Genomic DNA, 115,343 nt, shown 5'->3' with positions numbered 1-115,343 from the left:
GAAGAGTATTGAACCAGCTTATCAAAAACTGGATTGATCGTCCTCGACCGGAATTAGCTAATGATGTCACTTCATTTAGTTTTCCATCGGGACACGCTATGATTGGCTTACTTTACTTATTTACAATCGCTTACTTATTGTCTGAGGCTTTGGCAAACAATAAAAAAGCGCTTATTGTGTGGGCTACTGCAATCATTTTAACATTACTAATAGGTCTTTCAAGGATTGCAGAAAGTCATCATTATGCCACAGATGTCATTGCGGGCTGGTGTATAGGATTCACTTGGTTCGTCATTTGTGTATTTTGGTATGAACAAAGGAAGCGTAAGATTAATAATATAGCGAATAACACCTAGAAATTGGGTGTTATTTTTTTATAGATTGGATATGTGCAAAAAGGATTGATGACTTAATTTTGTATATTCTGAAAGTTTTCCTCATTCACAAGATGTAACTTAGGTAAAAAAAGTTGCACAAAGGAAACTTCAGGGTATATAATACTAGTATCATATAAAAAGAGGAGACTAAACACTAATGGAAGGTAATGTACTTTTAGCTTTAGGTTTAACGTTATTTGCAGGCTTGGCTACTGGGGTAGGGGCATTAATCGCTTTCTTCACTTCGCGAACGAATAAGAAGTTTCTTTCTGTTGCTTTAGGCTTTTCCGCAGGTGTTATGATTTACGTCTCTTTAATTGAAATCTTTGTGAAGGCCAAGGATGCATTAGTTGCAGCACATGGAGAATCACAAGGATATTGGCTGACGGTTATAGGGTTTTTTGGAGGAATTATATTCATCGCTTTGATTGATCGTTTTATTCCAACAAAGAATAACCCTCATGAGGTAAAAACGGTAGAAGATGTGCATGCTGCAGAATCGAATGCACCTAATGTGGATGAAGATAAACTGATGAAGATGGGGATGTTTACAGCATTAGCTATTGCTATTCACAATTTCCCTGAAGGTATAGCTACATTTATGTCTGCTATGCAAGATCCGAGCGTGGGAATTGCCATTGCCATTGCAGTTGCCATTCATAATATTCCAGAGGGGATAGCCGTTGCAATACCAATTTTCTTTGCAACAGGAATCCGTAAAAAGGCTTTTAAGCTTTCGTTTTTATCCGGCTTAGCTGAACCTGTTGGAGCAATCGTAGCCTATTTAATATTAATGCCGTTTTTAACTGATACGATGTTTGGTATTGTTTTTGCTGCTGTAGCAGGGATTATGGTATTCATTTCGTTGGATGAACTTTTGCCAGCTGCCAAAAAATACGATGAAACACATCTATCGATTTATGGATTAATAGCAGGTATGGCTGTCATGGCTTTAAGTTTGTTGCTACTAACATAGGACCGAATTGTTAATATTAAATTGAAAATGCCCTTAAAGACAGAAGATGACTTTAAGGGCATTTATTTATAGTCAATTGACCTTTAGACATTTGTCTTATATGGGTTGTTTTTACGAGCTACTAGTGGCGTTTTCAGAGGCGACGGTAAAACGTGCATTCTCATGAATGGGACTTTCGATTTCGTCTAGCGCAGCTACGGCATAATCAGCATAACTGACATAGCTAATATGTTGGGAGTTCAATAAGAGATGGTCTTTACCTAAAATGTAATGGCCCGTTCTTGGTCCGTCGGAATCGAACAAGGCAGAAGGACTTAAAAATGTCCATTTAATAGAGGAATTTTGTAAATCGACTAGGTTTTGTAGCTGTTGAATAGCTATTTCTCTAAATTCTTTTGGGTAGTCCGGAATATCGATTAATCTGGTTTTCCCATCAATAAATAAACTTCCAGCTCCTCCAACTACAAATAATTTCGTTCTGCTACCTTCTAAAAGGCTGATTAGAAAGCGTCCGAACTCAACGTGTAGATGTTCCTCTCCAGGTTGAGAGCCAAAAGCATTTACAACAACATCAAATTGATGTAAGTCTTGACGCGTTAGGTTAAAGGCTTCTTTTTCTAGTATTTTGACAGGCTGTGAACTAACGCTATCCCGATTGCGTACGATAGCAGTTACATCATGATGTCGCATCCTGGCCTCGGTTAAAAGTGTATAACCCGCTTTACCAGATGCCCCAATAATCCCAATTTTCATTTCGATTCCCCTTTCTAATCGTTATTAAAACATCCCCTTGACTCTCTTATCCCCTAGTTTGAACAAAGTGAAACATAGGTTGGACAGCTTGCTTTCACAAAATGAGCATGAAAAAAGATGTCCAATAGTTATATATATGAACCATTGGGCATCTTTATTAATCATTTATGTTAAAACATCATTTAGAACCTCTTTAACGTAGATACCACGACTGTCTGGCTGCGTTAAAAGTATTTCGTGTGTAGGGAAACGTTTTTTCATGGTCAAAACAAACTGTTCAGCAATTTCATTAGGAAGAATCGAAATAACGGTTGGTCCAGCTCCACTTAGTGCTGTACCAAAAGCACCTGCTTCTTTTGCAGCAAGGTGTATCTCGTCAAAATACGGTATAAGCTTTGAACGGAAGGGCTCATGGAATAAATCAGATTCCATGTAACGTCCTATTCGTGTATAGTCTTTTGAGATTAGTGAAGCGGCAAGCATATTTGCATTAGCGCTAGCACGTACTGCATAGCCGCGTTCAAATTGCTCTGGTAAAACCTTTCGAGCCACAGAAGTTTTCAATTCTACAGCTGGAATAAACACAACAAAAGAAGCATCTAAATCTTTTACATGGATGGTATCAACAACGCCTTGCTCATCCATTTGTGAAATTGTTAAGCCACCTAGTACTGAAGCGGTTGCATTGTCTGGATGTCCTTCAATTTGTGAAGAGATATTTAATTTATCCTGCGTTGTTAAGTTTAAATCACAAATTAGGTTCGCCAGCTCGATAGCAGCAACGATAGCAGCAGCGCTACTGCCTAGTCCACGTGCATAAGGCAGCTCACTACGCATCTCGATTCGACAAGGTGGTAGCTGCTTATCAAAACGAGCCGCAGTTTCTTTCGCAATATTATAGATTAAGTGTTCTTCAATAACGATATCATGTGGAAGGTGATCTGATAAATGGATAATTTCCCATTGGTCTGTTAAGGTCACTGTTAAATCTAAATAAAGGTTTAAGCTAAGTCCAATGGAATCAAATCCAGGTCCTAAGTTAGCTGTACTACCAGGGACTATGATTTGCCATTTTTTACTCATAGAATTCCCTCAATATAGTGGCGGATATCATTTTCATCGTTTTGAAGTGAAACTAAATCAACTGTTGAAACCTTCATAGCAGTATCTGGATCTTTTAATCCATTCCCAGTAAAAACAGTTACAACTCGGCTGCCTTTTTCAATTCCCCCATTCTTAACAGACTTAATAACGCCTGCTAGAGAGGCAGCAGAACCAGGTTCAACAAAAATCCCTTCAGTACTTGCTATTAACTTATATGCTTTTAGGATTTCCTCATCTGTAACCGAATCAATAATACCGCCTGACTCGTCACGTGCTGCTTCTGCCAAAATCCAGCTAGCAGGATTTCCAATTCGAATGGCTGTCGCAACTGTTTCAGGGTTTTGAATTTTTTCACCTTTTACGATAGCAGCAGCACCTTCAGCTTCGAAGCCAAACATTTTAGGCAGGCCAGTATTTTTCGCTTGGTGATATTCTCTGAATCCTTTCCAGTAAGCTGTAATGTTACCAGCATTTCCTACAGGAATACATAAATAATCGGGAGCTTGTCCTAAACTATCTACGATTTCAAATGCAGCAGTTTTTTGGCCTTCAATGCGATAAGGATTTACGGAGTTCACTAATTTTACAGGAGTTGTTTCACTAACTTTGCGAACAATAGAAAGGGCATCATCAAAATTGCCATCAATTTCTATGATTTTGGCTCCGTACATACAAGCTTGCGCTAATTTGCCAAGAGCAACTTTTCCTTTTGGAATGACAACAATTGATTGAATGCCTGCACGTGCAGCATAAGCAGAGGCAGCAGCAGAAGTGTTACCAGTTGAAGCACAAATAACACATTTTGCTCCATCTTCAAGAGCCTTAGCTACAGCAAAAACCATTCCGCGGTCCTTAAAGGATCCAGTTGGGTTAGCTCCTTCAACTTTACCGTATAATTCAATCCCTAATTCTTTAGATAGGTTAACAAGATGAATAAGAGGTGTATTACCTTCGTTTAAAGTTAGAGCAGGTGTATTTTCAGTAACGGGTAAAAATTCTTTATATTCTTCAATTAGACCTTTCCACATAACAGATTAGCTCCTTTTGTTCACACGGAATGAACAGTTGTTTGTATATAAGAGACATTTTAACTCAAACAAGCGGTACTTTTCAATAGCATTTACTAAATTAACAGTTTACACATATAAAATTTAGCTTGTCACATAATTGAAATAAATGTATGGTAAAGATATGTAAATTCAAGTGTAAAGACAGGTGGGTACTAAATGAGTAAAAACACAGATACAGCACCAATTTCTCGTAATAAGCTATTAAGAGTAGCAGGTGTTGGATGGATGTTTGATGCAATGGACGTGGGGATTCTATCCTTCGTTATTGCTGCATTAGCAGTAGATTGGAATTTAACCTCCTCTCAAATGGGGTGGATAGGTAGTATTAACTCCATCGGTATGGCAGTAGGAGCATTAATATTTGGAGTATTTGCAGATAAAGTCGGACGTAAACAGATTTTTATGTGGACCTTAATAATCTTCTCTGTTGCAAGTGGCTTGTCTGCTTTAACGACAACATTTGTAGCCTTTTTAATATTAAGGTTTTTTGTTGGAATGGGCTTAGGTGGGGAGCTACCAGTTGCCTCTACATTGGTTTCGGAAAGTGTTGAAGCAAAAGAACGCGGAAAAGTCGTTGTTCTTTTGGAAAGCTTTTGGGCAGGAGGCTGGCTAATAGCTGCCATCATTTCATATTTTGTTATCCCGGCAGATTTTTGGCCAATTGAAGGCTGGCGAGTGGCTTTAATATTAACAGCTCTTCCAGCTTTGTATGCTGTTTATATCAGAATTCATTTACCGGATTCTCCACAGTTTACTGCGAAGCCAGAAACAAAAAATCGCTCAATCCTGCAAAATATCGCAGGGGTTTGGGAGAAAAAATATTCCCGTTCAACGCTCATGCTATGGATTTTATGGTTTACAGTAGTATTTTCTTATTACGGAATGTTTTTATGGCTACCAAGTGTCATGGTAGGAAAGGGCTTCGATTTAATTTCCAGCTTTAAATATGTCCTGATTATGACATTGGCACAGCTCCCAGGTTATTTTACAGCTGCTTGGTTTATTGAGAGATTGGGAAGAAAATTCGTTCTTGTCACATACTTAATAGGGACAGCGGCAAGTGCATTTGTTTTCGGAAATGCAGAATCGATTGCTGTGCTACTTACTTCCGGAATCTTATTATCCTTCTTTAACTTAGGGGCATGGGGTGCACTTTATGCGTATACTCCTGAGCAGTATCCTACAATGATTAGAGGAACAGGTGCTGGAATGGCGGCAGCAGTTGGTCGTATTGGCGGTATCTTTGGACCGTTATTAGTTGGTTATTTATTAAATGCTGGCTATGATATTGGCTATATTTTTGCCATCTTTTGTGTCTCAATATTAATTGGTGCAGCAGCAGTGTTATTTTTAGGGAAAGAAACTAAACAAACTGAGTTAGAATAGATAATTTATAGCTGATTCAAGTTTTTCATAAAACTTGAATCAGTTTTTTTATTTGCGTATAATCGTAATTTATCGATAAAACATAACTGGATTAACTAATTTTGACAAAATTTCGACTTTTTCGGTTTAGTGCGTTGAAGTTTTTTCTGAAAAATCATTGTATTCAATTAATCTTAGTGATAATATCAGTTATTAAATTAGTATATGTATGTTAACTATTTATTAATAAATAAATAGAGGAAGTGGGGGCTAAAATGAGCTTTTGTAATCAAATAAAAAAAAGGTTTATTCGTCTGTCTAGAGGTCAGCGTAAAGTAGCTCAGTTTATTATTGACAACCCAAATGTTATAGCTACTCATATAGCTTCTGATGTTGGAAAGCTAATAGGGGTTAGCGAATCTACAGTTATCCGATTCTGTTATGCAATGGAATTATCGGGATTTTCAGAGCTACAACAAAAAATTAAAGCAGACCTAACAGGAGAAGAAATTACAGTTGAAGAGTCAAATCAGAAAGCTGCTAAGAAGAATGTAAACCTGCTAAATGAGGTAATGAACCGAGATGTAGCCTGTATATTAAATACCATTAATCTGACAAATGAAGAACAATTTGATCAAGCAATTAAATTATTGCACCAATCAACTTCTCTTTATGTACTTGGTTTAAGACAATCTTCACCTTCAGCAAGCTTCTTCACCTGTACATTAAGCAATTATCGAAAGCATGTGAAGCAAATTCAGCCAGAACCAGAAAACATAGTGAAGCAAATCGGCACTATGGAAGAAAATTCATTACTATTTGTTTTAGCGCTTGAAGAACTTGACGAAGATGCTTTCAAGATAACGAAATGGGCAAAAAGTAGAAATGTAAAGGTAATTGCGATTACTCATTCAAATATCTCAGCAATTAGAGACTATGCAGACATCATGTTTACAGTTGGGGCACAAAAAAATGCACTAGCAGAAACAATAACTGCCGCACATTCATTAATCCATGCATTAGTCGAAGGAATGGTAGCCCAAAACAAAAAGGAATATAAAAACTTCCAAAAAGCAAACGCACAATTCGATAATAATTACCTCTATCTAGAAAAAACACTGTATATTTAAATACACTGCACAGAGCGTATTCGTAAATTGCGGGGGCATTTACGAATGCGCTTTTTTACAGAGGAAGTCAGCCAAAGAACGCTGCATCGTGCAGCAAAGGCTGACTGACCCACATCGTGTGGGCCCAAGTGAAATGGGCTCGTCCAGCTCCGAAAATAGCGCCAAGTCAATAAGTGGGAAAAACTAGAATAATAATCAACTTCATTTTTCTATTCACAATATTGTGTGATAAAATAAACTCGAAATAATTGAACTTTAGGATTAATGGGAGGCCACATTTAATGAGCAAAGTATTAGTTTTCGGACACAAAAATCCAGATACAGACACAATCACATCAGCAATTGTTTATGCATATTTAAAACAACAGCTAGGTGTTGATGCAGAGGCAGTAAGATTAGGTGAGGTAAATAATGAAACATTATATGCATTAGAGAAATTCGGTTTCGATTCACCTCGTTTAATCAGTAATGTGGCAGGCGAAGCAAGTGAAGTAATTTTAGTGGACCATAACGAGCGTCAGCAATCTGCTGATGGCATCGAAGAAGTAAAAGTGACGGAGGTAATTGACCACCACCGTATCGCAAACTTTGAAACATCAGATCCATTATACTATCGTGCTGAACCAGTTGGTTGTACTGCAACAATCATAAATAAAATCTTTAAAGAAAATAATGTTGAAGTACCATCTAATATTGCAGGGCTAATGCTTTCTGCAATCGTTTCAGATACTTTATTATTCAAATCACCAACTTGCACAGAGCAAGATGTACAAGCTGGAAAAGAACTAGCTGAAATCGCGGGCGTTAATGTAGATGAATACGGTTTAGCTATGTTAAAAGCAGGTGCTGACCTTTCAGATAAGTCGTTAGAAGATCTACTTTCACTAGATGGAAAAGAGTTTACTTTTGGTGAAGCAAAAGCCGTTATCGCTCAGGTAAATGCAGTAGACGTAAATGACGTATTAAACCGTAAAGATGAATTAGTTAGCTTATTAAATAAAAACATTGAAGAAAATGATTTAAGTCTATTCTTCTTTGTTGTAACAGACATTCTAAACAACAATTCAACAGCTGTAGTAGTAGGGAAAGTTGCTGAAGCTGCTGCAAAAAGCTTCGGAAAAGAATTAGTAAACGATTTAGTAGATTTACCAGGTGTTGTATCTCGTAAAAAACAAATCGTTCCTGTATTAACTGAAGGACTATAAAAATAAAAGGTTGACCCAAAAGTCGTTGGAAAATAACTTTTGTGGTCAACCTTTTTTATTAGAAATTTCATCAAGGGAATGAACAGCATAGTGGGAGCGGAATAGAACTGGAATGCATTTCATCGAACAAATGAACAGCATTATGCAAGCAACCCAGCATCTCAACGAGTTTCACCAACCAAATGAATTGCATCGCCAAGTAAAACTTTTCCCAAGTGCATTTCATCAATCAAATAAGTCCCCTGACACCTCCAAATCATTTTCACTGTTATTTCTTAAGCTTCAACGGGTAAACGGCTGGACCTTCAATTACGTTCCCTTCCTTATCAAAGCGGGAACCATGGCATGGGCAGTCCCAAGTTTCGTCCCCTTTATTCCAACGCGTTTTACAGCCTAGATGTGTACATTTTGGAGCTTCCATTCTTGTTAAATAGCCTTCTGCTAAATTGGCTGTGACAAAGCCAATGGTACTTAACCCTTTTAAGAGATTCTTGCCAAATTGATCCCGTGTTGGACTATATAGTTTTGCTGCTTTGTGATTTTCGTGGGTGATTAAACTCGATAATATTTCTCCTGCAACAAGGGAGTTTGAAAGTCCCCATTTTCTGTAGCCAGTTGCAATATAAAGGTCGGGAGTGTCCTCGGAAATCTGCCCAATATAAGGAACTAAATCTGGAGTATTAGGGTCTTGCGCACTCCAAAGGAAAGGGGGCTCCGATAAATTAAAGGTAGTCTCCATCTCCTCCTTTAATGTTTCGTAATAGACCTCTGTATCTTCAACCTCTCCCGCAGTGTGACTACCGCCCCCGTAAATAAGGTAAGGGGTATCGCCAATTAATGCAGTCCGGACAGTATGTGAAGAGCTTTCAACTGACAGGTACTGCCCCTTTAGTAAATCGGTAGTTTTAGAGGCCATTAAATAGGAACGGTCGATTGAAAGCTTTGTTGTAATTAGTCCTTTGATAGACTCGATTGGGTAGTGCGTGCATAACACTAATTTTTTGAAGGAAACCTTCGAATCGTTGTCGGTTAATACGAACTTCTCATCAATTTCAATCTTTGTTACGCGACTATTTGCATAGACTGAAGCACCGTTCTCTATTGCCAGATTTAAAAAATGGGTGGCAAACTTAGTTGGATGAATTTGTGCCGTGTTCTCCATTTTAAGTGCAGAGGTTACATCGAACGGTAGCTCTGTTTCTGTTGTTTCAACACCTGGGATATTTAACTCGTTATAGGCATATAACTCTTTATCAATCGTTTGCTTACCGGAAGCCGTTGTAGCATATAAATAAGAATCCACTCGTTCAAAGGTATCCTCTGAAGCAACCTCTAATGCGGAATCGATTGCATTTTTATTTGCCTCATAATAGGTAAAGACCTCCTCAGTAGAAAAGTATTTTATTAGCTTCGAAAAAATAACTCCATGCTGAGGCGTTAGTTTACCAGTAGAATGTCCAGTCGTGCCAAAAGCAAAAGCTGGCTTAGCCTCGAGTAAAACAACATTAACTCCTTTTTTTGCAAGGAGATATGCCGTGTAAATTCCGGACAATCCGCCCCCAACAACACATACATCACAATTTATTGAAGCCGATAAAGTAGGTAATATAGGTGCTTCAACATTTTTTAACCATAGAGAATTTTGCATACTTGCCTCCAGTTTATTTATATTTGTACAAAGAAAAGCTTGAAACGAATAATATAAGGCAACAAATTTTACTATTATGGTGAAATTGGTCATTTTCATAAAGTATTGGAAAAAATCAATAACTATATTCAATGAGCACTTTGATTGTGGGAAAATTATTTCACACTTAAAATGAAGGAAAGAGGAGGAGTTGCATAGTGAAAGTAGAAGTATGGTCAGATTATGTTTGTCCATTTTGTTATATAGGAAAACGTGAATTAGAGCGATCAATTAAGGATTCTGGGTATGAAGGGCAGATAGAGGTAGAGTTAAAGAGTTTTTTACTTGACCCTACTACACCTGTTGATACAAACAGATCCGTTTATGCTAGCTTAAGTCAAAAATTTAATATATCAGAAGAGCAAGCTAAAGAGATGACGAAAAATGTGAGCGAGCGTGCAAAAGAAGTTGGTTTAGATTACAATTTCGATATTATGAAGGAAGCAAATACAACTGCGGCGCATCGATTAGCAAAATGGGCCGAAACAAAAGGGAAAGGCTCGGACTTAAGTGAGAGACTTTTACAGTCATACTTTTTAGAGGGTGGCGCAATTGGTAAACCGGATGTATTACTAGGCCTGATTGAAGAAGTAGGACTTAATCTTGCAGAGGCACGTGAAGTGCTAGAAAGTAACCAATATAGCGATGAAGTAGAAAATGACATCGAAAAAGCACAAAGCTTGGGTGTTCGTGGTGTTCCATTCTTTGTCATTGACAACAAATATGGGATTTCGGGTGCTCAGCCAAAAGCTATATTCGACCAAGCAATTTCAAAGGCTGCAGAAGAAGCAGGTTTAAAGCCGAAATTAAAAATGGTTGGGGAAAATGGAATTATTTGCACCGATGGGCAATGTGATATATAGAAGTTACATTTTCTTCTAATTATTATAGTTCTGTAATATAATATCATTCAAAAGTATGAGATAAATTATCTTGAAATAGCAATTCAACTCCTTTAACATTATTCCTAGATCTTTATTTTTAGATAAAGAATAAGATTAAAGGAGTTTTTTATTATGACAAATGTATTAGTAATCAAAGCAAATAACCGCCCAGATGGCGTTTCAACTAAGATGTACGAAGCATATATAGAAGAAGCAAAAAAAGTAGAGGGTGTAGATTTAACAATTTACGATTTATTTAAAGAGGATACACCATATTTTGGACAAGAATTATTTGATGCTTTTGGTAAATTGCAGGCAGGCGAGGCATTGACGGAAGTTGAATCTAATCTATTAGCAGCAAAACAAAAAGCGATGGATGCAGTAACTGCAGCTGATGTAGTGGTGCTTGCTTTCCCACTTTGGAACTTGACAATTCCAGCAAAATTACAAACGTTCATCGATTATGTTTACTCGGCAGGATTTATGTTTAAATATTCTACGGATGGACAAATGATTCAGTTATTAACAGACAAAAAATTTGTAGTATTAAATGCTCGCGGAGGTTTCTATTCTTCTCCTGAAGCACAACCGATGGAAATGTCAGTTAACTACATTAAAAACGTATTTGGTGGAGTTGCAGGAATGACATTGCTTGATGAAGTAATCATTGAGGGACATAATGCAGATCCAGGCAATGCCCAAGAAATTATTTCTGAAGGTATTGAACGCGTAAGAGCTTCAGCACAAAAATTAGCTACTGTAAATGTGTAATCTTTTGAAATCCCCCGCCTACTAAAAGGCTGGGGATTTTTCATTTTACTAAAATGAATAGAATCATAAGTAACTTCATAAAATCTTGAAGTGAAATAGCCTTGGCTGCTGATGTATTACTAATAACCTTTGTATGTAAAGCTGCGCTTACCATTTATATCAAAATATAGAATGGTACATTAATCCTGGTATGGGCATATACTAATTTCATTCGGAACTTTATAAGTATATTGTACTGCTTTAGTTAAGGTTGGGGAAAGGAAAGTCCAAACCAAATACCTGTTCGTGGTCAATGCTCTTTTTAAAGAGATAGGAGAATCGCTGGAGAAGAGTGCTACATGAAGTTGAGAAATGGTCACAATGTTGAAGAAAATAAGGTCATGTATCACTTGTCAAAAAGCTTTTAATTACCCATACTAAAAAAGAGTATGTAGTAGAAAGGAAATTTGCTTTTATGACAATTAAGCGATGGGCAGAAGAGTTAGCTCAAATAGTTAATCCTAGTAATATTAAGACCAATGAATCTTTAAAAACATATACAATGACTAAACTTGGGGGCAGTGCAGATGTATTTGTCCTACCTGAAACAGAAGAAGAAGCAGCGGCAATTGTAAAATATGCACACCAAAATGAGGTTCCTCTATTAATGTTAGGGAATGGTTCTAACATGGTTGTGCGTGATGGCGGTGTACGTGGAATTGTTATTTCATTTACTAAGCTCGATGAAATCCGTATAGACGACGAGAAAATCTATGCACAAAGCGGTGCACTCATTAAAGAAGTATCTAGACTAGCAGCAGTAAATAGCTTAACAGGCTTCGAATTTGCATGCGGTATACCTGGCTCAGTTGGTGGAGCTATGGCTATGAACGCCGGAGCATATGGCGGAGAGATTAAAGATATCATTATAGACTGTACGGTTTTAACTAAAGAAGGCGAACGAATTGTTCTCTCTAAAGAAGAACTAGAGCTTAGCTATCGAAAAAGTATTATTGCAAAAAAAGAGTATTTTGTATTATCTTCAAACTTCCAGCTTAAAAAGGGAGACCAAAAAGAGATTGATGAATTAGTTGCTGATTTAACATATAAACGAGAATCCAAGCAGCCTTTAGAATACCCATCAGCAGGTAGTGTGTTTAAACGACCACCAGGATACTTTGCAGGCAAATTAATTCAAGATAGTGGCTTGCAAGGTAAAGGCGTTGGCGGTGCGGAAGTATCAACAAAGCATGCAGGATTTATTATTAACAAAGGAAATGCAACTGCAACTGACTATATTGAGACAATTGAGATGGTTAAACGTACCGTTAAAGAGAATTTTGATGTAGAGCTAGAATTAGAAGTGAAAATTGTTGGTGAAGATGTAACAAATTAAGATTATGAAGGCGCCTCTCAATGTTGGAAGGCGCTTTACTTCATTCAAAAACATATTAGAACATATACATAGTGAGGTTTGTAAATGAAATTTATATCATGGAATGTTAATGGCATCCGTGCCTGTGTAAAAAAAGGCTTTAACGAATATTTTAATGAGGTCGATGCAGATTTTTTCTGTATTCAAGAGTCGAAATGTCAGGATGGACAAATTGAATTACCGTTTGAGGGGTATCATCAATATTGGAATTATGCTGAGAAAAAGGGCTACTCGGGGACTGCAATTTTTACAAAGCATGAACCAATAACAGTTAGCTATGGTGTTGGAGAAGAAGAAAGTGAATCAGAAGGACGTATTATTACATTGGAATATAACACATTCTATATAGTAAATGTATATACACCTAACTCTCAACGCGATTTAGCTAGATTACCAAAACGTCTTGATTGGGAAGATAGGCTTTCTCAGTATTTAAAGGAATTGGATACTAAAAAGCCTGTTATTTATTGTGGAGATTTAAATGTTGCCCACGAAGAAAAGGATTTGAAAAATGCAAAATCGAATATTGGAAATTCGGGTTTTACTTTTGAAGAACGGGGTAAAATGACAGAGTTACTTCAATCCGGGTTTACGGATTCGTTCCGCTATTTTAACCCTAAAAGAGAAGATGCATTCACTTGGTGGTCTTATATGAGTAAAGTACGTGAACGTAACATTGGTTGGAGAATCGATTACTTCATCATTTCAAATCGACTAGTGGATCAGGTTCTTAAAACAGATATTCATGGACATGTATTAGGGAGCGATCATTGCCCGATACTATTGGAAATAGAGCTTGATTTATAAAAATATATGTAGGTAGGCGAAATCTTTGTCAAAGCCAATATTATTAAATGTAACAGAAGAAATTGTGCAGGGTCTTGTAAGGTTTTTGTTACATAGCCCTGACTATCAAACATTTTGCGATTGTGATTTCTGTCAAATGAATATTTCGGCAGATGCTTTAAATCATTTGCCGACTTATTATGTATCAACTAGTGCTGCTAGAGAAGAAGCGTATCTTACATTAAAAACACCCGAGCATATCGAGTTAATAAATAAAAAAATAATCGTAGCAATCCATACAGTTGGAAAAAAACCTAACCATACAATCTAAAATGTCCAATTAGTCCTTCAAAGACTTTTTGGACATTTTTCTTCAAGTTTAATTTAAATACAAGATAACCCCCCTGCTTATTGTTTTAAGTTACCTTTTTAGGGAGTGTTGTAGTAAAATTAAACTGATATTTTGAAAGTGAGGAGACTTGTTATGCCAACACCTAGTATGGAGGATCATATCGAGCAAATTTATTTGTTAATCGAAAATAAAGGATATGCGAGGGTGTCGGACATAGCTGAAGCATTATCTGTTCTTCCTTCCTCAGTAACAAAAATGGTGCAAAAATTAGATAAAGACGGATATTTAATATACGAAAAATATAGAGGACTTACATTAACATCAAAGGGTGAAAAACTAGGTAAACGTCTTGTTAAAAGACATGAATTACTTGAGCAGTTTTTAAGGCTAATTGGCGTAGATGAGGAACGTATATATGAGGATGTTGAAGGAATCGAACACCATTTAAGCTGGAATTCAATCGATCGAATAGCTGACCTAGTCCAATTGCTAGAAGAAGATACACAACTAGTTAAAAGATTAGAAGCAATGAAAGAACAATAAAACACTTCAGGATTTAAAAGTGGAAAGGAAAAACAAAATTGAGCGAATTACAATCAGGTCAAGTTGTTGAGTTAACAGTATTAGAGGAGCAAGGGTCAAAGTGGATATTAACAGATGGTCATGTAGAAATCCCTTTAAATAGTTCTGATATATTAACGCCTCTAGTGGCAGGCGAACGAGTAAAGGTTTTCTTATATGCAGATCGTCGTGGCAATTTACAAGCAACAACAGCTATTCCAGCGATCCTACAGGGTGATTATGGCTGGGCTCGAGTTATCAAGGTAACGAAAGAGGGAGCATTTGTTGACATCGGTTCATCTCGAGAAGTTTTAGTAAAAGAAGAGGATTTACCTCCATTAGAAAGTGTATGGCCAGAGGTTGGAGACCATCTCTATTTAACATTACGTACAGATCGCAATGGGGATTTATTTGGCCGTTTAGTAACAGAAGAAAAGGTGAACGAAATATATGAAGGCGCCTATGAAGAAATGCATAACAAAAATATCAAGGCACGCCCTTACCGTTTATTACCTGTAGGAGCTTTCTTACTTGGAACGGAAGAACCATATCGAATTTTTGTTCATAATACCGAAATGGAAGCTGAGCCAAGACTTGGTGAAGAAGTAGAAGTACGAGTTATCGCGGTAAAAGAAGATTCATCATTAAACGGCTCTTTACTTCCTCGAAAGCATGAAAGACTAGGACAAGATGCCGAGGCGGTATTTGCATACTTACAAAGCGTTGGTGGGAAAATGCCATTTGGTGACAAGTCTGCACCAGAAGAAATAACTGAAATGTTCCATATGAGTAAAGGTGCCTTTAAAAGAGCGCTAGGGACGTTGATGAAGGCCGGTAAGGTTAAGCAACAAGATGGTTGGACAGAAATTTTATAGAGAATAAGAATAAGCTGTGGCCAGTCATTAATATTGTGTCACAGCTTACTTTGTTCATAAAGCTAATGTTTACAATTTGAAATCAAGAGAAGGACGGATTGGAACCTTTTACTTTTTTTTACGTACTAATTGTTGAAAAACATAAAAAGGGGATGCTTGGGATGAAACAAAAGTATTTATCGATTATCACAGCATGGTTATTTATAGTTTCAATTATTATGCCAATGAGTGCCTTGGCTGCTGATAATAATAGCCAAAATGCTATAAATGAAAAATTAGGAGTACCAATTGTCGTTTACGGAGCAAATTTATCCGAGGAAGAAAAAGCAGTTGTAAAAGATGCGCTACAAGTAGACAAGGATCCAGAGGTAGATGAAATCACAGTTTCTGGTGAGGATTTAGTTAAATATATTAGTGCTAGTAACCCAAGTTCGAGAATGTATTCTTCTGCAAAAATCACTCGTGAAGAAAAAGGAAAAGGACTTATCATTAGTATTGTTACACCAGATAACATTACTCAAGTAACATCTGAAATGTATGCTAATGCAATGCTAACGGCGGGAATTGAAGATGCAACAGTGGAAATTGCTGCACCCAAAGCTGTAACTGGTCACTCTGCACTTGTTGGTATATACAAAGCTTACGAGGTAAAAACAGGTGAAACATTAGATACAGAACGTACAGATGTAGCGAATGAGGAGCTTTCTGTAGCAACTCAAATTGCCGAAAATGCGAATATAAGTGATGAACAAATCGCAGAATTATTAACAGGGATTAAACAACAAATTGCTGAGTTAAATCCTGCTACAAAAGAAGAGGTAGAACAAATCGTTGTAGATCAATTAGCAAAGTTAAATATTGAATTAAGTGAGCAAGATCGTCAAATATTAGTGGACCTAATGAATCGTATTAGTCAGCTTGATATTGACTTTTCAAAGCTATCAGACCAATTATCTGATTTAGCAACAACATTTCAAGATAAATATGGAGAGCTACTTCAAGATGAAGGCTTCTGGAACGGTGTGAAGGACTTCTTTAATAAGTTAATTGATACAGTTTCATCGTGGTTTAAGTAGTATTAAGTATGAGGGAATTTGTGTTTGAATAAGCGAATCATTACCATTAGTTACCTAACTATGATATATTTTTAGCAAATGGGAGGGATGAACATGGATTTTAAACTAATTGAAAAAAGTCCAAAACATTTTGCGTTTGAGTATGTACAAGAAGGGGAAAAACTAGCTGAAATTGAATGGGTAGAGAATAATCATATTATGGATATGAACCATACCTATGTTTCAAATGCGTTGCGAGGTCAAGGGGTAGCAAAAAAATTGCTAGACAGAGCAGCTGATTATGCTAGAGAGAATGATTTGAGGATGAATGCTATCTGCTCATATGTAGTGTCTGCATTTGAAAAAAGTGAAGCTTATAATGATATTAAAGCATAATAAAAAATGAGTACCTAATTGTAGCTTTACTACAATTAGGTACTTTTTTGTACAGATAAAAGTAAAAACAAAAATAAGCTTAATCGCATTTTATAACGATTAAGCTTATTTAAAAGGGGCAATTTAATAAAAAAAAGTAAATCCATAAATAAATGTAGTTAGAAGTGTTGAGGCAACAATAAGTGAAGTGACCTCTTTCCAATCATAAGTAATTTCTTTGTTATTCATCAGCAATATTTCCTCCTTAAATTATATTTTGGTTTTAAACTATATCTTAGGAGCGTACACTAGTTTGAATATTGGTAAATAAACTTTTAACTATTAATATTAGATATTCATCAAATCCAAAATTATTCATTTTTGAGCTTTGAATTTTATTCTTTCCACATTTTGATAGAATCTAAACAAGAAAATAAAGTTTAAATGAGCTATTTTAGGGAAATATAAACTATAACACTTTTATGGAGGGGATAATGATGGCAAAGCTTAAAGGAAAAGGTGTTGTAATGACAGCATTAGTCGCTGGTGCAGCTTCATTTTTAAGTAAAAAGAAAAATCGTGATTATACGGTTAAATTTTTAAAAGACATGAAGGCACAATTCTTTGGTTCGCATACAAATAATAAATATAACTCATTAAAAGAAATTGCAGAAACAGCAGCAGGCCCTACATCTACAAAAATCCGAGAAAACAACTTTATCTCTGAAGGTGGAGGACAAACCGCTCTAGCCTATTACAATGAAAGCGATCAAAAGCAGGTTCATTAAAATAGAAAAAACGACAACTATTTTGGTTGTCGTTTTTTCTTTTAATCGAAAAGGTATTTTTTTGAGTATTGTTTGCCGAATAGTAAATCGTATTGTATCATCTCATACATTTCTTCCAATTCTCGCATATCGGCAGGGGTTTCACTAAATAATTCACCGTTTTTATCAACCTTCACTGAATTAATATAGCCGGGTAATTGTGTAGCATAATTTTTTAAGAACTGATAATATTTTGGCATTTCTAAACCAGCATTTTCAAAGATAAAAGGAGATAGAAACGCAGGGCTTAATAGTTCTGGTATTTCAATCGAATGTCCAAAATTTCTCCAAACTAATAATGGTGTCTGCCTCGTAAGGTACTGTCCTTCCAAGAACGAGCTTTCTTTATTAAGGTAGCCGGTTTCGTTGTATACAGCCATTTCTGTACCTAGTGAAGGGAGATGATCTCCAAACAGAACAATAAGAGTGGGCTCCTTGCTATTGTTAAAATAATCAATCATTCGACTTAATTCATAATCTGAGTCAGAGATGCCGGTTGCATAGGTTTCAATCATCCCTTTGGTACTGTCAGAGAATTCATTTTCCACTATTATAGAATTTTCTTCATATAGATCCGTAACATAAGGACTATGGTTTTGCATAGTCACAGCATATACAAAAATTGGCTCTTCTTTCTCCTCAACTTTACTGATGATTTCATTAGTAATGGTTGCATCTCCGATATATTGGCCTTTAATAGGTGAGTCTGCTAAATCCTCACCTGATATGAAATCGTCAAATCCTAATAAATCATAGACATTTTCTCGGTTCCAATACCAGCCGTGATATGTGTGTAGAGCAAATGGATAGTATCCTATATTTTCAAAAACACTAGCCATAGAGGGTGTTTCTTTCTTGATGTATTGCTGATAAGCACTAGAGCCACTAGGTAAAAATACATTCGATAGACCTGTTAATGCCTCGAATTCTACACTTGAAGTCCCACCGCCAAAAGTAGGGGATAGAAGTGTACTGTTCATATAGTGACGAATGGTAGGAAGTGGATCTTTATTAAATTCAACTGATTTGAGTTTAGTAATATCAAAAAGAGATTCACTCATAACAATAATTACATTGGGCTTTATATTGTTTACAGGATTTACATCTATATCGATAGAATCTGCAATTTCTTTAATGGCTTTTTCTGAATAGCCCTTTGGTTTTTCGATAAACACATCAGGCATGTATAAAACAAAAGATAAGATTAAGCCATTTATCGTTACATTAGTTTTAGGGGTAGAAAGGGCATTGCTGATTCCATACTTTGCAAATACTTGCTTAGTTGGAGCTTTGTCATTCAGTGTAAAGCCGACTATGACTAGTAAAGAACAAATAAGCAAAATGACTCTTGGTATCCACTTGGCTTTATAGTTAGGCATAAATTTACAGAATAGAACTAACAGAGCTATTAAAATAATTAATAAAAATAGGTATTTTAAATCTACAACCTTCGCTACTAAGGGAAGTAAGTCTACTAGTTGTTCGTATAAGAATAAATCCCAAGGGTATAGAGGTTCATTTAATATTTGGAGCTTATAATAATTGACTACATTCATCAAGGTGAAAACTATGAATGTAATGGACAAAGAGATGGAAATATTATTGAAAACACTATAAATCAATAATTGGACCGACAAAATTAGTAGATAAGTAAAGAAGATTACCCAGAATTTATTATTCCCTAGCCATTGAAGTACAACGGCTAAATCTCTTGAATATAAATATTGAAAGAGAATAATTTCTATAGCTGGTGCTAGAAGGAATAACACTACTAATAAAATAAGAAGCCAATGTTTTTTGATAACAGTCAATAATATCAACTCTTTTCCTCAATTAACGTATTAATTGTAAATAGGTTATTTTCTAAAATTAACAAAATATTAACAATTTTTAAGATATTATAACATTAATGTAAATTTTGGTATATGTAAAGTTAGAGTGGAAAGCTTTTATATTAAAAAAAGGGTAGCCTCACATAAGTGAAGCTACCCTTTAAATGCAATTAAGCTTTTGTAATTTCTTTTTTCATTGTTTTGTTTTTAGCAAGGTTTACATGCCAAGAAAGAGCTTCCTCTAAAATGTGAGGAGTTTGAGCATTGTTTGTTGCTTCAACTGCGCGGTTGTAGTAATCCCATAATTGCTCTTTGAAATCTGGGTGTGCACAGTTTTCAATGATTAAAGGTACACGTTCTTTTGGAGCTAGGCCACGTAAGTCAGCAATACCTTGTTCAGTAACGATAACATCCACATCATGCTCAGTATGGTCTACGTGAGATACCATTGGTACGATTGATGAAATAGCGCCACCTTTAGCATAAGACTTAGTTACGAAAATACCTAGTCGAGCATTACGTGCGAAATCTCCTGAACCACCGATACCGTTCATCATACTAGTTCCACTAACATGCGTTGAGTTAACATTTCCATAAATATCTAACTCTAAAGCAGTGTTGATAGAAATTAAGCCGAGTCGACGGATAACTTCTGGGTGGTTAGAAATTTCTTGTGGACGTAAAACTAATTTGTCCGCATATTTTTCAAGGTTTCCGTAAACTTTTTTCTGAAGCTCTTCAGAAATTGTAATTGAAGTAGCAGCAGCGAAGCTTACTTTACCAGCATCGATTAAATTGAATACAGCATCTTGAAGTACTTCAGATGCAACAACTAAATCTTCAAATTCTGAGTTGGCAAATCCGTCTAATACAGCATTTGCTACAGAACCTACACCTGATTGAAGTGGCATTAATTTGTTAGTTAAGCGACCTTCTTTAATTTCGTTGCGGAAGAAGTCTAATAAAATGTTTGCCATATCTTGAGTTTCTTCATCTGGTGGTACGATTAGTGAAGGAGCATCTGGCTCTTCAGAAATAACGATTGCTTTAATTTTAGCAGGATCAACTTTTATACCGATATCACCAATACGTTTAACAGCATCAGTCATTGGGATTGCTTCACGCTCTCCTTGTGGTCCTGGTACATAAATATCGTGAATACCGATTAAGCTCTCTGGATGAGCAATATTTAGCTCGATAATAATGTTTTCTGCATACTCAGCAAAAATTGGTGAGTTACCTACTGAAGTTGTTGGAATGATTAAACCATCTTCAGTAATTGCAGCAGCTTCTAAAATTAAATGCTTGATTGGTCCGATAATACCTTGGCGAACTAATTCAGCGTTGTGAGAAAGATGAGCATCTACATATAGAATGTCACCAGTGTTAATTTGAGTACGGATACCTTTATCGCCTTGGAAAGGTCCGCGCTTGCGAATAACTCCAGCTCCAGCTAAGAAGTTATCCACTTCTGGTCCAAGAGAAGCACCAGTATATACATCAATTTTGAATTTTTCATTTTTTGCACGTTCAACTAACGCCATTGGGACAACTTTCGCATCACCAGCGCGAGTGAAACCACTCATACCAACTACATCACCATCATTAATAAGTGCAGCAGCTTGTTCTGCAGAAACTACTTTATTTAATAATTCTTTCAAACCTAAACGTTTTTCAACACGTGGATCCATAAAAAAAATCCTCCCCTATATTAGAAAGTAAAGAGAAAACTGTTTGTTATTTTCTATTAACTTAGTTGAAATAAATTTCAACTTGTATAATGTATAATAGCATTGAAATGTCACAAAATCTCCATAAAACGCATGAAAGTGCTTAAAAAATGTTTTTTCGAGAAAAATATAGATATTTCGATTGATATAGAAACCCGTAAGAGAAAAAAGAGAAATTAGACGGTGTATAAATATACAAATGACCTTTGCACAATGTGCAAAGGTCGATATAATAAAAAGTTTATAATCTTATATTAAAATAATTTAAAGCTGTGCTAATAAAAGCCCATAAATTAAAAAACTGTTATTAGAAGCCTAGAGAACGGCGGAAATAGCTAGCATAACGCTGACTCACCGGAATTCTTGTACCATCCTTCATAATAAGTAGGAAAGTTGAATGTGAATCTGGTTGAATTTCATCAATATAGTCAATGTTCACAATGTAAGAGCGGTGACAGCGAATAAATGAATCAGGTGCTAAGAATAACTCTAAATCACTTAAATTTAAACGGTGATATCCTTCGCGTCCCATTGTTTTAACAAAAGTTTTTCGTAATTGTGTTTCAAGATAAATTACTTGGTCGTGTTTGATAGGGTACCAACAATCATCAATTTTAATGGTAATGTAGTTTGTTAAAAATGGTGACGGCTTTTGAGGGAAGATTGCTGTAATAGCACCTTTTGTTTCTCCTTCTTCTATAAGAGGAATACTCATCCCATAGTAAGGAACTCCAAATACATCAGACTCGATGTATGTATTAATTTTTTGACCATAGGATAGTGCTTTGTGTGCTGCAGAGCCATCTTTTATAGGATCGCCTGGCTTAATTTTTAAATCTACCTTTTTACTAGGCTGATAATATAAATATTCATTTGTATCCGATATTGCAATCGACGTATTCTCCGGAAAGAAATCTTTAATAATCTCCATGATTTCTTCTATTTGCTTTGGTTCCAATTTAAGACACCTCATTTTGTATACATTTTATATCATATAACATCTATTTTACTACAGTTTGTAATAAATAAAATAGAGAAGATTACCGGCAAGCACGCTAATTTTCTGCAAATATAAAAAATACATTCTTATTTTTGTCACTTTTTATTGTTTCCAATAAAAATAGCGTACCGTATACTAATAGGAAAGTGCAGGTTTCATGTATCCTTAGTATTTAGAATTTATATAGAAAGTATGCTGAAATTTGCCATTCTTTATTAGAAAACTTAGCTTTGTTCGAGCTAAAATGATAAAAAGTCCTTAGGTTAATAAGACAAACTGTTAAACTTTCCTATATGTATAAAATAGAGTTTGAAAATATGCGAAATTATGGTAATATTCACTTTAGTCATACATAATTAATTCTTTATTCTTATTAGTAGAATAATTTAAGCTAAATTTTTAGCAAAAAATACTCATTAAGTCAGTTATTTCATAGAAAAATCTATTAAAAAAACTATATTCTTTAATTAATTTAGGTTATATTACAGTAGTCGATGTGTATTGTTGTAGAATATAACAATATTGCAATTGTATTCTGAAGAAAGATGGGGTAATTTATGCAGCTATTTCCACATTCAATATCTGAAACAATTTCTAAAAGGTACTTTCAAGAGATTGATAGTATAAATCAATATAACGGGATTGAAGATTTTTATAATATTGAATCTAAGCTGTTATTTGAAATCTTTCACTTAGAGTCGGCAAAAGCAAAAAAATCTTTGCACGAAATAATAGATATTTTATCAATCAGATTCGGAAAACAAGTAATCAAAGTGGTAAGAAATTATTTTGTAATCCTTTCATCAATTGTTGCTCGCAAGCTTTTAGATAATCAAGTACCTTCAAAAAAGGCATTTGCTTTTAATCTTGCCTGTGCGGATATGATAGAAAACAATATGAAAGATGCAGAGTTCTTGCAATTTGCTGATGATTTAGTTGATTTTTACGTTTACTTTATAGCAGATCGAAAACAGCCAACCTTTAGACACCAAACAGTAAATAAGGTAATTATGTACATAAATGATGAGCTTGAAAATGATTTAACAGTAGAAAGAATTGCTCAAAAATTTCATATAAGTACTAGCCATTTATCTAGAATATTTAGAGAGCATGTTGGCATAACATTAGTAGAGTATCTAAATGTTAGAAGAGTAGAAGAATCACAATATTATCTTCGTCATACAAATAAAAGTATTACGTCAATATCTGATCAATTCCATTTTTGTAACCAAAGCTACTTCACAAGAATATTTAAAAAATATACAGGTGTAACACCGAAGCATTTCCGTGATGAGCTACATCATGAATTCTACCGCTTTGAAATTCCGGAAGTTGAGTATGAAAACGTATAATGCAAAGTTGATGCAGCATGCAGATTTTTTGGTAAATAGTGAAATGCTTATACTATGATGCGTCATCAACTCGACCAAAATTGGTCGAGTTGTATTTTTCTAATAACCTTATTCTTGTCATTAATATAGTTTCCTATTATATGACCTCGTATTTGATATTCATAAAGTTATTACTGTATACTTCAATTTAGCTAAATAAAATAGTAGGTGGAAAAATGAAAAAACTGAAACTTTTTTCAATGCTAGGCCTTATGCTGTTCGTGTTAACAGGGTGTCAAGCTGTTGAAAATCAGGAAGGCTTCTTTTATAGTACGTTTGTTAAACCGATGAACTGGTTATTAGAATTCTTAGGTAATGATTTGTTTAACGGAAGTTACGGTTTAGCAATTATCGCAATCACAATTGGCGTTCGTTTAATCTTAATGCCGTTCATGTTAAAAAATTACCGTTCACAATCGGCAATGAAATCCAAAATGGATGTTGTAAAACCGAAAATGGACGAGATCCAAGAACGATTAAAGGCTGCTCAAACAAAAGAAGAACAAATGGCAATTCAACAGGAAATGCTAAGCTTATATCGTACAAATGGAATCAATCCTTTAAATATGGGTTGCTTACCAATAGTTATCCAAATGCCAATCATTATGGGATTATATTTTGCAATACTTTACTCTGATGATGTAAAATCACATGAGTTTTTATGGTTCAATTTAGGATCACCTGATATCTTAATGACAATAATTGCTGGTATCGTATACTTTGTACAAGCGAAAGTGTCACTTTGGACCGTTCCTGAAGCTCAAAAGGCTCAAATGAAGTTAATGATTTATATCTCGCCAATTATGATCGTGTTTATCTCATTCACATCTATGGCTGCACTGCCTTTATATTGGTCGGTAAGTGGTATACTGCTAATTCTTCAAACGTATATTGGAAGAAAGTATTTCACTGATCATCCAGCAAAGCCTGTGCCAGAAGCAGGAACGGAAACAGTTTCTTTAGATAAAAAATAATCTAAAAAGTCGGGGTCATATGCCTCGGCTTTTTGTTATCTACGGTAATTTAAATACGTTATCTAAAGATTATAATGCTCGCAATAGGTGACTAGAATTTTTAAGAAAAATAATACAGTCAAACGGGGAAAACAGTGCTAAAATTAAAGCATTGTATACGGAAAGAGGCTTATACGATTATGAAAAGAACTACAACTTTCGGTAATAAGAATAATAGCAAAAAGAAATACATATGGATTAGTGCTAGTGTAGTAGTTATTATAGCTGCGGCTATTGGGGTGTTTTACTATTTCAATCAAAGTAACTTTAACCTCCAAACAGTTGAACCAGCTCCGGTTGAAGATGTAAATGAACAAAATGCAAACCAAGAAGATACTACTAAAATTGAAGAGGATAATATAAAGCCTACAGATGAAGCAAAAACACCTAATACAGAAGACCAACAGGCCGAAACAGAACAGCCTATTACAAATAACGGTTATATTGAGGGGCAACAATTGCCAACAGAGCCTACATTTGTTGAGGGGGTTCTATTAGCAAATAAAAAGTATCCGTTACCAAGTACTTTTGCTCCAGGGGAAAGTGAAGAGGCGCGTAAAGCCTTTGAACAAATGGCAACAGATGCTAAGGTTTCTGGTTTTGATCTTGTAGCATTTAGTACTTATCGTTCTTTTGAATATCAAGATACACTTTATAATAATTATGTAAGTCGCGATGGGCAAGATAACGCAGATCGCTATAGTGCAAGACCTGGATACTCTGAGCATCAGACTGGATTAGCTTTTGATATCGGTGAAAAAGGGGAAGAGGATTTATGGTTAACTGAAGAATTTGGTGAAACAGAAGCTGGGAAATGGCTAGTTGAAAATGCACACAAATACGGCTTTATCCTCCGATATCCACAAGGGAAAGAAGCCATTACAGGATATATGTATGAATCTTGGCATTTCCGATATTTAGGTGTCGATGTTGCCACGAAAGTGAAAGAATCAGGTGTCACACTAGAAGAATACTTAGGTGTTGAATAGAAAAAAGGATGACGATTAAATGCGTCATCCTTTTTTATTAGAGCGAGTAGATTATAGAATTGGTGTTAATAATCGAGAAATAGATTCTTTAAATTTAATGATACCTGCCCGATTCTCATATTTTTCAAGCGTTAGCTCTGTGCAATCTAATATATCCTTTTCGAAAATTTCTGCTAGTTGATGGGAAAGTGTCCGATCGTAAATAAAAGCATTCACTTCAAAATTCAAACTAAAGCTTCGTACATCAATGTTAGCTGTGCCCACTGTTGAAGCTTCATCGTCAATAACAATTGATTTAGCATGGATAAATCCTTTTTCATAAATGAAAATTTTAGCTCCAGCACGTAATAACTGGCCAACATAAGAATAGGTAGCCCAGTAAACAAACATATGGTCAGGTTTGTTAGGAATCATAATGCGTACATCAATTCCTGAAAGTGCAGCGATTTCAATAGCGTTTAAAAAGCTATTATCAGGTATGAAATAAGGAGTTTGGATGTAAATATAACGCTTTGCGCTCATAAGTAATTTCAAATACCCATTTTTGATGGCAGGAAATTCTGTATCAGGCCCACTTGAAACGATTTGAACAGCAATATCGCCCTTTTTCGGAATTGCAGGGAAGTAGCGTTCAGAATAGATAATATTATTATCGCTTGCTTGGTTCCAATCGAGTAAAAAGCGAGTTTGAAGAGGGTGAACAGAACTCCCTTCAATACGTAAATGGGTATCTCGCCAATAGCCAAATTTTTTATTTAATCCTAAATATTCGTCTCCAACATTAAACCCGCCGATATAACCGATGCGTCCGTCAATAATGACAATTTTACGGTGATTTCTAAAGTTTAATCGAGGATTGATAAGGGGGAAAATAGAAGGGAAGAAGACCTCTATCTCTCCTCCAAGTTTAAGGAGAGACTTGAAATGCCTCTTCCTCAAGCCTCGTGAACCCATTTCATCATAAAGAATCCGAACCTTTACACCTTGCTGTGCCTTCTTTAAAAGAGCTGTATAAATACGTTTTCCTAAATTATCTAATTTGAAGATGTAGTATTGTACATGGATATGATCTTTTGCACTCTCAATATCCTCAAGTAAGTCCTCGAATTTTTTAGCCCCATCATCGTAAAGCTGAACATCGTTATCTTGCGTCAGAACAGAGTCGCTTGTTTTTAAGTTCATGTGAATCAAACTTTTATATTTTCCAACCTCATCGAACCTGAAATCCAGTGAATTTTCTTCAAGGGCCTCGATTTGATAAGAGATTAGTTTATCAATCCCAATATCTTTTTGTCCCTCCCAGCGAAACAAATGCTTTTTACGCATTGGTCGACCAAGCAACAAATATAATATGAATCCGGCTAGCGGCAGAAAGAAAAGTACAAGTGTCCAAGCCCATGTTGCGGAAGGGTCTTTTCTTTCTAAAAAGATCACCATAATAGCAAGAACGATATTTAATATGAGAATAATCGGAATAACAGATATGGTATTGAAGAAAATACTCATATAACTGCACCTACTTTATTTTTTATAAAATAATTATAGCTTAACAAGTGAATGAATTGTAGTATTGCAGCTAAAATCAGAACTGTTCAGCGATAAAGTAAACAGACGAAAAATCTAAGTCTTTAAGAGCTTGCTGATTGATGAAAAATTTTAAAATACCAGAATCACCATACATAATCCCTTGCTCGTCATTCGAAACGATTTGCAATAACAAAGTATCGAATTTTTTTAGGAATGTTGAATCCTTTCTTGTATCATATTCAATAAAATATGGATAGCCACCTAATTTGTGTTCGGCAGCAAGAAAGTTTTCAAAATAGATATCCTCAAAGGTTCTTCCATCATCACTTATAACTTCACGTCCAAATTGTGAAGCTTGCAAGAGATGTTCTCTTCTATAATCAAATACAGAAACTGGCTCAAGTTTTCCGTAAAAATCTAGCTTCATTTCCTTTTGGATTGTAGAATCGCTGTTAATATTCAAATAAGAAAAACTTATTTTCAATTGGTCTTCGTTTAAAACTTCTGGAAAGTAACGAATTTTGAAATCTTGTTGAAAGAGCAATTCCACTTTTGCCTCAATCGGATGGTTAAATTTATTCGAAATGAAAAATTGTAACAGCCCTTTATTAGGAAAAAGGGGGCTGGAAGGTAATTGTGCAAAATTTATTTGAGCCAATAAGGGCATAAATTCATTGTTTGTATCTTTTGGACACAAATGAGACTTAGGTAAATAGGGGTATCCTGCAAGCTTGCTTTCGGTTAAAGAGGGGGTTCCATCGGTAGGGGTAAGCCATAAAGAGCTTACTACTGATGACTCAATTTCGTTTCGAAAATATTCTAGTTCATTTGGTAAGTAGATTGAATTTGAATTTTCTCTTTGCACTCTTTTACCTCCAAAAACTATCGGACTTCGCAATTTCATAATGCATTATGAATGCACAACATGAAAGCATTAGCACTTTAATATACGCAATGCTTTAGATATTCATGTACTTATTAGTTAGAAATATCTTTGTATCTAATTATCTATATAATTGTTACCCTTATTTTTAAATAATAAGTAAGAAATTGAAAAGAAAAATTTAGGAGAAATTAGTAAATGTGAACAAAATGTGACTTTTTATTTTGATGTTTGATTTGATTGATTAAAGGTTATAATTCCTTTAGTAGCAAAGATTGAAACAAATTTTTCTTGGATATTTAATAAAATGAAATGCTATTTAGTTGACATTTTCAAAGTTGTAACATAATTGAAAAATATTAGGCAAGGCAAGCATGTTATTATAGACATAAGAATTATTAAGTTAGAGCTATTTAATTTGAAACTTTTAGGCAGTTAATACGTTATTTATAATATATAAAGAAGGTTAGGTGGATAAGCATGACGAAGGAAGTAGACTTAAAGAAAATTGTTTCAAATTTATCTAAATTAGGTGTTACTGCAACCATTACAAAATCCCGTCTTGAATTACTAAAAGTATTAACACCACCAACTCAAACACCACAAGTATAAAATAATAATGAGAATTAGCATAAGAAAATCCCGACTAGAAATGGTCGGGATTTTTTCGGTAGGCTTATAATTTTAAAGTGTTACTCGTCGTCATCATTACTTGCAAACATATATGATTTATAATGGTACTTCATACTGAATACTAAGCCGATTGCTAGGGCATTACCCATTAGGGAACTACCGCCATAGCTTATAAATGGTAGCGGAATACCAGTAATCGGTAAAAGCTGAATCGTCATTCCAATATTTTCGAACACGTGGAAGGTAATCATTGCTATTATTCCTGCACAAACGTACGTACAGAAAGGATCCTTTAAGGTTAATGTCAATTTTGTTAAATGATAAATTAACAGGAAGTATAGACATATTACAAAGCTTGCTCCGATGAAGCCCCATTCTTCTCCAATTACCGTAAATATAAAATCTGTATGACTTTCTGCTACATATACTTCACGGTCTAAATACCCTTTACCAAAGATTTCACCAGACCCAATGGCATTTAATGAAGTGATTAAATGATATCCAGAGCCAGACGAATAAGAGTATGGATCTAACCAAGAGTAGATACGGGCAAACTGATATGGCTGCAAGCCGAATTTATCCTCTAGGAATTCCTGCATATATAGAGCCATCCAAAGTAAAGAGCCGCCTATAGCAACGGCAGATGCGAATACAGGTAGAATAATTTTCCATGAGACACCTGCTACAATGATTAATGCAGCAGTAATTGCCAAGAATACTAAGGAAGAACCTAAGTCCGGCTGCATCATGATAAATGTTAAAGGAATAAGTAAAGTTATCGCGATTTTACCTAATAAAATAAAGTCTGATTTAATGCTTTTTATAAAATATTTTTCATGGTGCTTACTAATGACCCATGCCATAGCAAGAATGTAAAAGGTTTTCATAAATTCAGAAGGCTGAATGCTTCCGATTGGCGTTGAAAACCAGCTTTTTGCCCCGTTACGCTCGATAACAGGACCACTTTCTGATGCGGGAATAACAGCTAAAAGAATCAATAATACAATACCGAAGCCATATAAATACCATGCCATTTTCTTATATTGGTCAGGATCGAAATAAATTACAAATGCGACAATGATGGCAAAAATCACGTAATTTACTAATTGCTGCAATACGAAGTTTGAAGCATATTGTCCAGTTGTCTGTGCAGAAGAAATAGCTAACAAACTAACGATAAGAAATAATAAAATAATTAAAGCAAGCTTCCAATCAAAACGGCCTGCGAAGTTTTGGTTATTTTCCATTTTATTTCACCTAATTAATCTTAAAGATTTTAGAAAAAATTTTCGAACTTGTACATTTTACTTTAACATAGAAATGAATAAAAGGGGACTATCGTATCTATGTTAAAAAGGTGTAAGATATTGGCTGAAGCTATTCTAACAAACAGCTAATTTTTTGCTCTTATTTTCATAAATACTTGGAGTGCGTAAAGTTACGACGAAATGGAAATGAAAATGTTTCAAATTTATAAGTTACATCATATAATAACTATTGTATTGAATTATTGGGGAGTGAGCCTATGGCAAGAAAACAAAAAACTGCGGATGATTTTATGCATCATTTGTTTGTACATATGAATGATGTTGATCATTTTGTGATATACAGTGGCCTGACGTTAAAGCAGTTTGTTAGCTCAGTCGACCCAATACCAAATTTATTATTATTAAAACATGGCTACGATGACGGATCATTCAATATGCATACGCAGTTTGACTTCATACCCATTGATGAATTACCGAAATTTGTTAAGGAAATGGATGATGCTGATGGTGATTTATGCTGGATTGATTTTGCAAGTGAGAAGGATGTTAATCAGTTAACTGCAATTGAACAGGCAGAGCTACTTTACATGAGTCATAAGAAAGAGCCTATCTATACTCCGTTTTATTCTAAGCTACAAAATCGGTATGTGTACTATTCATCCGAAAATGACAAGTTAACAAAGGTTTATTATAGGTATTTAAATGATTCGGAATATCTTGTTACTAATTTATTTAATCAGCTGATAAAAGAAAAAGAAGGTAACGGTAGTTTTTGGCGTAGAAAATCAAAGGATACGATTCCCACTTTAGATCCGGTAGTATTAAAGGCATATCGACCATTTATAAAAGAGGGTGCCTTGTTATCTCTGTACAAAATGGAGAAACAAAATAACTGTTATGGTGTTGAAATACGTACTCTTTCTGACTATGATTATCCCGATGAGGTTTGGGATGATTTAGACATTATAATAAAACAAAACTACGATGAACTAATCAAAATCACTTAAAACTTTCTGTCATAGCACATTTTTGACAGGGGGTTTTTTCACTTTTTTTGCTTACTAAATACCATGTGTTAGTTGGTAGAAAAAAATACAAAGTGCAACTAAGGCGTTTTGCTATACGTCTTTTCGATAAGCCTAGTTTTCTAAGAACTAAGTTTTCGTGTTAAACTAGAACTACTCAATATTTGGAGGGTCAAAAAATGAAAAAGCGCGTTGGTTTATTATATGGAGGGAAGTCTGCTGAGCATGAAGTATCATTATCTACAGCGACAGCCGTTTCAAAAGCTATTGATTATGAAAAATATGATGTATATCCGATTTTCATAACATTGGATGGTCAATGGCTAAGAGGACCTCAGTTAACAAAGCCAGTTGAATCGATTGAACAATTACAATTTAAAAGCGAAGAAGTATCACCAAATAATATTACAGAATTTATTTTAGATAATAATTCCCAGGCTCAATTTGATGTAGTTTTTCCTTTGTTACACGGAACAAATGGGGAAGATGGAACAGTGCAAGGACTATTAGAGGTGCTGAATTTCCCGTATGTAGGAAATGGCGTATTGGCTTCAGCGGCTGGTATGGATAAAGTAACGATGAAACAGCTATTTAGTGTAGCGGGCTTAAAGCAGGTTCCTTATGTTCACTTTATTCGAAACGAATGGAATAACGGCTCCGAGGACCTTATCGAAAAATGTGAATGCGATTTGGGGTGGCCGATGTTTGTAAAACCAGCTAATCTTGGTTCAAGTGTTGGGATTAGTAAGGCTATGAATAGAGAAGAGTTAGTCAAAGCAATCGAGTTTGCTTTCCAATATGATCGTAAAGTAATCGTTGAACAAGGTATTACAGCACGTGAAATTGAAATGGGTGTATTAGGAAATGATGACCCTAAAGTATCTGTAGCCGGTGAAATCAAACCAGTGACTGAGTTTTATGATTATGAATCTAAATATAAAGATGGTTCAACGGCGCTTATTATTCCTGCTGAAATTTCTTCTGAAGTGGAAAGCACTATGAAGGATATGGCTGTTCGTGCATTTAAAATTTTAGATTGCTCAGGAATTGTTCGTTCCGATTTCTTTGTAACAGAAAATAATGAAGTTTATATTAATGAAGTGAATACAATGCCTGGGTTCACACCAGTAAGCATGTATCCGTTATTATGGCAGCATACTGGCGTTAGCTATCCACAATTAATTGATAGCTTAATTGAGCTTGCAATTGAACGTCATACAGAAAAACAACAATTACAATATAACCGAGATTAGAGTGAATTGACATGAAAAGAACATTAAAAGAAATTGCCAATTGGATAAATATTGATTGCCAAAGCTATTCTGATACGATTATAAAGGGAGTCTCCATTGATACAAGAACAATTTCAGAAGGAGATCTATTTATTCCTTTTCGCGGTGAGTCTGTTAATGGACATAAATATGTTGCACAGGCTTTTGAAAAAGGGGCAGCTGCCACTCTTTGGTTAAGAGATGAACCAAACCCTCCGACAGATATGCCTGTTTTATTTGTTGAGGATGCAGAGCTTGCTTTGCAAGAAATGGCTCGTGCTTATCGTCATGAACATCAAGCTAAATTTATTGGTGTAACAGGCTCGAATGGAAAAACGTCGTCTAAAGATATTTTAGCAAGTATGTTAACGCCATTTTATAAAGTACAAAAAACAATCGGTAATTTTAATAATCAATTAGGTGTACCTATTACGATATTAAATCTTGATGAAGATACTGAAATTGCGGTTTTAGAAATGGGAATGAGTGGTTTTGGTGAGATTGAATTTTTAACAAAACTTGCGAAGCCGCATTTTGCTGTAATTACTAATATCGGGGAAGCGCATATGCAGGACCTTGGTTCGCGTGAAGGAATTGCAAAAGCAAAATTCGAGATTATCCTTGGCTTGAACGAGGATGGCATCCTATTCTTTGACGGTGATGAGCCTCTACTTCAAAATTTGGTAAATTCACAAGCACAGCTTACATCTAAAGGCTTTGGCTTCAATACGTCGAATGACTTAGTAGCAACGTCGATTGAAACAACTGAAAAAGGAAGTCGTTTTACTGTTCAAGGTGAAGTGAATGGAGAATTCTTTATTCCTGTTTTAGGGAAGCACCAAGTGAAGAATAGCTTAAATGCCATTTTATTGGGGAAAAATCTTGGCTTAACTAATGAGCAAATTCGCGAGGGTCTATCACAAGTATCATTAACAGATATGCGTATGCAATTGGTTCCTACTGAACAAGGAATATTATTTATCAATGATGCCTATAATGCTGCACCTACCTCTATGATGGCAGCTATCCATTTTGTCCAATCGACTTCGTTGCGTGAGGATAAATGGTTAGTGCTAGGTGACATGCTTGAGTTAGGTGATGACGAGCAAAAATTTCACGAGCAAATCGCAAACGCCATTGATGCTGAAGCAATCTCAAGAGTTTGTTTATATGGCACTAGAATGAAGTGGCTATATGAACAGTTAAAACAAAAATTTGCTAACGAATACTTAATGCATACTGAGAATGATTACGATCAGATTGTAGATTATATAAAACGTCATGCAAATGAAAAATCATTAATCTTATTAAAAGGTTCTCGAGGAATGAAATTAGAAACGGTTTTAAATTCATTTAAGTAAATAAAAGACACCTTTAAGTTGAACTGCCCCGTAAAAGTTAGACACTAATCTAACTTTTACGGGGGTTTTTTTATGGCTAAATTTTCTATCGAACAAAAAATTCAAGCAGTTGAACGTTATATAAATGGGCATGAATCAATGAATGAAATCGCGAAGGATATTGGTGTTACTCGGCGTGTAATCAGTGATTGGGTTCGTCTTTATCAAGAGAACGGTAGAGAGGCATTCCTAAAATCCTATACAAACTATTCTGCTGAGTTTAAAATGAATGTACTTAACTATATGAACGAAACAGGTACATCCTCTATTGACACAGCTGCGATATTTAACATTTCATCTCCTGGCTTGATTCGAACTTGGAAGATAAAGTTTGAAATTGGTGGTTATGATACTCTTGTTTCTAAGAAAAAGGGGCGACCACCTATGAAAAAGGACACGAAAACTTTACCCGCTGAAGGATCTGTAGAAGAACTAGAGGCGCGTATAAAGCAACTGGAAATGGAGAATGCATATTTAAAAAAGTTAAACACTTTAGTTCAAATGAAAGAAAAATTACCAACCAAATCAAAGCGCAAGTAATTTATGAACTAAAGGAAATCTATGAAGTGGTGGAATTAATTAAAGTCGCTGATATTCCACGTAGCACATATTACTACTGGGAAAAGCGTTTAAATCGTGATGATAAATATGCAGAAGTTAAAGCTGTTATTCAGTCCATTTACCACGAACATAAAGGGCGTTACGGGTATCGTAGAATTGCTAAAGAATTAAAGAAATATGGCTTCTCTCATGATCCAAAAACAATTAATAAATTGATGAATGCCATGGGCATTAAATGCGAAGTACGTATGAAAAAATACCGATCATACAAAGGAAATGTCGGGAAAATTGCACCGAACATTTTACATCGTGATTTTACAGCGAAAAACATGAACGAGAAATGGGTAACGGACGTAACAGAATTTCATTTATTTGGTGAGAAGCGTTATTTATCTCCAGTATTAGATTTATGTAACGGTGAAATCATTGCCTACACGGTAATGAGTCGCCCAGTTTATAAATTAGTTGGCGATATGTTAAAACAAGCAGTAATGCGGCTTCGACCAGATGATCAAGTCCTTCTACATTCAGACCAAGGTTGGCACTATCAAATGAAACTATACCAACGAACATTAAAACAACATAATATCACACAAAGTATGTCCCGTAAGGGCAATTGTTTGGATAATGCAGTCATTGAAAATTTCTTTGGCTTACTAAAATCTGAGCTACTTTATCTGCAAGAATTTGAGAGCATGGAGCATTTTGAGAAGGAACTATCGGATTATATTCACTATTATAATAACAAACGTATGAAGGCAAAATTAAAAGACCTAAGCCCGGTGGAATACCGAACTCAGGTCCTTGAAGCAGCTTAATTACATATGTCTAACTTTCTTGGGTCAGATCAAGTCGAGTTGGTACTTAAAGGTGTTTCTTTTTGTAGTAGAAAAATTAAAGGTTTAAAGGAAATCCAGCAAAGATGGGACGGGTTTCTTGAAATATTCTACTCCAATTACGATTTTCTAATAGGATTATTATTGGATAAAAAGGGTAATTAAAGCTTTGTAGGGAATGTAGTTTTGGCAGAAGATGCAATACATGGGCAATTAAAAGTTAGCGAATTATTTAAACCTTTCAAGCGCAATATAAGGACTGTACCAGTTAGCCAAATTGTTTAGATTCGATGAAACGACCTTTAAAGTGGTGCCTACTCAATGATTGTGTGCGGTTTGAAGATGAATGTATTTCTAAATTAAGTTAATGAATTTTCAAGTGTTTGTTTAAAAGTTTTAAAAATAATTTACTTTTATGATTTTTTATGACCTATGGTTTCCTTAATTTTCTAACGGAAAACGAAAATTAAGAATATTATAACAAGAGCAATTTCGTTGCAATGCAGTTAAGAGCCGTGATAGACTATGATAAGCAATGGATACATTTTGTGCGAAGGCTCTTCACAAAAATTGATGAAGAGTGCTTTTTTTTGAATTTAACGGTTTTATTCTATTTTTATTAAGCTTTACACATAAGAAGATGGGTAGAATGAACCGCTCGGCAAAGACCGGGCTTTCCCTTTCATATAAAATCGCTCTCTGTTCGAAGACGGAGAATTATTAAGTATCGGAAACGTTCCAAAACTTAGGCTCGAAGTTTGCCGCATTTCATCTGAAAATGTAACCATTTGTCAACTTAAAGGAAAAAGGAGATTGAGAAGTTTGACAAATTTTTCAGAATTAAATATTAGCGAATCAACATTACGTTCATTAAAGCGTATGGGATTTGAAGAAGCAACACCAATCCAAGAAGGCACTATTAAGTTTGCAATGGAAGGTCGTGACGTATTAGGTCAAGCGCAAACTGGTACTGGTAAAACGGCAGCATTCGGGATACCGCTTATTGAAAAAATTGACCCAAAAAACCCGAACATCCAAGCATTAATTATTGCCCCTACTCGTGAATTAGCAATCCAAGTTTCGGAAGAATTATATAAAATTGGTTATGATAAACGCGTTAAATTATTATCTGTATACGGTGGACAAGAAATTGGACGTCAAATTCGTGCGTTAAAAAATAAACCACAAATTATCGTTGGTACTCCAGGTCGTATTCAAGATCATATTAACCGTCACACATTAAAGCTTGATCAAGTACAAACACTTGTATTAGACGAAGCGGACGAAATGTTGAACATGGGCTTCATCGATGATATTAATGCGATTTTAGAAAATGTTCCAGACACTCGTCAAACATTATTATTCTCGGCTACAATGCCACCTGCAATTCGTAAAATTGCAAACACTTTCATGAAAAACCCTGAAGAAGTGAAAATCAAATCAAAAGAAATGACAGTTGAAAACATCGAGCAATTTTTCGTAAAAGCTCAAGAGCGCGAAAAATTCGATGTATTAACTCGAATTTTAAATGTACACCAACCAGAGCTTGCGATTATCTTTGGTCGTACAAAACGCCGTGTTGATGAATTATCACAAGCATTAAGTATTCGTGGGTATGTTGCAGAAGGAATCCATGGTGACTTAAGCCAAGCAAAACGTATGTCTGTATTACGTCAATTTAAAGAAAATAAAATTGACATTCTTGTTGCAACAGACGTTGCTGCACGTGGTCTGGATATTTCAGGTGTTACACACGTTTATAACTTTGACATTCCTCAAGATCCAGAAAGCTATGTTCACCGTATCGGCCGTACTGGTCGTGCTGGTAAATCTGGGCTTGCAATTACATTTGTAACTCCACGTGAAATGGGTTACTTACGTATTGTTGAAGAAACAACGAAAAAACGTATGACACCACTACGTCCACCAAGTGAAACAGAAGCACTAGTAGGACAACAAAAAGTAGCTATGGATAAGTTAGTTGAAATCGTTCAAGCGAATGATTTAAATGAATACCGTATCTTAGCTAATGAATTATTAGAAGAACACAATGCAGTTGACTTAGTAGCAGCAGCTATTAAATCAATGACTAAAGAACCTGATGAAACACCAGTAACAATTTCTGAAGAGCGTCCATTACCTGCTCGCAAAGAACGTTCTGGTGGAGGCGGTCGAGGCCGTGGAGGAGACTCTCGCGGTGGTCGTCGTGACTTCGGTCGTGGCGGACGCAGCAGTGGAGGCGGCGGTGCACGTCGTGATGGAGGCCGCAGAGATGGAGGTCGCCGTGACGGTGGCCGCAAAGAAGGCGGTAGCGCAGGCGGCGGAGATCGCAGACGCTCTTCAAGCACACCACGTCGTCGTGAAGACTAATTAAATTAAGTATTAGAAGTGTCCTTTCGGGGGCACTTTTTTTGTGTGAAAAGAAGTATCGCTAAACGGCAAGATCCGGAGAGAAGATAGCTCACATCCCCGAAACGGCAAAATCCGAAGTTTCGGGGAAGAGAGAAGCGCACTCACTTCCCCGAAAGAGGAAAATCCGGAGTTTGGGGAAAAGAGAAGGGTGCTCACTTCCCCGAAAGAGGAAAATCCGGAGTCTGGGGGAAAAGAGAAGGGTGCTCACTTCCCCGAAAAAACAAAATCCGGAGTTACGGGTAAAAGAGAAGTGGACTCATTTCCCCAAAACCATAAAATCCAAAGCTTAGGGTAAAAGATACCCCTACTCAGCCGCACTTCACCTAAATCGCACAACCCCACTCGGAACTAGTCTACAAGGAATTCACATATCACTTTATCCTAGTTGTTAGTTTGATTTTCGTTAAGCTTAGGGGAAAGTGTACAATTGGAGAATTATCCATATGTGTTAAAAGTGCATCGCTTTTTCAAACCGATATATGCTAAATTAATAAGTACTAGCTTATATTTTGAATATATTGAAACAATTAACAGTCTTATTCGTATTAAGAGGAAAGAGAAGGGGTGTATTTTGTGCGAAAACAATTGAATTATCAAATACCGAGGAAGGGGTTAACTGTATGGCGATTGTATGGTCTTTTTAATACTTTGGTAGTCTCTGTTTTAATGGGGGTTGCTTGTTTCTTAACCTATTATTTTGAGTGGCCATCGTTCATAGTTTATATAGCAATCGCACTTGTACTAATTGTCGGACTGGCATCGATTTGGCTTTTCCCGAATATTCGCTGGGACCATTGGCGATATGAGGTGCGAGAGCATGAGATTGAAATCCAATATGGCTTATTTATCGTGAAGCGAACATTGATTCCGATGGTTCGTGTCCAGCATGTTGATACTTCACAAGGACCGATTTTGAAAAAATACGATTTAGCCAATATTTCAATTTCAACAGCTGCTACAACACATATTATCCCAATGTTAGTTACAAATGATGCGGATAGTTTAAGGTCCCGTATTTCGACTCTAGCAAGGGTGGCTGAAGATGATGTCTGAGGATCGCTTTAAATTACATCCAGTTGCAGCGGTAGTTGATTTTGTAAAGGGACTAAAAGAATTGATTCTACCCTTTTTAATTATCTTTTTTGCAAACGGTTTTAACGTTACGTTTAATCCTGGAGATGGAAGCTTCTGGGCAAGTATTGTTCCTCTGGGCATCTTTGTCCTAGTAATCATTGTTCGCTTAATAAATGGAGTTCTTAAATGGTGGACATATGTGTATTGGTTTGAGGAGAAGGAGCTAAGGGTTGAGTATGGTCTTTTAGTTAAGAAAAAACGTTATATTCCGTTTGATCGAATTCAAAGCTTAAATTATAAAGAGGGTATTTTTCACCGGATTTTTGGGCTTGTCCAAGTAATGGTTGAAACGGCTGGTAGTACGAACGGTAAGCCGGAAGTTATTTTAACTGCAATTACAAAGGAAGCAGCTGACCAAATTGAGCTGGTTACTCGAAAAAGTAAGGAAGAAGAGTATGAAAATGAGCTGCAAAGTGAAACTGGGAACTCAGTTGAGAAAGCGCAAGCTCCGAGTTCAAGAGTAATCCATAAAATGAACAAAAAGGATTTACTCGTATTAGCAACTACTTCAAGCAGTATGGGCGTTGTAATTGCCGGAGTTGCAGCGGCTTTATCCCAATTTGCAGAATTTATTCCTTTTGAATGGTTATTCGAAGAGTTTTCGGACTTTATTAAATTTGGTTTTGTTATTGTAGCGTTTGCTGTTTTTGTTTCGTTTTTATTTACATGGGTAATTGCTGTTATTATTACATTTATAAATTACTATGATTTTACAGTAATCGAGGAAAATGAACGTTTAACTATTACAAGGGGATTGTTAGAAAAGAAGAGGGTAACGATTCCTTTAAATCGAATCCAAGCTATCAAAATCGTAGAAAATCCAGTAAGGCAAATGTTTGGGTTTGCTGCAGTTGCTGTGGAAAGTGCAAGTGGGGGATTTGGTGGAGAAGAAAAAAAGATAACCCTATTTCCATTAATAAAGAAGTCGAGGTTATTTAAGCCGTTGCATGAACTGCTTCCTGAGCTTGAATGGCAGCAAGCTTTAACGAAGCCACCCAAAAAAGCAAAGCCATTCTTTTATCGAATCGACTTTGTTTGGCTATTGCCAGTTATTGCCCTTTGCTCATATATATGGTTTCCGTATGGATTGTTCTCGTTGCTGATTATTGTACCAATCATTTTGCTAGGCTTGTGGCAATTTAAAACGACAGGCTATGCCATTAGCGGTAATCAACTAACACTTTGTTATCGAATATTTAGTAGGGTTACATTTGTTGTTGAGAAAAAACGCATTCAAGCTTTGGAAAGTAGACAGACATTTTTTCAAAAGAGAAGAGAAATTGCTAGTGTGGAAGTAACGGTAATGTCTGGATTTACAGGTGCGACGGCAAAAGCCCTGAATCTTGAAACTAGAGATATAGAAGAAATGATGAGCTGGCTCGAAAAAAATGACCACCTAAAATAAACGATATAAAAAAGGCAATCTCGGATTTAGTAAAAGAGATTGCCTTTTCGTTTACATTTAATAAGGTATCAATTATTTCTGTCTCCAGCGAATGATATTCTTTGGTGTGAAATAGGATAGACCAAGCAAGAAACCAGTAACTAAACCACCGATATGTCCCGTAACATTAATATTAGGAGATATAAAGGTAATAATTACACTAATAACCACAAGCGGAAGGATTACCTGCTTAAGCTGTGGCATTGTATGGCGAGTATAGTAGACAAGCGCAGCGAAAGCACCGAAAATACCGTAAATAGCACCACTTGCCCCAACGCTTGCGTAGTTGCCAGCCTGCAATACGAATGTTGCCACATTACCAAAAATACCTGCTAGAAAGTAAATCGTTAAAAATCGCATTTTCCCAGCAATTTTCTCTAGCTCTGGACCAAACAAGAATAAAGAGAACATATTAAATAAAACATGCATGAAGTCTGCGTGAATAAACATTGATGTAATAATTCGCCACCATTGACCATCTTCAATTAAATAATTCACACTCATCCCTGTGTAAAAAACTTCATCACCAATATAGGGAAGCATTGTTATAATATAGACGATGAAATTAATCGCAATAATCGTTGACACAATTGGATATAGCTTTAAAAATTGTTTAAAATTTTCTGTACGAATAAACATGTAACCACCTCATATCGATTATTATACATTGTATTTTATTAATAATAAAAGGAGAACTTCCATATGATAAAAGGAATTGGACTAGACATAGCAGAAATCCCAAGAATAAAAAAAGCAATAGATCGTTCAGAAAAATTTGGACAACGTATTCTATCTGAGCGTGAATTGAATATATTTAATCAACTATCTGAACTACGAAAAGTAGAATTTTTAGCGGGGAGGTTTGCAGCAAAGGAGGCATTTTCTAAAGCAAATGGTACTGGTATAGGTAAGAATTGTGAGTTTCGTCAGATTGAAGTGTTGAAAGATGATTTAGGAAAACCAACTTTGTATTTCAACGGAGAATTAGTGAGTGGACATGTCAGCATCACACATACAAAAGAGTATGCGGCAGCTCAAGTGATACTAATGCATTCTTAAGACGCGATATAATCTATAGAAAAAATTTGATTAATAATTTGTTAAGTTGTCCAAAAGTGATAGCATAAAGTTATACATCCACTCATATATTTGACGTATCGGAGCTGAAAGTAGTAGAAGAAAGGATGGAGTTTTGCGACACAAATTAACCTTATTTTTTGTTATGTTGTTAGGAGTACTAATGCTTGCAGCTTGTGGGGAGGATTCACAAGAGGATGTTCTGCAAAATCTAAATGATAAGTGGAACGATGTAAAAGGATATGAGCTAGATGCCACAATGGAAATCAAAACTGGTGCTGAACCAAGAGTTTATGATGTAAATGTATGGCATACTGATCCAGAATTTTACCGTGTGAAAGTAACTCAGCAAGGTGAAGACGTAACACAAATGATTATCCGTAATGATGAAGGCGTATTTGTAGTAACACCTTCCCTAAGAAAGACGTACAAGTTCCAAAGTGAATGGCCGAAGCAAAATAGCCAAGCCTATCTAATTGGAGCATTAGCTGAAGACTTGTTAGCCGATGACAAGGTGGTAATGGAAGAAGATGAGAAGAATTACATCTTCACAGCAGCAACTCGAAATAATCATAAAAGTATTATGCCAACGCAAAAGATTGTAGTGGACAAGAAAACAATGCTTCCAACTTCTGTTTCGGTAGTAAACGAAGCACAAGAAGAGCAAATGGTAATCACGTTTAAAAATATCGATCTAGGAATGCAGCATAAAGAAAGCGAGTATGCAGTAGAAAACTTCTCTGAGTCAAATGAAGAAGAAACTGCTAGTGCAAGTGCACCAGTTCAATCTGAATTCCAAACATACTATCCTGAATTAAATTGGGAGAATACAAAACTAGTAGATGAAAAAGTAGTTATGGAGAATGGAACAGAGCGTGCTATCTTAACGTTCGAGGGTGATAAATCCTTCACACTTGTCCAACAGCCTGTAGAGTATGGTGAATCCGCAACTCTTCCAGTATATGCACCTGGTGATCCAGCTGATTTAGGATTTACTATTGGCGCAATTACTGAAAAATCTATTAGCTGGGAACGTGATGGCGTATCATTCTTTATCGCATCAAATAACCTAACACAAGAGGAAATGGTACAAGTTGCGGCTTCGGTTACAACCGGTGGATTAAAATAAATAAGTAAAGTGAGTAACTAGTTCCACATAAATATATAAAATTCGAGAGGTTAGTCTTAAAGTGGACAAATGGGACGCTCTAAGGCTAACTCTCTCTTAATTTTCTTAAAGTAAGTGAAAGTGGTGGACAAGAACTAGTATTAAAATTTAAAATAAAAGAATGAATATTACAAATATTTGAAGTTTATAATTGCTAAAAGAGGGAATAACAATAATGCAAAACATAAAGCACTTCCGTCCAACCAAAGCCATCATTAATCTAGATGCTATAAAACACAATGTGAGTTACTTGAAGGAATTTTTACAACCAGGAGTTCAGATCATGGCTGTGGTGAAGGCAAATGCTTACGGACATGGAGATGTTGAAGTTGCAACGGTAGCTATAGAAGCTGGTGCTACTATATTAGCGGTAGCTACACCAGAAGAAGCACTTTATCTTCGAAAAGCCTTCCCAAATATCGATATTTTAATATTGGGTTATGCCCCTGCATCATTTGCACCATTTGCAGCAAATGAAAATATTACGTTAACAGTGTTTTCATTTGATTGGGTGCAGCAAGTTAAGGAGTTTAGTTTATCGCATCCTTTAAAATTACATATTAAAATTGATACTGGCATGGGTAGAATAGGTGTCACTCAAATTGAAGACTTACAAAACCTGTATAACGCGATAACATCCTCTGATAGTTTACTTGTAGATGGAATTTTTACACACTTTGCTACTGCAGATGAAGAGGATGTCGCTTATTTTCATCATCAAGTTGCTAAATTTGAAGAGTTTATAAGTGCTTTACCTGAAAAACCACGACTTGTGCATGCTGCTAATACAGCGACGATGCTTATAAAAGATCGAGCTCTTCAATATGATGCAGTAAGGTTTGGAATTTCAATGTATGGATTAGCACCCTCTGCCTATGTAAAAACGAAATTACCGTTTCCATTACAGCCTGCTTTCTCATTAGAAACAGAACTCATTGAAGTAAAGAAAGTTCAAGCTGGTCAATCGATTGGCTATGGAGCAACCTTTACAGCATCAGAACCGTCGTACATTGGGACAATCCCAATAGGATACGCTGACGGATTAATTCGAAAATATAGTGGTCAACATGTATTAATAGATGGCGTACGTGTACCAATCATCGGAAGAATTTGTATGGATCAATGTATGTTATTATTACCAGCTGCATATAATATAGGTAAAAAAGTAACTTTAATTGGAAAACAAGAAGAAGAAGAAATTACACTTGATGAATGGGCAGCAAAAGGCGATACAATTAACTATGAGGTCCCTTGTATCATTACTTCCAGAGTGCCTAGAATCTACTACAAAAAATAGTAAAATGCGACAAAATCTTCAACAAAAACCGATAAAACTACATGGATAGCCATATTTTTTAATAATTATCTTTTCAACATATCATTTCGATGATAGAATGAGAAAAGAATTGAAATGGTACGGTTTTTGTGGAGGTGCTTGTTTTGTACGCGAAAAAAGTAGAAGAAAAGGAAGTATTAGAACTTCCTCAAGAGATGTTAATGGCTTTTAATACACTTGAGCAAAAATCACGAGAAAGTGAAAGTTATGTTTATATTTCATCTCGTAGATTATCTACGCACAAGCAACCAAATCAAATACGGGAAGCTTTAATGAAAGGCTATGTGGAAATGTCGCAAATCAACCTGAACATTTGTAGCGAATGTCTACATGCAGAGTATGAAGCGGAACATATGGTGGAGCGTCTCGTAAGCGGGGGATGACATTTTGATTGTGAAACGAGGGGACGTGTTTTTTGCAGATCTCTCACCAGTTGTGGGATCTGAACAAGGCGGTACGAGGCCCGTATTAATCCTTCAAAACGATATAGGTAATAGATTTAGTCCAACTGTAATCATCGCTGCGATTACTGCGCAAATTCAAAAAGCAAAATTGCCGACTCATGTCGAAATTGATGCCAAAAAGTATGGTTTTGAAAGAAACTCGGTAATTTTGCTTGAACAATTGCGTACCATAGATAAATCGAGGTTGACAGATCGTATTACCCAATTAGATGATGAGCTTATGGAAAAAGTGGACGTTGCACTTGAAATAAGCCTAGGATTAATGAAATTTTAATACATAAAATGTAAAGGTATGACCTAAAAGATTAATTCTTTTGGGTCATTCTTTTTTTATGAATAGTTAGACCATTTTAGCTATTGCCAAAATCTTTTGTCTATTTTTCGCAATAAATTTGATGTAAGGACACTTGATAATATATATTAGAAATATCAGGATTTATACATATTTGCTAGAATGATAATATGCGTTCCGATTTAATTCATTAGCAAAATGGGGGTGCAGTGATGAGAGAAGCAAAAATAGTAGAGATAGTGACAGAATTAGATATAGTAACTGCACGCAAGCTAGGTCGAGATGAGGCTAAGGATATTGGATTCAATGATGTAGACCAATCTAGAATTACGACTGCAATTGGCGAACTCGCAAAAAATATATTATTATATGCCCGTACTGGGAGAATCGTGATCGAGGAAATAGAAGAGAATGGCCAAAAAGGAATTTCGATTTCCTCGATTGATAAAGGACAAGGTATGGAAGAAGTCCATAGAGTATTAGAGGATGACTATTCGACAAGTAATACTGGCGGCGGTTTGCCAGCTGTTAAGAGACTTGTAGATTCAATTGATATTCAATCTAAGGTTGGCAAGGGAACTACGGTTAAAGTATTGAAATGGCTAAGTTAGGGTGTGGATTTAAGTGGAGCAGATAAGAAAACAATATAAAAAAATCTTATCAGACTATATTGGCAACCAAAGTGAAAGCGATTTATATATCGGCCAGAATTTTATTAAACGTATGATTCAAAAAAATGTGACACCAGAAGAGGTTATTAGTATTCACAAGCAGGTGCTTGAGGAGATTTATGATGATATACCTCAAACTGTGTTGCATGGTTATGATTTTTTAATCGAAGTAATGGTTCATTTTGGGTTAAAGGTTCAGGAACATCAGGCTTTACTCGCCAAACAAGAAGAGCTGCGTATTGAAATGGATATCGCAACCAAAATTCAAAATCTATTATTAGAGACAGAAATACCGAATCCGCCATCAATTGATATAGGAATGCTCTCAATCCCTCTTCGGAAAATGAATGGGGACTATGTTCATTTCATGCATGACAAGGGCCGTTATTTAAGTGCCGCTGTAACAGATGTAGTAGGCAAAGGAGTCCCAGCTGCACTATGTATGTCCATGGTAAAATACGGTCTTGATACTTTGGAATATGCAAACAGCAATCCTTCGTATGTTTTGGAAGTTTTAAATAGAATCATTGAAAAAAGTATAGATGATAGTATGTTTGTTTCGCTATGTTATCTGCGTTATAACCTAAAAACAGATGTACTTACATGGAGCTCTGCTGGACATGAACCTTCTCTTTACTATAATGCAGAAAAAGAAGAGTTCTATGATTTAGAATCAAAAGGCTTACTACTTGGGATTTTACCTGAAACAAAATATACCCAACAGGATATTCAGTTAAGGGATGGAGATCTTGTTATTGTCATGACTGATGGTGTAACAGATTTTCGGAACAAAGAAGAATTTGACTCTCGCGAAATTATTAAGGAGCTTGCTTTAGCTAACCGTCACCTAACTGCTCAAGAAATGTGTGAGACGATTCATAAAGCTTTACAAAAGCTGCACGACTTTAAGTTAGAAGATGATTTCACACTAGTAATCATAAAAAAATAATTTTTTTAAGAATAATAGGTTTAACAAATGCAGTATGGGGAAAAGACCATATAGGTAATTGTGGGAGGTGTCTTAAAAATGAACGTAAATGTACAATTCCGAGAAGATGGTGATTTACTGTTAGGCTTTATCGAAGGGGAAATTGATACGTATACAGCACCAATTTTAAGAGATGAGCTGGAGATGATTCGTTTGTCAGAAGGCTTAGTTGTAGAATTGGATTTATCAAATGTAAATTATATGGACAGCACAGGTCTTGGAGTATTTGTAGCGTTTTATAAGAAAATCGTTAAAGAAAATGCTAGCTTGAAATTAGTTAACCTGTCTGCCAGGTTAACAAGATTATTTGAAATAACAGGCCTTAGTGAATTAATGGAAATAGAAAAAGGTGGGACAACCAATGCGAGCATTTGACTACATTGAAATTCGAGTTCCTGCAAAGCCACAGTACGTTAGTGTGATAAGATTAACTGTTTCTGGATTAGCTTCTCGCGTTGGTTTTTCCTATGACGAAATTGAAGATATGAAAATCGCCGTAAGTGAAGCAGTGACAAATGTAGTTCAGCATGCGTATGGACTTCATGAGGATGGAGAAATTGTCATCGGCGTTGCTTTGTATGCAGATAAAATCGAAGTAATGGTATCGGATTACGGACATAGTTTTAACTTTGAAGAGGTTAAGTCACAAATTGGTCCATACCAAGAAGATGAAAGTGTTGAATTATTAAGAGAAGGTGGACTAGGGCTTTACTTAATGGAAACATTAATGGACGAGGTCAGAGTGAACAATAACGAAGGTGGAGTCACTGTTTTCATGACAAAATATGTCACGAGAGAGCAGGTGAAAGAAAATGTCCAGTCAATCACCAGATAATCGAAAGTCTTCTGAAGAGATATTAAAATGGATAGAAAAATATCAACAAACAGAAGAGCAAGAAGCATTAGATCGTTTAGTAATACATTATAATAATTTAGTAGAATCAATTGCTAGAAAATATTCCTATGGTAAAACTAATTTTGAAGATATAGTTCAAGTAGGAATGATCGGATTGCTTGGGGCAATTCGACGTTTTGATACGTCATTAGGCAGAAGCTTTGAAGCCTTTGCAGTTCCAACTGTTGTTGGAGAGATCAAAAGGTTTTTACGTGACAAAACGTGGGATGTTCATGTACCTAGACGGATTAAGGAGCTTGGTCCGAAAATTAAAAGCGCCGCTGAATATCTAACTACCAAACTACAATACTCACCCTCTATCCAAGAGATCGCAGAGTATTTAGAGGTGGAAGAAGAAGATGTTCTTGAAGCGATGGAAATGAGTAAAAGCTATCATGCCCTTTCAATGGACCATTCCATTGATGCGGATTCTGAAGGTGGTACCGTCACCTTGATGGATGTCGTCGGGAAAGAAGATGACGGCTTCGAGAGAACAAATCGTCGAATCGTTGTTTCAGAGGCAATGGAAACCTTAGAAGAGCGTGAAAAAGAAATATTAAAGTTAACATATTACGACCAACTGAGCCAAAAGGAAGCGGGAGAAATGCTGGGGATTTCTCAGATGCATGTATCACGTATTCAAAGAAAGGCTATTAAAAAATTACAGCAGGTCATTACTGCTGATGGCGTAGTGTAAAAGCTTTAACTAGGTAAAACTTTTACATACCAATTTAGAATCTTAATAAAATGGACAAGTCTACCTATCAACTAGTTGAATGGGTAGACTTTTTTATTGAGTTTGAATACCTAATTTCTTTATTAAAGACTTCTAGCAAGTACGATAATAGAAGAAAGTGGTATGTAAATGTTAAACTAAGATTATTCGACTTCGTAATTTTCAAAAAGAAAAGAGAAGCTTATTAAACGAAATTTATGAAAAGAGATTGGTACAAGCAGTAAACAAAATGCAAAGCTTGGACATTGATCTCAAATTAAGTATTAATGATAGAGTAATTTATGAAAATTGAAAGGCTGTGAAATGATGGAAGAAAAGAAAATGCTGCAAATGATTGCAACTGATGCACTAGTTAAACCACATCAAGCAGAAGCAGTTATCAAACTATTAGAAGACGGCAATACAGTTCCTTTTATCGCTCGATATCGTAAGGAAGCAACAGGGTCGTTAGATGAAGTTCAAATTAAAGCGATTGAAGACAGATATCACTACATACAACAGCTAGAGCAACGAAAAGAAGAGGTTATCCGTTTAATCGACGAACAAGGGAAACTAACAGAAGATTTACAGACGGCGATACAATCGGCAACTGTTTTACAGCGTATTGAGGATTTATATAGACCTTATAAGCAAAAACGACGTACAAAAGCAACGATTGCCAAAGAGAAGGGGTTAGAACCTTTAGCAGAGGAAATGATGAAATTCTCAAAAGAAGATATTCAAAAAATCGCTTCTACGTTTCTTAATGCAGAAAAAGGTGTGGAAACTCTTGAGGATGCAATAGCTGGAGCAAGGGATATATTAGCAGAAAGATTTGCTGACGATGCACAAATTCGTGATCAAATACGAAAATTCTCCTGGAGAGAAGGGAAAGTTGTAACTGCTGTTAAGGATGCAGATAAAGATGAGAAAAAAGTGTTTGAAATGTATTACGAGTATGAGGAGCCGGTAAAATATATCGTGCCTCATAGAACACTTGCCCTTAATCGTGGTGAAAAAGAAGATATTCTAAAAGTAGCCATTCAGGTTCCTATAGATCGAGTTCTTCCAATTATGGAGAAGGCATGGATTCCTTATAATTCTTCTTCGTCTTCAGTTGCCCATGTAAAAGAAGCAATTGAAGATGGTTATAAGCGATTAATTCAGCCTTCTATTGAGCGAGAACTACGAAGTGAATTAACCGAAAAAGCTGAAGAACAAGCAATTCATATCTTCGCTGAAAACTTAAAAAGCTTATTATTACAGCCACCAATGCGCGGAAAAATGGTTTTAGGTGTAGACCCAGCTTATCGAACAGGTTGTAAATTAGCGGTAGTAGATGAGACAGGTAAAATGTTTGAAGTAACAGCAATATACCCACATCCACCAAAGCCTGATGTAGCAAAATCAAAAGCGGTAGTGAAGGCTTTATTAGCTAAATATCCTATTTCAATTGTAGCTATTGGAAACGGAACAGCATCTCGTGAAACAGAGCAATTTATCGCAGACGTTTTAAAGGAAGTTGAACAAGATGTTGCGTATGTAATCGTTAACGAAGCAGGGGCTTCTGTTTATTCTGCTTCTGAGGTAGCGCGAAACGAATTCCCAGACTTACAAGTAGAGCAAAGAAGTGCTGTTTCAATTGCTCGTCGCTTACAAGATCCTTTATCGGAACTTGTTAAAATTGAACCAAAAGCAGTAGGAGTTGGCCAATACCAACATGACGTATCGCAAAAGAAATTAGCCGAGTCTTTAACATTTATAGTAGAAACAGCAGTTAACCAGGTAGGGGTAGACGTTAATACAGCCTCGGCTTCACTTTTACAATATGTATCTGGTTTATCGAAAACTGTAGCAGAAAATATTGTTAATGCACGAAGTGATAGCGGGAAATTCATATCCCGTGCACAACTAAAGAAAATCCCCCGACTAGGTGCGAAAACATATGAACAGGCGATTGGGTTCTTACGCATCGCAGAAGCAAAAAATCCTCTTGATGCAACAGGGATACACCCAGAAAGCTATAAATTAGCAGAGGAAATTTTAGCTAATGTAGGCTTATCGAAAAAGGATGTAGGCTCCAAGAAATGCGAGGAAGCTTTAGCTGCAATAGATGTGAAAACTTTAAGTGCCGAGCTTGGTGTCGGTGAAGTAACGGTAAAGGATATTGTGGACACATTAATGAAGCCGACTCGAGATCCACGAGACGCATTCCCGCAACCGTTATTAAAAACAGATGTATTAAAAATGGAGGATCTACAAGTAGGGATGGAGCTGCAAGGGACAGTCCGAAACGTAGTGGATTTCGGTGCCTTTGTAGACATCGGTGTAAAACAGGATGGTCTAGTCCATATCTCTAAGCTTCAAAAGCGCCGTATCAAGCATCCTTTAGAGGTTGTCTCGCTAGGGGATATTGTCACAGTATGGGTTGATAAAGTAGAAGTGAATAAAGGTCGTATCGCTTTAACAATGATTGCCCCTGAGAAACAGGTAGAACTAATTCAGTAAATTATATATAGTACTAGCAAAACACTTTGGTTTCCAGATGGACCAGAGTGTTTTTTCTTATGTGCAATACACTTATTTTTCATGGGATTATATGATAGATTATTTCATAGGAGGGGATACATATGACAGATCAAGAACTACAAGTATTAGTAGAGGAATTATCTCAAAAGTATTTTGATGTACCCTTTTTACATCAAGCCTATTTTAACAGCAGATTACGAACGACTGGGGGCCGTTATCTGCTAAGAAGTCATAATATCGAATTTAATAAAAAATCCTATGAAATCTTTGGTATTAAAGAATTGCGCGGTATCATCCTTCACGAACTATGTCATTACCATCTTCACATAAGGGGGATGGGCTACAAACATCGAGATGCAGATTTCCGAGCGCTCTTAAAGAAAGTCGGTGCACCAAGGTTTTGTTCAACAATAGAAGAAAACAAAAAGCAAACTAATACTAAAACATACTTATATGAATGTGTTGAATGCAAACAATTATATCCGCGTAAGAAACGAATGGATGTGAATAAGTACCGCTGTGGTAAATGCCGCGGCCGACTAATAGAAAGAAAGACTGTTGAATAATGAATGGTTTTAAACTAGCGAGTTCGTTTTTGTGGAAGAATTGTTAAAAGTTCTAATTAGATGAAATTTAAATGTATGTTTTTTTGAAAAAGTGCACATTATAGGAAAGTTGTTTCCTTTCAAATGACGTTTAAAGCCTTGATATATAAGGGTTTTAAAGAGGAATGGTAAAAATGTAAAAAAGTTTTAGTAAAAGTGTTGACTTTGTATGAAAGTGTCTCTATAATAATAAAAGTCGACAAGATAAGTCGTAACAAATTATTCCGAAGTAGCTCAGTGGTAGAGCAACCGGCTGTTAACCGGTTGGTCGTAGGTTCGAGTCCTACCTTCGGAGCCATGGCCCGTTGGTCAAGTGGTTAAGACACCGCCCTTTCACGGCGGTAACACGGGTTCGAATCCCGTACGGGTCACCACTTATTATTTAAATAGCAATAAAACAATTTGGTCCCGTGGTGTAGCGGTTAACATGCCTGCCTGTCACGCAGGAGATCGCCGGTTCGATCCCGGTCGGGACCGCCATTGTTGGGGTATAGCCAAGCGGTAAGGCAACGGATTTTGATTCCGTCATGCCCAGGTTCGAATCCTGGTACCCCAGCCATTTGTACGAGCCATTAGCTCAGTGGTAGAGCATCTGACTTTTAATCAGAGGGTCGAAGGTTCAAGTCCTTCATGGCTCACCAGTTTTTATTCTTGACTTAGTTCGAGAATGGTGTATACTTAATAGAGTCTTCATTTGAACGCGGTCGTGGCGGAATGGCAGACGCGCTAGGTTGAGGGCCTAGTGGGGGCAACCCCGTGGAGGTTCAAGTCCTCTCGGCCGCACCAAGTAGCACATTTCAAAATACGCGCCCGTAGCTCAATTGGATAGAGCGTCTGACTACGGATCAGAAGGTTGTGGGTTCGACTCCTGCCGGGCGCGCCATTATAAATTTAATATGCGGGTGTAGTTTAATGGTAAAACCTCAGCCTTCCAAGCTGATGTCGTGAGTTCGATTCTCATCACCCGCTCCATAATATATTTGAACCTTGAAAACTGAACGACAAAACGTTAATGAACATAGTTTCTTCTATTAAATTAGAGAAACAAAATTTTGGACATCAATATTGATGCCAGCATAAAATTTGAGCTAATCAAATTTTCTCTTTTATGGAGAGTTTGATCCTGGCTCAGGACGAACGCTGGCGGCGTGCCTAATACATGCAAGTCGAGCGGACTTTAGAAAAGCTTGCTTTTCTAAAGTTAGCGGCGGACGGGTGAGTAACACGTGGGCAACCTGCCCTATAGTTGGGGATAACTCCGGGAAACCGGGGCTAATACCGAATAACACATTCCTTCTCCTGTTGGAATGTTGAAAGATGGTTTACGCTATCGCTATAGGATGGGCCCGCGGCGCATTAGCTAGTTGGTGAGGTAACGGCTCACCAAGGCGACGATGCGTAGCCGACCTGAGAGGGTGATCGGCCACACTGGGACTGAGACACGGCCCAGACTCCTACGGGAGGCAGCAGTAGGGAATCTTCCACAATGGGCGAAAGCCTGATGGAGCAACGCCGCGTGAGTGAAGAAGGTTTTCGGATCGTAAAACTCTGTTGTAAGGGAAGAACAAGTACAGTAGTAACTGGCTGTACCTTGACGGTACCTTATTAGAAAGCCACGGCTAACTACGTGCCAGCAGCCGCGGTAATACGTAGGTGGCAAGCGTTGTCCGGAATTATTGGGCGTAAAGCGCGCGCAGGTGGTCCTTTAAGTCTGATGTGAAAGCCCACGGCTCAACCGTGGAGGGTCATTGGAAACTGGGGGACTTGAGTGCAGAAGAGGAAAGTGGAATTCCAAGTGTAGCGGTGAAATGCGTAGAGATTTGGAGGAACACCAGTGGCGAAGGCGACTTTCTGGTCTGTAACTGACACTGAGGCGCGAAAGCGTGGGGAGCAAACAGGATTAGATACCCTGGTAGTCCACGCCGTAAACGATGAGTGCTAAGTGTTAGGGGGTTTCCGCCCCTTAGTGCTGCAGCTAACGCATTAAGCACTCCGCCTGGGGAGTACGGTCGCAAGACTGAAACTCAAAGGAATTGACGGGGGCCCGCACAAGCGGTGGAGCATGTGGTTTAATTCGAAGCAACGCGAAGAACCTTACCAGGTCTTGACATCCCATTGACCGCTATGGAGACATAGCTTTCCCTTCGGGGACAGTGGTGACAGGTGGTGCATGGTTGTCGTCAGCTCGTGTCGTGAGATGTTGGGTTAAGTCCCGCAACGAGCGCAACCCTTGTTCTTAGTTGCCATCATTTAGTTGGGCACTCTAAGGAGACTGCCGGTGACAAACCGGAGGAAGGTGGGGATGACGTCAAATCATCATGCCCCTTATGACCTGGGCTACACACGTGCTACAATGGACGGTACAAACGGTTGCCAACCCGCGAGGGGGAGCTAATCCGATAAAACCGTTCTCAGTTCGGATTGTAGGCTGCAACTCGCCTACATGAAGCCGGAATCGCTAGTAATCGCGGATCAGCATGCCGCGGTGAATACGTTCCCGGGCCTTGTACACACCGCCCGTCACACCACGAGAGTTTGTAACACCCGAAGCCGGTGGGGTAACCCTTTTGGGAGCCAGCCGTCGAAGGTGGGACAGATGATTGGGGTGAAGTCGTAACAAGGTAGCCGTATCGGAAGGTGCGGCTGGATCACCTCCTTTCTAAGGATTATTAACGGAATGGTTGACCTTCCGAGGTCAAACCAACATTAACGTTTTGTGTTCAGTTTTGAAGGTTCAGTAATGAAACTTCAAAATGTGCTCCTGCCGCGAAGAATAAGCAAAGAGGTAACTCAAAGCTATCGTCGCAAATCTGCACGGAGTAATATCACTGATGTTTAATCACGATGTGATTGAAGTCAGCTGATTTGTTCTTTGAAAACTGGATAAAACGACATTGAAAGCAACAAAATTCAAGTAATTGATTGTGTAGTTCTTAAGTCTTTTCTTTTTAAGAAAAGCAGTAACTTTTAATCGAGGGTTTCAAGACACGAGTTAGACAAGGAAACAAGCGAGCGAACACCGCAGTGTACTTTAGTACATGAGGATGTGAGTGAGTGCAGTTGACACAGTATAACGATGTGGATTGGAAGCCGAACTAGGTTAAGTTATTAAGGGCGCACGGTGGATGCCTTGGCACTAGGAGCCGAAGAAGGACGGCACTAACACCGATATGCTTCGGGGAGCTGTAAGTGAGCTTTGATCCGGAGATTTCCGAATGGGGGAACCCACTGTTCGTAATGGAACAGTATCTTGACGTGAATACATAGCGTCTTGAAGGCAGACCCAGGGAACTGAAACATCTAAGTACCTGGAGGAAGAGAAAGAAATTATTCGATTCCCTGAGTAGCGGCGAGCGAAACGGGAAGAGCCCAAACCAAGAGGCTTGCCTCTTGGGGTTGTAGGACACTCAACATAAGAGTTACAAAGGAATGAGTTAGACGAAGCGACCTGGAAAGGTCCGCCGTAGCGGGTAAAAGCCCCGTAGTCGAAAGTTCATTCTCTCTTGAGTGTATCCTGAGTACGGCGGAACACGTGAAATTCCGTCGGAATCCGGGAGGACCATCTCCCAAGGCTAAATACTACCTAGTGACCGATAGTGAACCAGTACCGTGAGGGAAAGGTGAAAAGCACCCCGGAAGGGGAGTGAAATAGATCCTGAAACCGTGTGCCTACAAGTAGTTAGAGCCCGTTAATGGGTGATAGCGTGCCTTTTGTAGAATGAACCGGCGAGTTACGATTACGTGCAAGGTTAAGCTGAGAAGGCGGAGCCGTAGCGAAAGCGAGTCTGAATAGGGCGAATGAGTACGTGGTCGTAGACCCGAAACCAGGTGATCTACCCATGTCCAGGGTGAAGGTGAGGTAACACTCACTGGAGGCCCGAACCCACGCACGTTGAAAAGTGCGGGGATGAGGTGTGGGTAGCGGAGAAATTCCAATCGAACCTGGAGATAGCTGGTTCTCTCCGAAATAGCTTTAGGGCTAGCCTCGTGATTGAGAATACTGGAGGTAGAGCACTGTTTGGACTAGGGGGGCATCTCGCTTTACCGAATTCAGACAAACTCCGAATGCCAGATATTTATACACGGGAGTCAGACTGCGAGTGATAAGATCCGTAGTCAAAAGGGAAACAGCCCAGACCACCAGCTAAGGTCCCAAAGTAATCGTTAAGTGGAAAAGGATGTGGCGTTGCTTAGACAACCAGGATGTTGGCTTAGAAGCAGCCATCATTTAAAGAGTGCGTAATAGCTCACTGGTCGAGTGACGCTGCGCCGAAAATGTATCGGGGCTAAACGATTCACCGAAGCTGTGGATGGAACATCTTAGATGTTCCGTGGTAGGAGAGCGTTCTAAGTGCGTTGAAGTCAGACCGGAAGGACTGGTGGAGCGCTTAGAAGTGAGAATGCCGGTATGAGTAGCGAAAGATGGGTGAGAATCCCATCCACCGTATGACTAAGGTTTCCTGAGGAAGGCTCGTCCGCTCAGGGTTAGTCGGGACCTAAGTCGAGGCCGATAGGCGTAGACGATGGACAACAGGTTGATATTCCTGTACCACCTCCCCGCCGTTTGAGTAATGGGGGGACGCAGTAGGATAAGATAAGCGTACCGTTGGTTGAGTACGCCCAAGCAGTAAGGCGTGGAAGTAGGCAAATCCGCTTCCTGTAACGTTGAGCTGTGATGGGGAGCTCTTATGAGCGAAGTATCTGATTTCACGCTGCCAAGAAAAGCCTCTAGCGAGGCGGGAGGTGCCCGTACCGCAAACCGACACAGGTAGTCGAGGAGAGAATCCTAAGGTGTGCGAGAGAACTCTCGTTAAGGAACTCGGCAAAATGACCCCGTAACTTCGGGAGAAGGGGTGCTCTCAGCAATGAGAGCCGCAGTGAATAGGCCCAGGCGACTGTTTAGCAAAAACACAGGTCTCTGCAAAACCGTAAGGTGACGTATAGGGGCTGACGCCTGCCCGGTGCTGGAAGGTTAAGAGGAGGGGTTAGCGCAAGCGAAGCTCTGAATTGAAGCCCCAGTAAACGGCGGCCGTAACTATAACGGTCCTAAGGTAGCGAAATTCCTTGTCGGGTAAGTTCCGACCCGCACGAAAGGCGTAACGATCTGGGCACTGTCTCAACGAGAGACTCGGTGAAATTATAGTACCTGTGAAGATGCAGGTTACCCGCGACAGGACGGAAAGACCCCGTGGAGCTTTACTGTAGCCTGATATTGAATTTTGGTACAACTTGTACAGGATAGGTAGGAGCCAGAGAACTCGGAGCGCCAGCTTCGAGGGAGGCGTCGGTGGGATACTACCCTGGTTGTATTGAAATTCTAACCCATGCCCCTTAGCGGGGCAGGAGACAGTGTCAGGTGGACAGTTTGACTGGGGCGGTCGCCTCCTAAAAGGTAACGGAGGCGCCCAAAGGTTCCCTCAGAATGGTTGGAAATCATTCGTAGAGTGTAAAGGCACAAGGGAGCTTGACTGCGAGACCTACAAGTCGAGCAGGGTCGAAAGACGGGCTTAGTGATCCGGTGGTTCCGCATGGAAGGGCCATCGCTCAACGGATAAAAGCTACCCCGGGGATAACAGGCTTATCTCCCCCAAGAGTCCACATCGACGGGGAGGTTTGGCACCTCGATGTCGGCTCATCGCATCCTGGGGCTGTAGTCGGTCCCAAGGGTTGGGCTGTTCGCCCATTAAAGCGGTACGCGAGCTGGGTTCAGAACGTCGTGAGACAGTTCGGTCCCTATCCGTCGTGGGCGTAGGAAATTTGAGAGGAGCTGTCCTTAGTACGAGAGGACCGGGATGGACACACCGCTGGTGTACCAGTTGTCTTGCCAAAGGCATCGCTGGGTAGCTATGTGTGGACGGGATAAGTGCTGAAAGCATCTAAGCATGAAGCCCCCCTCAAGATGAGATTTCCCATTACGCAAGTAAGTAAGATCCCTCAAAGACGATGAGGTAGATAGGTTCGAGGTGGAAGTGTGGTGACACATGGAGCTGACGAATACTAATCGATCGAGGACTTAACCAAAATCTTGAATGCAATCAATGTCTTTATCCAGTTTTGAGAGAACAAGCTTCTTTCAGAAACAAATAGGAACTTCACCTAAGAGCGCAACGTCCATGTTGCAACGGCGAAGCCAGCACATCCATGTGCAAGTCTAGTGATGATGGCAAAGAGGTCACACCCGTTCCCATACCGAACACGGAAGTTAAGCTCTTTAGCGCCGATGGTAGTTGGGGGCTTCCCCCTGTGAGAGTAGGACGTCGCTAGGCAACTAAACCACTGAGTATTCAGTGGTTTTTTTATTTGGATTAAGCCCAAAATTACAACTAAGAGATAGAAAACCAACAGAATATTTAACCAAATATATCATTTAAACAACGGTAAGAGCCAAAATAATTATTGTAAAAATTACTAAAAAATGATATTCTAATAGAAGAGTTTGGTCCCGTGGTGTAGCGGTTAACATGCCTGCCTGTCACGCAGGAGATCGCCGGTTCGATCCCGGTCGGGACCGCCATATTATACATATACGCTCATGTAAAGCATTGCTTTATGTGAGCTTTTTTCTTTTTATCTACCTTTTGAAACTTATAATCTACTTTTTTCTTTAAAGTCACATGATGTTACTACTTCATAAATATAGTGGTAGTAATGTTAATTTTTGAGGTGATTTTAATGAATAAAAAAAGATTACGAAGAAATAGTTTAGCTTTAATATTTATCCTTATAGTTGGGATTATTGTGCTTTTTTCACAATGGTACAATGCTGTTAATAAATATCATGATATAGAAGACATGAATTCTTTCCACTGGCAGCAAAATATGAATCAAGAAGAGTTCGAAAAGCTAGAGATGGGAATGTCCTATTTAGAAGTTGTAGAGATTGTTAAGGGCGAGGGAAAGCTTGTGAATGAAGGTGTATATCTGTGGGACGATGAATTACTTATGACTCAAAGCTACGAAATATATTTTGAAAATGGGAAAGTAGAAAAGAAAAAAATAATAGAAAAGAGTGGCTATTCTACTCGATAGCTCCTTAATCTAAGAAGAGAGAATCTGCAATCAAGTATCGTAGTCTAGCCATGGATTTTACCGATTAAATAACGCAAACATAATAACAAAACCCAAATACATTCAAATAAATTGGAAAAATTAGATGATACATAGTAATATAATTTGTTTTATTTAAAGAGTTACAGGTTTAGACTTTGAACATTTAACTCTGATTAGGTAAACTTAGGGTAATGTGAATGTGAGAGGGTAGTTTAAATGATATTTGAAAAAGAAGTTATGTCCTTAGAAGAAACACAAAGCTTAGCACAAAGCTTGGCAGAACTTTTAAAAGCTCAGGACACAATTACGCTTGAAGGCGATTTGGGAGCAGGAAAAACGACATTTACACAAGCACTTGCTAAGGGCTTAGGGATTACAAGAACAGTAAATAGTCCGACCTTTACAATAATGAAGCAATATGAGGGAAGATTACCTTTTAACCATTTAGATGTTTATCGTTTAGCGGATAGTGATGAAGATCTTGGGTGGGAGGAAATCTTTTATGGTGAGGCTGTTAGTGTAGTGGAATGGGCACATTTGATAGAAGAAGATTTACCAAATGAACGATTAGCGATTGAAATTTATCGAATCGATGAGGATAAAAGAAAATTTGTATTAAAACCAATCGGTGAGCGATATGAACGATTGTGTGAGGAGTTATTTAAATGATTTGGTTAGGAATTGAAACATCGAATTCACCTCTATCCATAGCCATTGTAAAGGATGGACAAGTAGTAGAGGAAATTGTACAAAATGAAAATCTAACGCATTCTGTTACAGTGATGCCAAAAATAGAAGAACTTTTCCAAAAAGCTAAATTAAAACCAGTAGATATCGATGCAATAGCAGTTTCTGAAGGACCAGGTTCCTATACAGGTCTACGAATTGGTGTAACGATTGCTAAAACATTAGCTTGGACGCTAAAAAAACCTTTAGTTGGGGTTTCTAGCTTACAGGTATTAGCAGCCAATGGACAAGACTTTAATGGAGTAATCTGCGCATTGTTTGATGCAAGAAGACAAAATGTATATACAGCGGTCTTCCATGGTACAACGATAGAACCAATTATTGAGGATCACCATAGTTCAATCGAGGGCTTATTGGAACAGTTGCAGGAGTTAAATATGCCAGTGTTATTTGTTGGGCTGGATATAGATATCTTTAAGGAAAAAATCGTAGCTCAACTAGGTGATCAAGCAAGCTTCGCACCTTCTTCGTTAGCATTACCAAGAGGTGCTCACTTGATTGAGCTAGCACAAAAACAACCACTGCCGAGTGTAGAAGCAGTAAATAGCTTTATTCCACAATACCATCGTATCACAGAGGCAGAGGCAAATTGGATTAAGGATCAAAAAAAGGGGCAATAAAAGAATGGTACTTTATCGTAAAATGACCCCAGAGGATGTAGAGGCAGTTCATGAAATTGAATTAGCATCCTTTCCGACACCTTGGACATTAGATTCGTTTCATTATGAAATGAGAGAAAATAATTTTGCTTACTATTTGGTAGCAGAAAATGATGCAGAAAAAATTATTGGCTTTTGTGGAATGTGGCTAGTAATTGATTCGGCGCAAATTACAAACGTAGCAGTAGTAGAAGCAGCGCGTGGGCTGGGTATTGGAGAGGGCTTGATGCGTGAAGCAATGCGTATTGCCAAAGAGAAAGACGTAGATGTTATGAGCTTGGAAGTACGTGTTTCGAATGTCGTTGCACAAAATCTTTATAGAAAACTCGGATTCCAGGATGGTGGGATTCGAAAAGGATATTATACAGACAATCAAGAAGATGCTCTAGTAATGTGGGTGAATTTAAATGAATGATCAATATATTTTAGCAATCGAAACAAGCTGTGATGAAACAGCTGCCGCTATCATTCGCAATGGTACTGAGATTGTGTCGAATATCGTAGCATCACAAATCGATAGTCAAAAACGTTTTGGTGGAGTAGTGCCGGAAGTAGCTTCAAGGCACCACGTCGAACAAATTACCATTGTAATTGAAGAAGCATTAGAAAAGGCGAACATGCAGCCTTCAGATTTAACCGCTGTTGCTGTAACAGAAGGACCTGGATTAGTAGGTGCATTATTAATAGGAATAAATGCTGCTAAAGCCTTTGCATTTGCTCATGGCCTTCCACTAATTCCAGTGCATCATATTGCAGGTCATATCTATGCGAATGCACTTGTGGAGCCAATGGAGTTTCCATTATTAGCTCTAGTTGTTTCAGGTGGGCATACGGAATTGGTATTGATGAAAGAGCATGGTAGCTTTGAAGTAATTGGAGAAACTCGGGATGATGCTGCTGGGGAAGCCTATGACAAAGTGGCTCGAGTTCTTAATATGCCTTATCCAGGTGGTCCCCATATTGACCGTCTGGCACAGGAAGCGAAAGAAGGCATTGATTTTCCTCGTGCATGGCTAGAGGAGAATTCATATGACTTCAGCTTTAGTGGCTTAAAATCAGCAGTTATTAACTATAAGCACAATATGGACCAAAGAGGGGAAGAAATCGACCCTCAAAAGGTTGCAAAGGGCTTCCAGGATAGTGTTGTGGAAGTGCTAACAACAAAAACCTTACGTGCAGCACGTGAATTTAATGTAAAACAAGTGATAGCTGCAGGTGGTGTATCTGCAAATAAAGGACTAAGAACAAGCTTGGAGCAAGTCTTTGAAAAGGAGCAAATTCCTTTTATTGTTCCGCCTTTAAAGCTATGTACAGATAATGCGGCAATGATTGGAGCGGCTGCTTCTTATATGTATGTGGCTGGAGTTCGTGGTGACCTTGCTATGAATGGTCTTCCCGGTAAGGAATTAAAAAGCTGGATATAGTTAAAATTAGTCGTTTCATAATACTATGAAACGGCTATTATTTTTTTACTAAAATAAATCCTTCTAATTTATGTTTGCTTTTTCTTAAGTTATTGAGTTATTCACCTTTTGTATAATTTTTCTGAAAACTTATCCACAGGCTAACAATATTTTTATAAAATTGTCAAGGCGAACATTCGTACTTATGCACAAATTGTGGATAACTTGGGGATAACGTGTGGTAAAACTATATATAGTGTCATCTTTTGCACATTGTATTGTGGATAAATAAATTAGAAACTGTGGATAATGTGGAAAAGTGTGTTGATATGTTGATATTGCTTAATTGTTCATGTGAATAAAATTGTGGAGATTTTTTATCGAAATTTGTCTATTGACCAAGATATATGTAAATTATTAAGGGATAATAAAAATACCATGCACATATGCACATGATATTTTTAGGTTTTCGGCTAGCCGGATATAATATTCTCAAGCTCATCATTTAATTCGAGCCATTGCAGCTCTAACTTATCGTGTTCAGCTTTGATAGCATCAAGCTCGCTTTGATACTTCATTACTAGCTCGTGGTCCTTGAAGATATCTGGCTCACAAAGCTTTACTTCAATGCTGGCAATTTGTTCACTTATTTCAATCATTTTCTTTTCTAGTTCCTCAACAGTACGACGGATTTGGCGTTCGCGTTTTTTAGCATCTTTATCAATTTGAGAAGTTGATGTTTTGGATACTATTGTATCACTTGTTTTTTGCGATGCCTTTTCAGCAGCAGCTTTCATTTCTGCTAGTTCCTCAAGTTCCTGCTTTTTCTCAAGATAATAATCATAATCACCCAAGTATTCAAAGGAACCAGTACCAGATAATTCGACTACCTTCGTCGCAATGCGATTAATGAAGTAACGGTCGTGGGATACGAATAATAATGTTCCGGGATAATCAATAAGTGCATTTTCTAAAACTTCTTTACTATCTAAGTCAAGATGGTTTGTCGGCTCATCAAGTACAAGTAGATTTGCCTTCTGCATCATAAGCTTGGCCAAGGCAACCCGAGCCTTTTCTCCACCTGATAATGAACTAACAGGCTTTGAAACATCATCCCCACTAAATAGGAAGCGGCCTAAAATTGTTCGAATATCTTTTTCATTTAAAAGTGGCCATTCATCCCATAGCTCCTGAAGAACAGACTTGTTTCCAGTAAGCTTTGCTTGTTCTTGGTCATAATAGCCAATTTGAACATTGGCACCATAGCGAATATTTCCTGACTGGATTGGTAAGTCCTTCACTATTGTTTTAAGCAATGTCGATTTACCAACACCATTTGGCCCAACAAGTGCAATGCGATCTTCTCGGAAGAGGCGCATATTGATATTTTTTGATATGCTTTTTCCCTCGTAGCCAATCATTAAGTCATCGACAGAAAGCACATCATTTCCACTTTGTCTTTCGATAGTAAACCCGAAGTTTGCTGAACGCTCATCACCATCAGGAGAATCCATCCAGTCTGTTCGTTCAAGGACCTTTCTGCGGCTTTGGGCCATTTTAGTTGTGGAAGCACGGGCTATATTTTTTTGAATGAATGCCTCTAGTTTTGCTTTCTCATCCTGTTGACGTTCAAACATTTTCAAGTCGCGCTCATAATTTTTTGCTTTTTCATCTAAATAAGCACTGTAGTTTCCGACGTATTTTGACACATGTGTTCTGGAAACCTCATAAACAATTGAAACAACCTGGTCTAAGAAATAACGGTCATGGGAAACAATTAGTATCGCACCCTCATAGCCCTTTAAGTAATTTTCTAGCCAGCTTAAGGTTTCGATATCAAGATGGTTAGTTGGCTCGTCCAAAATCAACAAATCTGGCTTACTCAGTAACAGCTTCGCTAACGCTAAACGAGTTCTTTGGCCTCCAGAAAGGGAAAGAATCGGCTTTTCGTAATCCTCAGGGAAAAATTGCATACCGTGAAGCACCGAACGAGTATCGGCTTCATATTGATAGCCGCCAGCATCCTTAAAATCATGCTGTAATTGATCATACTCTGCCATTACACGCCCATAATTTTCTGTATTATCGTAAACAGCTGGGTCAGCCATACGTTGTTCAAGGGAACGTAATTTTTTTTCCTGATTACGTAATGAGTCGAATATTGTCATCATTTCATCCCAAATCGACAAGTCGGACTCAATCCCGGCGTGCTGCTCAAGGTAGCCAATTTTCACGTCCTTTGGAATGATAATTTCTCCAGAATCATACGACATTTGACCAGCGATTATTTTAAGTAAAGTCGATTTTCCTGCACCGTTGCGTCCAACTAATGCAACTCGATCTCTATGTTGAACTTCTAATTTTACGCCACTAAGTATTTCATCTGTGACAAAAGATTTATATAATTGATTTACTTGTAAAACAATCATTATTTACACCTCAGTTCTATCTTTAGTTTAATGGATGGGGAATGCTGGCGCAATGTGGATGCTTTACTTATTTCTATAGGTTTAGTAAGATGAAAACGATTTTGAATTATATTAAATTCACTAAAGTTTAATCGAACCATCACTTAGGGATAGTGGTGTTTTAGCGCAATAAGAATTTTATATTAGGGATGTAGACTTTTAATTATCACTTTAGATGAGGTGATAGTCAGTTTGGGAAAGAGATTGGGGGATACTATGTGAAGCATGACATGAAAATTCCTCAAGCAACCACGAAAAGACTTCCGCTCTATTATCGTTTTTTACAAAACTTCGCCAATGAAGGAAAAAGAAGAATTTCATCACAAGAGTTGAGTGAGGCAATGAAAATTGATTCAGCAACCATTCGTCGTGATTTTTCCTATTTTGGTGCACTGGGTAAAAAGGGATATGGGTATGATGTTCTTCATTTGCTTGAGTTTTTTAGAGAAACATTAGATCAGGATGAAGGAGCAAATGTTGCGTTAATTGGTGTGGGGAACTTAGGAAATGCTTTTTTAAAATACAATTTCCAAAAGAATCACAATACAAGAATTGTCGTAGCATTTGACTCAAAAGCACCACATGATGGAACAGAGGTAAACGGGATACCGGTTTATCATCCAGATCGTTTAGAGGAAATGTACCATGAATATCACGCAGAATTAGCTATCTTAACTGTATCCTCGCGTTCTGCACAGGTTATGGCAGATCGTTTAGTTGCAATTGACGCAAAGGGAATATTAAACTTTACGCCAGTAAGGTTAAATGTACCAGATTCTATGAAGATGATGAATATCGATTTATCTGTCGAGCTAGAAGCGTTAATCTATTTAATTCGTAATAGTGATTGACACAAAGTATTAAAATTTATCCATTAGCAAAATGCGACAAGATGCGATAAAATGTACATATAATAGAGGAGGTGGCTACAATGGTTGTGCATTTAAATGCAATTTCACCATTTGCCGTAGTTATTATTTGTGTAGTAGCTCTTTTAGTTTTTGGACCAAAGAAACTACCCGAACTAGGTAGAGCGATGGGAACAACACTTCGCGAGTTCAAAAAAGGAACTAAAGGGTTATTAGAAGATGAAGAGGACGACAAGAAAAAGAACGTAAATGTCATCGAGCAAAAAGATCTAGAAAAAGAAAACAAGTAAGTTAAGGATGTCCATTTCCATGAATCCACAAGAACTCACTGTTATTGAACATATAGAAGAGTTAAGAAAGCGGTTAGTTATTTGTGCAGTTTTCTTTATTCTTGCCTTAATTGTGAGCTTTTATTTTGCAAAGCCGATTATTAAACATATTCAGTATAGCGAACAAGCAGAGCAATTAACCTTAAACGCCTTCAATGTAGGAGATCCACTTACTGTGTATTTGGAAGTCACATTCGTAGTAGCGTTTATCATTACTTCACCAATCATTCTCTATCAGCTATGGGCGTTTATCACTCCTGGGCTTCATGAAACTGAGCGGAAAGCAACGTTAAAATATATTCCTTATGCATTTTTACTGTTCGTTGCTGGACTAGCATTCGGTTATTATATTTTGTTCCCAAATATTATGAACTTCATGATGCAATTATCAGATGATCTTAATATTCAACAAACAATTGGGATTAATGAATATTTCGGCTTCTTATTTAAACTGGTCGTTCCATTCGGTATCATTTTCGAGCTGCCTGTTGTAATGCTTTTCTTAGCTAGACTGGGGATTTTAAATCCGCAGCTTATGGTGAAATTCCGTAAGTATTCTTATTTTGTCTTATTCGTGTTAGCAGTACTAGTTGCACCACCGGATATTATTTCATATATTTTGATTTCGATTCCGCTGTTTGTGTTATATGAAATTAGTATTGTGATTGCTCGGATAGGCTATAAGAAATATCAAGTGGCTGAAGAAATGCGAAGACAAGAAGAAAAAGAAATCGAGCAAAAGATACGAGTAGAAGAATTGCTGGCAGAACAACGCCGTCAAATTGAAGAAATGAATCAATAAACTTAAAAATCCTCTTTTCAAAGGCTAGATGCTTCTGAAAAGGGGATTTTTTTATTGATTAGGTTATTTAAACAGCTGTGGAACCATTTGAACAATCGTCACGAAGCCGTTTAATAGCATATGCGCAATAATAGAGGTAAGTAACCGGCGTGTTTTAAAGTATAAAAACGCAAAGATCAATCCACTGATTGTATATAAAATAATATGTGTAAAGTCAAAGTGAATCAGCGCAAATATGATAGAACTAATAAGTCCGGCAACCCAGAAATTTTGAGTTTGCACGATGGAGCCAAAGACAACACGGCGGAATACAAATTCTTCTAATATCGGTCCTAAAAGAACTGTCGCTAAAATCATAATAGGAGCAATTTCAGTTAATTTAATAATGGCTTCCGTATTTTCAGAGCTAGTTTGGATTCCCAGGCTCCTTTCTATAATCGCTCCAATCGATTGTCCTAAAAATACTAAGAAAAACCCAATAACTCCCCAACCGATAGAAACAGGAATTGAAGCTTTTTCTCCCTTAAATATATCCCAGAAGTTCTTATTCTTAGAGATTAAGAATATACAAACTAAGAATGCAATTGCAAAGGAGATTGTCGACCACCAAGCTGCTAATGCAATAAGTTCATTTCCATCTTGTGAAAAAAATTGAAGGAAGAATGACTGGATAGGTGGAATTCTTAATAGGAAGCCAGATAATTGAGCGACTATGTAGGTGATTAAAACATAAAAGGCGGTTTTTTGTGTTTGAAACTTTGTAGAAGTACTCAATAGAAAAATTCCCTCTTTCTAAAACTAGTCTATAATATTTTTTACTTTGGATATGTATTGAATATAATCAATGTATATCCGTGAATCTAAGTAGTTAAACTATCTCCGGCAAGTTCTAAGATTTACTTATAATACTCTATGCTTCTATTGTAGATGAATACGGAAAGAAAACAAAATTTTTTGGGCGTCTCACTTGCAAATGGAAAAGTAATTCATTATTATAATAATTGTGTTAGCACTCGTATGTAGAGAGTGCTAATAAGATTATATAAATTATAATTTGTAGGAGGTTGTTTCACTTGTTAAGACCATTAGGTGATCGTATCATTATCGAACTAGTTGAGGTGGAAGAAATTACAGCATCAGGGCTTGTACTTCCAGATTCAGCAAAAGAAAAACCACAAGAAGGAAATGTTGTTGCTGTGGGAACTGGTCGTGTTCTAGATAACGGCACACGCGTCGAGCTTGATGTTAAAGAAGGAGATCGTATTATTTTCTCTAAATACTCAGGCACAGAAGTGAAATATGAAGGCAAAGAATACTTAATTCTTCGCGAAAGTGATGTACTAGCTATTCTTGGCTAATAATCTTAAACGTTAATCTTAAGCAAAAAGGGCGCCTTACATATCGATTACGGCGCTCACATGCTACTTTTGATTTTGAATAGAAAATATAAATTTGGAGGTAGACAAAATGGCAAAAGATATTAAATTCTCTGAAGAAGCACGTTCATTAATGCTTCAAGGTGTTGATAAATTAGCGAATGCTGTAAAAGTAACTTTAGGACCAAAAGGACGTAACGTGGTTCTTGAGAAAAAATATGGTTCACCACTAATTACGAATGATGGTGTAACAATCGCAAAAGAAATCGAGTTAGAAAATGCATATGAAAATATGGGTGCAAAGCTAGTTGCAGAAGTTGCTTCTAAAACTAACGAAATCGCTGGTGACGGTACAACTACGGCAACAGTATTAGCACAAGCTATGATTCGTGAAGGTCTTAAAAACGTAACTGCAGGAGCTAACCCTGTTGGAATCCGTAAAGGAATGGACAAAGCTGTTGCTGCTGCATTAGAAGAATTACAAGCTATTTCTCGTCCAGTAGAAAACAAAGAAGCAATTGCTCAAGTGGCTGCAATTTCTGCTGCTGATGAAGAAGTAGGTGATTTCATCGCAGACGCTATGGAACGTGTAGGTACTGACGGTGTTATCACAATTGAAGAATCTAAAGGCTTCACTACTGAGTTAGATGTAGTTGAAGGTATGCAATTCGATCGCGGATACGTATCTCACTACATGGTAACTGATACTGACAAAATGGAAGCAGTATTAGACAACCCTTATATCTTAGTAACAGATAAAAAGATTTCAAACATCCAAGAAATCTTACCTTTACTTGAACAAGTTGTTCAACAAAGCCGTCCATTATTAATCATTGCTGAGGATGTGGAAGGGGAAGCTCTTACTACATTAATCTTAAATAAATTACGCGGGACATTTAACGTTGTAGCTGTTAAAGCTCCTGGCTTCGGTGACCGTCGTAAAGCAATGCTAGAAGATATCGCTGTATTATCTGGTGGTCAAGTAATCACTTCTGATCTTGGCTTAGATTTAAAAACAGCTGATGTTACAACTCTAGGTCGCGCTGGTAAAGTAGTAGTATCTAAAGATAACACTACGATTGTTGAAGGTGCTGGTAATGCAGACGAAATCGAAGTACGTGTAAATCAAATCCGTGCTCAAATTGCAGAAACTACCTCTGAATTTGACAAAGAAAAATTACAAGAACGCCTTGCTAAGCTAGCAGGTGGGGTGGCAGTAATCAAAGTTGGTGCTGCAACTGAAACTGAGTTAAAAGAACGTAAATTACGTATCGAAGACGCATTAAACTCAACTCGTGCTGCGGTTGAAGAAGGTATCGTATCAGGTGGTGGTACTGCACTTCTAAACGTATACGCTGCAGTTGAAAAAGTAATTGATTCTGTAGAAGGCGACGTAGCAACTGGTGTACGTATCGTATTACGTGCTCTTGAAGAGCCAGTACGTCAAATCGCTAACAACGCAGGTCTTGAAGGTTCAATCATCGTAGACCGCTTAAAACGCGAAGAAGTGGGCGTAGGCTTCAACGCTGCTAACGGCGAATGGGTAAACATGATCGAAGCAGGTGTAGTTGACCCAGCCAAAGTTACTCGTTCAGCATTACAAAACGCTGCATCTGTAGCTGCTCTATTCCTAACAACTGAAGCAGTAGTAGCAGATATCCCAGAACCAAACGCTCCAGCAATGCCTGATATGGGCGGTATGGGCGGCATGATGTAATTCTGCCATCATATTAAATGTCAAAAACCTCTCGATTTTTTCGAGAGGTTTTTCTTGTTAGTTTTATGTCACAGGTTGACGGGGGTAGCTGATTCGAGCGAATTCTATGACTTAAGGTGTCCACTTGTCACTTATAATTGCAACGAGCTCCCAGATTGAATGTTCATTTTGTTCAAATATGAGATAGACACTTTTCCAATCTTCATATTCTGTTTCTTTATAAAACTCGACGATTTTAGATCCTGGGAAGAACGCTTCTATAGGTTTGTGGCTGTTGCTTCGCTGTGTATTTAAATCGAAAAATGCATTGTCTGGGTGAAGGAAAGTATCTGTTTTTAGGAATCTATCCATATAATCCTTTGGAGTATAGATTAAATTCATATTTGCTTCTCCAATGCCCCAATTATACTTCGTGTCATCTTCTAATAGTTTTTCGAACTTCGATTTTTTCAAAAATGACCCCATAGTTTTCTAGATAGGAAAGTAGTGATAAGACTAGTCCTTTCTCCGAGTGCACGTAGTTTGATAGTAAATTCATATCTCGGTTACGAAGGGCAGAATATATTTCATTTGCTTTTTGTTCAACAGCTACTTGTTCTACGTCGGAAGTCTCTAGATCCTCTAGGGTTTGATTTAGATCGTCTCGCTGTTCATCCTCGTTCGCTGTTTGAGTTTTCTCTACTCCTGTTTCTTTTATATCTTGCCCTCCAGAGTGACTTTTTAATATTTGGGCAGTTTCCCTTACGGACAATCCTTGAATGCCCCTTAGGATTAATACTTCTCGAAACTTCCTTTTCAGTTTAGAGATTGAGAGGTAAAACTCCCTCTGTTCCTCCCTTTTTAGGAGGATATGTTCGGAATTAGCTGTTGTTTGCTGCTTCCAAAAGCGCTCATCAAATGCTGTACTGTTTTTGTTGATTTTTGATTCTTTCTTTCTCGCTTCGTCTATGGCAATATTTCGTGCAATGGTGAAGAGCCAAGTCTTAGGTGAAGCTAGATTTTTATATGAGTTAAGACCACGCCCTGCTTTAATAAATACCTCTTGTACTAAATCCTCCACATCTGTGGTACCAGTGTAGTAAACCAAAAAGTTGTAAACATCATTGCTGTATAGTTAAAACCACAACGAAATTGTCTCTCTGGCATTTGTCATAAAGTTAGGTTCCCCCGATATTTGAATTCATCTTATTAGACGTGTGAAATCTCAATTTGTGTCAAAGGCAATTAACATTTTTGAATTCTAAGAGCTTCAGCTTTAGTAAAATTAGAAATACGAATTCTACCTAGTTTTACTCCCTTCGAGTTAACCAACTTTTTTACAGTAAAAAACACCCATGCAACTCCGATAAAAGAAGTCACACAGATGTTTCAATTTAATCAACCTTACTCAATCTCCTCAACCTCAGCAAACCCCATCGTCTTACGAAACTTCATATTGTGATGGAAGTTGTTTAAAGTGTCGGATGGATCGATGAGACCGATATTTAATGATTCTAGAGTGGTGCGGTCAAACTTTACAGATAAGACGCAAAAGCGTTCAACATGGCCAGTTTCGGTGTTTAGCTGTTCATCATAGGCATGGACATAGACTGTCTGGACCGGCAGAAGGGCGAACATATCTCGTGCAATACGGATGGTGCAGCTGCAAACGTAATCCTGTTGAAGGTCGAAATACTTTGTTTTGGTTAACTTCTTTATCGATAAATTCCCGGCCTGTGTCAGGGTCTTCTCGTTTTTCGGAATGATGGATTGGGAATAAACATCGAAAGTGACGTAAAGGGTAGAGGCGTTATTACAGCCAATTTCAAAGCCGCTTCCGAATTCATGCAAATCTTCTAGGGGATCCATTTCCTCTATAACTTCCATATAAGCATCTAAATCGCCAGCTAGTACACGATCGCTTAAGCGTGTGAGCTTTACCCAATCGTTATATTCTTCCTGATCCTCTTTTCGAGCTTGAAGAACAGCATTTTCAAGCACTTCTTTTTTATTGCTCTTAAATAATTTATCGAAAAACCCAGGTTTATAATTTTGTAATTGATATAAAGCTTGTTTTTCTCTTGGTCCAGCTTCATTGATATTAAAAAGGGGAGTGCGCTGTGCATGGTAATGCCAATCTACAGGCTCATCTGACTCGATATGAATGGATTTTAAAATTTCACAAGAGTTTTGATATTGATCGACCTCAAAGCGAGCTAGCTCCTGTTTTTCTTGTTTTTTCAATTGATTTAAATACTGACGCTGCTGGTAGGCCTGTGATTTGTATTGCTTGCTCTTACCGCCGATTGTTGTTGTGTAGGAAAGTCCAGAGCCAGGAATCCCAACGGTTGAACGGCGTTTTCCATTTGAGCTTATGGAATAGCGTAAGCCATTTCCTCCAAAGCTTAATGAAGTACTTTTCTTACCGACATTTACTCTGACTCCTGGTGCTATTTTAATGCTTTTGCGAAAATTTAATCCCATATATACCTCCAAAATTTTTGTTGTTACATTGGAGAATTCTTTTCCTCTTTCTTTATTTGTAGATAACGCCATATACCAATAGAAATTTCGTTTGCCTCTGCTTCATGAGGTGTATCCTTAAATGCATTATTGAAAACGGGTAAAATGGCTTCCATTACATAGAGATTTACGGAATTTGCTTGTAGCTCTTTTAGAAGATAGTTTGCATATTCTACACCATTTTCTAAATCATCAGGTGTTAACTTTTCTGTGAAGCCTTCTAACTGATGTACGAGCATACTGCTTGTTATTTTGGTTTCTTCTGCTTTTTCATGAAGAGCATGGAAGATATCAGAGGTAATTAATATACTATTTGTTTTTTGTAAATGAGCGAGCATACCTTCAATATGATTTAATACATTGTTTACAACGTCTTCTGGAGTTGCTAATTGTTTTGTGACCATTGCAATAATACGGAAGGAATGCTGAATCATTGCTAAGGCTTGTACAGCACATTCATAAGAATATTCACGGATTTGCTCCCCATATACATCGATAAATCGAGAGGCAAGCCATTCAACTTCACGAATTAGCTGCTTTTCAATCACTTGTTTTAATTCAGGCTCATTATTTTTAAATATGGCTTCAAATATTTGAATTAGGTTTTGTCTTCTGTGGACATGAGCTACTAATGCGAGTTGCATTTGCAATACATTCTTATCATTTGGTCTTGTATTTAAAGCTACCTCTATTCTAGCGGTAATAATCTCTTCTCTGGCTTCTTCAAGAATGGCAATCAAGCATTGAACTTTTGAGCTGAAATGATTATAAAAAGTTCCTTTGGATACATTTGCAGATGAAATAATGTCAATAATAGAAGTATCATTAAAACCTTTATCTAAAAAAAGCTGGCGTGCTGCATGTATGATTTGTCGTTTTCTTTTGTTCATAACCTCACCTTATCATCTGTTGAATAACGAATTTTATACCGTAAGTATAATTTGAAAACACTTTCATTTCAACTTTTTGGACGATAATTATTTTTTTGTTGAAAAAAATAGACTGCAGGTATAAAATATATTTCGAGGGATGAAATGATAAAAGAGAGAGAGTGAAAATATATATATGAACAATGACTTTAAAACATTGGAAAAGCCCCCCTATTTAATGATAGCGGTTCTATTTGTGGGCGCCTTTGTTGCGTTTTTAAATAATACTTTATTAAATGTTGCACTTCCAACGATCATGACGGATTTAGGTGTAACCTATTCAACGGTTCAGTGGTTAGCAACAGGTTATATGTTAGTGAGTGGGGTATTGATTCCTGCCTCTGCATTTTTAATTACTCGTTTTAAAACGAGACCGCTATTTATCATTGCGATGTCGATTTTCGTTGTGGGGACATTAGTTGCAGCAATTGCTCCAAGTTTCCCAGTATTATTAACTGGTCGTATGATTCAAGCAGTAGGGTCATCTGTAATGGCTCCAATCTTAATGAACGTTATGTTAATCAGTTTCCCTGTTGAAAAACGCGGAGCAGCGATGGGGATGTTCGGATTAGTAATGATTGCTGCGCCTGCAATCGGCCCAACACTATCTGGTTGGATAGTTGAGAATTACGATTGGCGCGTTCTTTTTGAAATGATTTTACCTATTGCAGTACTAAGCTTATTATTCAGTATTTGGAAATTAGAAAATGTACTTCCAAATAGAAAAGTTTCATTAGACTACTTCTCACTAGTACTTTCAACAATTGGTTTTGGTGGAATTCTTTATGGATTCAGTAATGCAGGAAATGATGGATGGACTGATCCAATCGTTCTAACTACAATTATCGTTGGGGTTATTGGTGTTGTACTATTTGTTCTGCGTCAGCTTAAATTAGAAACTCCAGTTTTAAGTATGGAAATTTTCAAATCACCTTTATATGCTTTGTCTTCTATCATTAGTGCCGTACTTTCGATGGCGATGATGGGCGGTATGATTTTAACTCCTGCTTATGTACAAAGTGTTCGTGGAATCGACCCATTTGAATCAGGTTTAATGATGTTGCCAGGTGCCCTAGTAATGGCAATCATGTCACCAATTACAGGTCGTTTATTTGATAAAGTTGGACCGAAAATTTTAGCTATTACTGGTTTAGCAATTACAACTGTTGCAACGTATTACTTGCATTTTTTAGATTTGGATTCATCTTATCTCTACATTATTATGATTTACACACTTCGCATGGTTGGGATCTCAATGGTTATGATGCCAATTATGACAAACGGTTTAAATTCATTACCAGCACGTTTAAATCCACATGGTACAGCGTCTAACAACACGATTCAACAGGTTGCTGGATCAATCGGTACTGCATTATTAATCGCAATTATGAACAAAAGAACAACAGCTACTGGAGAAGAATTAGCTGCACAAGCACAAGCGAATGCAACTGGTCCAATGTCAGAAGAGCAAATCGCCACTATGAAAGCTGAAATTATGCAGCAATCATTACTTGATGGTATTCAATATTCATTCTTAATCGCAACAGGTATTACAGTTGTCGCATTAGTTCTATCTTTATTCTTAAAACGAGCAGTAAGTCCTGATAGTAAAACAACGACAGCTGCTCCAGAAAATAATGGAAAAAATGCACCAACAAATGCAACATTAAATAAATAAAATCGTTATATATTACACCTATCACTGTGTACTTAATATAAAGAAGGGTCATTCCGAAGGTGGAATGACCTTTTTTTGCGTGTGTGCCAGGCATGGCAACTATCTAGGTGGTGAAAGTCCGCTGTGGGGGTACACATCGACCAACCACTAAGGAAGCGCAAGGTACTTATCGTGAGGTAAGGGCTAGAGGAAGCGTGGAATAAAATCTTGGCTCGACGAACAGAAATCTGATACCAAGGCTCTATAAAGGGATAAGGCTCCACGACAAGCTAAAGTCCAAAAGATGTGCGTAACTTTGTAGGGTAAATCAGGCGAGTAAAAGAGGAAAGATAGTTGTCTTACCCTGGGAGGTCTTGCGGATGTACTAAAAGTACAGTCGAAAAAGGTTAGTCGTAAGAAGTCAGCAGAAGCCATAGTAATGACCTTTGGTCATGAAGGGCAGAACAATTTATAGTGTTTCAACACCACAAATGCGTAAGTGACGGACTCCGAATGTGTTAATGGTGAAAGTATGAGCGTATCTCAAATGATAGCCAAAATGGAGATATTACTTACTACGTGAGAGGAAAGGAGAAACGAGTGTGCAACTATTAGAAAAGATTCTAAGCAATCGAAATATGAATGAAGCCTACTTACGTGTCTTTAGAAATAAAGGTGCAAGTGGGGTCGATGGAATAACGGTCGATGAACTTAAACAGTATCTGAAAGAAAACAAGGATGAGCTACGTCAGCGCATCAGAACTAGAAAATACCAACCACAAGCTGCCTTACGAGTGGAGATTCCAAAAGAAAATGGTAAGATGCGCAAACTGGGAATACCAACAGTAGTGGATAGGGTCGTTCAACAGGCAATTCATCAAGTACTCAGTCCGATATTTGAAAAAGAGTTTAGTGAATACAGTTACGGTTTCAGACCAAATAGAAGTTGTGAGATGGCAATTATAAAAAGCCTTGAATTTCTGAATGATGGACACGATTGGATAGTGGACATTGACCTTGAAAGATTTTTCGACACAGTCAACCATGATAAACTAATACGAATTATATCCAATACAATCGATGATGGAGATGTCATTTCTTTAATAAGAAAATACTTGGTCAGTGGGGTCATGGTAAAGGGTAAATATGAAGAAACACCAATTGGAACTCCGCAAGGAGGAAACCTCAGCCCACTGTTAAGTAACATAATGTTGAATGAACTGGACAAGGAACTAGAAAGTAGAGGGCTTCAATTCGTGAGATATGCGGATGACGCCCTTATCTTTGTAAAGAGCGAGAAATCTGCAAATCGAGTGATAGAATCAGTCGTGAAGTTTATAGAGAAAAAATTAGGGTTGATAGTCAATGCAGAAAAGAGTAAAATCGCTCGTCCAAAAGATTTGAAATTCTTGGGGTTTGGATATTATTACGATTCAAAATACAAGAAATATCAAGTTCGACCACATCCAATCTCAGTACAGAAATTTAAAAGGAAACTTCGGCAACTAACTAAGCGAAACTGGAGCATTCCGTTAGACTACCGAATATTGAAACTAAAACAAGTAATATTTGGTTGGGTAAATTACTTTAGAACTGCAAACATGAAAACGGCTATGCGTGAAATTGATATGAAACTACGCTCAAGAATAAGGGTAATTATTTGGAAACAATGGAAGGTACCAAGTAAACAGATTCGGTCGCTAATCCAATTAGGGATACCCGAAGAAGAAGCCAAAGGCTTAACATTCTGTAGGAAAGGTTATCGATTCATCGGATTATCGAAAGTTGTTCAAAGAGCAATCTCTAATAAAAGACTAGAACACAGGGGAATACCCTCTGCTCTTGAACGTTACTTAGAAATACACACTGTAATATAAATTGAAACGCCGTATACGAGACCCGTACGTACGGTGTTGTGAGAGGGGCGAGAATTTATTCTCCCTCTACTCGATTGAATAGTGGGCTTTCCTACATTTGGAAAAGAATATTCTTCTGTAATATTTTGACGAGTGTTTTGAAATGAGTCATCAAAGAATATAATTAGTATAGTGTTATCCTTTTTCTAAATTGTCATATTGTGTGATATTTTCCAAAGTGGTAATTGGTGTATAATAAGGTAAGAAAAGAAGTAAGTCATGGGGGTTTTGTGGATGGATGTGCTTGATTTTCTAGATAAACTAGACGAAATGGATATTTTATTTGAACCAATTTATAGTGCAGATGAACATGTCATCGTTGCATATGAAGTAATTGGTCAATACACAATTGATGGGGAAACGATTAATATCATTGACTTTACATATGATGAAGTCATTCCTATAGAAATTCGTACTGAAGTGGAGCAGGTGCTTGTTAAAAAAGCAATCGATTTAGCAAAAGCTGAAGTTACTCAGAACCAGGTCAGATTGTACCTTCCATGTAATCCTAATTTGCTAATGGAGGATTTTGGTGATGGGTATTTCCAATTACTAAAAGAGACACTGGGTGAAGAGCTATTACCTAATATCTATCTAGTAATTCCTGAGCATAAGTTCAAAGGGGAAAGCGAGCAGCTACAGCATCCCATTCGCTATATAAAAACCTATGGAGTAAAAATAGCTTTAGATAATATAGGTTCTGAGAGTAATTTAGATCAGATTTTAATGTTTGAACCAGCAACATTAAAAATTAATGTAAGCCAGTTAAACTATAATGCTTGGGGTGCACAGAACCATGTGTTTACAACGATTCAATCGTTAGCAGTAAAAATTGGTGCTGCCCTGATGTTTGATAATATCCAAACCGACTATCAATTACATCATGCCTGGAAAAGCGGAGCAAGATATTTTAAAGGGGTTTATTTGCAAAAGCCAGCCAGTCAATTCATTCCTAAAGATACTTTAAAGGACCGCTTCAGAAATGAATGTAAGCAATTTATTTCAGCTGAAAAAAGATTGCTTGAAGTTAAATTTGAGGAAATGAAGAATCTCGGTAAAAAGATTACATCTACTGTGGAAATTACGAAGCCAGATGGAAAGAATGTTGAAAAACTCCTGCAGCTAGCCAATCTATTAGAGGATTATGCCTTCCGTTTCTATATTTGCAATGATGAGGGGTTCCAAATTTCCCCAAATATCGTTCGCCATAATGGAAAATGGGACGTTGAAGAATGTGCGGTAGGTAAAAACTGGAGCTGGCGCCCATATTTCTTATTCAACATTATCAAAATTCGAAATACGGAAAGAGGTAACTTATCGGGTATCTATAGTGATATCGAAACCGGTGAGCTTACTCGTACCTTTTCGATGGCATTAAACGAGCACGAATACCTTTTTGTCGACGTCACTTACGACTATCTCTATGAGCATAATATTGTGAACTAATCAGTATCCCTATTTATAACTTTGGCTATGAATAGGGATTTTTTTATTGAATTTGATGGGAGCTATCAGTGTATTTTCCGAAATTCATATTTTTTATCAAGTCCTGTTATGTAAGAAGTAATAGAAACATAAAATACTAGGTGTAATTACCATGAACGTTAAAGGGGGAAACGAGATTCAAATCCATGTAGTCCAGCCTAGACAATCGCTTTGGGGTATCGCACAAGCATATAACACAACAACTGAAAGAATCATTCAAGCCAATCAATTAGAAGACCCAGAGAATTTAGTCATTGGGCAAGCAATTGTCATTCCGATTACGGGAAGTTTTTATTGGGTGCAGCCGGGTGATTCGTTATACTCAATTGCACAACGTTTTGGGTTGAATTTTAACACCTTAGCTCAAATCAATGGCATCAATGTCAACTCAACATTAAATGTTGGTACGCGCTTATACATCCCACCAATGCAAAGACGAAGCGCAGAAGTGAATATTTATATTGAGCCGATGGGTGACTCGGTTAGTGAGGAATTATTAGCAGAAGCAAGAAGTGTAGGTCCTTATTTAACGTATTTAGCACCGTTTAGCTTTGAAGCAAGAAGAGACGGCAGCCTTGACCCGATTCCAACTGAAGGTATCCCGGAAGCAGCAAGTGAAGCAGGGGTCACTTTAATGATGGTAGTGTCTAATTTAGAGAATGGTCAGTTTAGTGGTGAATTAGGAAGAGCGATTTTACAAAGCACGGCTGTTCAGGATGTATTACTTGAGAATATCGTTGAAGAAGCAAGACGAATCGGCAGGGTATCAGATATTCACTTTGATTTCGAATTTCTTCCAGGAGACCAACGCGAGGCTTATAATAACTTCCTAAGAAAAGCGGTTGCTTACTTACACGGAGAAGATTTCCTTGTTTCTACTGCACTAGCGCCAAAAACAAGTGAAGAGCAGGCAGGTCAATGGTATGAGGCCCATGATTATAGAGCTCATGGAGAGATTGTTGACTTCTCAGTGCTTATGACGTATGAGTGGGGCTACTCAGGTGGACCACCAATGGCAGTGTCACCAATCCCTCAGGTTGAAGAGGTTATCCAATATGCCTTAACAGTAATGCCGGCAAATAAAATTATGATGGGTCAAAATTTGTATGGCTATGATTGGACACTTCCCTTTGTTCAAGGAGGCCAATATGCTCGGGCGGTAAGCCCTCAAAGAGCGATTGAAATCGCAAGAACTAATAATGCAGTCATCGAATATGATTATACTGCACAGGCACCTCATTTTAACTATGTGGATAGTGAAGGTAGGGCACATAAAGTGTGGTTTGAGGATGCAAGGTCCATACAAGCAAAGTTTAACCTCATGAAGCGTTTAAACCTGCGAGGCATCAGTTATTGGAAGTTAGGCTTCCCATTCCCGCAAAACTGGCTGTTAATCGGTGAGAATTTCAACGTAGTGAAGCATTAATCTAATCCTGTAATTATAAATAAAAAATATATGAAATATCTAAAAGGGCAGTAAAAGTGAACTGCCCTTTTTTTACGCGAAAAAAAATAATCTTACTATGAAGATAGAATAAGATAAATATAAATTCCTATTTTTAATCTATGACAATTGTATTACAATATTTGGTATAACGAATCAGGAGGTATATTTTGGTAAAGTTAAATAAAATTGGAATCCCTATTATGACGTTGGCAATGTCTTTTGGAATGGTGACTGCAGTTGGGGCAGAAACAGTAGAACAACCAACCGCAAAAAACCTACAGATACAGGTAGCCTCTACAGATAATATTGTAACAAAAAATGAGGTAGTAAAAAGATTTAAAGAGCTATTCCCGAAAAAGTTTGACTCTTTAACATTAAATGATTTCTACTTGAGTACTGCTCATTATTACCCAGAAGATGAAACGATACGCTATGATTTAAGCTTTTCGAAATTAGTTCAGGGTAAGGAAATTTACGGCAGTGCTACATTTAGAGGAGATAATCTTGAATTAGAGAGCTTCCATTTTGAACCGACAGACAAAAAAGGTGCACTTTTTCCAGCAAAGGTAACAAAAGAAGATGCTCAAAAATTAGCTGAGGATTTTGTTAAAAAGTTTGCAAATGGAAAACAGTATAAGCTAGATAAAAACAATGACGAGTATTATTACTATTATTCAAATCAATTACTAACAGAGCCAATCCAATATTATTTCACATTCACCAATACAGAAGAGAATGTTGAAATTGCTGATCAAAAAATGGAGGTAGCTGTACTTGGTAATGGGGATATTGTTCAATATTATCAATATTCAGCATCAGGTAATGGGAAAAATACCTTCGATAAAAAAGATAAGCTTGTAAATGAGAAGGACGTAATCAGTAAAATTAAAGACAACTTAAATTTACAATTACAGTATCAAGTAAACTATGACTACCGTACAGATAAAAATAATGTACAGCTAGTGTATACACCAGTAACACAGCATTCAGGCGTTAATGCTCTAACTGGACAATGGTTAACGAACAATGGTTTCTCAGAGACTCTTCCACAAAACCCTAAAGTAGAAAAATTGGTACAGCAGCCGTTAAAGCCAAGACAAGAGGGAATCACGATTGAAGATGCAAAGGAAATAGCTCAAAAATTGTTAACGATTGATTCGGATAAGATTAAGTTAAGGCTAGATAGTATTGAAGAAAGTACTACTAGGGAGGGAAAAGAAATAATCAGTATTTCTTACTCCTATGAATATCGAAATGGTGGGTATGGGACAAGCATCGAGCTAGATAAGCAAACAGGAGAACTCGTCCATTATTATAGCGTTAAAAATGAAGTGTTAAGAGAAGTGGGTGAGGATCCAAGCACCGACAAAAAGTTAACAAGTGATGAAGCGCTGACACAAGCCATTAATCATTTAAAAGAATGGGTACCTTCCTCTTTACATGAATATATTAAACCTATTTCTGAGCCATCTACTGATGATGAATACGGCGTCTATAATTTTTCATTCCCACGCATCGTTAATGGGCTTGTTGTATCTGGCAACGAAATTAGTGTAGCAATCAATTTTGATGGGTCTTTAAATAGTCTATTTGTGAATAAATTAGAGGTTGAAGAATGGCCAACAACTGAGGATGTTTTAACGAAAGAAGCAGCAGAAAAAATTTTTAACGAAGCACTAAGTTTGAAGCTTGCATATGTAAAAGAAAACTATAAAGCTGAAACGAAACACTATTCCTTAGTATATACGCCTATCTTTAATGAGAAGTCATCTACATTCCTAGATGCAAAAAGTGGAAAGTGGACAAGTCCTTATGGTGTAAAAGAGTATCCAATTGTTTCTCATAATACAGCAGAAGAAGAGTTAAATTACCTTATTCAAAATAATATATTAGAGGTTAAGGATAGTAAGTTTAATGCAGAAACGACTGTTAAAAAGGGAGAAGCATTAAAGGTACTTATAAAATCAATTTCATATTTCTATGAGGGGGCTTACCCACAAGAGGAGGAAGGTCATCAATCATTCGAGGATATCTCTCCGGACAACCCATATTATCAGATAGTTGAACGCGCTGTTTCGTTGGGTATTCTAGACACGGAAAAGCCTGAGTTTAACTCGTCTGCTAACATTACTCGTGAAGAACTGGCAGTATGGTATATAAAAGCACTTGGTCTTAATCAAGCCGCAAAGCATAGTGAAATTTATCAGCTTAAGGGTATTAAGGATGCAAAGGATGTAGCTAACACTGGTTATGTTGCATTAGCAGAAGCACTTGATATTCTTCCAGCCGAAAATGGATTATTTTATCCGAAAAAAGCAGTAACCTATGCAGAGCTAGCTGTATCAACAATCCAACTAGCCCATAAAGTTTATGAAAACGGCACTAGCTTCAGATATTATTAATTAAAAAGGAAGCTGGCATACTTTTGTTATGTCAGCTTTTTTGGGTGTGCCAGGCATGGCAACTATCTAGGTGGTGAAAGTCCGCTGTGGGGGTACACATCGACCAACCACTAAGGAAGCGCAAGGTACTTATCGTGAGGTAAGGGCTAGAGGAAGCGTGGAATAAAATCTTGGCTCGACGAACAGAAATCTGATACCAAGGCTCTATAAAGGGATAAGGCTCCACGACAAGCTAAAGTCCAAAAGATGTGCGTAACTTTGTAGGGTAAATCAGGCGAGTAAAAGAGGAAAGATAGTTGTCTTACCCTGGGAGGTCTTGCGGATGTACTAAAAGTACAGTCGAAAAAGGTTAGTCGTAAGAAGTCAGCAGAAGCCATAGTAATGACCTTTGGTCATGAAGGGCAGAACAATTTATAGTGTTTCAACACCACAAATGCGTAAGTGACGGACTCCGAATGTGTTAATGGTGAAAGTATGAGCGTATCTCAAATGATAGCCAAAATGGAGATATTACTTACTACGTGAGAGGAAAGGAGAAACGAGTGTGCAACTATTAGAAAAGATTCTAAGCAATCGAAATATGAATGAAGCCTACTTACGTGTCTTTAGAAATAAAGGTGCAAGTGGGGTCGATGGAATAACGGTCGATGAACTTAAACAGTATCTGAAAGAAAACAAGGATGAGCTACGTCAGCGCATCAGAACTAGAAAATACCAACCACAAGCTGCCTTACGAGTGGAGATTCCAAAAGAAAATGGTAAGATGCGCAAACTGGGAATACCAACAGTAGTGGATAGGGTCGTTCAACAGGCAATTCATCAAGTACTCAGTCCGATATTTGAAAAAGAGTTTAGTGAATACAGTTACGGTTTCAGACCAAATAGAAGTTGTGAGATGGCAATTATAAAAAGCCTTGAATTTCTGAATGATGGACACGATTGGATAGTGGACATTGACCTTGAAAGATTTTTCGACACAGTCAACCATGATAAACTAATACGAATTATATCCAATACAATCGATGATGGAGATGTCATTTCTTTAATAAGAAAATACTTGGTCAGTGGGGTCATGGTAAAGGGTAAATATGAAGAAACACCAATTGGAACTCCGCAAGGAGGAAACCTCAGCCCACTGTTAAGTAACATAATGTTGAATGAACTGGACAAGGAACTAGAAAGTAGAGGGCTTCAATTCGTGAGATATGCGGATGACGCCCTTATCTTTGTAAAGAGCGAGAAATCTGCAAATCGAGTGATAGAATCAGTCGTGAAGTTTATAGAGAAAAAATTAGGGTTGATAGTCAATGCAGAAAAGAGTAAAATCGCTCGTCCAAAAGATTTGAAATTCTTGGGGTTTGGATATTATTACGATTCAAAATACAAGAAATATCAAGTTCGACCACATCCAATCTCAGTACAGAAATTTAAAAGGAAACTTCGGCAACTAACTAAGCGAAACTGGAGCATTCCGTTAGACTACCGAATATTGAAACTAAAACAAGTAATATTTGGTTGGGTAAATTACTTTAGAACTGCAAACATGAAAACGGCTATGCGTGAAATTGATATGAAACTACGCTCAAGAATAAGGGTAATTATTTGGAAACAATGGAAGGTACCAAGTAAACAGATTCGGTCGCTAATCCAATTAGGGATACCCGAAGAAGAAGCCAAAGGCTTAACATTCTGTAGGAAAGGTTATCGATTCATCGGATTATCGAAAGTTGTTCAAAGAGCAATCTCTAATAAAAGACTAGAACACAGGGGAATACCCTCTGCTCTTGAACGTTACTTAGAAATACACACTGTAATATAAATTGAAACGCCGTATACGAGACCCGTACGTACGGTGTTGTGAGAGGGGCGAGAATTTATTCTCCCTCTACTCGATTGTTTATGTATGAAATGCTGTAAAGGTAATTCACAGGATTTTACATAAATTGATAGACAACGAGTACTATTTCACATAATATATTCATATATGAATATATAATCATATATATAAGGAGGGGCTGTGTTGGAAGAGCAACTAAATCAACATCCACATGACTTAGATGAAGAAACATTATTTCTTGTGTCCCAAACATTTAAAGCGTTAAGTGATCCAACTCGAATTCGTATTTTAAATTTGTTATTTCATAAAGAACATTCGGTAAATGAAATCGCAGAGGCTCTTGAATTAAGACAATCAACAGTTTCACATCAGCTTCGTTTTTTGAAAAATTTACGCTTGGTCAAATACAGAAGAGAGGGTACTTCTCTTTTTTACTCTTATGATGACGAACACGTAATGCATATGCTTAAACAAACGATTGAGCACTCAAAGCATAGTTAAAGCTAAACCGTTAAATGATAACATATATTACTATATGCGCATATACTAATATACAATATGAAGGGAGGCGCTTAAATGGGACACGGACATGATCACGCACATCATAATCATACGCATGGAGCGAACAAAAAAACTTTAACAATTGCTTTCTTTATAATTGCTTCCTTTATGGTTGTTGAGGTTATTGGAGGGCTCCTAACAAATAGTCTTGCGTTATTGTCAGACGCAGGTCACATGTTAAGTGATGCCGTTTCTTTAGGGGTTGGAGTTCTTGCCTTTAAATTTGGAGAAAAGACAGCAAGCTATAGTAAAACCTTTGGCTACAAACGTTTTGAAATTTTAGCAGCAGTATTTAATGGGGTTACCTTAATTCTTGTGGCTGTTTTTATTTGCTCTGAGGCAATAGAGCGCTTTACAAATCCACAAGAAATCACATCCTCAGGTATGCTAGTCATTGCGATTATAGGGTTACTCGTGAATATCCTTGTTGCATGGATTTTACTACGTGGTGCAGATACAAAAGAAAATTTAAATCTTCGAGCAGCTTTTTTACATGTAATTGGGGATATGCTAGGTTCAGTGGGAGCGATTGTAGCTGCCCTTCTTATAATGTTCTTTGGCTGGGGCTGGGCAGATCCACTAGCAAGTATCATTGTTGCCCTTTTAGTCGCTGTTAGCGGAATTCGTGTTACAAAGGATTCTATCCATGTATTAATGGAGGGAGCACCAAGCAATATCCAAATCGATGAAATTATTAAGGTCTTTGAAGGTAAAGAAGGCATTCTTAATATTCATGATTTACATGTTTGGAGCATTACAAGTGGCCAAAATGCACTTTCCTGTCATGCGGTAGTTTCAAGAAACATGACAATACAAGAATGTCAAAAGCTATTAAACTCAATTGAGCATGATTTACTCCATCTTGGTATCGGCCATATTACGGTCCAAATGGAGGATTCTGAGCACGCTCATGAAAACTCGATACTTTGTAAAAATGACCATGAAAGTGGTCACCACCATCATCACCATTAATGGTTAGTGACAAGAAGGTACCTGAAAGTATAGGTATCTTCTTTTTATTATATATTTGGAGCTTTTAGCTTTTACCATAACTGGGTAATATGACAACAGTAGCAATAATTAACATGAGGGTGAATGGATTGGAAAAGAGAAAAAATAGTAACGATGAACCGTTCAATATTTGGTCAGGAGTTTTGTTTGGATTAGGGTTAGTTGCGTTTATAGATGAAGTAGTCTTCCACCAGCTTTTACATTGGCATCACTTTTATGATAAATCAACAACGAGTATCGGACTTATTTCGGATGGGATTTTTCATGCATTCAGCTGGTTTGCCACTGTTGTAGGTCTTTTCATGCTTGCAGATATTCGGAGAAGAAAGGTGTGGAATGTTAAACGATGGGTTGGAGCAGCAATTTTAGGTGCTGGTGTTTTTCAGCTGTATGACGGAATCATTCAGCATAAACTGATGCGTCTACACCAAATTCGGTATGATGTTGATGTAATTTACTATGATATTGTATGGAATGTGATAGCAGCTTGCATGATTATTATTGGTATCGTACTTGTAATGCAGAAAAAATCCCCGAATCATAAGAAAAATGAAGGTGAAGCTTAATGCATCATCATAATCATGGCAATGGATTTCTTGATATCCTGCTGTATATTTTGCTGATAGTATTGATTGTCGGTTATTTAGTTTTGGTTTATGGGACAAATAAAAAATATAAGGAATGGCCAATGATTCGCTGTGTATTTTGGATAATTGGAATTGCTGCTGTCTTTTTAGGCATTGCAGGACCAATTGCTGAACGAGCCCATGCAAGCTTTCAAGCACACATGATGACACATCTTCTACTAGGTATGCTAGGGCCGCTTTTACTCGTTCTTTCTGCACCGATGTCACTCTTATTAAGAAGTGTCCCGGTAACATGGGGAAGGATTTTGAGCAAGGTGTTAAAAAGCTTCTATGTGCGGTGGATTACCCACCCAATTATTGCGAGTATACTTAATGCTGGAGGTCTATGGATTCTTTACACAACCGATTTATATCACTCAATGCAATCATCAAATCTGTTGCATGTTTTTGTTCACGTCCATGTCTTCTTAGCGGGCTATGTATTTACCCTGTCTATGATCTACATCGAAGTAACACCACATCGGACGAGCTTCCAGTTAAGGGCGATTGTGCTGATACTAGCAATGGCTGCACACAGCATATTGTCAAAATGGATTTATGCCAATCCTCCGCTTGGAGTTGAAGCAACGGATGCACAGCTCGGTGGAATGCTGATGTATTATGGTGGGGATGCCATTGATTTAGTAATCGTCATTCTCTTATGTGCTCAATACTTTAAAGGAAAGAAACGAGCGGTAGAGGGAAGAGTATACACTGTAGCTAAAACTTCAGAAGGATGAAGGGTTCACAACTTAGGAAGTCCTTCATCCTAGAAATTATTTCTTTTTCAATAGCTCTTTTAAGGTTGTAAGTACAGCTTCAAATGGTTGGATTTCACCTATTTTGTAGAAATCACCGAATAAATCCCCCTTATTTTTAATCCGCTCCAAAACAGTTGGGATAGTAAAAAGCTTGGGTGTTAAACTGCTATTTACTTCGTGCCATTCTAAAGGTGTTGCTATTAAACCCGATTCATTTCCTCTTGGGGAATAGGGACTCACAATTGTTTTCCCCTCTGCATGCTGAACGTAATCTAAATACAGCCGGTTCCCCCGATTTTTCTTCATTCGCTCGATGGTAAAGGCTCTTGGATTTTGTTCTACGAGAAAACGGCACACAAACTCTGTGAAAATCCGTGTTTCATCAAAGGTAAATCGATTCTTAGGAAGTGGGATATAAATCTGTAGGCCTTTCCCTCCAGACGTTTTAACAAACGAGTGCAAATTAAATTTATCAAATATTGCCTTCATGCTCAGTGCAGCTTCAATCGCTAAAGCGAAATCATCAACAGAAGGAGGATCTAAGTCAAAAACGATTTCTGTTGGCTTCATTGTATCGACTGTTTTAAATGGGATATGAAATTCGATGGCTAGTTGATTGCCAAGCCACAATAATGTCTTCAAATCATTACAAACAATATATTCAATGTCTTCTTCAACACTTGTTTTGATAAAGCTAGGCGTATAATCAGGTGCGTTTTTTTGGTAAAAGCTCTCCCCAGGTACCCCATGTGGATATCGAATCGATGTTAATAATCGATTTTCCAAGAACGGCAAAAAGAAAGGTGCTACCTCCTGAAGGTACAGAATATAATCATCCTTAACTAAACCAACTGCTGGCCAAATAGGTTTATCTGGATGGGTAATAGCAACTGATTCAGGAATGGGATTGAGCCCTCGCAGCATCCTTTTCCAGGTCACCTCAAATGGGGATACGTCAAATCGAAAGGCTTCAAAACGTGGCTCACGTAGCTTTTTACCGTCGAAATCAATACAAGCTACATCAACGCAAATAGATGGGGGAAGTACCCATGCTGTTGCGGATGCTTTTGTTCCCTTTGTTTGAAAAAATGTAGCGAGTGTTTGCAGCTCATCGTCGGAAAGGCCATGACGAAAAGTAGTTACTTCAACTAATTCTTCATCCTGAAAAACTGCTCCATTAAAGTATCCGTTCGATTGATCGAAAAGCGTTAAGATGATGGTTACGATTCGCCAATTTTTTACCTTTATCCAAAGGTTTGTCCGTTTCCCGCTTTCCCAGGGACTGTTCGTTTTCTTCGCTATCATTCCTTCGCCATTCCAGTCTTTAAGTTTATCCCAGAGAATAGCACTATCCTTAAATACCTCCATTAGTTGGAGCTGTCCTCTATTCCTGAAGGAAGGAGAAAGAGGAAGTTCTACAGCTTCAAATAATGTCTGTAGCTTTTGTTTTCTCATTAAGAGGGGATTTTGGGTGAAATCCTCTCCTGAAATTTGGAGTAAGTCAAAGGCTATAAATGAGCAGGAGAATTTTTCACTGGATTCCATAATCGTTTTTTTAGTACGCATTCTACCTCGAGATTGAACAATCGAAAAATCACTTTTATAGTCATTTTGCAGAAAAACTATTTCGCCATCTAAAATGAGCGGTAAATAGGAAGAGAATTTGTGAGCTATCTCTTCGCAAAACTGAACGATTTCAGGGAAGTATTCGGTTAATTCTTTATCATTTCGGCTTATTAAAGTTACTCCAGCTATGTCCCATTTTAAAATACATCGAAAACCATCATATTTTGTCTCGTAAATCCAATCCTTGCTAGTTGGAACAGATTCAGCTGAAGTTAAGAGCATCGGTTTCATTTAGTAAACCTCGTTTTTGATTTAGTTTTTAACTAATTTAGATGGTTATACATAGTTAACAGCAGTATTCATCATAATAAGAAAAAAGTAGGTGAAGAAGTTTGCATACAGTTTGGAAGGGTAGTATTAGCTTTGGGCTTGTCAATATACCGGTAAAGCTACATACCGCTACTGAAAATAAAGATATCAAGTTGCGTCAGCTCCATAAAGAATGTAACAGCCCCATCAATTATCAAAAGGTTTGTCCGATATGTGAGCAGGAAGTAAAGAGTGAAGATATAGTAAAGGCGTATGAGTACTCCAAAAACAAATTTGTTGTGTTAGATGACGAGGAACTTGAAGATTTGCGCAAAGAAAATGAAGACAAAGCAGTAGAAATTATAGAGTTTGTAAAGCTAGAGGAGATAGACCCAATCTATTTCGAGCGTAGTTATTTTCTTGCACCAGACACTGGTGGGGGAAAAGCATATGCACTTTTGCGTGAGGCATTGAGTAACTCTGGGAAAATTGGTGTAGCGAAAATTACGATTCGTTCTAAGGAGCAGCTAGCAATAGTTCGTGTATATGATGGAACGTTAATCATGGAAACCATTCATTTTCCTGATGAAGTGCGCAGTTCAAAAGAGGTACCCAATATTCCGAGTGATGAGAAAATTACTGAAAAAGAGCTTGATACAGCTCTCATGCTTATCGATCAATTAACAGCAAAGTTTGAGCCAGACAAATATCAGGATGATTATCGAACTGCATTGCTGGAACTAATCGAGCAGAAGAAAAATGGTGAGCTGACTGTAACAGTAAGCGAAAAAGAATCAGTGATTCCTTCAGATATGACAGATTTGATGTCTGCATTACAAGCATCTCTTGATAAAACTTCAACAACAAAGAAGAAGACAACAACAAGAAAACGCAAGGCGACTGCCGAGAAAAAAGAGGCTTAATATCTGTGGAATTTAGATTGTGGAGTGAGCAAAAAACAGTCCGTTATATGCTGCATGCACCCCAACTTCCACTATGTATAAAAAACCACAACTCCTACAATTACAGAGTTGTGGTTTCTTTTATCATTCAAAATCTAATTTATAGTCTTCATCTTTAATAACTTTTAGTTTCTTTTTGAACACATAGATAAAAATCAAATTCAGAATGAGTGGAAGGAAAAAGAACAGACTTAGCATAATGGCAATGTTGGAGCTAGTCCACCCACCTTCAGCTAAATTAATATAATTTAATGGACCAACTAAGCCCGATAAGCCGAACCCTGCACTATAAGGGGTTCCTTGAACATTGAATACCCCTGCAAGCCCTCCAAGGATAGCGGCAGTGATTAGCATTGGAATGGCGATGGTCGGCTTCATAAAGAAGTTTCGCATTTGAATTTTAGGTGATCCTAAAACATGAGCCAAGGCTGTACCTAAGGAATTTGCTTTAAGACTAGCTAAGAACAGTCCCATACCAACTGCTACAATCCCTAGGTTTGCTGCTCCCGAACCAATCCCTGAAAGCATAATTACTGTGGCAATACCCACCGTAGAAATTGGCGAGATAATGACTACTCCAAAAATCACTGCCAATAATGCCCCCATTAAGATAGGCTGTAGACCTGTTAAGTAAGCTACCACTTCACCGATTAATCCAGCACTAGTTTGTACGTAAGGTAAAATCATATATCCAATCATTCCAGGAACCACTACAGATAACATGGGAATTAAAAGAATTGAGTATTCCTTTAATCTTTCACCGACAAGCTTTACAAACAACACTGCAAGAGCTGCAGTTAAACCTGCGTTAAGAGTTACGCCAATGCCATTTAGGGTAAACAAACCTTCCGCAGTTTTTATAATTGATCCACTTCCTATTACCGTGGCGATTCCGACACTTGCCGTTTGAATTTGAGTTAGTTTAAATTGCATTGCTACCAAGATTCCTGTTAAGAGAGGGAGCATACTCATTACAATAACTGTTGCATCGTATAGATGTTGAAGTGCGGGTACAGAAGGGATGATTAATTTTAATATTTCGCCAAGTAAAGCGTTGGGAATAAGCGCACAAACGATGGCAATACTCATCCCATTTAAGAGCTTACTGAAGAAATCTCTCATATGTATAAACCTCTTTCTATGTATAATAGTTTTCTAATTATATATGTATAACTATTCAGAATCAACTTAAAATTTAGCGCTTCAACGCATTGAAGTATTAGGTTTAAGTAAATATAACGTAAACTCGTTAGGTTGTAAATAGATTTATAGGAGCTGGACAATATTACTCATTTATATTTTCTTTGTAAATAAAGGTTAACTTATTAATTTTAGGGGAAAAAATACAGTGTAAACTTATAATGAAGGAGTAGATAGAGATGAAAGTCAAAGCATTATTAACAGTTCCATTATTATTAGGAGTTTTAGCTGGTTGTGGAGATAACGACGTTGACCAGGATGAAGTCGTAACAAATCCTACACCAACAAATGAAACAACGACAAACAATGCAGATGATACGACTACAGAAAATGCAAATCAAACAAATGAGGAAAATGCAGGACAGCAACAGGAAGTTACATCTTATAATTTCGAGCATTTTGACTTAGATGTAGAGTATGCAAACGATGTTTCGTACAATGCTGAATATACGAACACTCAAAATAATATTACTGCTGAATTTGAGGATGAAGCAAATAAAGTAGATGTATCTGGTGATGAAGCTTATAATCAAATTTCACCTTATCTTGGGCAGTTAACTTTTGATGAAACTACTGAAGACCAGGAAGTGTTAAACCAGGTAATGACTGCCTTTGGTTTAGAGGATAACTATACTGAATTTGAGCTAGAAGTAAAGTTCCTCAATGGAGAAAAAAAGGAATACAAATTCAATAAATAATAAATGTTGCCGCATATATTCTAATTTAACTTAGACTATATGCGGTTTATTATTGTCATAAAAGTGGAGAAAACTATATAGTTAAGTTGATAATACATAAAAGGAGCGTTTGTATATGAACGTCTTATTAGTAATTGGTGCAATTTTAGCCTTTTTAGGAGTTGTACTTGGTGCATTTGGCGCCCACGCTTTAAAGGAGAAGTTCCCTGAGCCACGCTATGAGCAAATTTGGAATACAGCTGTTCAATATCAGATGTATCATGCCTTGGGATTAATTCTACTGGGTATTCTTTCGATGGATGCACTCTTAGGAAGCTCTGGTTTACTATCCTGGGCAGGGTATTTAATGTTAGCAGGTGTAGTTTTCTTCTCAGGAAGCCTATATGTGCTATCCGTAACTGGTGTGAAAAAGTTAGGAGCTATTACACCGATTGGCGGTCTATTATTTTTAGTAGCTTGGATTCTGTTATTTGTAGAAATTATCTAATTGCAGGTTGAGATGGATTTTCTTTTGAAGGAAAAAAGTGAAAAGGTTAAGTAAAGCATGGCGATTCATATTGGGATTGCCATGTTTTTTATATTTCCTAAAATGCAGATGGATATGGATTCTTAAGCGAAGAAATTTCCGTTAATGTGTAGTAGGTGCTTAAGCAGTGGAAATAAGCGGAGATTTTCCTGTTAACTTGTCAAAATACGTTAAAATTCAAGGATTCGAGCAATATAACCGAAAAAAATTCCTTTATTTTAATGAAAACATGGATATTCTGAGATTTAAACGGAAATTATCCTGTTATTTTCCAGCCCTCGTAGCCTCACCTAAGCGATAGGGTGAATTTCACGCAGCCCTGCAAAATTAAATAAATAAGCAGCCTCTAAAGCCTGAGACTGCTCATTTTTTCTACCTTTGATGCACTTTTTCCCCTTGAACCCACACCTCACGAATGTTTTCTGGGCGGGCAAGATAGAGGATTTTCTGGAATATATCCTCTAATGGATCATTGAAGATAGGAAGCTTTCCATTCTGTAGGTTGGTGTTGATGATTTGTACGTCCCATGCGTAATTTTCTTCAATTTTCCCAATTGGTAGGCTTAAGGATTCGCCACCACCAGCTGTAGCCAGGTAGAAGGCCTCATTAGTAGTGAGTCTTGAAGAATCTACACCTCTTTTGTCAGCAGAAATAGTAGTATCTACGCCTTCCTCAAGCATTCTAGAAGCAATCACAGCTTGTCTGATATTATCGTAAAGGCTTGGAGAAAAGCCTCCTGACACGTCTGTACCTAAACCAATGTCCACTCCTAATTCATGGATATGCTTTGCAGGAAAAACGCCATTTGAGAAGAAGACATTCGAAACTGGACAATGTGCAGCAGCTGTACCGGTTTCTGCAAAGAGCTTTGCATCCTCATCAGCTATAAAATTACAGTGAGCCATGACAGATTTTTCTTGTAGTAAGCCAAAATCATTCAAGGCAAATGCATCATTTTTATCGTACCGGTCCTTCACATAGCCATGCTGCCAATCGCTTTCACTACAATGGGATTGAATATGGGTATTATACTTCGCAGCTAATTCACCTAAGCCTTGTAAAGCTTCATCTGTACAGCTTGGAATAAAGCGAGGTGTGACGACTGGATAGACACCTTGTTTCGTTTGTTCGTTTAATTGTTGTACCTCAATGATAAATTCCTCTGTTTCTTTTAGTGCTGTGGCTGTATCGGCGTCTCGGTAATAGTCTGGGCATTGATCGTCATTATCCATGACTACCTTTCCAACCAGCCCACGCTGACCTAGCAAAGAGCAGATTTTAGCTAAGAGGAGACTTGCTTGTTTATGTACAGTGGCAAAATAAAGTACAGTCGTTGTTCCGTTTGCAAGTAGTGTTTTGACTAAATCCTCATAAACAGCTTGTGCAAAGTCGATATCAGAGAACTTAGCTTCAACTGGGAAGGTATAAGCATTCAACCAATCTTCAAGTGGAAGGTCAAGGGCAGTACCAGCTTGAGCCCATTGAGGAGCATGGACATGTAAATCTATAAATCCAGGCAATATATACTCGTCATTTGATAAGCGGCGGAAGTTTCCTTTTCCTTCGTATTCCTTCAGTATAGCCTCATATTGTTCATCAAGAGGGGAGAACAATTGTTCAATGATTCCGTCTCCACTAATGCAGTAGAGAAAATCTTTTAAAATAGTTACCTCTGAAAAGCTCTTGCTAGTAAAAGCAGTTCCTAGAAATACCTGAGCGTAGTTTGCCATAGATGACCCTCCTATAAAATTGAATATTTAGAAAATTTACTATGTTGATATTATAGTAGAAAACAAAGCCTCGGTCTAATGAAAGATATTTATGAAATTGATAATCATCTTAAGGAAGAAATCCTGTAGGTTTGGGTATTCTATATTTAAGAAATCTTTTTAAGGAAGTGCAGGAAATGCTAAAGGAAATTTACGCAGATTTACATATACATATTGGCCGTACTGAAAAGGGAAGAGCGGTTAAAATAACAGGAAGCAACAATTTAACGTTAAAAAATATATTAGAAACAGCTACTTCAAGAAAAGGGTTAGACTTAATCGGTATCATAGATTGTCAATCTCCTGAGGTCATTGAGGAACTTGAGCAGCTAGTTCAAGATGGGAAAGCGAGGGAGCTTACAGAAGGTGGAGTGCGATACGAAAATACAACACTAATTCTAGGCTCTGAAATTGAAATTTATGATGAAAATTGCCATGGACCAATTCATGTTCTTGCTTATTTGCCATCTATTGAAAGGATGCGAGAATTTTCACAATGGATGAGTAAGCAGCAAAAAAATATTCATCTAAGCTCACAGCGAATTTATTGTGATGGGAAGACACTGCAGCAAAAGGTTAATGATTTAGATGGATTATTCATTCCTGCCCATGTATTCACTCCGTTTAAAAGTCTTTATGGGAAGGGTGTAAAGAAAAGTTTGAGTGAGGTATTTAATCCTGATTTAATCGATGCCATTGAGCTTGGCTTAAGTTCAGATACTTATATGGTGAAGGGCATGAGCGAGCTAGCCACCTATACTTTTGTAACGAATTCAGATGCGCACTCATTAGGTAAGCTTGCACGGGAATATCAAAAAATTAGTGTAGCAGATGCCAATTTTGAAGAGTTGAAAAAAGCACTCCATCAAAAGGCTGGGAGAAAAATTATCGCAAATTATGGCTTGAACCCACTTCTTGGAAAGTATCATGAGACGGTTTGTGCAGATTGCGGGGAACAAATTCTAGAAGCAGGGCATACCCGATGTCCTTATTGTGGGAAAGAGCATTTGACTAAAGGGGTGGCGAAAAGGATTGCTGAATTATCGGATGCCCCTTTACAGGAAGTAGAAAGACCACCTTATATCCATCAAGTGCCACTGGATTTTATTCCCGGGATTGGCCCCAAAACCATATCGAAGCTGTTAGATGTCTTTGGTACGGAGATGAATATATTGCACGAAGCCTCAGTTAAAGATTTAACAGAAGTGATTCCAGAGAAATTAGCCGATAGGATTGAATTAGCGAGATCCGGTAAATTAGGAATTACAGTTGGTGGAGGCGGAGTTTATGGGAAAATTAATGGAGACAAATCTTAAAAGAGCGGATTTAATAGGAACGATTGAAAAGGGAAACGAATTAGTTTTATAGAAAATAAAAATAAAAAAACAAGCTACCTTGTTTAAGACGGGGAATCTTAAACGTAGCTTGTTTTAAAGGGATGTATGTCACTTGGACATATATTATATAGCAAATTGGGGAATTTGCGGTTTTGGGTTACCACAAAAATTTGCTAGGGGATACAATAATAATATAACCAGGTTTCTCAAATTTTATATCAAGATATTTGAGAAATTTTCATTTTCTCTTCATTCCATTTAAGTCCTTCAAAGAAACGATAGATTTCTTCAAATACAAGCTCTTTTTCTTGGTCGAGTGTTAAAATATGACCAGAGTTGATAAAGCTTTTAACAGACTTAATGCGAGATTTTACGGAATTATATATTAAATCTGCACTTTCGCAGTAATAATCATCATCACGTAGTCCACGTAAAATGTGAACTGGCGTTTGGATTGTTTGAAGCTTTGCACTAGTTTCGTTTATCATGCCTTGTAAATATTCCAATGCAGGCATATGATATTTTTGAGCAATTTCGTGAGGTTTATCTGACTGTTCGTCAAATGTACCAGCTAATTTTTTATATTTAATCGTATAATCGATGATACGTTCTTGTAAGCTATCAATACTTTTTGCTAATGCAGGAGCGGACATTGCAACAATTGCTTTTGTAGGACGTTCTTCACCAAGCTTTAAAGAGAAAATACCACCAAGTGAAACACCTGCAACTGCGATTTCATCATAACCTCTATTTTTTAGCTCGTCATAACCTTCTAGTACACTGTTCCACCATTCAATTGGATTCGTTTGAATAAGTGTCACTGGGTCACCACCATGACCTTTATATAACGGTGCATGTACTGTATAGTTACGTTCAGCTAAATATCTACCTAAACGCTTAACATCGTTTGTGTTTCCAGTAAAACCATGAAGTAAAAGAACGGCACGATTACCTTTTTCAATCATAAATGGTTTTGGAGGAATGATTTTCATTTTAAATTGACTCCTTTAATTGATTAGTTGTGACAAACATTCGAACTTTTTATATAAACTGTTGTTTTTTTATTTAAAATTTGATATGCAAACTTTATGTCTAAGCTTATTATAGTGTTAACAATACATAAGTACAATTTATTGTTTTTATCATTATCATTCCAAATAGTTATCAATTGAAGAGAGGTATAAAATGGAAATTCAGCAGCTTGAGTATTTTAAAACCGTTGCAGAGATGCAGCATATGACACATGCAGCAGAACAATTAAATATTTCGCAGCCAGCCCTTAGTAAGTCGATTTCTAACATTGAACAAGAAATTGGTGTTCCATTGTTTGATAGACAAGGTCGTTCAATTAGTTTAAACCGTTACGGCAAGCTCTTTTTAACTAGTGTAGATACAATATTAAAAGAATTTGAAAAAGCAAAGGTTGAAATTGGCGGTCTCGTAATGCCTGGATATGGAGATGTGGCTTTCGGTTTTATTCATACCCTTGGGATGGAAGTAGTGCCTGAATTAATGGCACATGTTCCAGAAAAATATCCGAATATGAAATTCACATTAACTCAAGCTGCTTCATATAACCTCTTAAAATGGCTAGAGGAAGGTCAGGTAGATTTATGTCTATCCCAACGAATTGAGTCAAAAGTGATTGATATTGAGTGGATTGAACTGTGGAGCGAGGAGTTATTTGTCATTGTTCCGAAAAACCATCGTTTTGCAAATCGAGAAACCATCAAGTTAGAAGAAATTAAGGATGAACCATTTATTTCGATAAAACGAGGTAATGCTTTGCGTCAAATTGTCGATAAATTATTTAAGGAAGCTGGAATTACAACAAATATGACGTTTGCTGGAGAAGAAATGCATACCGTTGCGGGATTCGTTGGCGCGGGACTTGGTGTTTCTCTTATTCCAAACATTAAAGGATTAAATGAATACAATGTCTGTAAAATTCGAGTAAGTGAGCCGATTTGTGAACGAAAGATTGGCGTTTCTTGGGCGGGTGGACGTTATCTATCCCCGGCCGCCGTACAATTTAAAGAATATCTAGTCGAGTATTTTAAAGAAAAGTAATCGTAATCACAATTCTTAAAATAACTTTGTAAAAGGTGAAGAATCCAATGCTTTATGACCGTGAATTGTTTGAAAAATTACTATATGACCAAATAGATTTATATGATTCTGAAGAAGTTGAAGAGGCACTAAAGTTATTTAACCTTGCTTTAGATGGAGATAACGAAGCCATGCTAGAAATTGCTTTTATTTACCGGATGATGGATAAATATAGTGATTCAGTACATTGGCTGAAGGAAGCTGCCATTTTAGAAAATACGACTGCAATGTATGAGTTGGGAAATTGCTATTTTGAAGGACTAGGGATAGAGGAAAACTATGAAAAGGCCTTTTTATATTATGAAAGAGCGGCTAAAAGGGGTCATGCTGATAGTGCCAATAATTTAGCTGATATGTATTTAAATGGTGAGGGTGTTGAAGTTAATGCCCAAGAAGCATTAGTTTGGTTTGAAAAGGCAGCTTCCCAGAATGTAGTAGAAGCAATGTTTACCCTAGGAATCATGTATGAGCAGGGAATCGGCATGGAGCCTGATGAAGAGAGGGCCTTCCACTACTATTTAGAATCAGCAAAGGGCGGCTATGAGGATGCTCAGTATAGAGTAGGTACAGTTTACTTAGATGGACTATTTGGACAAGAAAAAGATAGTGAGCTTGCTTTAGAGTGGTTTGAAAAAGCAGCTGAAACACACCATATCGATTCAATTTATAACCTTGGCTTTTTATATGAAAATGGCTTAGGTGTTATTCGAAACGGAAAAAAAGCTCTCTACTATTATAAAAGAGCCGCGTTACTCGGTGATTATCAAGCAAAGCTGAACATTGCCAGCATCTATGAGCTAGGAATTGATGTTCCTAAAAATAGAAAAGAAGCAGCTAAGTGGCGTAACTCAGCAATGCATCAAATGCAATCGTTTGATTAGTTACTATTAAATAAGAAATAACAAAGGGAAATTTCTGAATATGGAAATTCCCTTTTGTTATTTCGCGGTTGTACTAATTTTGTAATAGAACTCACAGTACTTTTGCTAAAAAACGTTTATACTAGAGAGGCAGATAGAATGAACGGTTAGGAGTGTCTTTATGAAAACAGTAGTAGTTGTAGGTGGAGGTATAACAGGGCTATGCACATTACATTATTTAAAACGACAAGCACCGACTGATGAGCCCATTCGGTACATACTAGCAGAAAAGAACGATTATCTAGGTGGAAAAATGCATACTGAATATGATTCTGGCTTTATCATGGAAAACGGTGCAGACTCCATAGTGGCACGTCATCCGAAGGTACTCGAGCTAGTTAAAGAACTAGATTTTGAGTCGGAGTTAGTTTATAACGAAACAGGTATATCATATATACACACAAATAATGAATTACATGCGATTCCAGCTGGCTCTACATTTGGAATTCCGATGAGCATGGAATCTTTGCAGGCAAGTACCTTAATTTCAGAGGAAGGAAAACAGCGTGTATTAATGGATGCTGAAATCCCTAATGATCGATTTACAAAGGAAAGCTCGATTGGCCACTTTTTAGAGTACTTCCTAGGAAAAGAAATTGTTGAAAAGCAGATTGCTCCAGTTCTTGCTGGTGTTTATTCTGGTGATTTGTACCAGTTATCCTTAGCCTCTACTTTACCTTATTTAGTGGACTATAAAAATAAGTATGGCAGCATCATGCAGGGCTTTGAAGCAAATAAAGAGCAATTTGAAAAGGCTGCTAATAAAAAATTCATTTCTTTTAACAATGGACTTTCAGCTTTAATTAATCGTTTAGAGGAGCTTCTTCCTGAGGTAGAGTTTTATAAAAATACTGAAACAACAAGTGTGAGTAAAAATGGTGCACTTTATAATGTGAGTTTTTCTAATGGAGAGACAATACAAGCGGATGTAGTCGTATTGGCACTTCCGAATAACGTTGTTCGAAATATATTAAAGGACGAGGAGATGGATTCAAACTTAAGTAAGTTTACGAATGCCTCCGCTCTGACAATGTATTTGGGCTTTTCTATTCCAGACTCAATTTTACCTGCTGACGGAACAGGCTTTATTGTTTCCCATAATAGTGACTTGGTTTGTAATGCCTCCACATGGACAAGTAGAAAGTGGAAACACACCTCTGCAAATGGGAATTTACTCGTAAGGTTATTCTATAAAAATACAAATCCTCGTTATGCAGAGCTTGCAACAATGTCCGATGAAGAGTTAACGAATGTGGCATTAGAAGATATCAAGTTAAGCCTTAATATCGAAGAAAAACCGGTTGTTGTAAATGTAGCGAAATGGATTAATATGATGCCGAAATATGATTTGGCTCATAAGGAAGCATTGGACGCTTTATTAGTTGACCTAGATTCAAAATATCCAAATCTCTATATTGCAGGCTGCTCCTATTTTGGAGTAGGTATCGGGGCTTGTATTGAAAACGGGAAAGAAACAGCTGATAAAGTTCTCAGCAGTTTAGCTGCTATACAAAAGTAATGTAATTTCTCAAAAATCAGAAAACATATTGACGAAATGATAATTTAAAGATATGATACGATTTAACATATTAAAAACTAAATAAGACTCTTATCAAGAGAAGCTGAGGGACTGGCCCGATGAAGCTTCAGCAACCAACAAAATGTAAGGTGCTAAATCCAGCTGGCAGTAAGCCGAAAGATGAGAAGGATATCAATATTGATGACACAAGCCTTCTTCTTGCAAGAAGGCTTTTTATATTTGTGGAAAAAGAGATGGTTCAAGGGAAATACGTGATTTGAAGAAACTGAAATTTTAGAATTATAAGGGGATGTCAGAAATGGGACTACTAAAGGCGTTAAAATCCAAGGTATTAACAGCTGATGGAGCAATGGGGACTTTATTGTATGCATATGGTCTAGATAATTGCCACGAAGAAATGAATATCGTAAGGCCCGATTTAATCGAAAAAATTCATCTTGAATACATCACAGCTGGGGCAGACGTTATCCAAACCAATACATACGGAGCAAATTCTATTAAACTTGCACGCTATGGACTAGAAGATAAAGTATCAGAGATTAATAAAGCAGCCGTTTCCATCGCCAAAAAAGCAGTAGGCAATAGAAATCAATTTATTCTTGGCTCAATTGGGGCAATTCGTGGCGTTCGTAAAAGCGATACAACACTCGACGAAATCCTTCTAGCTATTAAAGAACAAGCGATGGTTTTAATAAATGAGAAGGTTGATGGATTGTTACTAGAAACCTATTATGATTTTGAAGAATTAACAGAAACAATTAAATTACTTCGCTATGAAACTTCACTACCAATCATTGCGCAGGTTTCGATGCATGAGCCTGGAATTTTAGTAAATGGGATGAATTTAAATGACGCATTAAAAGAGCTACAGGATTTAGGGGCAGATATTGTTGGAGTCAATTGTCGATTAGGTCCCCACCATACAATTCAAGCCTTTGAAGGGGTAGAGCTTCCAGAAAAAGCATTTTTATCTGCCTACCCGAATGCGTCTTTATTAGATATCGAAGATGGGCGTGTTATCTACGAATCAGAGGTCGATTACTTTGCAAGAGCAGCTGTCCAGCTTCGAAATCAAGGTGTTCGTCTAATCGGTGGATGTTGTGGTACAACTCCAAAGCATATTGAAGCAGCGAAAAAGCTTCTGCAAAATTTAGAGCCGATTGAAGTAAAAGAAGCGATCGTACAAAAAGAAGTCTTCATTCAAGAGGCTGAACCTAGCATTCTAGAACCACTTCATGAAAAAGTGAAAAGGGAACGTTCTGTTATTGTTGAGCTAGATACTCCGAGACATTTAGAAATTGAAGCTTTCGTTGAAGGGGCAAAAACCCTTTATAACGAAGGGGCAGACATTATAATGATGGCCGATAATTCTTTGGCATCCCCCCGGATTAGCAATATTGCCATGGGTTCAATATTGAAGCTGCAGCATGGGATTCGCACAATGCCTCATATTACATGCCGTGATCGAAATCTAATCGGTTTGCAATCTCACATAATGGGGTTAAATGCACTTGGTCTACATGATATTTTAACGGTTACTGGAGACCCGACAAAAGTAGGGGATTTCCCTGGTGCGACAAGTGTTTATGATGTGTCATCCATGGAGTTGATTTCATTAATAAAGCAACTTAACGAAGGGATTTCTTTCTCTGGTAAACCGTTGCGCAAAAAAGCAAACTTCTCTGTTGCTGCAGCCTTTAATCCGAATGTACGGGTACTCGATCGAGCAGTGGCACGTCTGGAAAAAAAGATTGAGCATGGAGCAGATTATTTTATATCTCAGCCGGTTTATACAAAAGAGAAAATCGAAGAAATTTATGAAGCCACAAAGCATCTTTCAGCCCCGATATATATTGGGATTATGCCTTTAACAAGCTTCCGTAGTGCTGAATTTTTACATCATGAAGTACCTGGTATTAAGCTTTCTGAGGAAGTATTAGAAAGAATGAAGGCTTGTGACGGAGATAAAGAAAAAGAGACGGCAGAGGGGATTGCTATTGCAAGGGAACTACTTGATGCGGCGGCAAAACACTTTAACGGAATTTATTTGATTACACCATTTTTAAGATACGATGTGACAATAAAATTAATGCAATATATCAAACAACTTGATGAGCAAAACAAAGGGGTAAAAGCGAATGTATAACCATCTGATAGAAGAACAATTGCAAAAGCGAATATTAATTATCGATGGTGCAATGGGGACAATGCTCCAACAGGAAAATCTAACAGCAGAGGATTTTGGGGGAGAAGAGCTAGACGGGTGTAATGAAAATTTAGTTTTAACTCGTCCGGATGTACTGTCTAAGATTCACCGTGCTTATCTTGAAGCTGGCGCAGATATTATTTGTACCAATACATTCGGAGCAACCCCTTTAGTTTTAAATGAGTATGACCTAGGTGCAAAAGCGGTAGAAATTAATAAACGTGCAGTGGAGTTGGCTTTAGAGGCAGTACAAGAATATTCAACAGAAGAATGGCCACGTTTTGTTGCAGGTGCTATAGGACCAACAACAAAGACTTTGTCTGTAACAGGTGGTATTTCTTTTGATGAGCTTTCCGAAAACTTCTATGTGCAGGCGAAGTCTTTAGTCGAAGCAGGTGCACATGTACTATTGCTTGAAACGAGTCAAGATATGTTGAATGTAAAAGCAGCATCGCTTGGGGTAAATCGTGCCTTCGAAGAAACAGGAAAGCAACTTCCTATCATGCTGTCAGCAACAATTGAGCCAATGGGAACAACTTTGGCTGGTCAAACAATTGATGCTTTCTATATTTCAATTGAACATATCAAACCATTATCGATTGGCTTGAACTGTGCAACAGGACCGGAATTTATGACAGACCATATTCGTTCCTTATCGGAATTATCCACAAGTTACATAAGCTGCTACCCGAATGCTGGTCTACCAGATGAAGAAGGTCATTACCACGAATCGCCGGATTCCTTGTCCATTAAATTGCGTGGTTTTGCAGAAAAAGGCTGGTTAAATATCGTTGGAGGCTGCTGTGGGACTACCCCTGCTCATATAAAAGCAATACGTGAAGCAGTAGGAGGCTATACACCAAGACCGATTCCAACTAATACACATGGGCATGCCGTTTCTGGCATTGAACCACTACAATATGATGATTCTATGCGTCCGTTATTTATCGGAGAGCGTACAAATGTAATTGGATCTCGTAAGTTTAAACAGCTAATCGTGGATGGGAAATTTGAGGAAGCCGCAGAAATTGCGCGGGCACAGGTGAAAAATGGTGCACATGTAATTGATATTTGCTTAGCAAATCCAGATCGCGATGAATTAGAGGATATGACAAACTTCATGCAAGAGGTTGTAAAGAAGGTAAAGGTACCTCTTGTAATCGACTCGACGGATGAAAAAGTAATTGAAGAAGCTTTAAAATATTCGCAGGGTAAAGCAATTATTAATTCCATTAACCTAGAAGATGGCGAAGAACGCTTTGATGCAGTGATGCCAATCGTTAAAAAATACGGCGCATCTGTTGTGGTGGGTACAATTGATGAAACAGGGATGGGTGTAAGCCGCGAGAAAAAGCTCGAGATTGCACAAAGGTCCTATCATTTGTTAACGGAGAAATGGGGGCTTGCTCCTGAAGATATTATTTTCGATCCACTTGTCTTCCCAGTCGGTACAGGTGATGCACAATATATCGGTGCGGCAGAGGAAACAATTGAAGGAATCCGTTTAATCAAGGAGAAATATCCAAATACACTAACTGTGTTAGGGGTAAGTAATGTTTCCTTTGGCTTGCCTCCGGTAGGGCGAGAAGTATTAAATGCTGTGTATTTATATCATTGTACACAGGCTGGATTAGACTATGCGATTGTGAATACTGAAAAGCTCGAACGTTTTGCCTCCATTCCCCAAGAGGAAATCAAGTTAGCCAATGATTTGATTTTTAATACGAATGATGAAACGTTAGCTGTGTTTACAGATTTCTACCGTGATAAAAAGAAAGAGAAATCTGTTGAGGATATTCCAGATACAGTGGAAGAAAGACTTGCATATTACATTATCGAAGGAACTAAGGAAGGGTTAATTCCTGATTTAGAAGAAGCAAGAAAAATCTTTGATACACCGTTAGATATTATTAATGGTCCCTTAATGGCTGGCATGGCAGAGGTAGGTCGTTTGTTTAACGATAACCAGCTTATTGTAGCAGAGGTATTGCAAAGTGCCGGGGTTATGAAAGCGGCAGTTGCTCACCTTGAACAATACATGGAAAAAAATGAAGACAGCTCAGGTAAAGGGAAAGTGGTTTTAGCAACGGTTAAAGGGGATGTTCATGATATTGGGAAGAATCTTGTGGACATTATCCTAAGCAATAACGGTTTTAAAGTAGTCGACTTAGGCATTAAGGTAACGCCTGCCGATCTAATCGAAGCGATTCGAAAGGAACAGCCTGATTTTGTTGGTTTGTCAGGCTTGCTTGTGAAATCGGCACAGCAAATGGTAATCACGGCACAAGACTTTAAAGAAGTGGGGATTGATGTGCCAATTTTAGTAGGTGGAGCAGCCTTATCGAAACGATTTACTGAAACGAAAATTGCTGCACAGTATGATGGTCCGGTAATTTATTCAAAGGATGCTATGCAGGGTCTTGATCATGCGAATCGTTTAATGAATCCACAAGAGCGTGGTGTTCTAATACAAGAGCTGCAAGATTCTCAGGAAAAAAGGCTGTTGGCAGATGAAAAACGTGCGGCGCGACCGCAAAAGCTTGTAGCTGAAAAACCGGTACGAACGGTGAAGGATTCCCGTATTTTTGTGCCGCGAGATTTAGTGCAGCATATTAAAAGAAATTATTCAGTTGCCCACTTACACCCTTATGTCAATATGAGGACGCTTATTGGCCATCATTTAGGCTTAAAGGGGAATGTGGAAAAGCTTTTAGCAGAAAAGGATGAAAGAGCTACAGAGTTACATGAACTGGTAAATGAATATTTAACATCGGATTTATTGTCTCCTTCAGGCATGTATCAGTTTTTCCCAGCCCAAGCCGACGGGGACGATGTAGTTGTTTATAACCCGGAGGATACTAAGCAAGAAATTGAAAGATTCCATTTCCCGAGGCAAAAAGAGGCGCCATATCTTTGTTTAGCTGACTTCTTAAAAACAGTGGAAAGTGGCGAGATGGACTATGTGGCATTGATGGTAGTAACTGCTGGACATGGTGTAAAAGCTGTTGCTGATCAATTAAAAACTGACGGTAAATTCCTGGAAAGTCATGCACTTTTAGCAACTGCTTTAGAACTTGCAGAAGGCTTTGCAGAACGACTTCATCAAGAAATTCGTGATGTTTGGGGATTCCCAGACGGAACAGATTTCACCATGAGAGAGCGTTTTGCAGCTAAATACCAAGGCCAACGCTTCTCGTTCGGTTACCCAGCTTGCCCAAACTTAGAGGATCAGGAGAAGCTATTTAAACTCCTTAAACCAGAACAAATCGGTGTAAATCTAACAGAAGGCTTCATGATGGAACCAGAAGCAAGCGTATCTGCAATGGTATTCGCACACCCAGATGCACGATACTTTAATGTTTAAAATAGGAATGGAGAAAAAACGTAATGTTATGTTTTTTCTCTATTTTTTTGTGGAATATTAATATTGTGTGTGTACCAGGTACACACACAATTCTCGCACAATTTGATCCAAGAGATGCTGGATTCCCAAAAATTAGGACCTGGTCATATGACATTTGTAATGAAATAAATGTGATGTTTGCTTCTACTTTGGAAAGCGTTCTTTTTTTACAATGTTGTTAGAGTAACAAAACGAAGAAAGAGGGTATGGATATTGGCTATGACTGATGCTGAAAAGACAAAACAGTTACGTAAAGACGTAGCACCTTTTGCAAAATCACAGTTAAAAATTAGTATATTACAGATTATAAATACGATTGTTCCGCTTCTTGCTATTTGGGCGGCTGGTTATTACCTATTACAGTTTTCGCCGTGGTATACAGTAGCCTGCAGTATTCTTGCTTCTGGATTTGTAGTTCGGACATTTATTATTTTCCATGATTGTACACATGGCTCGTTCTTTAAAAATAAAAAAGCAAACGCAATTATCGGAAATATATCGGGAATTTTGACTTCATTTCCTTATGAAAAATGGAAAAGGGAGCATATGATTCACCATGCTTCTAGCTCAAATTTAGATAAACGCGGTATCGGCGATATTGAAATGTTAACGGTGGATGAGTATTTAGAAAAATCTAAACTAGGACGCTTAGGGTATCGTTTATACCGTAATCCGATTGTGATGTTTGGTTTAGGGCCATTGTTTTTAGTGTTAGTTGCGAATCGAATGAACCGTAAAGATGCAAAGAAAAAAGAACGTTTAAATACGTATTTTACAAATGCAGCATTAATAATAATCTGTGCAACTTTAATCGTTGTAACTGGCTGGCAAACATTTTTACTCGTTCATGGAATCACGATGTTTGTATCAGGCGCATTAGGAATATGGTTATTTTACATTCAACATACCTACGAGGATTCGTATTTTGAATACGAAACAGATTGGGATTATGTAAAAGCAGCTGTTGAAGGAAGTTCTTATTACAAATTACCGAAAGTACTGCAGTGGGTAACTGGGAACATTGGATTCCACCATGTTCATCATCTAGCGCCACGCGTACCGAATTATAATTTGGAAGCGGCTCATGAATCCATTCCTCCTCTACAAAAAGCAACAACGATTACATTAAAAACAAGTGTAGAGTCAATTCGTTATAAGCTGTACGATCCGAAGAATAAAAAATTTATCTCCTTTAAGGAGATTGAACAATCATTACGAGTTAAAAACGGAAAGTCTGTTCAAGCATAAGGGATGTTTCAAGAAATACATTGGGGTGTTTTAATAGAAATCACGGTGATGCCTTTAGTGGTAACACCGTGATTTTGTTATACTGATAAATAAATGAGCTCTACTCAATGAAAAATTTAAGAAGTGTGAGGAATGCTATGCAAAGCTGGTATACAATTTTACCGAAAAATCCATGGATAAGTGTTTATGTTTGGGTAATTTTTTGTATTATGCCATTCTATTTCATTATCCGGTCATTATCTCTTCTCGAAATAATTATCGGGATTGTATTTATTTTACTGTTCTTTTTATCGCATTATTTTTCTTTTAACTCAAAAAGTGCATTGCTGTATATGTGGATTAGCTTTGAAATGGTTTTAAATATCGCCATGACCTTAATGTATGGATATGTATATCTATCGCTATTTACTGCTTTCTTTATAGGGAATTTTAGAAATACGGTAGGATTCTTTATCATGTATGGCTTACATATCGGTTTTACAATTCTGTCGATCGTAGCTGGGTATTTTCTTGATTTAGATTTATTTCTTTCTCAAACGCCTTTTATTATTGTAACGGTAGTTGGGGTCGTGTTATTGCCGTTTACTTTATATAGTAAAAATAAAAGAGAGAAGCTGCAGGGCCAGCTAGAAACGGCAAATGAACGTATCGCAGAATTAATTATTCATGAAGAACGTCAAAGGATTGCAAGAGATCTACATGATACATTGGGCCAAAAGCTTTCAATGATTGGCTTGAAAAGTGATTTAGCTAGTCGTCTGGTTGAGAAGAATCCACAAGAGGCTATTCGAGAAATAAAAGATATTCGTCATACTGCGAGCATAGCGTTAAAGGAAGTGCGAGAACTAGTTTCCGATATGCGTGCGGTTAAGCTGCCAGAAGAGATAGCAAGAGTGAAGCAAATTTTGAAGGCTGCTGAAATTGACTATGAAATAAAAGGGGAGAAGGTTGAATTGCACTTGCCCGTATTAGTGGAAAGTGTACTAAGTATGAGTTTAAAAGAAGCAATCACAAATGTAGTGAAGCACAGTGAAGCAAAAAAATGTAAAATAATAATAGAAAAAAATGATAATGAAATATTTCTAACGGTTTATGATAATGGTAAAGGATTTAATGAAAAGTTAAATATTGCGGGGAACGGTTTGAAAGGAATGAGAGAGCGTTTAGAATTTATAAACGGATCTGTTCAAATCGAAAGTAAAAATGGCACAAAGCTATTAATCAGTGTTCCGCTTGCCATTACACATCAGAAAGGAAGTGTATGACATGATTCGAATTGTGATAGCCGAAGATCAAGGAATGTTACTTGGTGCGATGAAATCACTTCTTAATATGGAAGATGATATGGAAGTAGTCGGGATTGCTAAAAACGGCGAAGAAGCAGTTGAGCTAGTTGATGAACTAAAGCCGGATATTTGTATTATGGATATAGAAATGCCGATGAAAACAGGCTTGGATGCTGCAGAAAGCCTGCAGGAAAAATCAGATTGTAAAATCATAATCTTAACCACATTTGCCAGACCTGGCTATTTTGAAAGAGCGAGAAAAGCTGGTGTACGTGGGTATTTGTTGAAGGATAGTCCCATTGAGGAACTAGTGAACTCTATTCGAGTAATTATGGATGGGCGTCGTATTTATGCACCAGAGCTTGTCGACTTTGTATATGAGGATGATAGTGAAAATCCGTTAACAGAGCGCGAAAGTCAGGTGCTAGAGCTGGTTGCGGAGGGAAAAACAACGAAGGAAATTGCAGCAGAGCTCTTTTTGTCTGCAGGTACAGTGCGAAATTATATCTCTACAATTTTAGATAAGCTTGGTGTAGGCAATCGAATTGAAGCCATATCCAGGTTTAAAGAAAAAGGTTGGAATAAATAAAAAGGATGCCAAGAAAAGTTGAACTTTTCTTGGCATCCTTTAATTTTTTATCTCGATTTTTTAGTAAGACGACCTAAAACGAATGCAGCTGCAGCTACGCCTAGAACCGTGTTTGTTTTCTTAGTGAAAACTTGTTTTGTTACTAGGTTAAGGTTTTGTGGACGTTCTGCTAAGCGACGCATAAAGTAACCGTACCAATCATCACCAAATGGTACATACGTACAGAAATTATAGCCCTCTTTAGCTAGCTCTAATTGCATTTCTTTACGGAAGCCATAAAGCATTTGGAATTCAAATTTATCGTTAGGGATATTATGATCCTTCACGAATTGTTTTACGTGGTTAATTATATTATGGTCATGTGTTGCGATTGAAGTGAATTTACCATTTAATAAATGATATTCGATTAACTCGATGAAGTTTAAATCGATATCGTTTTTATCTTGGTAAGCAACCTCTGGTGACTCTTTATAAGCCCCTTTTACGATACGTAAACGATAGTTTTTATATTTTTCGATATTTTCTTTTGCATTGAAGAAATACGCTTGAATTACAGTACCAACATTATCGTACACTTGTGTGATTTTTTCCATCATATCAAAGGACGGTTGAAGGCGGTCATAATCCTCCATATCAAAGTTGACATGGATATTGTATTCATGTGCTTTTCCTACGATTTCCATTAGGTTTTCGTAACAAAAATCGAAGTCGATATCTAAACCAAGTTGAGAAGGCTTTAGTGAGACATGGGCATCTACATCATTTTCATGGATAGCTTCAATTACAGCAAGGATTCGTTCCTTAGCGTTTGTAGCTTCTGATTTTTCGTAAACAAATTCACCTAGATTATCTACAGTACAAGAAATACCTTGAGCATTTAGTTCTTTCATGCTTTCGATAACCTCTGGGATGTTCGTACCTGCAACTACACTTTGTGCACCCATTTTTAAACCATATTTCTGAGCGGCACTGTTTAAGAATTGGTTCTCAGATAAAGTAATGAAAAAATCACGTAATACTGGCATAATTGGTACCTCATTTCTATTTTTACAATAATTATAGCATACAGGAAAATAATAATATTAAATTGGGAAAAGTACAAATTTTCTCATTTGTGAAGTCTGAATTTTTTAAAAGAAAAGATTCTATTTAGCAAGATTATGAAATTTAATTCAATCTAGAACGAGAACTTCTTAAAGCTCGATATTTAGCTAAGTTTTCGCAGCAATTGCATTCGCTCATTGAATAAGGAAGGGTAGCTTAAAAAACCGATTAAAATACTAGAGAGAGCAGCGGTAGTAAGTAGCGCGAAAATGATTAGTAGTTGGAACTGAACTGCTTGTACTGGGTCTGCACCGCCTATAATTTGTCCGCTCATCATTCCGGGCAATTGAACAAGCCCGATTGTCTTTTGACTTTCTATAGTAGGAATCATACTAGCCCGTATAGCGTTTTTTAATTGCCCATGAATTGCTTGCTTTGGTGTACCACCCAGGGACAAAATAAGCTCGATTTGATCGTGGCTTGACTCGATTTCTGCTGTAAAACGGTTTAAGAACAGGATGGAGAGTACCATCGAATTACCGATTAACATACCGCTTATTGGGATGATGTATTGGGCTGTTGCTGGTACTATTTTGAAGCCTAAAAGTATGGCTTGTGTAACAACCTCTATAATAACGAGGGTAACTGCAATCTTCCAAGTGATGCCTTTAATAGCTTGTCCCTTTTTTCGAGCGTTTAACGTAGCAGTTAGAATCATTAATGAAATCATTAACAAAATATAGATAAAGCTTTCTGCGTTAAAAACAAACTTTAATACATATCCTACTGCAAGTAATTGAACAATGGAACGAATTGTTGCAATGATTGTATCTTTCTCTAAATCTAACTTTAATGCTTTGGATAGGATAAGTGGAAATAAGACAAAAACTAATGCTAAAGAGAGAGTTGTATAAGTCATTTTTCCAATACCCCATTCGTAAATCGTTGAACCATTTCATTACTTGAAGTACTTAGAATATCACTCTCGCCACTTTCTAATAATTGACCGTCCATTAAGATCCATGTAAAGTGACCGATTTTTTTTGCTTGTTCAATATTATGTGTAATCCAAACGATTGTTACCTTGGATTCTTTGTTGATTTTTAAAATAAGCTTTTCAATGTCGCTGGCAGAAGTAGGGTCGAGCGCTGATGTGATTTCATCAAGTAGAAGGATTTTAGGTTTATTTACTAGTGTGCGCGCAATTGCTACCTTTTGCTTTTGTCCTCCCGACAATTCCTCTGCTTGACGATATAAAAAAGTATGCTCAAGTCCTACAACTTCTAAAAATAAAATCGCTTCTTTTTCAGTTAATTTTTTCTGCTGCAGCGCAAATGGAAGAGCGATATTATCAAACACTGTCCCGCGAATAATAGGTGCGTTTTGAAGAACGATTCCTATGTTTTTTCGGAGAGTGGTAGGCTTGATTGAAAAGAGAGGGGTAGAATCTATAAATAGCTCTCCTGAACTTGGTGAAATAAGACCGTTGCACATTTTTAATAGTGTGGTTTTTCCGGCTCCAGAAGGACCTACAAGGGTAGTGATCTTCTCTTTATAAAATGAACCGTTAATAGTATTTAGTATGGATATTCCATCGACTTCATAAGAGACATTTTCAAATCTAATAGCTGTAGCGTTTGTTTGTTTCATGGTTTTTCTCCTAATGTGTAAAGCTTAGCAATATTATAACGCTGGTTTTGAGTTTGATAAAATAGGTTTCTTTTTATTTTTAGCGTCAAAAAAAAGCTAACTCGTAAGATTTGGGGGCACGAGTTAGCTAAAAGGTATTGATAACTAGCTTGCTAAGGGGAACAAGTCTAGTAATCGACAATAGGAGAAAAGAAAGACTTTCCTTGAAGTTAATTGTTAAGAAGTAATCTCATTGAAATTATAAAAGAAGTTTCTGGATTGTATTCTTAGCTCAATTAGCTTCGTGTTACTATATCTAACATATTAATCTGAATTAGCAAAAAAATCAATAGGTTTTAAAAAATTTGCGTTAGGTTTTCTTACGTATTTAGAGATTGATAGTAAATATCAGAATTTATTTATCATGTAAACGCTATATTTTGGAATTAATGATTTGTTTTTCTTTTATGAACTTGTAAAATTGATGATAATGATGTTATGAAATGTGACATATCTCTATCTGGTGTTCAAAAAAAGAGGTAAAATTGAAAGTATAGTTGCTGAAGGAACTATCGGTTGTAGATTTAAGGAAAAGTGAAGCGTCTCCAGGAAGGGCCAACTTTGGTTGATTCCGAGTTTTTCTAATTTATTGTTAAATAGTGTATACTATGACTAATTATGAAACTGGAAGAAGGGGCATCATATGAAATCGAATTATGCTGACGATAGCTTAACTTTACACACGGATTTATATCAAATCAATATGGCAGAGAGCTATTGGGCGGATGGCGTCCACAATCGAAAAGCTGTTTTTGAATTATATTTTAGAAAGCTACCTTTTGGAAACGGATATGCAGTGTTTGCTGGATTGGAAAGAATTCTGCAATACTTAAAGGATTTTCGTTTTTCGGAAAGTGACATTGCATTTTTATCAGAAGAACTAGGCTATAAAGATGATTTTATTGCCTACTTAAAAAATCTAACCTTCACTGGATCTGTTTATTCTGTGAAAGAAGGGGAACTTGTATTTGCAAATGAGCCTCTTTTAAGAATTGAAGCGCCGCTTGTAGAAGCGCAGTTAATAGAAACGGCCCTTTTAAATATTGTGAATTATCAAACCTTGATTGCGACAAAAGCAAGTCGTATTAAGCAAATTATTAAAAATGAAGGTTCAGCAGAATTTGGCTCGCGTAGAGCGCAGGAAATGGATGCGGCTATTTGGGGTTCTAGAGCGGCAATAATTGGTGGCTTTGATTCTACATCAAATGTTCGTGCAGGGAAGCTTTTTAATATACCTGTTTCTGGAACACATGCACATGCAATGGTACAAGCGTATCGTAATGAGTATGAGGCGTTCCATTCTTATGCAAAGCGACATAAGGATTGTGTATTTTTAGTGGATACTTATAACACCTTGAAATCAGGTGTGCCAAATGCGATTCGTGTTGCAAAGGAATTAGGCGACAAAATTAATTTTGTTGGCATTCGATTAGATAGTGGAGACATCGCTTTTCTATCGAAGGAAGCAAGGCGTATGTTAGATGAAGCAGGCTTTACAGATGCCAAAATTATTGTATCGAATGATTTAGATGAATATACAATTTTAAATTTAAAAGCACAGGGTGCAAAGGTAGATTCTTGGGGAATTGGTACAAAGCTGATTACTGCGTATGATCAACCTGCATTAGGTGCTGTCTATAAATTGGTTTCCATTGAAAATGAAGCAGGTGAAATGGAAGATACTATTAAAATTACTGCAAATGCAGAAAAAGTTTCTACACCTGGTTTGAAGAAGGTTTATCGAATTATTAATAGAGAAAATGGAAAAGCAGAAGGCGATTATATTGTAATGGCTGATGAAAATCCTCAAGTTCAGGAACGCATTAAAATGTTCCATCCTGTGCATACATTTATCTCGAAATTTGTGACGAATTTTGATGCAAAGGAAATGCATGTAAAAGTAGTGAGTGAAGGGAAGGTAATTTATAATAGTCCTTCCGTTTGGGAAATGAAGCAGTATGCATTAGAAAATTTAGAGCTATTATGGGATGAATACAAGCGTTCCATGAATCCAGAAGAGTATCCGGTTGACCTAAGTAAAAAATGTTGGGATAACAAAATGCGCAACATTGAAGAGGTTCGTAATATGGTTCATGATATCGAAGAAAATCTCTAAAGGAGTGATTTTTCATGCAAGAATTGCAAAAACAAATTATTGAAGAGTTAAAGGTATTGCCGGAGATTAATCCACAAGAGGAAGTACGTAAATCCGTAGACTTTTTAAAGGCGTATGCAAAAAAGCATTCGTTTGTGAAAAGCTATGTGATTGGAGTAAGTGGAGGTCAGGACTCAACTTTAACTGGAAAGCTTATTCAGCTCGCTGTTGACGAGCTGAATGAAGAAGCTGGCGAAGAGAAATACTCCACAATTGCTGTCCGTTTACCTTATGGAGTGCAGGCTGACGAGGCGGATTGTCAGGATGCTCTAGCTTTCATTCAACCTACAAAATCGCTTGAAGTAAATATCAAAGCGGCGGTTGATGCAAGTGTAGCTTCCTTAGAAGCAGCTGGAATTACTTTGAGTGATTTTGCAAAAGGAAATGAGAAGGCTCGTGAACGTATGAAGGTGCAATATTCGATTGCAGCCATGAATAATGGAGTGGTTGTTGGTACAGACCATGCAGCTGAGGCTATAACAGGCTTCTATACGAAATATGGTGATGGTGGTGTCGATTTAACGCCGATTTTCCGCTTAAACAAACGCCAAGGTAAGCAGATTTTAGCTCATTTAGGCTGTCCTGCACACCTTTACTTAAAAACGCCAACTGCTGATTTAGAGGAAGATCGACCAGCATTGCCAGATGAAACTGCATTAGGTGTAACATATGATGTTTTGGATGATTATTTAGAGGGTAAAGAAGTACCGGATGATGTAAGAAATATCATTGAAGGGCATTATTTAAAAACTCAGCATAAACGTCATATGCCGATTACAATTTTTGATGAGTTTTGGAAATAGTAAATGACTAAGTGAAATTATTCTCATACTATATCTAACAAAAGGAGGTAAGTGTGAATGCGGACTACTCGTGTATTAGCTGGTCAGGATAGTATTTTTAGAAACTCGAGGCAATATTTGCATTCGAATGAACAGGTTTTTCGTGTAATGCAAGAAGGTGAGCTTAGCCAGTATACTGGTGGGCAAAGAAATCGAAGAAGAAGAAAGCAAAGAGAAAAAAGTGCTTCATCAAAAAGAGTTGTACTAAAAACGAATGTGAAAAGTATAGCTATAAATGGGCTGCATTTTGATGCTATGTCAATTTCCTCGTTGCAAAATCGTTTGAAAAAGCATATTGAGCGAATAGAAAATGCTAGAAAACAAGTAACTTGCATTCATGCTTACCGCTCATCCATTTAATAGTAATAGTGTCTCAATAGACTATTGAGGCATTTTTTTTGTGTAAATATTTGAAGAGAAAACAGTTCTGTAAAATTTTAGGTAATTTTTCGGTGGAATTATTGGAATCGTTGCTACTTTTAGTTTATGCTTTATATATAATGTGTGTAAATTCTGACTATTTTTAGAAATTTTGGAGGATTGGTACTAGTGCATAGACAAGTTAAGGCGATAATAGAGAATATAGAAAAAGTAATGATAGGAAAGCGTGATGTAGCTGAGCTCAGTGTAGTTGCACTGCTGTCGGGAGGGCACGTTTTACTTGAGGATGTACCAGGTGTCGGAAAGACGATGATGGTAAAAGCGTTAGCTAAATCAGTAAGCGCGGAGTTTAAACGTATTCAATTTACACCTGATTTACTTCCGTCGGATGTGATTGGTGTTTCGATCTATAATCCGAAAACCCTCCAGTTCGAATTTCGACCAGGACCTATCATAGGAAACATAATTTTAGCAGATGAAATAAATCGTACCTCTCCAAAAACTCAATCAGCTCTTCTGGAAAGTATGGAGGAAGCTTCTGTAACGATTGAAGGGGAAACTCTGCAAATTAAAAAGCCGTTTTTTGTAATGGCGACACAAAATCCAATTGAATATGAAGGTACATATCCATTACCGGAAGCCCAATTAGATCGCTTTTTACTAAAGATAAAAATGGGCTACCCTTCCGCGCAAGATGAGGTGGAAGTATTACGTCGCGCTGCGAATTCTGAACCGATTGTTAATTTGTCACCGGTTATTTCCCTTGAGGAGCTTTTAGAGCTTCAAGAGGAAGTGAGAAGTGTATATATTGAAGACTCCATTAAGAGCTACATTGTTCAGCTTGCTAGAGCAACTAGAAATGTGAGTGAAGTGTATTTAGGTGTAAGTCCACGTGCATCTATCGCCTTGATGAAGGCAGCGCAAGCCTATGCAAAAATGCAGGATCGTGACTATGTGAAGCCAGATGATGTACAGTATCTAGCTCCATTTGTATTTGGCCATCGTATTATCTTAAAGCCAGAAGCAAGATATGAAGGTGTAACAACAGAGGATATAGTCAATCGAATCATCAATAAGTCAGTTATCCCGATTAAAAGGTATGCTGAGCAATGAAAAGGCTAAAAAACTATCTGCAGGGTGGTGGGCGATTTATCGCCATCATTGTACTAGCAGTTATCACATTTAGTTATGCGATGTTTCAAGGGGGATTTGTTAGTTGGTTTGTATTTTATTCCCTTACGCCCTTTCTGCTCTATTCCTTGCTACTAGCATTTGCTCCGATTCATATATATGAGGTAAGTCGTGAGGTTACGCCTTCTAAGCTCCATCGTGGAGATTCGGCTAAAATAACGGTTAGCTTTCGAAATAAGACATGGATTCCACTGATATTTATGACTGTTCAAGAACTTGGGATAGATCGTAATTCGAGTAATTATCAAGGTCGCTATAACCAAATCTATTTTGTTGGTTGGAAAAGAAAGTTTGAATGGTCCTATGAATTGAACGACATGAAACGCGGTAAAATGCAATTCCAGGGCATTCAATTTACCTTTACAGATTTTTTTGGATGGACTATTCGTACAAAAGTGGTGGAAGAGGATAAATCAGTGGTCATCCTTCCAAAATTATCAACAATTAAATATAAACCATTACAGATGCAATTTGAGCATGGTGGAGTAGCGGCACCTTTTTCAATGGTTAAGGATACGTCTCTAGTAACAGGAGTAAGAGATTACCAATCAGGAGATAAGTATTCTTGGATTCATTGGAAATCCTTTGCGAAAAATGAAACGTTGCGGACAAAGGAGTTTGAAGATCGGCAAACTCAGGATATTTTCCTTGCGATTGACCAGTCCTCGGAAAAGAATTTTGAACATGCTGTAGATTTAACTGCTTCAATTCTGCAAAGTGTTATTAAAAATCATGGTGATATTTCATTTTTATCGACAGGAGAAAAGAGGGAGATTTTCCCGAAGCTGAAGTCTCAAAGTCGTTTGGAAAAAGTAATGCAGCATTTAGCGGTGGTAAAACCGGATTCGAAGCAGTCGATTGATGCTATTCTTGCAAATGAGATGGCACTAATCAATGCAGCGACACTAGTTCTAGTTACAGGAGAGCTTTCTAAGGAATTGAAGGACTTCTTCGTGAATAGCTCGAAATTTGCACGAGGTATTGTTTGTTTTGTAGTTTCTGGGAAGAATGAAAAAGTGGTAGAAAAACGCTTAAGTGTAGCCAATGTGAAGGTGATTCATATTGCAGAGGAGCAATTCGAAAATGCATTCACGGAGGTGATGAAGCCGTGAAGGAGAAAACTTTTAGTTTAATAGAATTAGCGATTTACTATATTGTTATA

At 37.4% G+C, this 115,343-nt stretch carries 101 protein-coding genes, 9 tRNA genes, 3 rRNA genes and 1 riboswitch (2 of these 114 cut by a window edge); of the genes, 89 read left to right on the top strand and 24 right to left on the bottom strand.

Annotation, left to right across the window (positions count from 1 at the left end; all coding sequences use genetic code 11):
* A protein-coding gene (locus LG296_RS17720; protein WP_107934758.1) for a phosphatase PAP2 family protein crosses the window boundary here: on the top strand, positions 1-356 show its 3' portion. It extends 262 nt beyond the left edge of the window; 356 of the gene's 618 nt are visible here — the last part of the coding sequence; its start codon lies off the left edge, out of view; its stop codon occupies positions 354-356.
* Positions 357-534: 178 nt separating this feature from the next.
* Entirely contained in the window at positions 535-1,353 is an 819-nt protein-coding gene (gene zupT, locus LG296_RS17715; RefSeq protein ID WP_107934759.1) for a zinc transporter ZupT, read from the top strand.
* Between the two features lie 111 nt (positions 1,354-1,464).
* Here the strand turns inward: zupT and LG296_RS17710 are convergent, their stop codons facing one another.
* The 3 genes from LG296_RS17710 to thrC all read right to left on the bottom strand — a co-directional run bounded on the left by LG296_RS17710 (position 1,465) and on the right by thrC (position 4,238).
* Positions 1,465-2,106: an NAD(P)-dependent oxidoreductase gene (locus LG296_RS17710; protein WP_107934760.1), complete on the bottom strand. Its 642-nt coding sequence runs from the start codon at positions 2,104-2,106 to the stop codon at positions 1,465-1,467.
* 165 nt (positions 2,107-2,271) lie between these two features.
* The gene (gene thrB / locus LG296_RS17705) at positions 2,272-3,189 is read right to left on the bottom strand and encodes a homoserine kinase (RefSeq protein ID WP_107934761.1); all 918 of its coding nucleotides are present in this window, start codon (positions 3,187-3,189) and stop codon (positions 2,272-2,274) included.
* A complete protein-coding gene (gene thrC, locus LG296_RS17700; protein ID WP_251401377.1) occupies positions 3,186-4,238 on the bottom strand; it encodes a threonine synthase in 1,053 nt (350 codons plus the stop codon). Before thrC ends, thrB begins: the two co-directional genes overlap by 4 nt.
* A gap of 198 nt (positions 4,239-4,436) precedes the next feature.
* Here thrC and LG296_RS17695 point away from each other — a divergent pair, with 198 nt between their 5' ends.
* The 3 genes from LG296_RS17695 to LG296_RS17685 all read left to right on the top strand — a co-directional run bounded on the left by LG296_RS17695 (position 4,437) and on the right by LG296_RS17685 (position 7,980).
* Positions 4,437-5,666, top strand: a complete 1,230-nt coding sequence (locus LG296_RS17695) for an MFS transporter (protein ID WP_107934763.1) — start codon at positions 4,437-4,439, stop codon at positions 5,664-5,666.
* Positions 5,667-5,920: 254 nt separating this feature from the next.
* Positions 5,921-6,775, top strand: coding sequence for a MurR/RpiR family transcriptional regulator (locus LG296_RS17690; protein ID WP_107934764.1), 855 nt, complete (start codon positions 5,921-5,923; stop codon positions 6,773-6,775).
* Between the two features lie 281 nt (positions 6,776-7,056).
* A complete protein-coding gene (locus tag LG296_RS17685; protein WP_107934765.1) occupies positions 7,057-7,980 on the top strand; it encodes a manganese-dependent inorganic pyrophosphatase in 924 nt (307 codons plus the stop codon).
* 268 nt (positions 7,981-8,248) lie between these two features.
* On the opposite strand, the gene LG296_RS17680 is transcribed toward LG296_RS17685, so the two are convergent.
* The gene (locus LG296_RS17680) at positions 8,249-9,628 is read right to left on the bottom strand and encodes an FAD-dependent oxidoreductase (RefSeq protein WP_107934766.1); all 1,380 of its coding nucleotides are present in this window, start codon (positions 9,626-9,628) and stop codon (positions 8,249-8,251) included.
* A gap of 197 nt (positions 9,629-9,825) precedes the next feature.
* On the opposite strand from LG296_RS17680, the gene LG296_RS17675 reads away from it, so the two are divergent.
* From LG296_RS17675 to LG296_RS17630, 10 genes are all read left to right on the top strand, one after another.
* The gene (locus LG296_RS17675) at positions 9,826-10,530 is read left to right on the top strand and encodes a DsbA family protein (RefSeq protein WP_107934767.1); all 705 of its coding nucleotides are present in this window, start codon (positions 9,826-9,828) and stop codon (positions 10,528-10,530) included.
* 153 nt (positions 10,531-10,683) lie between these two features.
* A complete protein-coding gene (locus tag LG296_RS17670; protein ID WP_107934768.1) occupies positions 10,684-11,322 on the top strand; it encodes an FMN-dependent NADH-azoreductase in 639 nt (212 codons plus the stop codon).
* Positions 11,323-11,776: 454 nt separating this feature from the next.
* A complete protein-coding gene (murB, locus tag LG296_RS17665; RefSeq protein WP_107934769.1) occupies positions 11,777-12,697 on the top strand; it encodes a UDP-N-acetylmuramate dehydrogenase in 921 nt (306 codons plus the stop codon).
* Positions 12,698-12,781: 84 nt separating this feature from the next.
* Positions 12,782-13,543: an exodeoxyribonuclease III gene (locus tag LG296_RS17660; protein WP_107934770.1), complete on the top strand. Its 762-nt coding sequence runs from the start codon at positions 12,782-12,784 to the stop codon at positions 13,541-13,543.
* 25 nt (positions 13,544-13,568) lie between these two features.
* Entirely contained in the window at positions 13,569-13,853 is a 285-nt protein-coding gene (locus LG296_RS17655) for a late competence development ComFB family protein (protein ID WP_107934771.1), read from the top strand.
* Positions 13,854-14,006: 153 nt separating this feature from the next.
* A complete protein-coding gene (mntR, locus tag LG296_RS17650; protein ID WP_107934772.1) occupies positions 14,007-14,417 on the top strand; it encodes a transcriptional regulator MntR in 411 nt (136 codons plus the stop codon).
* Positions 14,418-14,455: 38 nt separating this feature from the next.
* The gene (locus tag LG296_RS17645; protein WP_107934773.1) at positions 14,456-15,310 is read left to right on the top strand and encodes a S1 RNA-binding domain-containing protein; all 855 of its coding nucleotides are present in this window, start codon (positions 14,456-14,458) and stop codon (positions 15,308-15,310) included.
* Between the two features lie 161 nt (positions 15,311-15,471).
* Complete coding sequence (locus tag LG296_RS17640) at positions 15,472-16,386, top strand: DUF1002 domain-containing protein (RefSeq protein WP_107934797.1); 915 nt, start codon at positions 15,472-15,474, stop codon at positions 16,384-16,386.
* Positions 16,387-16,479: 93 nt separating this feature from the next.
* Positions 16,480-16,761 (top strand): GNAT family N-acetyltransferase, encoded by a 282-nt coding sequence (locus tag LG296_RS17635; protein ID WP_107934774.1) that lies wholly within the window; start codon positions 16,480-16,482, stop codon positions 16,759-16,761.
* Positions 16,762-17,237: 476 nt separating this feature from the next.
* Entirely contained in the window at positions 17,238-17,528 is a 291-nt protein-coding gene (locus tag LG296_RS17630) for a hypothetical protein (RefSeq protein WP_181417998.1), read from the top strand.
* A 41-nt stretch (positions 17,529-17,569) separates the two neighbouring features.
* On the opposite strand, the gene LG296_RS17625 is transcribed toward LG296_RS17630, so the two are convergent.
* The 3 genes from LG296_RS17625 to LG296_RS17615 form a co-directional block, all read right to left on the bottom strand.
* Positions 17,570-19,378 (bottom strand): LTA synthase family protein, encoded by a 1,809-nt coding sequence (locus tag LG296_RS17625; RefSeq protein WP_107934775.1) that lies wholly within the window; start codon positions 19,376-19,378, stop codon positions 17,570-17,572.
* 191 nt (positions 19,379-19,569) lie between these two features.
* Positions 19,570-21,090 (bottom strand): succinate CoA transferase, encoded by a 1,521-nt coding sequence (locus tag LG296_RS17620; RefSeq protein ID WP_107934776.1) that lies wholly within the window; start codon positions 21,088-21,090, stop codon positions 19,570-19,572.
* A 346-nt stretch (positions 21,091-21,436) separates the two neighbouring features.
* Complete coding sequence (locus LG296_RS17615; RefSeq protein ID WP_107934777.1) at positions 21,437-22,087, bottom strand: LytTR family DNA-binding domain-containing protein; 651 nt, start codon at positions 22,085-22,087, stop codon at positions 21,437-21,439.
* Between the two features lie 599 nt (positions 22,088-22,686).
* On the opposite strand from LG296_RS17615, the gene LG296_RS17610 reads away from it, so the two are divergent.
* The 3 genes from LG296_RS17610 to LG296_RS17600 all read left to right on the top strand — a co-directional run bounded on the left by LG296_RS17610 (position 22,687) and on the right by LG296_RS17600 (position 25,522).
* Complete coding sequence (locus LG296_RS17610; protein ID WP_107934778.1) at positions 22,687-23,481, top strand: helix-turn-helix transcriptional regulator; 795 nt, start codon at positions 22,687-22,689, stop codon at positions 23,479-23,481.
* Positions 23,482-23,696: 215 nt separating this feature from the next.
* The gene (yidC, locus tag LG296_RS17605) at positions 23,697-24,494 is read left to right on the top strand and encodes a membrane protein insertase YidC (protein WP_107934779.1); all 798 of its coding nucleotides are present in this window, start codon (positions 23,697-23,699) and stop codon (positions 24,492-24,494) included.
* 179 nt (positions 24,495-24,673) lie between these two features.
* A complete protein-coding gene (locus tag LG296_RS17600) occupies positions 24,674-25,522 on the top strand; it encodes a D-alanyl-D-alanine carboxypeptidase family protein (RefSeq protein WP_107934780.1) in 849 nt (282 codons plus the stop codon).
* A gap of 51 nt (positions 25,523-25,573) precedes the next feature.
* On the opposite strand, the gene cls is transcribed toward LG296_RS17600, so the two are convergent.
* Together cls and LG296_RS17590 are read right to left on the bottom strand one after the other, a co-directional pair.
* On the bottom strand, positions 25,574-27,028 hold the full coding sequence (gene cls, locus LG296_RS17595; RefSeq protein ID WP_107934781.1) for a cardiolipin synthase: 1,455 nt from the start codon (positions 27,026-27,028) through the stop codon (positions 25,574-25,576).
* A 76-nt stretch (positions 27,029-27,104) separates the two neighbouring features.
* Positions 27,105-27,914, bottom strand: coding sequence for a YwqG family protein (locus LG296_RS17590; protein WP_193768057.1), 810 nt, complete (start codon positions 27,912-27,914; stop codon positions 27,105-27,107).
* A gap of 498 nt (positions 27,915-28,412) precedes the next feature.
* Between LG296_RS17590 and LG296_RS17585 the strand changes: the two genes are divergently transcribed.
* Positions 28,413-28,544, top strand: a complete 132-nt coding sequence (locus LG296_RS17585; RefSeq protein WP_248283773.1) for an Lmo0850 family protein — start codon at positions 28,413-28,415, stop codon at positions 28,542-28,544.
* Between the two features lie 80 nt (positions 28,545-28,624).
* On the opposite strand, the gene LG296_RS17580 is transcribed toward LG296_RS17585, so the two are convergent.
* Positions 28,625-29,812: an FtsW/RodA/SpoVE family cell cycle protein gene (locus tag LG296_RS17580; protein ID WP_107934783.1), complete on the bottom strand. Its 1,188-nt coding sequence runs from the start codon at positions 29,810-29,812 to the stop codon at positions 28,625-28,627.
* Positions 29,813-30,090: 278 nt separating this feature from the next.
* Here LG296_RS17580 and LG296_RS17575 point away from each other — a divergent pair, with 278 nt between their 5' ends.
* From LG296_RS17575 to LG296_RS17545, 7 genes are all read left to right on the top strand, one after another.
* Positions 30,091-30,840 (top strand): hypothetical protein, encoded by a 750-nt coding sequence (locus tag LG296_RS17575; RefSeq protein ID WP_107934784.1) that lies wholly within the window; start codon positions 30,091-30,093, stop codon positions 30,838-30,840.
* A 197-nt stretch (positions 30,841-31,037) separates the two neighbouring features.
* Positions 31,038-32,111 carry a D-alanine--D-alanine ligase gene (locus LG296_RS17570; protein ID WP_107934785.1) on the top strand — a complete coding sequence of 358 codons (1,074 nt, stop codon included), beginning with the start codon at positions 31,038-31,040 and terminating at the stop codon, positions 32,109-32,111.
* An 11-nt stretch (positions 32,112-32,122) separates the two neighbouring features.
* A complete protein-coding gene (gene murF / locus LG296_RS17565) occupies positions 32,123-33,490 on the top strand; it encodes a UDP-N-acetylmuramoyl-tripeptide--D-alanyl-D-alanine ligase (RefSeq protein WP_107934786.1) in 1,368 nt (455 codons plus the stop codon).
* A 72-nt stretch (positions 33,491-33,562) separates the two neighbouring features.
* Positions 33,563-34,908, top strand: a protein-coding gene (locus LG296_RS17560; RefSeq protein WP_404427237.1) for an IS3 family transposase whose coding sequence is annotated in 2 segments (ribosomal slippage) — positions 33,563-34,019 and positions 34,019-34,908 — 1,347 coding nt in all. Because the reading frame shifts where the segments join, the coding sequence is not laid out codon by codon here.
* A gap of 840 nt (positions 34,909-35,748) precedes the next feature.
* The gene (locus LG296_RS17555) at positions 35,749-37,296 is read left to right on the top strand and encodes a DEAD/DEAH box helicase (RefSeq protein ID WP_107937685.1); all 1,548 of its coding nucleotides are present in this window, start codon (positions 35,749-35,751) and stop codon (positions 37,294-37,296) included.
* Between the two features lie 615 nt (positions 37,297-37,911).
* Positions 37,912-38,391 (top strand): PH domain-containing protein, encoded by a 480-nt coding sequence (locus LG296_RS17550; protein WP_107937687.1) that lies wholly within the window; start codon positions 37,912-37,914, stop codon positions 38,389-38,391.
* A complete protein-coding gene (locus tag LG296_RS17545) occupies positions 38,384-39,877 on the top strand; it encodes a PH domain-containing protein (protein WP_107937689.1) in 1,494 nt (497 codons plus the stop codon). The genes LG296_RS17550 and LG296_RS17545 overlap by 8 nt, the downstream gene beginning before the upstream one ends.
* A gap of 72 nt (positions 39,878-39,949) precedes the next feature.
* On the opposite strand, the gene LG296_RS17540 is transcribed toward LG296_RS17545, so the two are convergent.
* Complete coding sequence (locus LG296_RS17540) at positions 39,950-40,555, bottom strand: rhomboid family intramembrane serine protease (RefSeq protein WP_107937691.1); 606 nt, start codon at positions 40,553-40,555, stop codon at positions 39,950-39,952.
* A gap of 63 nt (positions 40,556-40,618) precedes the next feature.
* Here LG296_RS17540 and acpS point away from each other — a divergent pair, with 63 nt between their 5' ends.
* From acpS to tsaD, 29 genes are all read left to right on the top strand, one after another.
* Positions 40,619-40,975 (top strand): holo-ACP synthase, encoded by a 357-nt coding sequence (acpS, locus tag LG296_RS17535; protein ID WP_107937693.1) that lies wholly within the window; start codon positions 40,619-40,621, stop codon positions 40,973-40,975.
* A 133-nt stretch (positions 40,976-41,108) separates the two neighbouring features.
* A complete protein-coding gene (locus LG296_RS17530; protein ID WP_107937695.1) occupies positions 41,109-42,122 on the top strand; it encodes an outer membrane lipoprotein carrier protein LolA in 1,014 nt (337 codons plus the stop codon).
* Positions 42,123-42,336: 214 nt separating this feature from the next.
* Positions 42,337-43,458: an alanine racemase gene (alr, locus tag LG296_RS17525; protein WP_404427236.1), complete on the top strand. Its 1,122-nt coding sequence runs from the start codon at positions 42,337-42,339 to the stop codon at positions 43,456-43,458.
* Positions 43,459-43,652: 194 nt separating this feature from the next.
* Complete coding sequence (locus LG296_RS17520; RefSeq protein WP_404427996.1) at positions 43,653-43,880, top strand: hypothetical protein; 228 nt, start codon at positions 43,653-43,655, stop codon at positions 43,878-43,880.
* A gap of 4 nt (positions 43,881-43,884) precedes the next feature.
* Positions 43,885-44,235 carry a type II toxin-antitoxin system PemK/MazF family toxin gene (locus tag LG296_RS17515; RefSeq protein ID WP_107937700.1) on the top strand — a complete coding sequence of 117 codons (351 nt, stop codon included), beginning with the start codon at positions 43,885-43,887 and terminating at the stop codon, positions 44,233-44,235.
* A 230-nt stretch (positions 44,236-44,465) separates the two neighbouring features.
* Complete coding sequence (locus LG296_RS17510; RefSeq protein WP_107937702.1) at positions 44,466-44,864, top strand: anti-sigma regulatory factor; 399 nt, start codon at positions 44,466-44,468, stop codon at positions 44,862-44,864.
* Between the two features lie 13 nt (positions 44,865-44,877).
* The gene (locus LG296_RS17505) at positions 44,878-45,873 is read left to right on the top strand and encodes a PP2C family protein-serine/threonine phosphatase (protein WP_107937704.1); all 996 of its coding nucleotides are present in this window, start codon (positions 44,878-44,880) and stop codon (positions 45,871-45,873) included.
* Between the two features lie 78 nt (positions 45,874-45,951).
* Positions 45,952-46,287: an STAS domain-containing protein gene (locus LG296_RS17500; protein ID WP_107937706.1), complete on the top strand. Its 336-nt coding sequence runs from the start codon at positions 45,952-45,954 to the stop codon at positions 46,285-46,287.
* Positions 46,274-46,747, top strand: a complete 474-nt coding sequence (gene rsbW / locus LG296_RS17495) for an anti-sigma B factor RsbW (protein WP_107937708.1) — start codon at positions 46,274-46,276, stop codon at positions 46,745-46,747. Before LG296_RS17500 ends, rsbW begins: the two co-directional genes overlap by 14 nt.
* Entirely contained in the window at positions 46,725-47,504 is a 780-nt protein-coding gene (sigB, locus tag LG296_RS17490; protein WP_107937710.1) for an RNA polymerase sigma factor SigB, read from the top strand. Before rsbW ends, sigB begins: the two co-directional genes overlap by 23 nt.
* A 345-nt stretch (positions 47,505-47,849) precedes the next feature.
* Positions 47,850-50,030: a Tex family protein gene (locus LG296_RS17485; protein ID WP_107937714.1), complete on the top strand. Its 2,181-nt coding sequence runs from the start codon at positions 47,850-47,852 to the stop codon at positions 50,028-50,030.
* Positions 50,031-50,152: 122 nt separating this feature from the next.
* Entirely contained in the window at positions 50,153-50,617 is a 465-nt protein-coding gene (locus tag LG296_RS17480; RefSeq protein ID WP_107937712.1) for a SprT family protein, read from the top strand.
* A 262-nt stretch (positions 50,618-50,879) separates the two neighbouring features.
* Positions 50,880-50,954 (top strand) — tRNA-Asn (locus LG296_RS17475).
* A 1-nt stretch (position 50,955) separates the two neighbouring features.
* Positions 50,956-51,030 (top strand) — tRNA-Glu (locus LG296_RS17470).
* 30 nt (positions 51,031-51,060) lie between these two features.
* A tRNA-Asp gene (locus LG296_RS17465) sits at positions 51,061-51,136 on the top strand.
* A 4-nt stretch (positions 51,137-51,140) separates the two neighbouring features.
* Positions 51,141-51,215: transfer RNA gene (locus LG296_RS17460), tRNA-Gln, on the top strand.
* Positions 51,216-51,222: 7 nt separating this feature from the next.
* Positions 51,223-51,297: transfer RNA gene (locus LG296_RS17455), tRNA-Lys, on the top strand.
* 59 nt (positions 51,298-51,356) lie between these two features.
* Positions 51,357-51,442 (top strand) — tRNA-Leu (locus tag LG296_RS17450).
* Positions 51,443-51,462: 20 nt separating this feature from the next.
* A tRNA-Arg gene (locus LG296_RS17445) sits at positions 51,463-51,539 on the top strand.
* Positions 51,540-51,554: 15 nt separating this feature from the next.
* A tRNA-Gly gene (locus LG296_RS17440) sits at positions 51,555-51,628 on the top strand.
* 133 nt (positions 51,629-51,761) lie between these two features.
* Positions 51,762-53,315: ribosomal RNA gene (locus tag LG296_RS17435) — 16S ribosomal RNA — on the top strand.
* Between the two features lie 439 nt (positions 53,316-53,754).
* Positions 53,755-56,677: ribosomal RNA gene (locus LG296_RS17430) — 23S ribosomal RNA — on the top strand.
* 129 nt (positions 56,678-56,806) lie between these two features.
* Positions 56,807-56,922: ribosomal RNA gene (gene rrf / locus LG296_RS17425) — 5S ribosomal RNA — on the top strand.
* Together the 16S, 23S and 5S rRNA genes with 9 tRNA genes alongside form the textbook arrangement of a ribosomal RNA operon.
* A 172-nt stretch (positions 56,923-57,094) precedes the next feature.
* Positions 57,095-57,170, top strand: a tRNA-Asp gene (locus LG296_RS17420).
* A 158-nt stretch (positions 57,171-57,328) separates the two neighbouring features.
* Positions 57,329-57,685 (top strand): hypothetical protein, encoded by a 357-nt coding sequence (locus LG296_RS17415; RefSeq protein WP_146223233.1) that lies wholly within the window; start codon positions 57,329-57,331, stop codon positions 57,683-57,685.
* A 237-nt stretch (positions 57,686-57,922) separates the two neighbouring features.
* The gene (tsaE, locus tag LG296_RS17410) at positions 57,923-58,375 is read left to right on the top strand and encodes a tRNA (adenosine(37)-N6)-threonylcarbamoyltransferase complex ATPase subunit type 1 TsaE (RefSeq protein ID WP_107937429.1); all 453 of its coding nucleotides are present in this window, start codon (positions 57,923-57,925) and stop codon (positions 58,373-58,375) included.
* Positions 58,372-59,073 carry a tRNA (adenosine(37)-N6)-threonylcarbamoyltransferase complex dimerization subunit type 1 TsaB gene (tsaB, locus tag LG296_RS17405; RefSeq protein WP_107937431.1) on the top strand — a complete coding sequence of 234 codons (702 nt, stop codon included), beginning with the start codon at positions 58,372-58,374 and terminating at the stop codon, positions 59,071-59,073. The genes tsaE and tsaB overlap by 4 nt, the downstream gene beginning before the upstream one ends.
* Before the next feature lie 4 nt (positions 59,074-59,077).
* A complete protein-coding gene (gene rimI / locus LG296_RS17400) occupies positions 59,078-59,527 on the top strand; it encodes a ribosomal protein S18-alanine N-acetyltransferase (protein WP_107937433.1) in 450 nt (149 codons plus the stop codon).
* Entirely contained in the window at positions 59,520-60,536 is a 1,017-nt protein-coding gene (tsaD, locus tag LG296_RS17395; protein WP_107937435.1) for a tRNA (adenosine(37)-N6)-threonylcarbamoyltransferase complex transferase subunit TsaD, read from the top strand. Before rimI ends, tsaD begins: the two co-directional genes overlap by 8 nt.
* A 452-nt stretch (positions 60,537-60,988) precedes the next feature.
* Here tsaD and LG296_RS17390 read toward each other — a convergent pair whose 3' ends face one another.
* A complete protein-coding gene (locus LG296_RS17390) occupies positions 60,989-62,944 on the bottom strand; it encodes an ABC-F family ATP-binding cassette domain-containing protein (RefSeq protein WP_107937437.1) in 1,956 nt (651 codons plus the stop codon).
* A gap of 257 nt (positions 62,945-63,201) precedes the next feature.
* Between LG296_RS17390 and LG296_RS17385 the strand changes: the two genes are divergently transcribed.
* The 3 genes from LG296_RS17385 (at position 63,202) to tatC (ending at position 64,983) form a co-directional block, all read left to right on the top strand.
* Positions 63,202-63,834, top strand: a complete 633-nt coding sequence (locus tag LG296_RS17385; protein WP_107937439.1) for a redox-sensing transcriptional repressor Rex — start codon at positions 63,202-63,204, stop codon at positions 63,832-63,834.
* A gap of 80 nt (positions 63,835-63,914) precedes the next feature.
* The gene (locus LG296_RS17380) at positions 63,915-64,142 is read left to right on the top strand and encodes a twin-arginine translocase TatA/TatE family subunit (protein ID WP_107937441.1); all 228 of its coding nucleotides are present in this window, start codon (positions 63,915-63,917) and stop codon (positions 64,140-64,142) included.
* 19 nt (positions 64,143-64,161) lie between these two features.
* On the top strand, positions 64,162-64,983 hold the full coding sequence (tatC, locus tag LG296_RS17375) for a twin-arginine translocase subunit TatC (RefSeq protein WP_107937443.1): 822 nt from the start codon (positions 64,162-64,164) through the stop codon (positions 64,981-64,983).
* Positions 64,984-65,046: 63 nt separating this feature from the next.
* On the opposite strand, the gene LG296_RS17370 is transcribed toward tatC, so the two are convergent.
* Positions 65,047-65,757 carry a CPBP family intramembrane glutamic endopeptidase gene (locus LG296_RS17370; protein ID WP_107937445.1) on the bottom strand — a complete coding sequence of 237 codons (711 nt, stop codon included), beginning with the start codon at positions 65,755-65,757 and terminating at the stop codon, positions 65,047-65,049.
* 299 nt (positions 65,758-66,056) lie between these two features.
* Here LG296_RS17370 and groES point away from each other — a divergent pair, with 299 nt between their 5' ends.
* Positions 66,057-66,341, top strand: a complete 285-nt coding sequence (gene groES / locus LG296_RS17365; protein WP_251400975.1) for a co-chaperone GroES — start codon at positions 66,057-66,059, stop codon at positions 66,339-66,341.
* Between the two features lie 109 nt (positions 66,342-66,450).
* Positions 66,451-68,076, top strand: coding sequence for a chaperonin GroEL (gene groL, locus LG296_RS17360; protein WP_107937450.1), 1,626 nt, complete (start codon positions 66,451-66,453; stop codon positions 68,074-68,076).
* 111 nt (positions 68,077-68,187) lie between these two features.
* On the opposite strand, the gene LG296_RS17355 is transcribed toward groL, so the two are convergent.
* The 4 genes from LG296_RS17355 to LG296_RS17340 form a co-directional block, all read right to left on the bottom strand.
* Positions 68,188-68,529, bottom strand: a complete 342-nt coding sequence (locus LG296_RS17355) for a hypothetical protein (protein WP_251400974.1) — start codon at positions 68,527-68,529, stop codon at positions 68,188-68,190.
* Positions 68,492-69,136 (bottom strand): RNA polymerase sigma factor, encoded by a 645-nt coding sequence (locus LG296_RS17350; protein WP_404427235.1) that lies wholly within the window; start codon positions 69,134-69,136, stop codon positions 68,492-68,494. The genes LG296_RS17355 and LG296_RS17350 overlap by 38 nt, the downstream gene beginning before the upstream one ends.
* 323 nt (positions 69,137-69,459) lie before the next feature.
* The gene (locus tag LG296_RS17345; RefSeq protein WP_251400972.1) at positions 69,460-70,539 is read right to left on the bottom strand and encodes a DUF4236 domain-containing protein; all 1,080 of its coding nucleotides are present in this window, start codon (positions 70,537-70,539) and stop codon (positions 69,460-69,462) included.
* A gap of 23 nt (positions 70,540-70,562) precedes the next feature.
* Positions 70,563-71,468: a TetR/AcrR family transcriptional regulator gene (locus tag LG296_RS17340; protein ID WP_251400971.1), complete on the bottom strand. Its 906-nt coding sequence runs from the start codon at positions 71,466-71,468 to the stop codon at positions 70,563-70,565.
* A gap of 175 nt (positions 71,469-71,643) precedes the next feature.
* On the opposite strand from LG296_RS17340, the gene LG296_RS17335 reads away from it, so the two are divergent.
* From LG296_RS17335 to LG296_RS17290, 10 genes are all read left to right on the top strand, one after another.
* Positions 71,644-73,185: a DHA2 family efflux MFS transporter permease subunit gene (locus LG296_RS17335; RefSeq protein WP_251400970.1), complete on the top strand. Its 1,542-nt coding sequence runs from the start codon at positions 71,644-71,646 to the stop codon at positions 73,183-73,185.
* Between the two features lie 581 nt (positions 73,186-73,766).
* Positions 73,767-75,041 (top strand): group II intron reverse transcriptase/maturase, encoded by a 1,275-nt coding sequence (gene ltrA, locus LG296_RS17330; protein WP_251400969.1) that lies wholly within the window; start codon positions 73,767-73,769, stop codon positions 75,039-75,041.
* 273 nt (positions 75,042-75,314) lie between these two features.
* Positions 75,315-76,526, top strand: a complete 1,212-nt coding sequence (locus tag LG296_RS17325) for an EAL-associated domain-containing protein (protein WP_251400968.1) — start codon at positions 75,315-75,317, stop codon at positions 76,524-76,526.
* A gap of 175 nt (positions 76,527-76,701) precedes the next feature.
* Positions 76,702-77,991 (top strand): glycoside hydrolase family 18 protein, encoded by a 1,290-nt coding sequence (locus tag LG296_RS17320; protein WP_251400976.1) that lies wholly within the window; start codon positions 76,702-76,704, stop codon positions 77,989-77,991.
* Positions 77,992-78,179: 188 nt separating this feature from the next.
* Positions 78,180-80,414, top strand: a complete 2,235-nt coding sequence (locus tag LG296_RS17315) for a YcdB/YcdC domain-containing protein (RefSeq protein WP_251400967.1) — start codon at positions 78,180-78,182, stop codon at positions 80,412-80,414.
* 544 nt (positions 80,415-80,958) lie between these two features.
* Positions 80,959-82,233 (top strand): group II intron reverse transcriptase/maturase, encoded by a 1,275-nt coding sequence (gene ltrA / locus LG296_RS17310; RefSeq protein WP_251400969.1) that lies wholly within the window; start codon positions 80,959-80,961, stop codon positions 82,231-82,233.
* 201 nt (positions 82,234-82,434) lie between these two features.
* Complete coding sequence (locus tag LG296_RS17305) at positions 82,435-82,752, top strand: metalloregulator ArsR/SmtB family transcription factor (protein WP_251400966.1); 318 nt, start codon at positions 82,435-82,437, stop codon at positions 82,750-82,752.
* A gap of 75 nt (positions 82,753-82,827) precedes the next feature.
* Complete coding sequence (locus LG296_RS17300; RefSeq protein WP_251400965.1) at positions 82,828-83,784, top strand: cation diffusion facilitator family transporter; 957 nt, start codon at positions 82,828-82,830, stop codon at positions 83,782-83,784.
* 128 nt (positions 83,785-83,912) lie between these two features.
* Entirely contained in the window at positions 83,913-84,389 is a 477-nt protein-coding gene (locus LG296_RS17295; protein ID WP_235867671.1) for a DUF2243 domain-containing protein, read from the top strand.
* Complete coding sequence (locus LG296_RS17290) at positions 84,389-85,189, top strand: cytochrome c oxidase assembly protein (protein ID WP_107936197.1); 801 nt, start codon at positions 84,389-84,391, stop codon at positions 85,187-85,189. Before LG296_RS17295 ends, LG296_RS17290 begins: the two co-directional genes overlap by 1 nt.
* A 36-nt stretch (positions 85,190-85,225) precedes the next feature.
* Here the strand turns inward: LG296_RS17290 and LG296_RS17285 are convergent, their stop codons facing one another.
* Positions 85,226-87,067, bottom strand: a complete 1,842-nt coding sequence (locus tag LG296_RS17285; protein ID WP_251400963.1) for a DNA ligase D — start codon at positions 87,065-87,067, stop codon at positions 85,226-85,228.
* 101 nt (positions 87,068-87,168) lie between these two features.
* Here LG296_RS17285 and LG296_RS17280 point away from each other — a divergent pair, with 101 nt between their 5' ends.
* Positions 87,169-88,008, top strand: a complete 840-nt coding sequence (locus tag LG296_RS17280) for a Ku protein (RefSeq protein ID WP_404427234.1) — start codon at positions 87,169-87,171, stop codon at positions 88,006-88,008.
* A 123-nt stretch (positions 88,009-88,131) separates the two neighbouring features.
* Here LG296_RS17280 and LG296_RS17275 read toward each other — a convergent pair whose 3' ends face one another.
* Positions 88,132-89,169 carry a PTS transporter subunit IIC gene (locus LG296_RS17275; RefSeq protein WP_251400961.1) on the bottom strand — a complete coding sequence of 346 codons (1,038 nt, stop codon included), beginning with the start codon at positions 89,167-89,169 and terminating at the stop codon, positions 88,132-88,134.
* A gap of 257 nt (positions 89,170-89,426) precedes the next feature.
* On the opposite strand from LG296_RS17275, the gene LG296_RS17270 reads away from it, so the two are divergent.
* On the top strand, positions 89,427-89,945 hold the full coding sequence (locus LG296_RS17270) for a YusW family protein (RefSeq protein WP_251400960.1): 519 nt from the start codon (positions 89,427-89,429) through the stop codon (positions 89,943-89,945).
* 115 nt (positions 89,946-90,060) lie between these two features.
* Positions 90,061-90,432: a DUF423 domain-containing protein gene (locus LG296_RS17265; protein WP_251400959.1), complete on the top strand. Its 372-nt coding sequence runs from the start codon at positions 90,061-90,063 to the stop codon at positions 90,430-90,432.
* Positions 90,433-90,843: 411 nt separating this feature from the next.
* On the opposite strand, the gene guaD is transcribed toward LG296_RS17265, so the two are convergent.
* The gene (gene guaD, locus LG296_RS17260; RefSeq protein ID WP_107936208.1) at positions 90,844-92,202 is read right to left on the bottom strand and encodes a guanine deaminase; all 1,359 of its coding nucleotides are present in this window, start codon (positions 92,200-92,202) and stop codon (positions 90,844-90,846) included.
* Between the two features lie 176 nt (positions 92,203-92,378).
* Between guaD and LG296_RS17255 the strand changes: the two genes are divergently transcribed.
* A complete protein-coding gene (locus LG296_RS17255; protein WP_107936210.1) occupies positions 92,379-93,557 on the top strand; it encodes an endonuclease Q family protein in 1,179 nt (392 codons plus the stop codon).
* Positions 93,558-93,796: 239 nt separating this feature from the next.
* Here the strand turns inward: LG296_RS17255 and LG296_RS17250 are convergent, their stop codons facing one another.
* Entirely contained in the window at positions 93,797-94,570 is a 774-nt protein-coding gene (locus LG296_RS17250) for a carboxylesterase (RefSeq protein ID WP_107936212.1), read from the bottom strand.
* Positions 94,571-94,763: 193 nt separating this feature from the next.
* Here LG296_RS17250 and LG296_RS17245 point away from each other — a divergent pair, with 193 nt between their 5' ends.
* The 9 genes from LG296_RS17245 to LG296_RS17205 all read left to right on the top strand — a co-directional run bounded on the left by LG296_RS17245 (position 94,764) and on the right by LG296_RS17205 (position 106,879).
* On the top strand, positions 94,764-95,648 hold the full coding sequence (locus LG296_RS17245) for a LysR family transcriptional regulator (protein WP_107936214.1): 885 nt from the start codon (positions 94,764-94,766) through the stop codon (positions 95,646-95,648).
* A gap of 47 nt (positions 95,649-95,695) precedes the next feature.
* Positions 95,696-96,568 carry a tetratricopeptide repeat protein gene (locus LG296_RS17240; RefSeq protein WP_107936216.1) on the top strand — a complete coding sequence of 291 codons (873 nt, stop codon included), beginning with the start codon at positions 95,696-95,698 and terminating at the stop codon, positions 96,566-96,568.
* A gap of 160 nt (positions 96,569-96,728) precedes the next feature.
* Positions 96,729-98,126 (top strand): protoporphyrinogen oxidase, encoded by a 1,398-nt coding sequence (gene hemG, locus LG296_RS17235; RefSeq protein ID WP_107936218.1) that lies wholly within the window; start codon positions 96,729-96,731, stop codon positions 98,124-98,126.
* An 87-nt stretch (positions 98,127-98,213) separates the two neighbouring features.
* Positions 98,214-98,313, top strand: a riboswitch (SAM riboswitch).
* Complete coding sequence (locus LG296_RS17230; protein ID WP_268968902.1) at positions 98,276-98,407, top strand: hypothetical protein; 132 nt, start codon at positions 98,276-98,278, stop codon at positions 98,405-98,407. Its footprint overlaps the riboswitch before it by 38 nt.
* Positions 98,408-98,445: 38 nt before the next feature.
* A complete protein-coding gene (locus LG296_RS17225) occupies positions 98,446-100,293 on the top strand; it encodes a bifunctional homocysteine S-methyltransferase/methylenetetrahydrofolate reductase (RefSeq protein WP_107936220.1) in 1,848 nt (615 codons plus the stop codon).
* Complete coding sequence (gene metH / locus LG296_RS17220; RefSeq protein WP_107936221.1) at positions 100,286-103,717, top strand: methionine synthase; 3,432 nt, start codon at positions 100,286-100,288, stop codon at positions 103,715-103,717. The genes LG296_RS17225 and metH overlap by 8 nt, the downstream gene beginning before the upstream one ends.
* Before the next feature lie 258 nt (positions 103,718-103,975).
* Positions 103,976-105,004, top strand: coding sequence for a fatty acid desaturase (locus tag LG296_RS17215; RefSeq protein WP_181418078.1), 1,029 nt, complete (start codon positions 103,976-103,978; stop codon positions 105,002-105,004).
* A 137-nt stretch (positions 105,005-105,141) separates the two neighbouring features.
* Positions 105,142-106,269 (top strand): sensor histidine kinase, encoded by a 1,128-nt coding sequence (locus LG296_RS17210; RefSeq protein ID WP_107936225.1) that lies wholly within the window; start codon positions 105,142-105,144, stop codon positions 106,267-106,269.
* 1 nt (position 106,270) lies between these two features.
* Positions 106,271-106,879, top strand: coding sequence for a response regulator transcription factor (locus LG296_RS17205; RefSeq protein ID WP_107936227.1), 609 nt, complete (start codon positions 106,271-106,273; stop codon positions 106,877-106,879).
* Between the two features lie 47 nt (positions 106,880-106,926).
* Here LG296_RS17205 and LG296_RS17200 read toward each other — a convergent pair whose 3' ends face one another.
* The 3 genes from LG296_RS17200 to LG296_RS17190 form a co-directional block, all read right to left on the bottom strand.
* Complete coding sequence (locus LG296_RS17200) at positions 106,927-107,904, bottom strand: proline dehydrogenase family protein (RefSeq protein WP_107936229.1); 978 nt, start codon at positions 107,902-107,904, stop codon at positions 106,927-106,929.
* A 182-nt stretch (positions 107,905-108,086) separates the two neighbouring features.
* Positions 108,087-108,842, bottom strand: a complete 756-nt coding sequence (locus LG296_RS17195; RefSeq protein ID WP_107936231.1) for an ABC transporter permease — start codon at positions 108,840-108,842, stop codon at positions 108,087-108,089.
* Positions 108,839-109,573, bottom strand: coding sequence for an ATP-binding cassette domain-containing protein (locus tag LG296_RS17190; RefSeq protein ID WP_107936233.1), 735 nt, complete (start codon positions 109,571-109,573; stop codon positions 108,839-108,841). The genes LG296_RS17195 and LG296_RS17190 overlap by 4 nt, the downstream gene beginning before the upstream one ends.
* Positions 109,574-110,255: 682 nt before the next feature.
* Here LG296_RS17190 and LG296_RS17185 point away from each other — a divergent pair.
* The 6 genes from LG296_RS17185 to LG296_RS17160 form a co-directional block, all read left to right on the top strand.
* Positions 110,256-111,728 (top strand): nicotinate phosphoribosyltransferase, encoded by a 1,473-nt coding sequence (locus LG296_RS17185; RefSeq protein WP_107936235.1) that lies wholly within the window; start codon positions 110,256-110,258, stop codon positions 111,726-111,728.
* A 14-nt stretch (positions 111,729-111,742) separates the two neighbouring features.
* Positions 111,743-112,570, top strand: coding sequence for an ammonia-dependent NAD(+) synthetase (gene nadE, locus LG296_RS17180; RefSeq protein ID WP_107936237.1), 828 nt, complete (start codon positions 111,743-111,745; stop codon positions 112,568-112,570).
* A gap of 57 nt (positions 112,571-112,627) precedes the next feature.
* Positions 112,628-112,969, top strand: a complete 342-nt coding sequence (locus tag LG296_RS17175; protein ID WP_107936239.1) for a hypothetical protein — start codon at positions 112,628-112,630, stop codon at positions 112,967-112,969.
* Between the two features lie 189 nt (positions 112,970-113,158).
* Entirely contained in the window at positions 113,159-114,103 is a 945-nt protein-coding gene (locus tag LG296_RS17170) for a MoxR family ATPase (RefSeq protein WP_107936241.1), read from the top strand.
* On the top strand, positions 114,100-115,293 hold the full coding sequence (locus tag LG296_RS17165) for a DUF58 domain-containing protein (RefSeq protein WP_107936243.1): 1,194 nt from the start codon (positions 114,100-114,102) through the stop codon (positions 115,291-115,293). The genes LG296_RS17170 and LG296_RS17165 overlap by 4 nt, the downstream gene beginning before the upstream one ends.
* Positions 115,290-115,343, top strand: partial view of a transglutaminase domain-containing protein gene (locus LG296_RS17160; RefSeq protein WP_107936245.1) — the 5' end (the start) only. Its footprint extends 2,148 nt past the window's final position; 54 of the gene's 2,202 nt are visible here — the first part of the coding sequence; its start codon is at positions 115,290-115,292; its stop codon lies off the right edge, out of view. The genes LG296_RS17165 and LG296_RS17160 overlap by 4 nt, the downstream gene beginning before the upstream one ends.

Source organism: Ureibacillus chungkukjangi (assembly GCF_044795995.1).
Classification (GTDB): Bacteria; Bacillota; Bacilli; order Bacillales_A; family Planococcaceae; genus Ureibacillus; species Ureibacillus chungkukjangi.
Note: the sequence above shows the minus strand (reverse complement) of the source record. Positions and strands in the feature narration are given on the sequence as shown.

Coding starts and splice junctions, on each gene's coding strand:
- zupT (WP_107934759.1), top strand. CDS start 535: ATGGAAGGTAATGTACTTTTAGCTTTAGGTTTAACGTTATTTGCAGGC.
- LG296_RS17710 (WP_107934760.1), bottom strand. CDS start 2,106: ATGAAAATTGGGATTATTGGGGCATCTGGTAAAGCGGGTTATACACTT.
- thrB (WP_107934761.1), bottom strand. CDS start 3,189: ATGAGTAAAAAATGGCAAATCATAGTCCCTGGTAGTACAGCTAACTTA.
- thrC (WP_251401377.1), bottom strand. CDS start 4,238: ATGTGGAAAGGTCTAATTGAAGAATATAAAGAATTTTTACCCGTTACT.
- LG296_RS17695 (WP_107934763.1), top strand. CDS start 4,437: ATGAGTAAAAACACAGATACAGCACCAATTTCTCGTAATAAGCTATTA.
- LG296_RS17690 (WP_107934764.1), top strand. CDS start 5,921: ATGAGCTTTTGTAATCAAATAAAAAAAAGGTTTATTCGTCTGTCTAGA.
- LG296_RS17685 (WP_107934765.1), top strand. CDS start 7,057: ATGAGCAAAGTATTAGTTTTCGGACACAAAAATCCAGATACAGACACA.
- LG296_RS17680 (WP_107934766.1), bottom strand. CDS start 9,628: ATGCAAAATTCTCTATGGTTAAAAAATGTTGAAGCACCTATATTACCT.
- LG296_RS17670 (WP_107934768.1), top strand. CDS start 10,684: ATGACAAATGTATTAGTAATCAAAGCAAATAACCGCCCAGATGGCGTT.
- murB (WP_107934769.1), top strand. CDS start 11,777: ATGACAATTAAGCGATGGGCAGAAGAGTTAGCTCAAATAGTTAATCCT.
- LG296_RS17660 (WP_107934770.1), top strand. CDS start 12,782: ATGAAATTTATATCATGGAATGTTAATGGCATCCGTGCCTGTGTAAAA.
- mntR (WP_107934772.1), top strand. CDS start 14,007: ATGCCAACACCTAGTATGGAGGATCATATCGAGCAAATTTATTTGTTA.
- LG296_RS17640 (WP_107934797.1), top strand. CDS start 15,472: ATGAAACAAAAGTATTTATCGATTATCACAGCATGGTTATTTATAGTT.
- LG296_RS17635 (WP_107934774.1), top strand. CDS start 16,480: ATGGATTTTAAACTAATTGAAAAAAGTCCAAAACATTTTGCGTTTGAG.
- LG296_RS17630 (WP_181417998.1), top strand. CDS start 17,238: ATGGCAAAGCTTAAAGGAAAAGGTGTTGTAATGACAGCATTAGTCGCT.
- LG296_RS17620 (WP_107934776.1), bottom strand. CDS start 21,090: ATGGATCCACGTGTTGAAAAACGTTTAGGTTTGAAAGAATTATTAAAT.
- LG296_RS17610 (WP_107934778.1), top strand. CDS start 22,687: ATGCAGCTATTTCCACATTCAATATCTGAAACAATTTCTAAAAGGTAC.
- yidC (WP_107934779.1), top strand. CDS start 23,697: ATGAAAAAACTGAAACTTTTTTCAATGCTAGGCCTTATGCTGTTCGTG.
- LG296_RS17600 (WP_107934780.1), top strand. CDS start 24,674: ATGAAAAGAACTACAACTTTCGGTAATAAGAATAATAGCAAAAAGAAA.
- cls (WP_107934781.1), bottom strand. CDS start 27,028: ATGAGTATTTTCTTCAATACCATATCTGTTATTCCGATTATTCTCATA.
- LG296_RS17585 (WP_248283773.1), top strand. CDS start 28,413: ATGACGAAGGAAGTAGACTTAAAGAAAATTGTTTCAAATTTATCTAAA.
- LG296_RS17580 (WP_107934783.1), bottom strand. CDS start 29,812: ATGGAAAATAACCAAAACTTCGCAGGCCGTTTTGATTGGAAGCTTGCT.
- LG296_RS17575 (WP_107934784.1), top strand. CDS start 30,091: ATGGCAAGAAAACAAAAAACTGCGGATGATTTTATGCATCATTTGTTT.
- LG296_RS17570 (WP_107934785.1), top strand. CDS start 31,038: ATGAAAAAGCGCGTTGGTTTATTATATGGAGGGAAGTCTGCTGAGCAT.
- murF (WP_107934786.1), top strand. CDS start 32,123: ATGAAAAGAACATTAAAAGAAATTGCCAATTGGATAAATATTGATTGC.
- LG296_RS17545 (WP_107937689.1), top strand. CDS start 38,384: ATGTCTGAGGATCGCTTTAAATTACATCCAGTTGCAGCGGTAGTTGAT.
- LG296_RS17540 (WP_107937691.1), bottom strand. CDS start 40,555: ATGTTTATTCGTACAGAAAATTTTAAACAATTTTTAAAGCTATATCCA.
- acpS (WP_107937693.1), top strand. CDS start 40,619: ATGATAAAAGGAATTGGACTAGACATAGCAGAAATCCCAAGAATAAAA.
- alr (WP_404427236.1), top strand. CDS start 42,337: ATGCAAAACATAAAGCACTTCCGTCCAACCAAAGCCATCATTAATCTA.
- LG296_RS17520 (WP_404427996.1), top strand. CDS start 43,653: ATGTTAATGGCTTTTAATACACTTGAGCAAAAATCACGAGAAAGTGAA.
- LG296_RS17510 (WP_107937702.1), top strand. CDS start 44,466: ATGAGAGAAGCAAAAATAGTAGAGATAGTGACAGAATTAGATATAGTA.
- LG296_RS17500 (WP_107937706.1), top strand. CDS start 45,952: ATGAACGTAAATGTACAATTCCGAGAAGATGGTGATTTACTGTTAGGC.
- rsbW (WP_107937708.1), top strand. CDS start 46,274: ATGCGAGCATTTGACTACATTGAAATTCGAGTTCCTGCAAAGCCACAG.
- sigB (WP_107937710.1), top strand. CDS start 46,725: ATGTCCAGTCAATCACCAGATAATCGAAAGTCTTCTGAAGAGATATTA.
- LG296_RS17485 (WP_107937714.1), top strand. CDS start 47,850: ATGGAAGAAAAGAAAATGCTGCAAATGATTGCAACTGATGCACTAGTT.
- LG296_RS17480 (WP_107937712.1), top strand. CDS start 50,153: ATGACAGATCAAGAACTACAAGTATTAGTAGAGGAATTATCTCAAAAG.
- LG296_RS17415 (WP_146223233.1), top strand. CDS start 57,329: ATGAATAAAAAAAGATTACGAAGAAATAGTTTAGCTTTAATATTTATC.
- tsaE (WP_107937429.1), top strand. CDS start 57,923: ATGATATTTGAAAAAGAAGTTATGTCCTTAGAAGAAACACAAAGCTTA.
- tsaB (WP_107937431.1), top strand. CDS start 58,372: ATGATTTGGTTAGGAATTGAAACATCGAATTCACCTCTATCCATAGCC.
- rimI (WP_107937433.1), top strand. CDS start 59,078: ATGGTACTTTATCGTAAAATGACCCCAGAGGATGTAGAGGCAGTTCAT.
- tsaD (WP_107937435.1), top strand. CDS start 59,520: ATGAATGATCAATATATTTTAGCAATCGAAACAAGCTGTGATGAAACA.
- LG296_RS17390 (WP_107937437.1), bottom strand. CDS start 62,944: ATGATTGTTTTACAAGTAAATCAATTATATAAATCTTTTGTCACAGAT.
- LG296_RS17380 (WP_107937441.1), top strand. CDS start 63,915: ATGGTTGTGCATTTAAATGCAATTTCACCATTTGCCGTAGTTATTATT.
- tatC (WP_107937443.1), top strand. CDS start 64,162: ATGAATCCACAAGAACTCACTGTTATTGAACATATAGAAGAGTTAAGA.
- groL (WP_107937450.1), top strand. CDS start 66,451: ATGGCAAAAGATATTAAATTCTCTGAAGAAGCACGTTCATTAATGCTT.
- LG296_RS17345 (WP_251400972.1), bottom strand. CDS start 70,539: ATGGGATTAAATTTTCGCAAAAGCATTAAAATAGCACCAGGAGTCAGA.
- LG296_RS17340 (WP_251400971.1), bottom strand. CDS start 71,468: ATGAACAAAAGAAAACGACAAATCATACATGCAGCACGCCAGCTTTTT.
- LG296_RS17335 (WP_251400970.1), top strand. CDS start 71,644: ATGAACAATGACTTTAAAACATTGGAAAAGCCCCCCTATTTAATGATA.
- LG296_RS17325 (WP_251400968.1), top strand. CDS start 75,315: ATGGATGTGCTTGATTTTCTAGATAAACTAGACGAAATGGATATTTTA.
- LG296_RS17300 (WP_251400965.1), top strand. CDS start 82,828: ATGGGACACGGACATGATCACGCACATCATAATCATACGCATGGAGCG.
- LG296_RS17290 (WP_107936197.1), top strand. CDS start 84,389: ATGCATCATCATAATCATGGCAATGGATTTCTTGATATCCTGCTGTAT.
- LG296_RS17285 (WP_251400963.1), bottom strand. CDS start 87,067: ATGAAACCGATGCTCTTAACTTCAGCTGAATCTGTTCCAACTAGCAAG.
- LG296_RS17275 (WP_251400961.1), bottom strand. CDS start 89,169: ATGAGAGATTTCTTCAGTAAGCTCTTAAATGGGATGAGTATTGCCATC.
- LG296_RS17270 (WP_251400960.1), top strand. CDS start 89,427: ATGAAAGTCAAAGCATTATTAACAGTTCCATTATTATTAGGAGTTTTA.
- LG296_RS17265 (WP_251400959.1), top strand. CDS start 90,061: ATGAACGTCTTATTAGTAATTGGTGCAATTTTAGCCTTTTTAGGAGTT.
- guaD (WP_107936208.1), bottom strand. CDS start 92,202: ATGGCAAACTACGCTCAGGTATTTCTAGGAACTGCTTTTACTAGCAAG.
- LG296_RS17255 (WP_107936210.1), top strand. CDS start 92,379: ATGCTAAAGGAAATTTACGCAGATTTACATATACATATTGGCCGTACT.
- LG296_RS17250 (WP_107936212.1), bottom strand. CDS start 94,570: ATGAAAATCATTCCTCCAAAACCATTTATGATTGAAAAAGGTAATCGT.
- LG296_RS17245 (WP_107936214.1), top strand. CDS start 94,764: ATGGAAATTCAGCAGCTTGAGTATTTTAAAACCGTTGCAGAGATGCAG.
- LG296_RS17240 (WP_107936216.1), top strand. CDS start 95,696: ATGCTTTATGACCGTGAATTGTTTGAAAAATTACTATATGACCAAATA.
- hemG (WP_107936218.1), top strand. CDS start 96,729: ATGAAAACAGTAGTAGTTGTAGGTGGAGGTATAACAGGGCTATGCACA.
- LG296_RS17225 (WP_107936220.1), top strand. CDS start 98,446: ATGGGACTACTAAAGGCGTTAAAATCCAAGGTATTAACAGCTGATGGA.
- metH (WP_107936221.1), top strand. CDS start 100,286: ATGTATAACCATCTGATAGAAGAACAATTGCAAAAGCGAATATTAATT.
- LG296_RS17215 (WP_181418078.1), top strand. CDS start 103,976: ATGACTGATGCTGAAAAGACAAAACAGTTACGTAAAGACGTAGCACCT.
- LG296_RS17210 (WP_107936225.1), top strand. CDS start 105,142: ATGCAAAGCTGGTATACAATTTTACCGAAAAATCCATGGATAAGTGTT.
- LG296_RS17205 (WP_107936227.1), top strand. CDS start 106,271: ATGATTCGAATTGTGATAGCCGAAGATCAAGGAATGTTACTTGGTGCG.
- LG296_RS17200 (WP_107936229.1), bottom strand. CDS start 107,904: ATGCCAGTATTACGTGATTTTTTCATTACTTTATCTGAGAACCAATTC.
- LG296_RS17195 (WP_107936231.1), bottom strand. CDS start 108,842: ATGACTTATACAACTCTCTCTTTAGCATTAGTTTTTGTCTTATTTCCA.
- LG296_RS17190 (WP_107936233.1), bottom strand. CDS start 109,573: ATGAAACAAACAAACGCTACAGCTATTAGATTTGAAAATGTCTCTTAT.
- LG296_RS17185 (WP_107936235.1), top strand. CDS start 110,256: ATGAAATCGAATTATGCTGACGATAGCTTAACTTTACACACGGATTTA.
- nadE (WP_107936237.1), top strand. CDS start 111,743: ATGCAAGAATTGCAAAAACAAATTATTGAAGAGTTAAAGGTATTGCCG.
- LG296_RS17175 (WP_107936239.1), top strand. CDS start 112,628: ATGCGGACTACTCGTGTATTAGCTGGTCAGGATAGTATTTTTAGAAAC.
- LG296_RS17165 (WP_107936243.1), top strand. CDS start 114,100: ATGAAAAGGCTAAAAAACTATCTGCAGGGTGGTGGGCGATTTATCGCC.